Genomic DNA, 115343 nt, shown 5'->3' on the forward strand with positions numbered 1-115343 from the left:
CCGACAGCACCCAGAACTTGACCCCGCCCTGGGCTTCTGCCGATGCCGTCACCGCGACCTGTACGTCCAGCTTCACCGACTGCACTCGAAGCCGGACCGGTTGACCCTCGCCGTCCGCCATCGCCTGCGCCAACTCGCCACGCAGTGCCTTGATGGTTTCCGCCAGGCCGATCTCCACCAGTCCCCCTCTTCTGGACCGCTGCCGCCGCCATCGTGCCCATGCGGTGATGGTGGCGGAGACGGCCTACTTGATCACCCAATCATGGTAGACCGTCGAGCCGAAGGTGTTCGGGGTCTGCTCCGATGCGGTCCGCATCCGGATGCCGCCATGGAATCCGCATTGGATGCGCCCGCCGCCACGACGAGGAGGTACGGGCTGAAGCTGCCCGCGAGCTGGCGGTCTGCCTATGCCGGGACCTGGTCAGTGGGCCTGTGTGGCGCCATGGTCTGGTACCGCAACCCCGCTGGTGGCGAGGCAGTGGCTAGCATCGTCCGGGCATGGGCCCTCCGAGGACGGTGGGACGGCGTCGCACACAGCGACTGCGGCCGCACTATCTGGGGGTCAAGGGGTCGCAGGTTCAAATCCTGTTGTCCCGACTTTTCGAAGTCGTAGATCAAAGGATCGCTTCAGAACCATCTGAAGCGATCCTTTGATCGTTTCAGGGGTCATGGCGTCGGCGGCAGGCGGCGCCGGCGAGCGGTCGGGGAGACGGCGTCCGGCGATCCTGCGACGCGTCGGCGGCCCGGTGCTCCGCCCGAGGCAGCTCGTCGGAGTTCGTGCCGTACCGTCTGCTGGCGGTCCGCCTGTCATGTTTTACGATCCGTCCCATGACTGACGGTACGGATCGCCCGAGCACACCCCAGCCGGACCCCACCCCGGGGCAGGCGGGCTATGGCTACCCCCAAGGGGCGCCCGGCGGTTACGGTTTTCCGCAGGCTTGGCAGCCCAATCCGTACCAGCAGCCACTGTCCCAGCCGGGCACTGCCGGAGAGCCGCCGCACCGCCTCCAGGCACCCCAGACGCAGCAGCCGCCCCTGGAGCCCCAGCCGGACATGCCGTCGGCCGGGTTCACGCCGCCGCCCCAGCCCGACTGGCAGGCGATGGCGGACCGTTCGGAGTTGCAGCAGCGCAGACGCAAGCAGATGTGGATGGCCGCCGTCACGGTGGCGGCGTGCACCCTCGGCGTCGGCGCCGGGCTCTTCATCCTGGGCAGGGGCGGCACGGAGGGGAAGGCTCCGGGCCCCGGCGACGCCTCGCAGTCTGCGACGGCCGCGCCCGGCCAGGACCCCAACGCGCCCACCGTCCCCGGTGAGCCGAACCTGCTGCGCGACCGCTCCGGCCAGGTCAACATCGCGCTCAGCCCCGACGCGGTTCTCGGCAAGGTGGACAACGGCAACGTGCTGCGCCTGCGCAGCAACGGCAACTCGTACGCGCAGGCCGCCGAGCCGGTCGTCGACGCGTCCAAGAGCTTCACCGTCTCCGCCTGGGTCTACAACGAGGCCGACGGCGGTTCGCGGTTCGCCATCAGCCAGGGCGACGGCACCTCGTACTCCTTCGAGTTGGGTCGCGAGGACGGCAACGGCAAGAAGTCCTGGGTGTTCCGGATGCAGACGGACGAGAAGGGTGCGGCCTCCACCGCCGTGGCCGCCACCTCGGACGGCCTCAACACGGTTCGCGTCTGGGCCCTGCTGACCGGGGTGTACGACGCCCAGGGCAAGACGCTGACGCTGTACGTCGACGGCAAGGAGGCCGGCCGTGCCCCGGTGGCGGCCGCCTGGTCGGGTCAGGGGCCGCTGCAGCTGGGCCGCTCCCGCCACCACGGGATCTGGAGCGGGCCCTGGGCCGGCGTCATAGGGCACGTTCTCGTGTGGGACAAGCCGCTGACCGCGGATCAGGTTCTCGCGCTGAAGGGCGGCAAGCTCGACAAGGAGATCAAGCCTGTCGGTTCGTGGCTGGTCGGTTGACCCCTTTCCTGCTGAATTCGTTGCGATTCGATCATTGCGGGCAGGTCACCCTGGTGGATCGGCGTCTCACGCGTCGGATAGGGTCACCGCTGGCCCGGATGCCGGGTTGACGTCCGCAGCAGAAACACCCAGCAGACCGCCCGGCTCGACGTGTGCGGCCGAGACTCCACGATGTGAAGGCCCTCAGTTGCCGCGGCGCTCGCACGGCCGCCGTTCTGGTCCGGTACCGGGGGATGAATTGAATACGCTTTCCGTCGTGATTCCGGCGCTCAACGAGGCGCCGAACCTACCCACCGTGGTCAACTCGGTGCCCACGAGCGCGCTCCGCGCCCTGGGCTGGGAGACCGAGGTCATCGTCGTCGACAACGCTTCCACCGACGACACCGCCGCGGTGGCCGCCGCGCTCGGCGCCACCGTCGTGTCCCAGCCGGAGCGGGGATACGGCAACGCCTACCACGCCGGGTTCCGCGCGGCGAGGGGCGACGTCATAGCCACCGGCGACGCCGACTGCACCTATCCGTTCGACTCCCTGCCCGAGCTGCTGGGCACCTTGACCGAGGCCGACGTCGAGTTCATGACGACCAACCGGCTCCGCCGCGAGAACCGCGCGGCGATGAAGCGGTCCCACACCGTCGCCAACTACGCGCTGAGCGCCCTGAGCCGGGCCCTGTTCCGCAACGGACTGCGCGACTCGCAGTCCGGCATGTGGATCTTCCGGCGCTACGTCTGGGACGGCGTGGACGTGAAGTCGACGGGCATGGCCTTCTCCCAGGAGATCAAGAACGCCGCCACCCGGGCCGGCTACCGGTACCTCGAAGTGCCCATCGAGTACCGCAACCGCCAGGGCGAGGTGAAGCTCAACGCGCTGCCCGACGGGCTGGCCAACCTGCGCCAGCTCTTCGAGCACCGTTTCCGCCGTCCCGGCGGGGAGCGCCCCGCGCGCTACGAACGGCGGCACACCCCGGCATGAGGAAGCGTCTGATCCGAGCGGCCCTGGTGTTCGCGGTGGCGGCCGGCCTGTGCGCGGGAGCCTGGTCGCTGCCGCCCGTGCGGAAGGTCCTGTTGGACTCGTTCACCCGCCGGCAGGCCGCCTACATCGAGCTCTACTTCACCGAGAACCCGCGCTTCGACGGAGCGAGCGTCCTCGTTCCCTTCGCAGTCAACGACCACGGCTCCGGAGCCCGTTCGCTGGTCGCGACGCTCACCGTGGAGGCTGCGAACGGCAGCGTGCTGGCCACCGAGACCTACCCCGTCGAACCACACCAGGGCGCCGCGGTCCCGGTCACGGCGCGGATCCGCGCCAAGGGGACCGACGTCGCCCTGGTCCGGGTCTCGCTCGCCGGGCATCCCCAGACCCTTCACTTCCGCTTCGGCGGGCCCCCGGAACTCTGATGCGCACCGTTCTCCAGATCACCCCGTACTACCCCCCGCACCTCGGCGGCCTCGAACGCGTCGTGCTGCACCTGTCGCGCCGCCTCGCCCAGCGCCACGACGTCCGCGTCGTCACCACCACGCTCGGCTCCGGCGGCGCGCCGCGGCGGGCCCGCGAGGACGGCGTCACCGTGCGCAGGCACCGCGCCACCGAGTTCGCCCACACCGCGATCGCGCCCGGGCTCCTCGGCTCGCTCCTGGCCGCGCCGCGCGGCGCCGTGTTCCACGCGCACTGCGCGCACGCCCTCCTGCCGGAGACCGTGGCACTCGCCGCCCGGCTGCGCCGGCAGCCGTTCGTACTCCACTTCCACCTCGACGTGGACGCCAGCGGGCGCCTGGGCGGACTCCTGCCCGCCTACAAGAAGCACGTCTTCGGACGCGTGGCCCGCGCCGCCGCGGCGGTCATCGTGCTCACCGAGCAGCAGGCCCGCTTCGTCGAGGAGGCCTACCGGGTGCCGCCCGTTCGCGTGCACGTGGTGCCCAACGGAGTCGGCCCGGAGTTCTTCCGTCCCGCTCCTGCTCCCGCTCCTGTCACCGCCCCGGCCGACGCGGCCGGGGCGGCCGCCACCCCCCGGCCCCTGCGGCTGCTCTACGTCGGCCGCCTCAGCGCCCAGAAGAACATCGCGCGCCTGCTCGACGCGATCAGCCTGGCCGAATCCCCGCTCAGGCTCCGCGTCGTCGGCGGCGGCGAACTCGACGCCGACCTGCGGGCCCGCGCCGCCGCACTCGGCCTCGGCGAGCGCATCGAGTTCACCGGGCCCCTGTACGACGGGGACCTCCTCGCCGCCTACGCGGACGCCGACGTCTTCGTCCTGCCCTCCGACCGCGAGGGCATGCCCCTCGCCGCGCTGGAGGCCATGGCCGCCGCCCTGCCCGTCCTGGCCACGGATGTCCCCGGCAACACCGAACTGCTGCGCGGCGTCGGCCTGCTGGCCGCACCGGACCCGGCCTCGCTCGCCGCCGCAGTGGACCGCCTCGCGTCCGACCCCGCCCTGCGCGGCCGGCTGGCCGGCCGCAGCGCCGAGCGGGCCAGCCGCCACACCTGGGAGGAAGTCACCCGGCAGGTGGAGCTCGTGTACCGGAAGGCAGGGATATGAACCCGCCCACCTGGCTGCGCGGACGGCTCGGCGTCCTGCTGAGCCTCGGCCCCGCTTGCGCCGTCGAAACCCTGCCCGGCGTCCCCGCCCTCCTGCTCGCGCCGGTCGGCCTGTGGCTGCTCTTCGCCGCGCCCGTCCTGCTGCTGCGCGGCTCCACCGACAAAGTGGTCTCCACCCGCAGCGGCTCCCTCCTGCTGGCGGCCGGCCTCGCCGTGCTCCTCGACATCCTCGTGGCGCTCGGCGCCAACACCGTGCTTCCGCTGCTCGGGGTGGAACGGCCCCTGACCCGGCTGGTGCTGGCCTCGGCGACCACCCTCGTGCTGCTCGTCCTCGGAATCCTCGCCCCCCAGTCACCACGGCCCCTGTTGCGCGGCGCACCCCTGAGCGGCGCCCGCCCGGTGGCCTGGGCGGCCGGAGTCGCGCTGCTGCTCTCCGTGGCCGGCCCGATCAGGCTCAACAACGGCCTGGGCGGCGCCGTCAGCACGACTGCCCTGGTCGTCGTCACGGCGCTGATCGTCCTCCTGCTGCTCCGGCACGCACACTGCTCCCCGGTCGTCCTGGAGGCCGGCATCTACGCCGCCTCCGCCACCCTGCTGCTGCTCACCTCCCTGCGCGGCTGGTACATCACCGGGCACGACATCCAGCGCGAGTACCTCTACTTCCGGCTCACCCTCGGCGGCGGTTTCTGGGACATCTCCGCCTACACGGACCCGTACAACGCGTGCCTGAGCATCACCCTGCTCCCGGTGAGCATCTTCCGGCTCACGGGCATCGAGGACATCTACGTCTTCAAGGCCGTCCTGCCGCTGCTCTTCGCCCTGACCCCGGTGCTGGTCCACCGCGCGGTGCGCAACGTGGCGCCCCCGCTCGTGGCGCTGCTCTCCGCCGTGTTCTTCATGGCGTTCCCGACCTTTTTCACCGACATGCCGTTCCTGGGCCGGCAGGCCATCGCCTTCCTGCTCCTGGCCTGCGCGATGCTCGTCCTGACGGATTCCCGGCGCCCGCTGCCCCTGCGGCGCGCGGTGTTCACCGTGCTGCTCGCCGGAGTGGTCCTGTCCCACTACTCGACGATCTACGTGATCGTCGGCACCCTGGCGACCGCGTTCGCCGTGGACAAGGCCTGGCGGCCGGCCTCCCGGCCGGGCCGCGCCCATCAGCACCGCGACGGCCGACAAGGCCGGATGCGGACGTTCCTGACCTGGTGGACCGTGGCCGTACCGGCCGTCCTCGCCCTGCTCTGGGCCGGTCCCCTCACCCACACCGGCGGCCAGCTCGAAAGCACGCTGCGCGTCGTCGCGAGCGATCTGTTCGGGTCCGGCGACGCCCGCGGAGGCTCCTCCGACACCCGCTACAGCCTTTTCGGCGGCGCCGGAGTCACCCCCGAGGAGCGGCTGGCCGAATACCGCGAGGACACCATCGGCCACACCCGGGCCGACCGGGCCGACGGCAAATACCTGCCGCTGGAGGCCCTCGCGAAGTACCCCACGCCCGTGGCGGAGAAGGAGAACCTGCCGCTCACCCCCGTCGGCCGGGCGCTGGACACCGTCGGCCTGAGCGTGCCCGCCCTCAACGGGGCGCTCCGGCAGGCCGCCGCCCTGCTGCTCCAGGTCCTGGTCCTGGTCGGGTTCGTGATCGCCCTGCGCGGCCGCAGCAGCCCGTTCACGCCCGTCCGCGACCAGATCACCCTGACCGTGGGCGCCCTCGCGATGATGGGCCTGTTCACCCTGGTGCCACAGCTGTCGGTCGACTACAGCGTGCTCCGCGCCTTCCAGCAGGGCCTGTTGTTCTTCGCCCCGTTCATCGCCGCCGGCGCCCTGTGGGCGGTGCGCCGGGCCGGCCGCCGCGCCCTCCCCGTGCTGTGCGTCCTCGTCGCCGGGCTGCTGCTCGACCTCACCGGAGCCGTCCCCAAGGCACTCGGCGGCTACCCCGCCCAGCTCGCGCTCAGCAACTCGGGTCCCGCCTACGACATCTACTACCCGCACGCCGAGGACCGCCGGGCCGCCATGTGGCTCAACCAGCGGGCCGCCGGCGACGACCTCGTCGTACAGACCGACCGGTACTCCTTCAGCCGTCTGCAGACCCTGTTCACCGTCCGCACGCAGGACAGCGTCCACCCCGCACTGCTGCGGTCCCAGTCCTACGTACTGCTCGGGTCCGCGCCGACCCGCAAGGACGAGGTCACCGTGTTCTTCCGGGGCGACCTCGTGACGTACCGGTATCCGCGCGACCTCCTCGACACCACACGCAACCTGATCTACAGCAACGAAGGGGCGGTGGTCTACCGATGAACCACGTCCGGCGCCGGCCCCGGGTCCTGCTCGTCAGCCACTACTACCCGCCGCACCTGGGCGGCATCGAGAACGTCGTCCGCAACGAAGCGCTCCACCTCGCCCGGCACGGCGCCGAGGTCACCGTCCTCACCAGCGGCGACCACGCCGGGATCCACCACGAGGACGGCGTCCGCGTCGTACGCGTCGCCGCGTCCAACGTGGTGGAGCGCCGGTCGGGGGTCCCCTTCCCGCTGTTCTCGCCGGCCCTGCTGCCCGCAGCCCTGCGCTGGGCCCGCCACGCCGACGTCGTCCACGTCCACGACTGCCTCTACGCCTCCTCCTGGGCGGCCGGACTCGCCGCGGCCGCCACCCGCACCCCCACCGTGGTGACCCAGCACGTCGGCCTGGTGGCGCACCCCTCGGCCCTCGTACGCGCCGTCCAGCGGGCCGTCTACGCCGTCGCGGGCCGCCCCCAGCTCCGCCGCGCCCGCCGGGTGCTCACCGTCAACGCCGACGTCGCCGCGTTCGTCCGGAAGCTCGGCGCCCGCGCCGAGGCCCGCCACCACCTCGCCAACGGCGTGGACACCGGCCTTTTCCGGCCGCCCGCCGACCCCGCGGAGCGCGCCGCGGCCCGGGAGCGGCTCGGCCTGCCGGCCGGACGCACCCTGGTGCTCTTCGCGGGCAGGCTCGTCCCCAAGAAGGGGTACGACCTCCTCCTCGACGCCCACGCCGGCGACGCCTCGTACGACCTCGTTTTCGCCGGTGACGGGGACGCCGCTGCCCTCGCCGGACGCTCCGGCGTCCACCACCTCGGCTCCCTGTCCGCCGAGGACCTCGCCGACGCCTACCGTGCGTGCGACGTATTCGCCCTGCCCTCCACCGCCGAGGGCTTCCCGCTGACCGTCCAGGAGGCCATGGCCTCGGGCCTGCCCGTCGTCACGACCGACGACCCCGGATACGCCCCGTACGGCCTGGACCGCGGCGTCGCCCTGCTCGTGCCCCGCACCGTCCCCGCGCTGCGCGCCGCGCTCGACGGCCTGGTCGCGGACCCCGCCGGGCGGGCGGCGACGGGAGCCGCCGCCCGCGCGTTCGCAGAGGCGTCCTTCGGCTGGGACCGGCACGTGACGGCGCTGCTCGGGCACTACGGGGACGCCGGCCGTGGGTAGGCACGCCCGGCCCGCGGACCAGATGTTCCGGAGCTCGTTCTTCCTGCTGGCGTCCACGGTCACGACGGCCGGGCTGAGCTTCCTCTTCTGGGTGGTCGTGGCCCGCTTCTACCCGCCCGAGCAGGTCGGGCTGGCCACCTCGCTGATCTCCGCGACCTCGCTGCTCTCCTACCTCAGCATGTTCGGTCTCAACAGCACCCTGATCCGCTTCCCCGCCGAGGGCAGGGCCCGCAACGGGCAGATCACCCAGTCCACCGCCCTGGTGCTGCTGGTCTCCTGCGTCGCCGCCGGGATCTACCTGCTGGGGCTGCCCTGGTACGGACACAAACTGCTGTTCGTCCGCGACCACGCCCACCTCGCCGCCCTGTTCGTCCTGTCCTGCGCCTGCGCCTCGCTGAACCTCCTGGTCAAGTCGGTCTTCATCAGCGCCCGCATGGCGCAGTACAACGTGCTGTCCGACGGGATCCTCCAAGGCCTCGCCAAACTCGCCGCGCCCGTCGCCCTGGTCGGGTTCGGCGCGGCCGGAATCCTCGGTTCGGCGGGCATCGGCTACGCGGTCGCCGGCGCAGCGGCCCTGCTGCTGCTCCGGCGCCGCCTCGGCTTCCGCTTCGACTTCCGCACCCGGGGCACCCGGCTGCGCGAACAACTGCGCTTCTCCGTCGCCAGTTACGTCTCCAGCCTGATCAACCTGGCGCCCGTCCTGGTCACTCCGCTGATCGTGCTCCAGAAGCTGGGCGCCCCCGAAGCCGGCTACTACTTCGTCGCCTTCCAGATCGCCGCCCTCCTGAACTCCGTCTCCACCGCCGTGGGCGAGGCCGTCTTCGCCGAGGTCTCCTCCGACCCGTCCCGGTTCGGTGAACTCCTGCGCCGCTCCGCGAAGATCATCGCCGCGGTGCAGGTCCCCGCCGTCGCCGTCGTCGCGGCCGGCAGCGGGCTGCTCCTGCTGGTGTTCGGCGGCGGCTACACCGCGGCCGCGAGCGGGCTGCTCACGGTGCTCGCCGTCGCCGCGCTCGCCGTCGCCCTCAACACCTGGGCGTGTTTCGGGCTGAAGCTGGCCCAGCGGATGAAGCAGCTCATCACCGCCAACGCCGTCCTGGCGTGCACCACCATCGGCCTGGCCCTGTGGTGGGCGCCGCACGGGCTGGTCTGGGTCGGCTGCGCCTGGGGCATCGGCAACCTGGCCGCCGGACTGTTCGCCACCGTCGCCCTGCTGCGCGGCCGTCCCTCCGCGCCCCGCCCGCCGGAACCGGACCCGGACCCCGGACCGGGCTGGTCCCCCGTCGACACCCTCCAACTGCGCGCCGTGCGCCTGCCCGGGCCGACGGCCGAGGCACCACCGTCCGCCGCCGCATCACCTGCCGAAAGGTACCGCCCGTGAAGATCGTGGTGATCAACGCCTACGTCCGGGAGAACGCGGGCGACGCCGCGCTGCTCTCCGTCTGCCTGCGACAGGTCCGCGAGGCGTTCCCCGGCGCCGACGTCCGCGTCGCCGGGATGGAGGACCCCGCCGTCCACCCCGCGTTCGAGGACGCCCCGAACCTCGGCTCGATCCGCCGCCACGTCGCCGACGGCACCGCTTCGCGTTCCCGCCGGATCCTGCGGAAGGTGTACGTCGGAGCGGCCTGCGCCGGCCTCCTCCTGCTGCCCCGGTCCGCGGCCGGTGTCCTGCGCAGGGTCCTGCCCGCCGAAGCCCGGCGCGAGGCGGACGCCGTGGCCGGCGCCGACCTGGTGGTGTCCACCGGAGGAGGGTACGTCCTGGCCCGCCCCGGGCTCGACGGCCACCAGAACGTCTTCTTCGTCCTGTTGCCGGTGCTGCTCGCCCAGCGCGCCGGCGTGCCCGTCGTCTTCGCCCCGCAGTCCTACGGCCCGTTCCCCTCGTCCCTCCAGCGGCGCCTGGTCGCCCGCGCCCTCGGCCGGTCCCCGCTCGTCCTGGCCCGCGAGGACGTCAGCGTGGACCAGCTGCGAGGCTGCGGCCTGCCCGACGCGGTCGTCACCCGGGGCGTCGACTCGGGCTTCGCGTTCGACCCGCCGCCGTCCTCCGACTGGCGGGCCCGGCTCGGCATCGCACCGCAGCAGCGGCTGGTCGGGGTCACGGCCAGGCGCTGGCTGGCCCCGGCCGCCCAGGACGCGTACGAACGGGCCCTGGCCGCGACGATCGACGCCGTCCAGGCCACCGGAGCCCGTGTCGTGCTGATCCCGCAGGTCAGCACCGACTACCTGGGCGACGACGACCGCATCGTGGAACGCCGGATCGCCGCCCACTGCACCGCGGCGCCCCTGCTGATCGAGGACCGGGTGGACTACCGCGACCTCAAGGGCGTCTACCGCGAGTGCGCCCTGCTGATCGGCACCCGCTTCCATTCGGTGATCTTCTCCCTGACCAGCGGAGTGCCCTGCGTGGCCGTCGAGTACGAGCACAAGACCCGAGGCATCATGGCCGACCTCGGCCTCGGCGCCCACGTGCTGGCCATCGAGGACGTCACCCATCCCCGGCTGTGGGCGCTGGTCGCACCGCTGCTCCAGGACGACTCCGGCTACCGCGAGCAGCTGCGACGCCGCCTGCCCGGTTACGTCGCCCAGGCAGAAGGCTTCCCCGGCCTGCTGCGGGACGCCCTGTGAACCCCCGCACGGTGGCCGTCGTCACCCCCTACTACCCGCCGCACCTCGGGGGCGTCGAGCAGTACGCTGCCCGGGTCGCCCGGGCCGTGCACGAGGCGCCCGGCCTCGACGCCGTCGTCCTCACCAGCGGGCCCGGGCTGCGCACCCGTACCTCCCTGGAGGACGGCGTGCGGGTCGTCCGGCTCGGCTCCTGGATCCGGCTCTCCAACACCCCCCTGAGCCCCCTGTGGCCGCTCCAGCTGCGGTACTGGCTGCGCCGTACGGGCGCCGACGTGGTCCACGCCCACGCCCCCGTACCGGGGCTCGGCGACATCGCCGTGGCCGTCGCGGGCCGCCGCCCGACCGTGCTCACCTACCACGCCGGCTCGATGCTCAAGGGGGGCCCCGGCACCGGGGCCGCGGACCGCCTCATCGGCCTCTACGAACGCCGGGTCCTGCCCCGGGTGTTCGGCCGGGCCCGCGCCCTGGTCGCCGTGTCCCCCGTCTCCCTGGCCGCCGGGCGGCCCGGAGCCCTGGAGATCAGCCCCGGCGTCGACACCGGCCGTTTCACGCCGGGTCCGCCGCCCTCCACCCGCCCGCCGACGCTCCTCTACGTCGGCCGCATCGACCGGTCCTCGGCGTGGAAGGGGGTCGATGTCCTCGTCCGCTCCCTGGCCGACGTACCCGGTGCCCGGCTGCGGCTGGTCGGCGGCGGCGACGCGGTCGCGGACCAGCTCGCCCTGGCCGCGTCCCTCGGCCTGGCGGACCGGGTCACCGCCTCCGGCGAACTGACCGGGCCCGCCCTCGTCCGGGCGGTCCGCGAGGCGGCGGTGCTGGTGCTGCCCTCCGTCACGGAGGCCGAGTCGTTCGGCATGGTGCTCGTCGAGGCGATGGCCTGCGGCACCCCGGTGGTGGGCTCGCGGGTCGGCGGCATCCCGTACGTCGTCGAGGACGGGCGGACCGGGCTGCTGGTGCCGCCCGGCGACCCCGGCGCCCTGGCGGGCGCCTGCCGACGGCTCCTGGAAGACGGTGCGCTGGCGGACCGGCTGGGTGGGGCGGGGCTGCGCGCCGCGCGTGAGCGGTTCGCCTGGGACGGGCTCCTGGCCCGGTACGTGGACCTGTTCCGCTCGCTGTGACCGCCGGCCGGCCTCCCGGCGAGGCCGGCCTGGCGGGACGCCCTAGGGGGTGTCCGCGAAGTCCCGCCTGCGCGGCGGGCGGCCGACGCTACTTTGCGGACACTCCCTAGCGGGGCTGCTTCTTCGCGTACTCCTCGATGGCGGCCCGGAGCGCGGCGAACGCGGGCTTCGCGGAACCGTCGTAGCGGCGCAGCCCGTAGTACTTGGAATGGCTCTTGTCGTTGCCCGTGGCCGTGTCCTGATGGGCGAACCAGAAGGCGGCGGCCACGTATTTGTCCTTGGCGGCCGTCGGCACGGTGTCGGTGGCGATCCGCGCCTGGAACTCCTCGCTGACGTGCGTGATGTTCTCCGTCCGGGACTTCTCGTCGGCGGCGGGGTTGCCCGGACCGTTGGTCGGCGCGCCCGTCTCCGTCAGCCACACCGGCATGCCGGGTGTCCCGTGCCGCTCGGCGACGCCGACCAGGTTCTCCCCGGCGCTGCTGATCTCCGCGAACACCTTGCCGTCGTGTGGGAGCTGGGGCCAGGCGTAGGGGTGGTAGCTGAGCGCGTCCACCACCTTGTTTCCGCCGAGCCGGCAGACCTGTTCCAGGAAGTCCAGGTGGGAGACGTACTTGATGGATTCCCAGGTGCCGACGGCTGCCAGACCGCCCATCAGCACGTACGCCGTCGGGTCGGCTTCGCGCAGCGAGGCGGCGGCGGAGCCGAGCAGGGTGGTGTACGCCTTCGCGTCGGGCTTGGGGTACCAGAACTGGGGGAGGTTGGGCTCGTTCCAGACCTCCCACGTGTGGACGCCCTGGGGCGCGTAGCGCAGGGCGGCGAGCTTCGCGAACGCGGCGAACTTCTTGGGGTCGGCCGGCGGACACGTGGGACGGTGCCCGGTACAGGACTCGGCCCGCGCCCACGCAGGGGTGTAGGCGACCGTGGCGAGGACGTCGAGGTTGCGTTCGCGGGCCGCCTTCACGATCCGGTCGAAGCGCTGCCACTGGTAGGTGCGCGGGCTGTCGGGCTGGATGTTGTTCCAGGACAGGTCCACCCGGATCCAGGTGGTGCCCAGCCCGACCGCGTCGTTGAGGGCGGCGGCCAGGCCGTCGTCGGACTTCCAGGTGAGGGTGTCGCCGTAGGAGACGCCGAGTCGCAGATCGTGCTTCTTGGGCGGCTCGGGGGGCCGCTGGAACCCGCCGGCGGGCCGCGCGCCGGCGTCCGACGCGGGACCCGTCGACGAAGCCGCCGCCACGACCGTCGCGGCGGTCGCCAGGACGAAGGAGACCAAGGCGACGACGAGCCGCTGCCGTGTACTCGAATGCCCCACCATGAGGTCACCCTAAGGCAAGCGTGCGGCGGCTCCTTCCCGCGCCGAGTCCTTCGCGAGCTGTTCGGCGGTGCGCGGACCGTGATTCGGTCCGGGGCGCTCGCGGATCGCCGCCCCGGCTCCTCGGGCGGGTGGTGATCCCGTGTTGATCGGTCGTAGAGCCGGGGCGGCGACCATCGGCCACATGGGGAACACGGCTCGGGGGTCACCACCGGTCGCAGCCGCCCTCGGTGGGCCGTACGGCCGCCGGGCCCCTCGGTCCCCGGTACTTGGCCAACCCACGGAAGGTGGACTAGGCATGCACGGTGTTACGTCCCTGCAGTCGGCGGCGGGCTTCGGCGAGCTGCTCAGGGTCCGGCGCGAACGTGTCGGGCTGACCCAGCAGGTGCTCGCCGATCACGCGACCCTGAGCGTGCGGGCGATCCGGGACATGGAGAGCGGGCGGGTGCAGCGCCCCCGGCAGGAGACGGTCCGGCTGCTGGCCGACGCGCTGCGGCTGGAGGGCCACCACCGGTCGAGTTTCGAGGCGGCCGCGCGCCGGCAGGCGCTCTTGGAGGAGCCGCGCGACGAACCGACCGCGCCACCGGTCGCCCGGGGCGCGATCGTCGGCCGGGAGCTGGAGGTCGAGGTGCTGACCGACGCCCTCGCCGTGCACGGCGACCGGCTGGTCACCGTGGCCGGCCTCGGCGGGGTCGGCAAGACCCGGCTGGTCCTGGAGGTCGCGAGACGGCTGCACCTCGCCCCGGGCTGGTCGGTGCGCTGGATCGACTGCGGCCGGCAGTCCGTCGCCGGACTCGCCCGGACGATCGGTGAGCGGCCCACCCTGCTGGTGCTCGACGGCGCCGACGCCGGCGTGGACACCGCCCTGCTCGACGAACTGTTCCACCGCTGCCCCGGCCTGCGCGTGCTGATCACCGCCCGGGTGCCGCAGCCGCTGCCCGGCGGGCAGGTGATCCCGCTCGCCCCGCTGCCCACCCCCGGTCCGGAACTCGACCACGACCCGGTGGGACTGGCCGAGGTGGGCGCCGTACGGCTGCTGCTCTCCCATCTGCGCCGGCTGCGGCCCGGCTTCCGCCTGGAGCCCGACGAGGCACCTGCCGTGGCCTCGATATGCCGTCAGCTCGACGGTCTGCCGGGGGCGTTGGAACTGGTGGCCGGCTGGTCGACGGTGCTCTCTCCGCGCCAGCTGGTGGCGCGGCTGACCGACGGGCCGTTCCACCTGGCGCCGCCCCCGGCGGGCTTCGGCGGCAGGGCGGACGTGGGGGCGGCGCTGGGGGCCGCGCTGGACCGGCTGACGCCGGGCCAGCGGGACCTGCTGGAGCGGCTCGCGGCGACCCCGGGGGACTGGTCGGGCGAGGATGCCGTCGAGCTGAGCGGCCGGCCGCCGCAGGAGTGCCTGGCGGCGGTGCACGAGCTGCTGGCGAGCGGACTCATCCGCAGTGTCGCGGCCCGCGACGGCGTCCGGTTCACCGTGCTGAACCTCTGCCGGCGGCTCTGCGGGACCGGCGTGTACGCGGAGCTGGCGGCGGCGAGTTGAGCGCTGTGGGACGCTCCCGTCCCGCGGCTGCCGCCCACGGTCCGGCCTGGGCGGATACTGCCCGACTTCTGCCGGGTGAGCTGCCGGTCCGGTGACCGGAACCTTCCTAGCGTTCTGTCCACGGCCGGGCGGGCCCCGACCCCCGGACATCCACCTACCGACACAGAGGGTTTGCGCCGTGGAGCAGCATGCCGTGGAGCAGCACGGAAAGGCCGAGCCGACCGGCCTGGAGGTCGTCGTGACGACCATGGCCTCGGACTCGCACACCTGGAACCTGGTCTTCCTCCAGTTGCTGCTGGAGGAACTCGGACACCGGGTCACCAACCTGGGGGCGTGCGTGCCGGACGAGCTGCTGGTCGCCGAGTGCCGCCGCATCGAGCCGGACCTCATCGTCCTGAGCAGTGTCAACGGGCACGGCTTCAACGACGGAATGCGGGTGATCGAGGCGCTGCGCGCCCGCCCCGAACTGGCCCGCACGCCGACCGTGATCGGCGGGAAGCTCGGGATCTCCGGATCCGGCACGCCGGCCCGGCAGCGGGCGCTGCTGACCGCGGGCTTCGACGGCGTCTTCGAAGAGGGCGGCTCGGTGCTGGACTTCCAGTCCTTCGTCGGTTCGCTGCCCGCCGCCGCGTCGCGCACGCTGCCCGCCGGTTCCGGGGTGCTGCTGTGACCGGCCACGGGGGCGGGACGGGCGATGCTCCCGCCGTGCGACCGGGAGCCCCTGCCACGACCGGCACCTCTGCCGCCCCTGTCGCCTCTGGCGCCCCTGACGCCTCCGCACCGTCCGCCGTCCCGGCGTCCGGCTTCGGCGCCTTCGTCGCCCGGGCCCGCGCGGCCGGCGCCCTGGTCGTCCAGCCCCGGATGGGCATGGCCGATCCGCTGCGGATGCGTGACGGCCTGCGGGCCACCCGGGACGCGGACGCCGTCACCGTCGGCACCGTCACCCTCGACAGCTACACCCGCACCGGCGACCTCGAAGCCGCCCGGCGCGCACTCGCCGAGGGCGTCGGCCTGAACGGGTACCCGATCGCCACCCACCCCGCCGACACCACCCGCGCGGTCCTGCGCGGCATCGCGGACGCCCGCTTCCCGGTGCAGGTCCGCCACGGTTCGGCGATGCCCGAGCACATCGTCCGGGCGCTCCTCGCGGTCGGCTTGGACGCCACCGAGGGCGGCCCGGTCTCGTACTGCCTGCCGTACAGCCGTACGCCGCTGCGGGAGGCGGTCACCGCCTGGCAGCGCAGCTGCGAACTGCTGGCCTCCACCCGTGAGTACGGAGCCTCGCCCCACCTGGAGACCTTCGGCGGCTGCCTGATGGGCCAGCTCTGTCCGCCGAGTCTGCTGATCGCGGTCAGCGTGCTGGAGGCGCTGTTCTTCCGGCAGCACGGGCTGACCTCGGTCTCGCTCAGCTACGCCCAGCAGGCCGATCCGCGCCAGGACGAGGAGGCGCTCACCGTACTGGGGAGGCTGGCCGGCGAACTGCTGCCGGACGTCGACCACCACGTCGTGCTCTACGCCTACATGGGCGTCTTCCCGCGCTCGCCCGGCGGGGCCCGGCTGCTGCTGGAGGACGCGGCCCGGCTGGCGGTACGGGCCGGCGCGGCCCGGCTGATCGTCAAGACCACCGCCGAGGCGCACCGGATACCGACCGTGGGCGAGAACCTCCGGGCGCTGGAGACGGCGGCCGCGGCCGCCGCCGACGAACGCGCCCGCCCGGCGCTGACCGCCGGCGCGCCCGGCCCCTGCGCCGTCGACACCGGAATCGAGGCGGAGGCACGGGCACTGATCGGCGCCGTGCTGGAGCTGGACGCGGACGTCGGCCGGGCGCTGGTACGCGCCTTCGCCGCCGGCTACCTGGACGTCCCCTACTGCCTGCACCCCGACAACGCCGGCCGGGCCCGCACCTCGCTCGCGCCCGACGGCCGCCTGCTCTGGTCGAGCGTCGGCTCGATGCCGATCGCCGGAATCGCCGACGGCGGCGGCCCGCGTCCGCCGATCCTCGGTTCGGCCGGGCTGATCACGGCGCTCTCCCACGTCCAGCGCACCTACGACGACCGCGCCGCCGACCCGCCCCGCACGCCCCTGCCGCCGCCACCCACGCCCGTTCCGCCACGTACGACGTCCACGCCACGACGAGAGTTGGGACTGACCACACCATGACCACCGACGGGCCCACGGCCTCCGCCTCCGCTTCCGCGCCGATCCCGGACCCCGGGCGCCACCTGACCGCCCCGACCACCCGCAGCGCGCTCCGTATCCAGCACCAACTCCTCTTCTCGGCACGCGAGTTCCTGCGCGGCAACGGCTTCACCGAGCTGCTCCCGCCCATCATCGGGCCCGTCACCGACCCCGGCTCGCGCGGCTCCAAGCAGGTCGACGTCGACTTCTACGGACACCGCTACAAGCTGATGACGAGCGCCATCCTCTACAAGCAGGCCTCGCTGCTCGCCTTCGACAAGATCTTCTGCATCGCCCCCAACGTCCGGCTGGAGCCGCTGGAGACCGCCGGCACCAGCCGCCACCTGGCCGAGTTCCACCAGCTCGACGTGGAGATGGCGGGTGCCACCCGGGACGACGCCGTACGGCTCGTCGAGGAGCTGGTGGTCCACATGGTCGACAGCACGGTCCGTGAGCTGCCGAAAGAGTTCGCGGAACTCGGCCGGGACGTCGACGCCTTCACCGAACTGCTGAAGGGCTCCTTCGGCCGGATGCGGCACGCCGAGGCCGTCGCCGAACTCCAGGAGATCGGGCACCCGCAGAGCCCGGACGCCGAACTCGACTGGGACGGCGAGGCGTTGCTGTCCGCCCGGCGGGACCGCCCCTTCTTCGTCACCGACTACCCCAAGGGCTCACGCGGCTTCTACGACCGGGAGGACCCGGAAAACCCGGGCCTGCTGCGGAACTTCGACCTGATCGCCGCCGAGGGCTACGGCGAGCTGTGCAGCGGAAGCCAGCGCACCAACGACTACGCGGAGATCGTCACCCGGATGCGGGAGACCGGTGAGAACCCGCAGAAGTACCGCTGGTACCTCGACCTGGTCCGCGAGGGCGTGCCCGGCAGTGCCGGCTTCGGCATCGGCGTCGAGCGGCTGACCCGCTACGTCGCCGGGCTGGACGCGGTCTGGCAGGCCAGCGCCTTCCCGAAGCTCGCCGGGGTGGTGTCGCCGTGAGCGACCTCTCGGCCCCCGGCTTCCCCGAGGAGGAGGTCCGCCGGCGCGCCCGGGCCGGCGCGGCGGCGGCGTTCCCGCCGCCCGGCGAGTACGGAAGGGTCCTGTTCGGCGCGGAGCACGGCGGCGCCCGGTGGCCGGAGGGTGAGCACGACCCGCTCGACACCCTGCGGATCACCCCGCCGGTCCTCATGCCGCAGCGGCTCGCCCGGCTGATCGACCTCGGCCGCGAACCCGACTACCGCGACGTCGAACTCACCACCACCATCGGCGGGTTCACCTCCGCCCTGCCGGTTTACGTGTCGGCGCTCGGCTCCACCCGGGCGGCCGGCGGCGACCTCGGCCTCGCCCTCAGCCGGCAGGCGGGCGCGCTCGGCATCCCCATGGTGATCGGCGAGAACGTTGTCCCGGTGAACGGCTACGGCAGGCAGGGCGAGGCGGTCGACCGGGCACTGCTCGGCCGGCTGCGCGCCTACGCCGAGCAGCTCCCGGACGGGCGCGGCGGGGTCGCCGTGCAGCAGTCCACCGAGGACGCCGACGCCGAGGTGTGGAACCTCGTCTACACCGACCCGGCGGCGCTGCCGCTCCTCGAATCCGGGCGGCTCGCCTTCGAACTGAAGCTGGGGCAGGGGGCCAAACCGGGCCTCGGCGGGATGACCGTACTGGACGCGGACGCGGCCGCCCGGGTCGGCGACCGCTACGGGCTGGACGACGTGTTCGGCGACGGCCGGGTGCTGCGCTCCAGTACGCCCGGCACCTTCACGGCGGAGATCCTGCGCCAGCAGATCCGGCTGATGCGCAACAACTTCCCCCGGGCCCGGGTCTGGGTGAAGCTGCACCCCGGCCGGGACGTCGCCGAAGCCGCCCGGGTGGCCGCCGAGGCAGGGGCGGACGCCGTCACGGTCGACGGCGCCGAGGGCGGCACCGGCTGGGCGCCGGAGGCCTTCCCGGCCCAGGTCGGCCTGCCGCTCGCGGAGTGCCTGCGCCGGCTGGCGGCCGCCGGGCCGCCGCCGTGCCTGCTGGTCTCCGGACGGATGTGGGAGGGCGGCCGCGCGGTGAAGAGCCTGGCCCTCGGCGCCCGCGCGGTGGGTCTGGGCCGGGCGGCCCTGCTCGCCACGGCCGAGGACCCGCAGACCGGGCTGATCCGGTTCGCGGAGTGCCTCGCGCTCGAACTCCGGCTGTTGATCAGCGCCCTCGGGAAATATGCGCCGGCCGCGCTGGACCGGGACGACGTATGGGCGCCGTATTTCCCTGGAATTCCCGCCGCCGGATAAAATCGAACAGCCGAGAAGGTTTTTTCGCAGCCCGTCCAGGTGCCCTCGTGTGCCTCGACGGGCTGCCGTGTCTGCACGTCATCCGCATGATCGGAGCGGCAGTTGAAACTGCCGATCGCCTTCCGGGCAATCTGCCGATCGGCCCCGAATGCCGGGCCTATTGTCGAGACCACTACCCGCAGCGTCGTTAATTCATCGGGGTTGGATGATGGAATCTCGCGGTTTGCCCTTCATATCCGTAGCACGCCGGTTCCCGGACCGCCCGGCCCTGAGGCTGGGCGCCCGGACCGTCGCCTACCGGGAGCTGGACGAGCTGAGCGGCGCCCTCGCCGCCCGGATCGCCGCCCGGGTCGCGCCCGGCGCGACGGTGGCCGTCACCGGCAGGGACCGGCTCGACCACGTGGTCGGCCTGCTCGCCGCGCTCCGCGCCGGCGCCACCTACCTGCCGCTGGACCGGGAGGCTCCGCAGGAGCGCAACCGCTGGATCAGCGCCGACGCCGGCGCCGCCCTCGCCTACACCGACGGCGAACTCGTCCCCGCCGCGGACCCGGCCCCGGACCTTGCCACGGACCCGGAGCCGGGCCCGGCCGCGGGCCCGGACCGGCAGGGCCGCGAGTACGCCGCGGGCTACCTCGTCTACACCTCCGGCACCACCGGCCGCCCCAAGGGCGTGCGCGTTCCCCTCGCCGCGCTGACCGGCCACCTGGCCGCCGCCGTCGAGGCCTTCGGCCTCACCGAGGACGACGTGGTGCTGCACTTCGCCCGCCCGACCGTGGACGTGGCCGTCGAACAGGTACTCACCGCCCTCTCGGTCGGCGCCTGCATCGTCGTACCGCAGGAGCAACTCCTCGCCCCCGCGGCCCTGCTGGAGCTGCTGGACACCGAGCGGGTCACCGTGGCCAACCTCGCCGCCGGCTACTTCCAGGAGGTGGTGGCCGCCCTGCGCGAGGACGCCCGCCCGCCCCGCACCCTCCGCCTGATGATCTCCGGCAGCGACCGGCTCTACCCGGACGCCGCGGCCCGCTGGCGCGCCGCCACCGGTGTGCCGCTGCTCAACGCCTACGGGCCGACCGAGACCGTCGTCACCGCCACCGTCCACGAGCCGGCCGCCCCCGCCGCGGGCGAGGCCGACGCCGACACGGTCCCGATCGGCCACCCGCTCGGCGGCCGCCGCGCCTACGTGCTGGACGACCGGCTGCGGCCGGTGGCGGCCGGCGCCTCCGGTGAGCTGTACCTCGGCGGTCCCGTGCTGGCCTCCGGCTACCACGGCCGCCCGGGCCTGACCGCGGGCCGGTTCGTCGCGGACCCCTTCGCGCCGGAGCCGGGCGCCCGGATGTACCGCACCGGTGACGTGGTCCGCCGGTCCGCCACCCACGCCCCGCTGGAGTTCGTCGGCCGTACGGACCACCAGGTGAAGGTCCGCGGCTTCCGCGTCGAGCCCGGCGAGATCGAGCAGGTCCTGGCCGGACATCCCGGCGTCGCCGCGGCGGTCGTGGTGGCGTACGAGGGCCGCCTCGCCGCGTACGTGACCGGCTCCGGCACCGCCACCGGTGCTCCCGATCCCGCCGCGCTGCGCGTCCACCTGGCCGAGCGGCTCCCCGAGCACATGGTCCCCGCGACCGTCACCCCGCTGGACGCCTTCCCGCTGACCGCCGGCGGCAAGGTGGACCGGGCGGCGCTGCCCGAGCCCCAGGCCGGGCCCGCCGCGCCGGCCGCCGCCCGCCGTGCCCCGCGGACCCCCGCCGAACAGCTGATCGCCGCCGTCTGGGCCGACGTACTCGGGGTGTCCGAGGTCGGCGCCGACGACAACTTCTTCCACCTGGGCGGCGATTCGCTCACCGCCGTGCGCGTGGTCGGCCGCGTCTTCGACGTCTTCGGCATGATCTCCCCGTACACGATCTTCGACGCACCGACCCTGGCCGAGTTCGCCGCCGCGGTCACCGCGGCCTCGGACGACGGCGCGCGTCCGGCCCTGGTGCGGACCGGTGCCACCGAGGCGCCGCTCGCGAACTTCCAGCGCGGACTGTGGTTCCTGGACCAGTGGAACCCGGGCGCACCGACCTACATCGTGCCCTGGGTGTTCCGCTTCGCCGGGCCCGTCGACCCGGAGCTGCTCCGCCGGGCCCTGGCCGGCGTGGTCGACCGGCACGAAGCGCTGCGCACCACCTTCGAGCTGGGTGAGGACGGCCCCCGGCAGGTGGTCCACCCGTCCGTGGAAGTGCCGTTCACCGTCGAGGAGACCACCGCCGCCGCGCTGGACGACCTGCTCGCCGAGGCCGCGCTGGCGCCCTTCGACCTGGAGAGCGGCCCGCTGCTGCGCGCCCACCTCTACCGCACCGGCGGGACGTCCACCCTGCTGCTGCTGTGCCACCACATCGTCTGGGACGAGGGATCCCTTCCCGTCCTGGAGGCCGAACTGGCCGCCCTGTACGAGTCCCTGGCCACCGGCCGGCCCGCCGGCCTTCCCGAACTCGCGGTCCAGTACGCCGACTACAGCGCCTGGCAGCACCAGGACGGCACCGCCGAGCGGCAACTCGACCACTGGCGCGAACACCTGCGTGACGCATCCACCGAGCCCCCGCTCCCCACCGACCGGCCGCGCCCCGAACTCCAGGCCTTCCGCGGCGCGTTCCACCGGTTCGCGATGCCCCGCCCGGTCGCCGAGGCCGTCCGGGCACTGGCCCGCAGCGAGGACGCGACCCCGTTCATGGTGCTGCTCGCCGGGCTCGCGCTCACCCTCCAACGGCGGACCGGCCTGCGCGACCTGGTGCTCGGCTCTCCGGTGAGCGTCCGCGGCCGCTCCGAACTCGACGCTCTGATCGGCTACTTCGTCAACCTGCTGCCGCTGCGCGTCCGGATCGACGAGGGGGTGGACTTCCGCGACCTGGTCCGGCACGTCCGCGAGGTGGCCATCGACGGCTACCGCCACCAGGAGGCCCCCTTCGACGCCATCGCGGGCGCCGTCATGGAGGAGCGCCCCGACGACCGGACCGAGGACCGCAACCCGCTCTGCCAGGTGCTGCTGGAACTGCACCCGCTGGACGACCGCCCGCTGACCATCGGCGGCACCCCGGTCACCCGCGAGCTGCACTCCAACCCGGTATCCCGCTTCGACCTGTCGATCTCCGTCGACGACCGGGGCACCGACTTCACCGGCCGCTTCGAGTACGACTCCGACCTGTTCGACCCCGCCACCATGGCCGAACTGTGCGAGGCCTGGCTCGGCACCCTCGCCACCGCCGTCGAGGCGCCCGTGCACGCGCTGTTCGAGGACCGGGCCGCCCGTGCCCCGCACGCCCCCGCCCTGGTCTGCGGCGAGGACCGCCTCGACTACGGCACCCTGAACGAGCGCGCCAACCGCCTCGCCCACCACCTCGGGGCCCTGGGCGTCGGCCGCGGCGACACCGTCGCCGTCCTGGTCGAGCGCGGACCGGACCTGGTGGTCGCCCTGCTCGCCGCGCTGAAGGCCGGCGCCGCCTACACCCTGCTCGACCCGGACTTCCCCGCCGAGCGGCTGGCCGGCGCGGTCACCGACAGCGCCGCCGCCCTGCTGATCACCCACCGCGAGGCGAGCCCGCCGTTCCCCGTCGCCCGCCACCTCGACCTGGACGCCGCGGCCGCCGCCGTCGCGGCCCGCCCCGGCCACGACCCGGGCATCCCGGTCGCCGGCACCGACCTCGCCTGCGTGATGTTCACCTCCGGCTCCACCGGCCGCCCCAAGGGCGTCGCCGTCCCGCACCGCGCCCTCACCACCACCTACCTCGGCCAGGACTACGCCCGCTTCGGCCCCGACGAGGTCTGGCTGCAGTGCTCACCGGTCTCCTGGGACGCCTTCGCCCTGGAGCTGTACGGCGCGCTGGCCTTCGGCGGTGTGTGCGTGCTGCAGCCCGGCCAGCGGCCCGACCCGCAGGCCGTCGCCGAACTCACCCGCCGCCACGGCGTCACCCAACTCCAGCTCTCGGCGAGCCTGTTCAACTTCCTGCTGGAGGAGTTCCCGGAGACCTACGACGACCTCAGGGTCGCCTTCACCGCCGGCGAGCGGGCCTCCGTCACCCACGTCGGGAAGGCACTCGACCAGTACCCCGACCTGGTCGTCGCCAACGGCTACGGCCCGGTCGAGAGCCTCGGCCTCACCACCTGTCACCGCGCCACCCCCGAGGACGCCGCCGGCGCCTCCATCCCGATCGGCCACCCGCTGCACGGCAAGGCCGTCCACGTCCTCGACGAGCGGCTGCGGCCCGTCCCGGACGGCACCACCGGCGAGCTGTACGCGGCCGGCGGCGGGCTCGCCCTCGGCTACGTCGGCCGGCCCGGGCTGACCGCCGAGCGGTTCGTCGCGTCCCCGTTCGGCGCGCCCGGCGAACGCCTGTACCGCACCGGCGACCTCGGCCACCGGACGGCGCAGGGGGTACTGGAGATCACCGGCCGCATCGACGACCAGGTGAAGATCCGCGGCTTCCGCGTCGAACCCGGCGAGATCGAGGACGCGCTCACCCGCCACCCGTCCGTCGGCGAGGCCGCCGTCGGCGTCCACGAACCCGCACCCGGCGACCGGCGGCTCGCCGCGTACGTCACCGCCGCCGCCGGTGCGACACCGGCGCCCGACCCGGACGCGCTGCTCGACCACCTGGCCGGGCTGCTGCCCGAGCACATGGTGCCGGCCACGCTGGACGTGCTGGACGCGCTGCCGCTCAACCAGAACGGCAAGGTCGACCGCCGCGCGCTGCCCGCCCCGGCCGAGCGGTCCGCGGCAGCCCCGGCCGACCCGCTGACCCGCGACCAGCGGCTGGTCGCCGACGCCGTGCGACACGTCCTGAAGCTGGCCGAGGACCTGGGCCCGGACGCCGACTTCTTCCGGATCGGCGGCAACTCGCTGGCCGCCGTACGGGTCGCCATGCGGCTCTCCCAGGAGACCGGCACCCGGATCCCGCCGCAGGTGGTCTTCCGCGGCCGGACCGTCGGGGCCATCGCCGAACGGCTGGCCCCGCGATGACGCGACACGCAGCCCGCCCACCCGTCAGCCCGCCCGCCCGACCGAAGGGAACGAGGCCGTGAGCCCGTCCGCCGACCTGCCCGCCACCGCGACCGCCGACCCGGCTGCCGTGCCGCCCGCGGGCGTGCTCCGTACCGCCCCGGTCACGGGCCTGCAACGCGGCCTGTGGTTCCTCGACCGGTGGAACCCGCAGGCAGCCACCTACACCACCCCCTGGACGTACGACGTCACCGGACCGCTCGACCTCGTCCTGCTCCAGCGGGCGCTGGACGGCGTGACCGCCCGGCACGAGGCGCTGCGCACCACCTTCGCCCTGCACCCCGACGGCCCGCGCCAGCACGTCCACGCCGCCCTCGCCGTACCGCTCACCGTCACCGACCTGCGCGCACTGCCCGAAGACCGACGGGCCGACCGCGCCGAACAGCTGATCGCCGAACGCGCGGCCCGGCCGTTCGACCTGGCCACCGGGCCCCTGCTGCGCGCCGAGGCGTTCCGGCTCGCCGACGACCGCACCACGCTCCTGTTCGTGGTCCACCACATCGTCTGGGACGGCTGGTCGGCCGAGCTCTTCGACCACGAACTCACCGAGCTCTACCGCGCGTCCACCGAGCACCGGGCTCCCGTCCTGCCGGCGCTCACCACCCAGTACGCCGACTGGGCCGAAGAGGAACAGCACACCTCCTACGAGGAGCACCTCGCCCACTGGAAGCAGAGCCTCGACGGCGCCCCCACCCTGCTGGAACTGCCCGGCGACCGGCCCAGGCCCGCCGAGCGCAGCCAGCGCGGCGCCACCGAGCCGTTCGACCTCGCCCCCGGCACCGCCGCCCGGGTCCGGGAACTCGCCGAACACGAGGGCGTCACCCCGTACACCGTCCAACTCGCCGCCTTCGCACTGCTGATGGGCCGCTGGACCGGCAGCGACGACCTCCTCGTCGGCACCCCCGTCACCACCCGCAACCGTCCCGAACTCGCCGACCTGCTCGGCTACTTCGTCAACCTGCTGCCCCTGCGCGTCCGGCTCGCGCCCGACGCCACCTTCCGCGGGCTCCTCGCCGACCTCCAGGACGGCGCCTTCGACGCCTTCGGCTACCTCGACGTCCCCTTCGACCAGCTGGTCGACCTGCTCGGCACCACCCGCACCCCGCAACACCCGCCCCTGGTCCAGGTGGTTTTCGGCGCCCACACCGAGGACGCCACGCCGCTCGCGTTCGCCACCGGGGTCACCGCCCTGCGCGCCGTCCGCTCCAACGGCACCAGCAAGTTCGACCTCACCTGGTCCGTCTTCGAGGACACCGCCGACGGCGACCTGCGCGGCGAAGCCGAGTACAGCACCGACCTCTTCGACGCCGGCACCGTACGCCGCCTCGCCGCCGAATACGCCGGCCTGCTGGACGCCGCCCTCGCCGACCCGGACGCCACCGTGCTCCGGCTCACCTCGGCCGGGCGGCCGCACCGCCCCGCACGGCTCGACCCGGGCCACTGCCTGCACCACCTCTTCGAGCGCGCCGCCGACGCCCACGGGGACCGGCCCGCCGTGAGCGACCCGAACGGCACGATCGACCACGCCGAACTCGACCGCCGCGCCAACCGGCTGGCCCACACCCTCCTCGCCCGCGGCGTCCGCCCCGGCGACCGGGTCGGCCTGCTGCTGGAGCGCACCGCCGCCGTACCCGCCGCGATCCTGGCCGTGCTGAAGACCGGCGCCGCCTACGTACCGGTCGACCTGGCCGCCCCGGCCGACCGGGCGGCCCTGGTCTTCGGCGACACCGCCGTCACCCTGGTCCTCACCGACCGGCCCGACCGCGCCCCGGACGGCCCCTGGCAGACCCTCGACCTCGACGCCGACGCCGACGAGATCGCCGCCCACCCGGCCGTCCGGCCCCCCGCCGCCGGCCGCCCCGGCGACATCGCCTACCTCATCTTCACGTCGGGCTCCACCGGCCGCCCCAAGGGCGTCGCCGTCGCCCACGAACACGTCAGCCGCCTCCTCGACTCCGGCCGGGACCACTTCGGCTTCGGCCCGGACACCGTCTGGACCCTCTTCCACAGCTACGCCTTCGACTGGACGGTCTGGGAACTGTGGGGCGCCCTGCTGCACGGCGCCCGCCTGGTCGTCGTACCCCACCTCACCAGCCGCTCGCCCGACGAGTTCGCCGGCCTCCTCGACGAGGAACGGGTCACCCACCTCTGCCTCACCCCCTCGGCGCTGCGCCAGCTCGAACCGGCCCTGCGCCGCCGCCCCCGCGCCCTGCCCGCCCTACGGTGGATCATGCTCGGCGGGGAGGCGCTCGACCCCGGCGTGGTCCAGCGCTGGCACGACCTCGACCCGCTGCCGCCCGCCCGGCTCTGCAACCTCTACGGCATCACCGAGACCACCGTGCACGTCACGACGCACGACGTCGCCGAAGGCGGAGCGGGCTTCGAACGCAGCCTCGTCGGCGAACCCATGCCGCACCTCACCGCGCTCGTCCTCGACGACTGGCTGCGTCCCAGCCCGCCCGGCGTCCCCGGCGAGCTGTACATCGGCGGCGGCAGCCTCGCGCACGGCTACTGGGGCCGCCCCGGCCTCACCGCGGGCCGCTTCGTCGCCGACCCGTACGGGCCGCCCGGCGCCCGGTTCTACCGGACCGGCGACGTCGCCAGACGGCTGCCCGACGGCGGGCTGGAGTACGTCGGCCGGGCGGACTTCCAGGTGAAGCTGCGCGGCTTCCGGATCGAGCTCGGCGAGATCGAGAACGCCGTCGCCGCGCACCCCGAGGTGGACGCCTGCGTCGTCACCGTGCACGACGACCGGCTCGCCGCGTACGTCACCGGGACCCGCGGGGCGGAACCCGCCGACCTGCGGGCCTTCCTCGGCCGCTCGCTGCCCGAGTACATGATCCCGGCGAGCGTCACCGTGCTGGACGCGCTGCCGCTCACCGTCAACGGCAAGGTCGACCGGGTCGCGCTGCCCGACCCCGACCGGGCCGCGCCCGGCGCGGCCGGCCGGCACGTCGAGCCGCGCACACCGGAGGAGGAGCTGTTCGCCGGCGTCTGGACGGAGGTCCTCGGCGTCGGCGGGATCGGTGTCCACGACGACTTCTTCCACCTCGGCGGGGACTCCATCCGAGCCGTCCAGCTCGCCGGCGCCCTGCACGACCGCGGCTGGCAGGTCACCCTGCGGGACGTCTTCAACGCGCCGACCGTCGCCGAACTCCTGCCGCTGGCCCGGCCGGTGGCCGCCGACCCCGCCGCGGACCGCCCCTTCGCGCTGATCGCCGAGGAGGACCGGGCCGAGCTGCCGCCCGGGACCGTCGACGCCTACCCGATGGTCTCGATGCAGCTCTCCATGGTCTTCCACATGGAGGTCGCCGGCGGTACCGACAGCTACCACAACGTCAACTCCTACCGGATCACCGGCGACCTCGACGAGAGCGCACTGCGGCGCTCGGTCGAGGAGGCCATGGCCCGGCACGCCGTCCTGCGCACCGGCCTCGACCTGTCCGGCTACGGCGAACCGCTCCAGCTGGTGCACGGCACGCTGCCCGCGCCCGTCGAGTTCGCCGACCTGCGCGGAGCGACCGCCGGGGAACAGCACGACACGGTCCGCGCGGTCTTCGAACACCACCGGGACCGGCCCTTCGACCTCGCCGAACCGCCGCTGTTCCGGATCACCGTCCAGCGGCTGGCCGACGACGCCTTCCAGCTCACCATCTCCGAGCACCACGCCATCCTCGACGGCTGGAGCTTCACCTCACTGCTCACCGAGATCCTCGAACGGCACACCGCGCTCGCCGCCGACCCGGCCTCCGCGCCCACCCCGCCGCCGCGCACCGCGTTCCGGGACTTCGTCGCCGTGGAACGCGAGGCCGCCGCCGACCGGGACTCCCTGGCGTACTGGCGGAGCCGGCTCGACGGCGCCACCGGCCAGCTGTGGCCCGGCAGCGAGGACGTCCACGAACTGCCGCGCACGGTGGAGCGGGTGCTGCCGGACGCCCCCGGACAGCTGCGCGCGGTCGCCGACGCGCTCGGCGTGCCGGTCAAATCGGTCGCGCTCGCCGCCCACCTGCAAGCGCTGGCCCGGATCACCGGGCGCCGCCGGGTCACCACCGGGCTGGCGATGAACGGCCGGCTGGAACGGCTGGGCGGTACGGAGGTGTACGGGCTGTTCCTCAACACCGTGCCGCTGGTCGCGGAGCCGGACGAGGACGACCTGGCCGCGCTGGTACGGCACGTGCACCGGGAGGAGCTGGACATGATGCCGCACCGCCGGGTGCCCTTCGCCCGGCTGGCCCGGATGATGGCCGACACCGCGCTGGACAGCCAGTTCGGCTACCTGCGCTTCCATGCGCTGGGGCGGCTGAGCGCGGCTCGGATCGAGGACGGCCGGATCGGCTGCGAGCCGACGCTGCGGCACGAGCCGAACAGCTTCGCCTTCGGCGCCTCGCTGATCCAGGACCCGGTGTCGCACCGGGTGCTGCTGGCGGTGGACCACCAGCGGACGCTGGTCGACGACGCCACGGCGGACCGGTTCATCGACGCCTACACGGAGGCCCTGGCCCGCCTCGCGGCCACCACCTGACCGACTCGGGCGGCCGATACGGCGACCGAACCCGGCCTCCCGGCCCGGCCGGTTGCCTGCCGGCGCTCGGAGCCTTGGGAAGCCGACCGGGGCCGGACAGGGTGCAAGCCGAACCACCGGGCCGGGCACGGCCACCCCCCAACCGCGCCGGACCTGGAGGCACCGGACCCGTCCGGCAGGCCCGGGCGGAGCCCGCACCGCCCGCCAGGCTGCCGCCGGGGCCCCACAGGACCGGACCGGCTCCGCCCGGGCCCCCGCAGGCCGCCCCGCCGACGGCGGGTGGCGCGACCCCGACCACCAGAACGGGCGGTCCGGAGCCCGTCGCCCCGCCGGGATCGGACCCGGAACCGCCGGCCCGACCCGAACGGCCGTGCCGGGCACAGCCCGCCCCGTCGGTCCGGCCGGCTCCGTCCCCGCTGGGGCGACGCGTAGGGCCGGACCGGCTCCGGCGGGGAGACCGCGACGGCCGCCAGACGCCGGGCTGGTTCGGGCGGTGCCCCGGGCCCGCATTGCAGCGTGATCCATCCACTTCGTAGCACTCGACCAACGAGGAGTTCCGCATGACCACCTTTGCCGAGCCGTCCACCGCCGCCACCGCCGCCGCCACCGCCACCACCATCGCCACCGCCGACCTGCTGGCACGGCTGCGCGAGGTCGTCGGCGCTCATCCCGGGCGGGCCGCCGTGCACGCCGTGGACGGGAGCCTCGACTTCGCCGAGCTGGACCGGAGGTCCGCCGGCCTGGCCCGTGCTCTGCGGGGGGCCGGGGTGCGGCGGGGGGACCGGGTCGGGGTGCACCTCGCCCGGACCGCCGATCTGCCGGTCGCGCTGCTCGCCGCCTGGCGGGCCGGCGCCGCGTACGTGCCCCTCGACCCGGCCTACCCCGCCGAGCGGATCGCCTTCATGGCCGCCGACGCCCGTCTCGCCGCCGTCGTCAGCGCCGACGCCGAGCCCCCCGTACCGGCCGGCGTGCCGGTGCTCCGGCCCGGCGCCCACGCCGAGGAGGACAGGTCGGCCGAGTTCGCCCCGCACCCGCTCGACTCCGCCTACGTCATCTACACCTCCGGCTCCACCGGCCGCCCCAAGGGCGTGGAGGTCCCGCACGGCGCCGTGGCCGGACTCGCCGCCGCCCTGGAACTCAGCGGCGCCTACCGCCCGGAGCCCGCGGTCGTCGCCTGGAACGCCAGCGTCTCCTTCGACGCCTCCGTCCAGCAGTGGATCCGGATCTGCCGGGGCGACACGCTCGTGGTGATCGACGACACGCAGCGGGCCGAACCGGCCCGGCTCGTGCGGCTGCTCGCGGAACACGGCGTCACCGACCTCGACCTGACCCCCTCGCACTGGCAGCTGCTCCGCGAGCCGCTGGCCGGCGCCCGCGTCCCGCGCCTGTTCATGGGCGGCGAGCCGGTCCCCACCCGGACCTGGCGCGAGCTGGCCGACGCCGGGATCGACGCCCTCAACCTCTACGGGCCCACCGAGTGCACCGTCGACGCCGTCACCGCCCCGATCACCGGCCCCGGTCCGCACCTGGGCGAACCGCTGCCCGGCGTACGCGCACACCTGCTGGACGCCCGCCTCGCCCCCGTGACGGCGGCCGGCGCGGTCGGCGAGCTGTACCTGGCCGGGCCCGGCCTCGCACACGGCTACCCGGGCCACCCCGGCCTGACCGCGGGCCGGTTCATCGCCGACCCGTTCGCGCCGGAGCCGGGCGCCCGCATGTACCGCACCGGCGACCAGGCGCGCCGCTCCGCCGACGGCCTGCTGGAGTACGTCGGCCGGGTGGACCGCCAGGTCAAACTGCGCGGCTTCCGGATCGAGCTCGGCGAGGTCGAGCACGCGCTGGGCGCGCTCGCCGGCGTCACCGCTGCCGCGGTCACCCTGTACGAGGCCGCGCCCGGGGACCACCGCCTGGCCGGATACGTCAGCGGAGCGGCCGGCCGCCCCGCCGACCTGCTGTCCGAGCTGCGCCGTGCCCTGCCCGCCCACTTGGTGCCGTCCACCGTGACCGTCCTGGACGCCCTGCCGCTCACCCCGAACGGGAAGGTCGACCACGGCGCCCTGCCCGCCCCGGCGGCAACGCCGGCCGCGGCCGAACCGGCCGCGGCCGGCGGGGTGGACGAGCAGGTCGCCGAGGTCTGGCGCACCGTGCTCGGCGTGCCCGACGTCGAGCAGAGCGACGACTTCCTCTCCCTCGGCGGCCACTCGCTCGCCGCCCTGCGCGTCGTCCACCTGCTGCGCCGCAAGCTCAACGTCGAGCTCCAGCTCCGCGACCTGCTGGACGCCGCCGACCTGGCCGGCTTCACCGCCGCGGTCCGCCGCGCCGCCGCGGCCGGCCCGGCCGCCGCCCGCCCCACCCTCACCGCCCGCCGCGAGGCCGTCCGATGACCACCGCCACCCCTCCCGCCGCGCGGACCGCACGCCCCCGGGTCGAGGGGGACTGGCTGTTCGTCCCCGCACCCCAGGCCCACCGCCCCGTCAGGCTGTTCTGCTTCCCGCACGCGGGCGGCGACGCCACCGCCTACACCCCGCTCGCCCGCGCCCTGGCCCCCGTGGCCGAGGTCTGGGCACTGCGCCCGCCTGCCCGGGGCGGCCGCAGCCGGCACCCCATGCCGCCCGACTTCGACCACCTGGCGGCCGCCGTCACCGAGGCGCTGGCCCCGCACCTGACCGGCGGCGACGGCGGCCGGTTCGCCTTCTACGGGCAGAGCTTCGGCGCCCTGCTCGCCTACGAGGTCGCCCGCGCACTGCCCGCCGACCGCCGACCCGAACTGGTCGTCGCCGTGGGCGCGCCCAGCCCCGCCGAGTGGAGCGAGCGCGAGACCCGGGACCTGGACGCGTCCGAACTCCTCAGGCTCACCGGGCTGGAGGAGTCGGTCCGGGCCCATCCGGACCTGGTCGAGCTCGCCCTCGGCGCCATTCGCGCCGACCTCGCCGTCAGCGCCACCTACCGCCACCGTCCGCACGCGCCGATCGGCTCCGCGATCCACGCACTGGCCGGCGCCGACGACCCGATGCTCGCCACCACCGGCCTCACCGGCTGGGCCGCCCACACCCGCGGCGCCTTCGGCCACCGCGTCGTCCCCGGCGGACACCTGCTCGCCACCGTCGACCGGCCCGGACCGGCCGACCTCCTGACGTCCCTCCTGACCGCCGGCCCGACTTCCCGCCCGACTTCCCGGCCGAGTTCTCTCCCGGCGGACCGCCAGGTGCCCGCCGCACCCCACCACGCCTCCAGGGAGCAGTGATGCCGACCACCGCCACCGCCACCGCCACCACCGCCACCGCCGCCACCGCGACAGCCGGCACCGTAGACCTCACCGACCCCGACCTGTGGGCCCGCCCCGACACCCCCGACCTGATCGCCGAGCTGCGCCGCGAGGCACCCGTGCACCGCACCGAGACCGTCGACGACGGTCCGGTCTGGTCGGTGCTCACCTACCGGGAGTCGGCGGACGTACTGCGCAACGCGACCGTGTTCAGCTCGGAGTCCGGGTCGCTGCTCGGCGCGGGAGAGGGCAACGTACCGGTCGGATCGGGCCGGATGATGGCCCTCACCGACCCGCCCCGCCACCGCGAACTGCGCGCCCCCGCCAACCCGTTCTTCTCCAAGGGCGGGGTGCGCGGCGCCGCCCGCTCGATCACCGAACGGGCCGGCGAGCTCTTCGACCGGGCCGTCGAGCAGGGCGACGTGGACCTCGTCGACGTGGTCTCGGCCCTCCCGCTCGCGGTCATGTGCGACCTGCTGGACGTCCCCGAGAGGGACCGCGACATGGTGGTCCGGGTCTGCGACGTCGCCTTCCTCGGCCGCACCCCGGAGGAACGGCGCGCCGGGCATCAGAAGCTGATCCCCTACCTGATGCACCAGGTGATGCTGCGCCGCTCCGACCCGCGCGACGACCTGATCTCCATGATGGCCACGTACAAGGTCGGCGGCCGGCTCCTGCCGATCGAGGACGTCGTGCTCAACCTGGACAACATCGTGGTGGGCGGAGTCCAGACCGTCCGCCACACCGCCGCCATGGGTCTGCACACCCTCGTCCAGCGCCCCGACCTGTGGCGGAAGCTGCAACAGGGCGAGGTGTCCATGGACTCCGCCGTGGACGAACTCCTGCGCTGGACCTCGGTGGGGCTGCACACGCTGCGCACCGCCACCCGGGACATCGAGCTCGGCGGACGGCAGATCCGCCGCGGCGACCGGGTCGCGGTGTGGGTGTGGTCCGCCGACCGGGACCCGGAGGCCTTCGACCGGCCCGAGGAGATCCTGCTCGACCGCTCGCCCAACAAGCACCTCGCGCTCGGCCTCGGCGCGCACTACTGCATCGGCGCCCCGCTGGCCAAGGCCGAGCTGAGCGCGCTGTATTCGGCCGCGCTGGAGAAGGCCGCCGTCATCGAGCCGACCGGGCCCGTCACCTACAACCGCTCGATCATCAACTTCGGCCTGGACCACTTCCCCGTCCGCCTCACGGCCCGATAGGCGGTCCGGCGGTGACACAACTGCCGCTCAGCTGCCGGAGCTTGTGCCGCTCAGGCCGTTCCGGCGCCCATACCTTCGAATCGCACCCCAGAGCACCTCTCACTCTACGGAGACCACCATGAGCAACCCGTTCGAGGACGACAACTCCGGCTACCTGGTCCTGGTCAACGACGAGAACCAGCACTCGCTCTGGCCGGTCTGGATCGACGTGCCGGCCGGCTGGACCACCGTCCACGGCGAGGCCCCCCGCCAGGAGTGCCTCGACTGGATCGAGACCAACTGGACCGACATCCGCCCCGCGAGCCTGCTCGCCACCATCGACCAGCGGTGAGCGCCGCCATGCCGAACTGGGAGCTGAACCCCGGCCGCCCCGCCCTCACCCGCGTACCGGCCACCACCGACCTCGGCGAGGCGTGCGCCTGGCTGCGCGAGAACGAGACCGCGCTGACCGCCGCCCTGCACGAGCACGGCACGATCTTCCTGCGCGGACTGCCGGTGACACAGGCCGCCGACGTCGCCGCCGTCCGCGACGTGCTCATCCCCGAGCCCACCCCGTACCGGGAGAAGGCCACCCCGCGCAGCGACTTCGGCGACGGCGTCTTCTCGTCCACCGACCTGCCGCCCGCCCAGTCGATCCGGATGCACAACGAGAACAGCTACACCCTGACCTTCCCCGGCCGGCTGCTGTTCGCCTGCCTGACCGCCCCGGCGACGGGCGGCGCCACCCCCACCGCCGACGTCCGCAAGGTCCTCGCCGCCCTCCCCGACCACCTGGCCGGGCGGGGCCGGTCCTCCGGCTGGACGCTCACCCGCAACTACTCGGACTACATCTCGCTCGGCTGGCGCACGGCCTTCGGCACCGAGGACCGCGCCGACGTCGAGCGGTACTGCCGGGAGAACGGCATCGCCTGGGAGTGGCAGCCCGACGGCAACCTGCGTACCAGCCAGCTGCGTTCCGCCACGATCCACCACCCGCAGACCGGCGAGAAGGTCTGGTTCAACCACCTGGCCTTCTGGAACGAGTGGTCCCTCGACCCGGACATCCGCGAGGCGATGGTCGAGGAGTTCGGACCACAAGGCCTGCCGTTCAACACCGGCTTCGGCGACGGCGAACCGCTGTCCCGGGAGGACGTGGACGCCCTCAACGCCGCCTACGACGCCGCCACCGTCCGCGAGACCTGGCAGGTCGGCGACGTGATGCTGGTCGACAACGTGCTCTGCGCACACGGCCGCGACCCCTTCGGCGGCGACCGGAAGATCGCCGTCGCGATGGGCCGCCCCGTGGACCTCTCCGACTGCCGTCCCACGGTGCGCCCGACGACCGCAGTCCCCGCCTGACCATCCACGCCGTGACGTGAGCAGAGGAAGCACCGTGATCCCGGTTTCGTACGCACAACAGCGTCTCTGGCTGATCGACCAGATCGAAGGGCCGACCGCGCTCTACAACCTCCCCTTCGCGGTCCGCCTGCGCGGCACGCTCGACACCGACGCCCTGCGCGCCGCGACGGCGGACGTGGTCGCCCGGCACGAGGCCCTGCGCACGGTGTTCCCGGTGGACGGGGGAGTCCCGGTGCAGCGGATCCTGCCGTCCGCGGAGGCGGAGATCGCCTTCGAGACGGTGGCCTGCGCACCGGGCGAGTACCCCGACCTGCGGGACCGGGCCGCCGCCCGCACCTTCGACCTGAGCGGCGAACTGCCCATCCGGGTCACGGTCTTCTCGCTCACCGACGCCCGGCCCACCCCCGCCCGGCCCTCCACGGCTTCCACCGCTTCCACTGCTTCCCCGGCTTCCGCCGACGAGCACGTGCTGCTCGTCGTGCTGCACCACATCGCCGGCGACGGCTGGTCGCTCGGCCCGCTCCTGCGCGACCTCGCCACCGCCTACGCCGCCCGCCGCGCCGGCCGCACCCCCGACTGGGAGCCGCTGCCGGTCCAGTACGCCGACTACACACTCTGGCAGCGCGAACTGCTCGGCGACGAGAGCGACCCCGGCAGCGTGCTGAGCCGGCAACTCGACTACTGGCGCGAGGCCCTGGCCGGCCTGCCCGAGGAGCTGGAGCTGCCGACGGACCGCCCCCGGCCGCCCGCCCCGACCGGGGCCGCCGACGCCGTCCCGTTCGGCTACGGCCCCGAACTGCACGCCGCACTGACGGGCCTTGCCCGCCGGCACCGCGCCACCCTGTTCTCCGTCCTCCAGGCCGGCCTCGCCGCACTGTTCACCCGGCTCGGCGCGGGCACCGACATCCCGCTCGGCACCGGCGTCGCCGGCCGCTCCGACGAGGCGCTGAGCGACCTGGTCGGCTTCTTCGTCAACACCCTCGTCCTGCGCACCGACACCTCGGGCGACCCGTCCTTCTCCGAACTCCTCGGCCGGGCCCGGGAGGCCCAGCTCGACGCCTTCGCCCACCAGGACGTGCCGTTCGAGCGGCTGGTCGAGGAAGTCAACCCGGCCCGCTCCCTCGGCCGCCACCCGCTCTTCCAGACCCTCCTGGTGCTCCAGAACCACGAGGAGGGCGAACTCGGCCTGCCCGGACTGCAGACGCGGCCCGAGGAACTCGGCCTGCGGGTGGCCAAGTTCGACCTCAACATCGGCATCACCGAGCGCCACGCTCCCGACGGCGCCCCCGCCGGCCTCACCGGATCCGTCGAATACGCCGCCGACCTCTACGACCGCGCCACCGTCACCACCCTGTTCGAGCGCCTGGGCCGGCTGCTGGCCGCCGCGGCCGCCGACCCCGAGACGCCGATCGGCGCCCTCGACATCCTCGCCCCCGAGGAACGCGGCCGCCTGCGCGACGAGTGGAACGCCACCGCCGCGCCCGTCCCCACCGGCTCGCTGCCCGAACTGTTCGAGGCCCGCGCCGCCCGCGCCCCGGACGCGGTCGCCCTCGCCCACGACGACGGCACCGTCTCCTACGCCGAGCTCGACACCCGCGCCAACCGGCTGGCACACCACCTCACCGCCTGCGGCGTCGGCCCCGAGTCCCCGGTCGCCCTGCTGATGGAACGCTCCGTCGACCTGGTCGTCGCCACCCTGGCCGTCCTCAAGGCCGGCGGCGCCTACGTACCCATGCACGCGAGCCTGCCCCCCGAGCGGATGGCCGCCCTCCTCGCCGACACCGGCGCCCCCGTCCTGCTCACCGACCGCACCGACCCGGGCTTCGCACACGACGCCCTCGTGGTCCGCCCCGGAGACGAGAAGGACGCCCCGGAGCACGCCCCCGGCATCCGCGTCCACCCCGACCGGCTCGCCTACGTGATGTTCACCTCGGGCTCCACCGGCACCCCCAAGGGCGTCGCCGTCCGCCACCGCGACATCGTCGACCTCGCCGCCGACCGCCGCTGGCAGGACGGCCGCCACCGGCGGATCCTGCTGCACTCCCCGCACGCCTTCGACGCCGCCACCTACGAGCTGTGGACACCGTTGCTGGCAGGCGGCACGGTGGTCGTCGCCCCGCCCGGCAACCTGGACGCCGCCGCCCTGCACGCCGTCACCACCCGGCACGAGGTCACCGCCGTCTTCCTCACCAAGGCCCTCTTCGACCTCGTCGCCGAGCAGGCCCCGGAGACCTTCCGCGCCCTGCGCACCGTCTGCACCGGCGGCGAGGCCGCCTCCGGCACCCTCATGCGTCGCGTCCTCGACCACTGCCCCGACCTGCTGCTCGCCCACGTCTACGGGCCGACCGAAGCCACCACCTTCGCCACCCACCACCCCCTCGCCCCGACCGACCTGACCGGCCCCCGGCCGCCGATCGGCGCCCCGCTCGACAACATGCGCGCCCACGTCCTCGACACCCGGCTGCAGCCCGTACCGCCCGGCGTCCCCGGCGAGCTGTACGTCGCCGGCGCCGGCCTCGCCCGCGGCTACTGGCGCCGGCCCGCCCTGACCGCCGAGCGCTTCGTCGCCGACCCGTACGCGCCGGGCGAGCGCATGTACCGCACCGGCGACCTGGTACGCCGCCGGGCCGACGGCGCCATCGAGTTCCTCGGCAGGATCGACGGCCAGGTCAAGCTGCGCGGCTTCCGCATCGAGCTGGGCGAGATCGAGGCCGTGCTCTCGCGCCACCCCGCCGTCCGCCAGGTCATCGTGATCGCCCGGGAGGACCGCCCCGGCGACACCCGGCTCGTCGGCTACTGCTCGGTGCTCGGCCCCGCCCTCGACGACAACCCCGGACTCGAAGCCGAACTGCCGCAGTTCGCCGCCGCCACCCTTCCCGGCTACATGGTCCCCTCGGCCGTCGTCGTCCTGCCCGCCCTGCCGCTCAACGCCAACGGCAAGGTCGACCGGCGCGCCCTGCCCGCCCCCGAACTGGCCGCCGACACCACCGGCCGCGCCCCGCGCGACGAACGCGAACGCGCCCTGTGCACCCTCTTCGGCGAGATCCTCGGCATCGACGACATCACCATCGACGACGACTTCTTCGAACTCGGCGGCCACTCCCTGCTGGCGACCCGCCTCGTCGGCCGGGCACGCACCGAACTGGGCGCCGAACTCGCCATCGGCGACCTCTTCCAGGCCCCGACCGTCGCCGCCCTCGCCGACCGGCTCGCCACCGACCCGGCCCGACCCGCGCTGCGCCCCGAACCGCGGCCCGAGGACCTGCCCGTCTCCTTCGCCCAGCGCCGGCTGTGGTTCCTCGGCCAGGCCGAAGGCCCCGCCGCCACCTACAACGTCACCCTCGCCCTGCGCCTCACCGGCCCGCTCGACGCGGCCGCCCTCGAAGCCGCCCTCGGTGACGTCGTCGCCCGCCACGAGAGCCTCCGTACGGTCTTCGACGCCCACGACGGCGTCCCCCACCAGCGGATCCTGCCCGCGCCCCCGGCGCCGCTGCTCACCGTCACCGACCGCCCGGTGCAGGAGCTGACCGGCCACACCTTCGACCTCGCCCGCGACGTCCCGCTGCACGCCTACCTGCGTCCCGAGGCACCCGACGAGCACGTACTGCTCCTCGTGATGCACCACATCGCCAGCGACGGATGGTCGCTGCGGCCGCTCTTCCGCGACCTCGCCGACGCCTACACCGCCCGGCTCGGCGGCGAGGCACCCGTGGGGGAGCCGCTGCCCGTCCAGTACGCCGACTACACGCTCTGGCAGTACCGGCTGCTCGGCGCCGACACCGACCCGCAGTCCCAGCTCTCCCGCCAGCTCGACCACTGGAGGCAGGCGCTCGCCGACCTGCCGGACGAGCTGCCGCTGCCGCTGGACCGCCCCCGCCCGGCCGCCCCGAGCCACCGCGGCGACGTCGTGCCGCTGGAGCTGGACGCGGACCTGCACGCTCGGCTCGCCGAGCTGGCAGCCGGGCACGGGGCCACCCTCTTCATGGTGCTCCAGGCCGCCTACGCCACCCTGCTGCACCGCTTCGGCGCCGGCGAGGACCTGCCGATCGGAACCCCGCTGGCCGGCCGCCTCGACCCGGCCCTCGACGAGCTGGTCGGCTTCTTCGCCAACACCCTCGTCCTGCGCACCGACCTCACCGGCCGGCCCGACTTCGCCGAACTGCTGGCCCGCGTACGGGAAGCCGACCTGGCCGCCTACGCCCACCAGGACGTGCCCTTCGAGCGGCTCGTCGAGGAGCTCAACCCGGCCCGCACCCTCGCCCGGCACCCGCTGTTCCAGGTGATGATCGCCTTCGACAACACCGCCGGCGGCGGCCCCGAGTTCCCCGGCACCCGCACCGCCTACGAGCCGCTCGGGCTGCCCACCACGGCCTTCGACCTCACCCTCAACCTCTCCGAGCGCCACCACCCGGACGGCGCCCCCGCCGGCATCGAGGGCGGCCTGGAGTTCGCCACCGACCTGTTCGACCGGGCGACCGCCGAACGCCTCGCCGACGCGCTGCTGCGCCTGCTGGCCCAGGTCGCCGCGGACCCGAACCGGCCCGTCGCCGAACTCGACGTACTGGGCGAGGCCGGCCGGACCGCGCTCGCCGGATGGCACGACACCGCCCGGCCGGGCGCGGCGGACGTCCTCCTCCCGGAGGCCTTCGCCGCCCAGGCGGCCGAGACCCCCGACGCCACCGCCCTCGTCTCCGGGGAGACCCGGCTGACGTACGCCGAGCTGGACGCCCGCGCGAACCGCCTCGCCCACGGCCTGACCGCCGCCGGCATCGGCCCCGAGGACGTGGTCGCGCCCACATGCTGGCCGACGCCCGCCCCGCGGCCGTACTCACCCACGCCGGATGGCGGCTGCCCGAGGTCCTCGAAGGGCTCGCGGGCGCAACCGTCCTGGACCTCGACGAGCAGGCGCGTGCCGAGCGGCCCGCCGGGGCCCCGCCCGTCCGCGTCACCGCCGCCAACGCCGCCTACGTGATCTACACCTCGGGCTCCACGGGCCGCCCCAAGGGCGTCGTGGTCCGCCACGGCGGCCTCGCCAACCTGCTCGCCTTCCACCGCGACGAGACCATCGCCGCCGCCCGGCAGGCCCACCCGGGGCGCAGGTTCCGGTTCGCCCAGGCCGCCTCGCTTTCCTTCGACACCGCCCTCGAAGCCCTGCTGTGGATGGTCGCCGGCCACGAACTCCACCTCCTCGACGACGACGTGCGCCGCGACGCCGCCGCGATCGTCCGCTACGCCGAGCACACCGGCGCCGACGTCCTCGACGTCACCCCTGGCCAGGCCGAGCGGCTCGTCGAGGAAGGCCTGCTGGAGCGCTGCCCGCCGGCCCTCCTGATGGTCGGCGGCGAGGCCCTCGGCCAAACCCTGTCGGCCGCCCTCACCGCCGCCGCCGACACCACCGTGCTCAACATGTACGGCCCCACCGAGTGCACCGTCGACGCGCTGTACCACCGGCTCTCCGGCGACCCGCGCCCGCTCATCGGCCGCCCGCTGCCCAACATCCGCGCGCACGTCCTGGACACCGGCCTGCGGCCCGTACCGCCCGGCGTCCCCGGCGAGCTGTACCTCAGCGGCGCGGGCCTCGCCCGCGGCTACCTCGGCCGCCCGGCGCTGACCGCCGAGCGGTTCGTCGCCGACCCGTTCGCACCGGGGGAGCGGATGTACCGCACCGGCGACCTCGCCCGGCGCCGCCCCGACGGCCGCGTCGAGTACCTGGGCCGCACCGACCACCAGGTCAAGGTCCGCGGCTTCCGCATCGAACCCGGCGAGATCGAGACCGTCCTGGCCGCCCACCCCGACGTCCTCCAGGCCGCCGTCCTGCCCCATCAGGACGGCACGGACGGCACGGCCGGCACCCGACTGGTCGCCTACCTCGTGGCGCGCACCCCGCTCGACCCGGCCGCGCTGCGCGCCCACGCGGCCGCCGCGCTGCCCGACTACATGGTCCCGGCGGCCTTCACCACGCTCGACGCACTGCCGCTCAACGTCAACGGCAAGCTCGACCGGTCCGCGCTGCCCGCCCCCGACTTCGCGGCTGCCTCCGGCGGCCGGGCCGCCCGTACGGCGCGCGAGGAGATCCTCTGCTGCCTGTTCGGCGAAGTCCTCGGCCTCACGGGACCGGTCTCGGTCGACGACGACTTCTTCGCCCTCGGCGGGCACTCCCTGCTCGCCACCCGGCTGCTCAGCCGCGTCCGTGCCGTCCTCGGCGCCGAACTCGGCATCCGCGACGTCTTCGAGAGGCCGACGGTGGCCGGCCTCGCCCAGCGGCTGGACGGCGCCACGGCCCGCCTCGCGCTGACCGCCCGTGAACGCCCCGCACGCCTGCCGCTCTCCTCCGCCCAGCAGCGGCTCTGGCTGATCGACCGGATGGAGGGCCCCAGCGCGCTCTACAACATGCCGCTCGCCCTGCGCCTCACCGGTCCGCTCGACGCGGCCGCCCTGGAACGCGCCCTCGGTGACCTCGTCGCCCGCCACGAGATCCTGCGCACGCTGATCGCCGAGCACGACGGCGAGCCCCACCAGCTGGTCCTCCCCGCCGTCGGCGCGGCCCTCCCCGTCGAACTGCGCGACTGCGCACCGGATTCGGTGGACGCCGAGGTGGAGCGGGCCGCCCGCCGGCCCTTCGACCTGGCCGCCGAACCGCCCGTACGCGTCACCCTCCTGCGGGTCGGCGCCGAGGAGCACGTCCTCGTCGTCGCCCTCCACCACATCGTCGGCGACGGCTGGTCGATGGGCCCGCTGTTGCGCGACCTCGCGGACGCGTACGCCGCCCGCCTGGACGGCTCGGCACCCGACTGGCAGCCGCTGCCGGTGCAGTACGCGGACTACGCGCTCTGGCAGCGCGAGCTGCTCGGCGACGAGGCCGACCCCGACAGCCTGGTGTCGCGCCAGCTCGCCTACTGGCGCGAGACCCTCGCCGACCTCCCGGAGGAGCTCACGCTCCCCGTCGACCGGCCGCGCGGAGCCCGCGCCGACCACCGGGGCGACCGGGTCGCGCTGCCCATCGACGCCGAACTGCACCGCTCGCTCACCGGGCTGGCGCGCGAGCACCGCGTCACGATGTTCATGACCTTCCAGGCCGCGCTGGCGGCGCTGCTCACCCGGCTCGGGGCCGGCACCGACGTGCCGATCGGTTCGGTGGTCGCGGGCCGCTCGGACGAGGCACTGGACGACCTGGTCGGCTTCTTCGTCAACACCCTCGTCCTGCGCACCGACACCTCCGGCGACCCGACCTTCGCCGAACTCCTCGGCCGCGTCCGGGAGACCGGACTCGGCGCCTACGCCCACCAGGACGTGCCCTTCGAGCGGCTGGTCGAGGAACTCAACCCGGCCCGCTCCCTGGCCCGCCACCCGCTCTTCCAGGTGGCGATGGTGCTGCAGTCCAACACCGGGGGCGAGCCGGAGCTGTCCGGGCTGCGCGCCGAGGCGCTGGCGGCGGACACCGGAGTCGCCAAGTTCGACCTCAACGTCACGCTGGAGGAGTTCTTCGGACCGGACGGCGAGCCCGCCGGACTGGACTGCGCGATCGACTACGCCACCGACCTGTTCGACCGGGAGACCGTCGAGGCCGTCGCCGCCCGCTTCGGCCGGCTGCTGACGGAGATGACGGCCCGGCCCGAGCGGCGGATCGGCCGCGCCGACCTGCTCGCGGACGGCGAGCGCGCCGCACTCCTCGGCGGCCACCGGCCGCTGCCCGCCGAACTGCCCCTGGTACCGGACGCCTTCGCCGCCCAGGTCGCGGCCACGCCCGACCTGACGGCCCTCGTCCACGGGGAGACCCGGCTGACGTACGCCGAGCTGGACGCCCGCGCGAACCGCCTCGCCCACGGCCTGACCGCCGCCGGCATCGGCCCCGAGGACGTGGTCGCCGTCCTCACCGACGCCGGCTGGCCACTGCCCGAGGCGCTGGACGGCCTCGCCGGAGCCACCGTCCTGGACGCCGGCGAACCGCACTGGGCAGAGCTGCCCGCCGACGCGCCGGCCGTCCGCGTCACCCCCGCCAACGCCGCCTACGTCATCTACACCTCCGGCTCCACCGGCCGCCCCAAGGGCGTGGTGGTGAGCCACGGTTCCATCGCCGGCCTGCTGGCCGCACACCGGGCGGAGACCTTCGCCGGTCCCGAGCGGGCCCACGGCCGGTTGCGCGCCGCGCTGACCGCCTCGCTCTGCTTCGACGCCTCATGGAACGGCCTCCTGTGGATGGTCGCCGGCCACGAACTGCACCTGATCGGCGACGACCTGCGCCGCGACCCCGCCGCCCTGGTCCGCCACCTGCGCACCACCGGTGTCGACGCCGTCCAGTTCACCCCCACCTACGCCGAACAGCTCATCGCCGAAGGCCTCCTGGACGCCCCCGCCCCGCGCGTGGTGCTGCTCGGCGGCGAACCGATCGGGCAGGCCCTGTGGACCCGCCTGCGCGAGGCCCCGGCCACCACCGGCCACAACCTCTACGGGCCCACCGAGTGCACCGTCGACACCCTGCTCCAGGAGTACGCCGACGCGGAGCGCCCCACCATGGGCCACACCGTCCTCGGCACCCGCGCCCACGTCCTGGACGCCCACCTGAACCCCGTCCCCGCCGGCGTCCCCGGCGAGCTGTACCTGTCCGGGGACAGCCTGGCCCGCGGCTACCTGGGCCGGCCGGCACTGACCGCCGAACGGTTCGTCGCCGACCCGTTCGCGCCGGGGGAGCGGATGTACCGCACCGGCGACCTGGTCCGCCGCACCCGCGACGGCCGGATCGACTACCTCGGCCGCACCGACCACCAGGTCAAGATCCGCGGCTTCCGCATCGAGCCCGGCGAGATCGAACAGGCGCTGACCCTGCACCCGGCCGTCCGCCAGGCCGTGGTCACCCCGCACGAGAGCGCGGACGGCGACCGCCGCCTGGCCGCCCACTGCGCGGTCGCCGCCCCCAGCCCCGAACTCGCCCTCGAACTGAAGCGGTTCGTGGCGCAGACGCTGCCCGCCCACATGGTCCCGGCCGCCGTCGTCACCCTCGACGCGCTGCCGCTGACCGGCAGCGGCAAGGTGGACCGGCGCGCCCTCCCGGCCCCCGACTTCCAGCTCTTCGCGGGCGGCCGGGCCGCCCGCACGGCGCGCGAGGAACTCCTCTGCGCCCTGTTCGGCGACGTGCTCGGCGCGACCGGACAGGTCTCGATCGACGACGACTTCTTCGCCCTCGGCGGGCACTCCCTGCTCGCCATGCAGCTCGTCAGCCGCGTCCGTACGGTGTTCGCGGCCGAGATCGGCGTCCGGGACGTCTTCGAGGCGCCCACGGTGGCCGGCCTCGCCCAGCGCCTCGACGGCGCCGGAGCGCGGCTCGCCCTGACGGCCGGCGAGCGACCGGAAGACCTGCCGCTCTCCTTCGCCCAGCGGCGGCTGTGGCTGATCGACGGGATGGAAGGGCCCAGCGCCCTCTACAACCTGCCGCTCGCCCTGCGCCTGAACGGCCCGCTCGACCCGGCCGCCCTCGAACTCGCCCTCGGTGACCTGGTCGCCCGGCACGAGATCCTGCGCACGCTCATCACCGAGCAGGACGGCGAGCCCCTGCAGCGGATCGTCCCGCCCGCCGAGGCCCGGATCCCCTTCGACCGCCGCACCGTCCGGCCCGCCGACCCGGCGGCCACCCTGGCCGAGTGCGCGGCCGTCCCCTTCGACCTCGCCCGCGAACTCCCCCTCCGTGCCCACCTGTTCCCGCTCGCCGCGGACGAGCACCTCCTCGTGGTCGTCCTGCACCACATAGCGGGCGACGGCTGGTCGATGGACCCGCTGCTGCGCGACCTCTCCACCGCCTACGCCGCCCGCCTGGACGGCTCGGCACCCGACTGGCAGCCGCTGCCGGTGCAGTACGCGGACTACGCGCTCTGGCAGCGCGAACTGCTCGGCGACGAGACCGACCCCGACAGCCTCGCGTCCCGCCAACTCGCCCACTGGCGCGAAACCCTGGCGGGCCTCCCCGAAGAGCTCCCGCTCCCCGTGGACCGGCCCCGGCGGGCGGACAGCAGCCACCGCGGCGACCGCGTCGTCCTCCCGCTCGGCGGCGAACTGCACCGCGCCCTGGCCGAGCTGTCCCGCGAGCACCGCGTCACCATGTTCATGACCCTGCAGGCCGCGCTGGCGGCGCTGCTCACCCGGCTCGGGGCCGGCACCGACGTGCCGATCGGTTCGGTGGTCGCGGGCCGCTCGGACGAGGCCCTCGACGACCTCGTCGGCTTCTTCGTCAACACCCTCGTCCTGCGCACCGACACCTCCGGCGACCCGACCTTCACGGACCTGCTCCACCGGGTCCGCGAGGCCCAGCTCGACGCCCACGCCCACCAGGACGTGCCCTTCGAGCGGCTGGTCGAGGAACTCAACCCGGCCCGCTCCCTGGCCCGCCACCCGCTCTTCCAGGTCATGCTGCTGCTCCAGGGCGCGGGCCGGGCCGGCGGCCCGGGCGAGGCCCCGCTCGACCTGGCCGGCCTGCCGGCCACCGTCGAACCGGTCGGCGGGTGCGCGGCCAAGTTCGACCTCTCCATCGCCATGGGCGAGTCCTTCGACGCCGACGGCGCGCCCGCCGGGCTGGAATGCGCGATCGACTACGCCACCGACCTCTTCGACCGGGAGACCGTCGAGGCCGTCGCCGCCCGCTTCGGCCGGCTGCTGACGGCGGTCGCCGCCCGCCCCGACCGGCCCATCGGCCGCGCCGACCTGCTCGGCGCCGACGAACGCGCCGAACTCCTCGCCGAGGGTGCGGCGTTGCCGACGGCCGTGCCGCTGCTGCCCGCCGCCTTCGAGGCCCAGGCGGCCCGCACCCCCGACGCGACCGCACTGGTCGCCGGGGACACCCGGCTCAGCTTCGCCGAGCTGAACGCACGCGCCAACGACCTCGCCCACCGCCTGACGGCCGCGGGCGCCGGCCCGGAGACAGTGGTCGCCCTGGCGCTGCCGCGCTCCGCGGAAACCGTGATCGCGCTGCTCGCCGTACTCAAGGCGGGCGCCGTCTCGCTCCCGCTGGACACCGGATACCCGGCCGACCGCACCGCGGCCATGCTGGCCGACGCCTCGCCCGCCCTGGCCGTGACCGGCGACGGCTGGCCCCTGCCCGAACTCCTCACCGGCCTGCCCGTCCTGGCCGCGGCCCCGGCGGCCGGGAACGACCGCCCCGCCGCGGACAACCCGCCGCCCCGCGCGGCCTCCTCCGACGCCGCCTACGTGATCTACACCTCCGGCTCCACCGGCCGCCCCAAGGGCGTCGTGGTCGGCCACGGCGCGATCGCCGCGCTGCTCGCCTCGCACCGCTCCGCGACCGGCCCGATCGGCGCCACCGAGCGCCAATACGGCCGCAGCCGCGTCGCGCTCACCGCCTCGCTCTGCTTCGACGCCTCGTGGGACGGCCTGCTCTGGCTGGTCGCCGGCCACGAACTGCACCTCATCGGCGACGAGGTGCGCCGCGACGCCGCCGCCCTGGTCCGCCACCTGCGGACGGAGTCCGTCGACGTCATCGAGGTCACCCCCTCCTACGCCGAACAGCTCGTCGAGGAAGGCCTGCTGGACGCGCCCGCCCCGCGCGTGGTGCTGCTCGGCGGCGAGGCCGTCGGACAGACCCTGTGGGCCCGCCTGCGCGAGGCCCCCGCGACCACCGCCCACAACCTCTACGGCCCCACCGAGTCCACCGTCGACGCGCTCACCCAGCCCGTCACGGCCACCCGACGCCCCAGCCTCGGCCGCAGCGTCCTCGGCACCCGCGCCCACGTGCTCGACGAGCACCTGAGCCCCGTCCCGCCCGGCGTCCCCGGCGAGCTGTACCTCTCCGGCGCCGGCCTCGCCCGCGGCTACCTCGGCCGCCCCTCGCTCACCGCCGAGCGGTTCGTCGCCGACCCGTACGCGCCGGGGGAGCGGATGTACCGCACCGGCGACCTGGTCCGCCGCACCCGCGACGGACGGCTCGAATACCTCGGCCGCACCGACCACCAGGTCAAGATCCGCGGCTTCCGCATCGAACCCGGCGAGATCGAGCACGTCCTCACGCGCCACCCCCGGGTCCTCGCAGCGACCGTGACGGTCCACGACGACGGCACCACCGGCCCCCGGCTCGTCGCCCACGTCGTCCCGGACGGCCGGCTCGACCAGGCCGAACTGCGCGCCTTCGCCGCCGAGTCGCTGCCCGCCCACATGCTCCCGGCGGCCGTCGTCCCGCTCGACGCGCTCCCGCTGACCCCGAGCGGCAAGGTCGACCGGCGAGCCCTCCCCGCCCCCGACTTCACCGCCCCGCCCACCGGGCGGGCACCCCGGACACCGCGGGAGGAGCTGCTCAGCGGCCTCTTCGCCGAGGTGCTGGGCCTGCCCGGCCCGGTATGCGTCGACGACGGCTTCTTCGACCTCGGCGGCCACTCCCTCCTCGCGATGAAACTGCTCGGCCGGATCCGTACCGCACTGGGCGCCGACCTCGGCATGCGGACGCTCTTCGAGGCACCCACGGTGGCCGCCCTCGGACAGCGCCTGGCCCGCCACCTCGACCGGGCCGGCACGGCCCCCGCCGACGGCACCGGCGCCCACGGCTCCCACAGCGCCCTGGACGTACTCCTCCCGCTGCGCGCGGGCGGCACCAGGGCCCCGCTGTTCTGCGTCCACCCCGCCGCCGGCATCAGCTGGGTCTACTCCGGGCTGCTGCGCCATCTCGACCCCGACCGTCCCGTCCACGGCCTCCAGGCACGCGGGCTGCGCGGGGACTCCCCGTCCTCCGTCACCGAGATCGCCGAGGACTACGTACGCCAGATCCGCGCCGTCCAGCCCGAAGGCCCGTACCACCTGCTCGGCTGGTCCTTCGGCGCGGTCGTCGCCCAGGCGATGGCCGTCGGCCTCCAGGCGGCGGGCGAGCAGGTCGCCCTGCTCGCCCTCCTCGACGGCCTCCCGGCCGACCCCGCCCGGAACACCGCCGACACCGCCCCGGCCTGCGACGACCCGGTCGACACCCTCGCCGCGCTGCTCGCCTCGCTCGGCTACGACCCGGCCGACGGACGCGGCCGGGCCGACCTCACCGCACTCCTCGGCGACGCCGCCGCGGTCCTGCCCGACGTCTTCGAGCAGAACGCCAAGCTGATGGCCGAGCACGTCCCCGACCGCTACCGGGGCGACGCCGTCTTCTTCGGCGCCACCCTCGACAAGCCCGCCGACTGGCCCTACGGGGAGGCCTGGCGACCGTACGTCGACGGCCGCGTCGAGCAGCACCGCATCACCTGCACGCACGGCGCCATGACGCAGCCGGAGCCCGTCGCACGGATCGCCGCCGTGCTCGCCGACAAGCTTGGAGAGTGACCCGCCATGACCACAGCCTCCGTGAAGCCGCCGTCGCCCCCCGAGGGCGACGCGCCGCCCAAGAGCCGCTGGGGCCTCTGGGCGCAGGGCAACTTCCGCAAGCTCTGGATCGGTGAGACCACCAGCGGCCTCGGCACGGCCGTCGGCAACGTCGCCCTCGCCCTGGTGGCCGTCGTCACCCTGGAGGCCTCGCCGTTCATGGTCGGCCTGCTGACCGCCTCCGCCTGGGTCCCGTGGCTCTTCCTCGGCCTGCTGGCCGGCGCCTGGGTGGACCGCTGGCCCCGGCTGAAGGTGATGCTGATCTGCGACCTCCTGCTGCTGGTGCTGTTCGGCAGCGTGCCGGTGGCCGGCTGGCTGGGCCTGCTGACCATGGCCCAACTGGTGGTGGTGGCACTGCTGGCCGGCGCGGTCAAGGTGTTCCTGTCCACCGCGAACAGCGCCGTGCTGCCCGTCCTGGTCGCCAAGCCCGACCTGCTGGAGGCCAACGTCAAACTGCGCTCCGGGGACGCGGCCGCCGAGATCGCCGGCCCCGGCCTGGCCGGCCTGCTCTCCCAGGCGTTCGGCGCCGTCAGCGGACTCCTCGCCGACGCGCTCACCTACCTGGTGGCGGCCCTGTGCGTCGGGTCCATCAAGGCCGAGGAGAAACCCCCGCCGGTCTCCGAACGGCGCGGGATCCTCCGCGAGATCAAAGAGGGCGTCCGCTTCCTGGCGCACGACCCCTACCTGCGCACGCTGGCGAGCTTCGCGGCCGTCGGCAACCTCGGCCTCAACGGCATCCAGGCCGTGCAGACCGTCTTCCTCGTCCGCAGCGTGGGCGTGACGCCCGGCGGCGTCGGAGCCGTCTTCGCGGTGGTCTCGGTCGGCGGCCTCGCCGGCGCCGCGCTCGCCGGACGGATCGCCCGCCGGTTCGGGACGGCGCGCGGGCTGCTGCTCTGCGAGCTGGTCGGGGCACCGTTCATCCTGCTGCTGCCGATGGCCGGGGACCGGCTGCCGCTCGCGGTCAGCGCGGTGGCCTGGTCGGTCGCGGTCTGCGGGGTGATCGCCGGGAACGTCATCGCCGGCAGTTTCTACCAGGCCTACTGCCCGCCCGCGATGATCGGCCGGATCCGGGCCAGCGCCTCCACCGTCAACTTCAGCGCCATCCCGGTGGGCGCCCTGCTCGGCGGCTGGCTGGGCGAGGTCCTCGGCGCCCGCACCACCCTCTGGATCATGGCGAGCGTGCTGCTCTCCGCCGGCCTGGTCCTGCTGGCCAGCCCCCTGCGCGGACTGCGCAGCTTCCCCGAGCGCCCCGCCCTCTCCTGACCCGCCCCGCCCGCCTGCGCTGCCCCGCCGTCCGCTGCCCCGCCGTTCCTTTCCGCCGCCGCCCGCACTCCTCCCGGAGCCCTCGATGACCCGCACCGCCCGCCCGCGCCGCTTCCTGATGTGCCGTCCGACCCACTTCGAGGTCAGCTACGCGATCAACCCCTGGATGGACCCGGCCAAGCCGGTCGACACCGGCCTCGCCGTCGCCCAGTGGGAGCGGCTGTACGAGCTGTACGTCGACCTCGGCCACCGCGTCGACCTGATCGACCCGCTGCCCGGCCTCCCCGACATGGTCTACGCGGCGAACGGCGCCACCGTCGTCGACGGCAAGGTGCTCGGCGCCCGGTTCCGCAACGCCGAGCGCGCCGCCGAGGGCCCCGCCTACCTGGAGTGGTTCCGGGCCAACGGATTCACCACCCACGACCCGGTCCACGTCAACGAGGGGGAAGGGGACCTGCTGCTGACGGGCGGTCACCTGCTCGCCGGCCGTGGCTTCCGCAGCGTCAGCGCCGGCCACGCGGAGGCGCAGGAGTTCCTCGGCCGCCCGGTGATCGGCCTGGACCTCGTCGACCCGCGCTTCTACCACCTCGACACCGCGCTCAGCGTGCTCGACGACGACCAGGTCATGTACTACCCGGGCGCGTTCTCCGCGGGCAGCAGGCAGGTGCTGCGCCGGCTCTTCCCGGACGCGGTGCTGGTGGAGGAGGCCGACGCGGCGGTGTTCGGGCTCAACCTGATGAGCGACGGGCTGAACGTGGTGCTGCCGGAGGCGGCGACCGGGGTCGCGGCGAGGCTGCGCGAACGGGGCTTCCGGCCGATCGGCGTGGACCTCTCCGAGCTGTTCAAGGGGGGCGGCAGCGTGAAGTGCTGCACCCTGCACATCCGCGAGGCCGCCTGACCGCACCCGTCGACGGCCCCGTCGACGGACCGGTCGACGCCCCGATCAACGAAGCCGATCGACGCACGGTGCTCGTGCGTCGATCGGCTGTTGAACGCGCCTTGCGATGCTCTTCCCATCAGCCCGGAACACCCCGGGAAGAACCGCAAACCCCCTTCCCACCAGGGAAGACGTCCCTCAGGAGCAGTCATGGCGAACCGCGCGAACAACAACGTTGCCACCCGGGTCTGCCTGGCCGTCGCGGGCCTCGGCCTCGGCACCCTGATCGCCCTGGGCGCGGCCGGCGCGGCGATGGCCGACGACACCACCGGCACCGGTACCGGCCAGGGCGGCGGGACCGTCAGCACCAACCAGGCCCCCGCGCCGACCCCGACCCCGTCCGACGACAAGGACTGGAACAGCACCGGCTCCTGAGCCGCGGCCCCGCCCCCTCGGCTACGCCTCCAGCCCGCAGCTCTCCACCAGGGCGAGTGCCGGCTCCTCCAGCAGACACGCCACCTCGGCGGCCTCCGGAAGCCCCAGCCGGCAGAAGATCTCGTACGCCTGCCGCAACCGCGTCCCCGCCTCGGCCCCGCGCCCGAGGTCCACCAGCGAGCGGCCCAGCACCACCAGCGCCTGAGCCTGGTCCCGCTCGGCCCCCAGCTCCTCGCAGAGCGCCAGCGCCTGCCCGGCGTGGTCAAGCGCCTCGTCGGCCCGGCCGAGCGAGCGCAGACTGTCCGCCAGCCGGTAGCGCGCGTGCGCGGCCCGGTCCCGCAGACCGGCCCCCGTCGCCACCGCCAGGCACTCCCGGAACCAGGTCACGGACTCCTCGTGCCGCCCGAGCCCGTGCAGCGCCAGGCCCAGTACGTACAGCGTGTACGCCCGCCCCGGATCGTCCTGCCGCGTCCGCAGCTCGGCGAGCGCCGCGTGGCAGATCTCCACCGCCTCCTCCGCCCGTCCGCTGCGCACCCGTGCCAGCGCCGCGTTCACGGTCGTCACCAGGGCGCCCGAACGGTGCCCGAGCGCATTGGCCAGCACCAGCGCCTCGTCGTAGTGGTCCACCGCCTCGTCGTAGCGGCTGAGGAACTGGCAGATCAGACCGAGATCGTTGAGCGCCTGGCGGAGGATCACCGTGTCGCCGGCGGTCCGTGCCGCGCCCACCGCCTGGCGGGCGGCGGCCTCGGCCGCGTCCAGCCGTGTCGCGGCCAGGGCCACGTTCCCGCGCAGGAAGTGCGCGCGTCCGGCGGCCCGTACGTCGCCGTGCCGCGTGGCCGCCTCGGCCAGCGCGTCGGCGGTGGTGGCGAGTTGCCGGCTCGGCGGGGTCAGCACGAACGGGGTGAGCGCGATCAGCATGTCTATCGCGGCCCGCAGCGCCGTCCCCTGGCCGCCGTCGGGCAGGAGCGGCCCGCCGGCCGCGGCGCCCGCCGGGCCCGCGACCGCGTCCGCGGCGACCTGGGCCGCCAGCGCCACGGCGCCCGCCCGCTCCGTCGCCGTCCACTCCCGCGCCGCCTCCCACCCGGTCAGCGCCACACCGGGGGAGCGGGCCGGACCCAGCGCGCCCGCCGCCGGGTCACCCGGCACCGCGTGCTGGAAGGCGGCGCAGGCGGTGGCCAGCAGGTGGTCCAGCAGCCGGTCGCGGGCCGCCACCGCCTCCCCGCTCTCCGCCGGACCGCCGGACGCCGGACCCCCGGCCGCCCCCTCCGCCGGACGCCGCCGGGCGAAGGAGCGCAGCAGGTCGTGATAGCGGTAGCGCCCGGGGAACGGCGACTCCACCATCGCCACGTCCACCAGGGCCTCCAGCAGGTCCTCGGCGTCGTACTCGTCGAGGTCGAGCAGGGCCGCGGCCGCCGGCAGCCCGATGTCCGGTCCGTCCACCGAGGCGACCAGCCGGAACGCCCGGGCCTGGTCGGCGGTGAGCTGCCGGTAGCTCAGTTCGAACGCCGCCGCCACCGCGAGGTCGCCGATCCGCAGCTCGTCGATCCGGCGCCGCTCCACCTGGAGCCGGCGGCTGAGCGTCTCCACCGTCCAGCCCGGCCGGGCCGCGAGCCGGGCCGCGACGATCCGGACCGCCAGCGGCAGGTACCCGCAGGCCACCACCAGCTCCAGCGCCGCGTCGCGTTCGGCGTCGAGCCGGTCCGCGCCGATGGTGCGGCCGAGCAGGTCGAGGGCCTCGGAGGGGTGGAACACGTCGAGGTCGACGTGGACGGCGGCCGGCAGTCCGGCGGGCCGGGTCCGCCCCGTGGTGAGGACCGCGCAGCCGACCGTCCCCGGCAGCAGCGGCCGGATCTGCGCCGTGTCCTTGGCGTTGTCGAGCACCAGCAGCAGGCGCCGTCCGTCGACGACGGACCGGAAGAGCGCCGAGCGGGCGTCCAGGCCGTCCGGCACCGCGTCGCCGGGCACCCCGAGGGCGACGAGGAAGCCGCTGAGCACCGCTTCCGGATCGGCGGGCACCGGGTCGGAGCCGCGCAGGTCCACGTAGAGCTGGCCGTCCGGGTAGGACTCCCGGACGCGGTGTGCCACGTGCAGGGCGAGCGCCGTCTTGCCGACCCCGCCCATCCCGACGACGGTGGCGATCACCAGCGCCTGCGCCGAGGGGGTGCCGAGTGCCTCGTCCAGCACCCGGACCGGTGCCGTACGCCCGGTGAAGTCGGCGGCGTCCGGTGGGAGCTGGGCCGGTCTTGGAGGTGCCGCCGCCGGTCTGAGGGGAGCCTCCCGTCCCGTGTTCTGCTCGTCCCGGTCCGGTTCGGGCGCCGCGGGGCCGGACCGCTGCCCGGATCCCCGCCCGGTGTCGTGCCCGGAGTCCTCGACGGCGGGGATCTCCCGGGGCCCGTCCGCGGGCGGCGAGGCCGGCGGGCTCGGTTCCGGGGCGGCCAGCGCCGGATCGCCCTCGAGGATCCTGCGGTGCAGCTGCTCCAGGTCCGACCCCGGCGCGACGCCCAGCTCCGCGAGGAACAACTGCCGCACCCCGCGGTACACCGCCAGCGCGTCCGCCTGCCGCCCGGCCTGGTACAGCGCCCGCATCAGCAGCCCGTACGCCCGCTCGTGCAGCGGGTGCTCGGTGGTGAGGGAGGTCAGCTCGGGGATGCAGCGGGAGTAGCGGCCGAGCGTCAAGTCCAGCCCGATCCGCTCCTCCAGCAGGGTCAGCCGCAGTTCCTCCAGCCGCTGGCGGTGCCGCTCCGCGAACGGGCCGGGGACCCCGGCCAGCGGTTCGCCCTGCCACAGCTCCAGCGCCTGGTTGAGCAGGTCGCGGGCGCGCAGCGGATCGGTCCGCGCGGTGCGCTCCGCCTCGGCGGCCAGCGACTCCGCCTCCGCGGAGTCGACGGCCAGCTTCGGCAGGACCAGCCGGTAGCCGTCGCCCATGGAGACCAGCACGCTCGACGCGGGCCGGTCGCCTCCGGCAGCCGCGTCGCCTTCCTCCCCCCTGCCGCCCGCGTCCAGCACCTTGCGCCATCGCCACGCGTACGTGCGCACCGTGGTCATCGCCGCGCTCGGCGGTTCCTCACCCCACAGAGCGGCGATGAGGTCGGTCGCACTCGCCGCATGCCCCGGCCGCAGCAGGAGGACGGCCAGCATCGCCTGCTGCTGCGGGCTCCCGATCTTGAGCGCGGTAGCGCCCCGGTGAGCCCGCATCAGACCGAGTAACGAGAAACGGAGATCGCCCAAGTCCTGCCCCCAGCCCCCGGAAACACGGTGCCCGCCCCCGCTAGGCGCCCATGTCTCGATTTGTGTCACCTTTTTAACCACAGCGTCGCACCCGGTGTCGAGAGTCCGTTGAGCCTGTGGTGATCAGGTGTTGAACCTTGCGATACAGAATCGCACCGTGCCGCGGGCACGCCGGAGACCGTCCGGGCTCGCGCCCGCCCCCTCGGTCGCCGGTGGCGCCGGGCCCGACCATACATTCGGAGGCGGACGTCCGTGAACACCCCATTGCTGTACCGGCTGCTCGACACCGACCCCGCCGCCGGGCCGGCGCAACTGCTGCACCGGGCCCGGGCCGGCCGTCATCTGCCCCATCTGGTGCTCTCCGCCCTGGCGGGCGACGGCGTCCGGATGGGCGAGGCGGCCCGGGCCGAGCTGGACCGCGCGCGCGACCGCGTCGCCCGGTACACAGGGCTGGCCGGCGGCCTGGCCCGTTCCACCGGCGTCCGCGCCATCCGGGGCCTCCCGCTCGCCGGGTACTACCCGGCCGGGCTGCTCCGCCCGCTGGACACCCTCGATCTGGTCGCCCCCGACGAGGCGGCGCTGTGGCAGGCCGTCATCCGGCTGGTCACCGACCACCCGGTGGAGCACATCGACGTCTCGCTGCTGGGCGAGCGGCCCCACCACACCGCCGTCACGCTCCACTGGCCGGCCGAGGACCCCCTCGTCGACCCCTGGTACCGCGTCCACGTCTCCACCGCGGCCCTGCCCGGCGACGGGCGGGGCGTGCCCGTGCGGCCGTTCCTGGTCGCCGACGAACACGTGGAGTGCCTCATCGCGCTGGCCGAGTCCCGCCTCGGCGAGCCGGGCCGGCCGCCCGGTCCGCTCACCCTCCTCGACGTCGCCGCCCTCGCCGGCCGGCCCTTCGAGGCCGCCGAGACCGCCGCGGTCGTCGCCGCCTACCGGCTGGCCCCGGAGGTCGCGGCCCTCCTCGACCACGCCGCCGAGCACGTCCCGCTGGGCCCGCTCACGGCCGTCCGCGCCGCACTCGCCCCGGAGCTGGCCGCCGAGCACCGGCGCCGCGGCGAGGCCCCCGCCGCCCGGCGCGTCCCGGCACGGCACGGCGCCCTGCTCCGCCGCACCGTCATCCGCCACAGCTGGGGCGAGGCCCGCCTCCTCGGCCACACCCCCGACACCTCCCTCCTCCTCACCCCCGTCGCGGACTACCTCCTCGCTCCGGCCGCCGACGCCGTCGACACCCCGGCCACCCGCACCGCCGCCCTCGACGCCCTGCACCACTGGGACACCCTCTGTTGACGCGAGGGAATTCCGTATTCCGCCCGGCGCGCCTCACGACTCCCCCCGGTTTCCCCGCCGCGGCCTTCATCACATTTCCGAACCCGCCCACCAGCTCCGCTAACATGTTCGAGCGAACAATGATCAGGTTGAAATATGAACATCGGCTGAAAAATTGATATCTGCGGTTTTGCGAGTGTTTTCGCGAAAGGGCGGCGGAGCCGAGTCCGCTGTGTGGCGTCGGCCACGCGTCATGCTGTGGGTCGCGGTGAGCGCGGTGGCCCTCGGATTCCTCGTCGCGCTGGAGATCGCCGCGCGCGGCTACGGCGTGCGGGGGCCGATCACCGACCAGGCGCGCGAAGTCGTGTTCGCCCCCAAGTCGGGCACGGTGCTGTACGCCAGCATGGCCTTGATGCTGGTGGTGCTCACCTGGCGGCAGCGGTTCATCGCGATCGGCGCCGCGGTCGGCATCGACCTCGTCTTCTGGCTCGTGCGGTGGGCGGTCGGCGCCGAGATGATGTACGGCAACGGCGCCCTGCTCGTCACCCTGGGCTGCGCCGTCGTCGCGCTCACGCGCCGCACCGGCCGTGAACGGATGCTGCTGCTCCAGGGCGTCGGACTGGCCCTGCTGCTCGTGACCGGCCGCAAGACCGGCTACACCTGGCTGCTGATCACGTCCAAGACCCGCCCGACCGTGCTCGACCAGTACGTGGCGACCGCCGACCAGGCGCTGGGCAACCCGTCATGGGTGGCCGGCCGGATCGTCGAGGCCACCGGGGCAGCCGGCTTCCGCGTCCTGGAGTTCGTCTACATCCAGCTCGCGGTGATGGCGGTCATCGTCGCGCTGTACCAGCTGCGCAACGTGGCGGTCGAGCGCCGCTTCCCTCGCCACCACCTGGTGCGCACCTTCCTGGCCATCGGACTGCTCGGGCCGGGCATCTACATGATCTTCCCGGTGGTCGGGCCGATCTTCGCGTACGGCGCCGACGGCGGGCAGTGGGCGCTGGCCGAGCTGTGGCCGAACACGCCGCCGCCCGTCGCCATTGCGCAGCCGATGCCCTTCGACGAGTTCACCCCGCGCAATTGCATGCCCAGCCTGCACACCGCATGGGCGACCGCGATCTTCATCCATTCCCGCAAGGCCCCGCAGGCCCTGCGATGGGCGGGCACCTTCTGGCTGATCGCGACGCTCGGCGCGACCTTGGGATTCGGCTACCACTACGGCGCGGACATCGTCGCCGGTGTCGTGTTCACCCTCACGATCGATGCCGGGCTGCGCACCCTCGACCACGGCTGGGACCGCAGGGGAGTCCAGCTCGTCGCCTACGGCGCCGCGGTGTTCGTCGGGCTCCTGCTGTCGTACCGCTACCTGTCGATGGAGATGGCGGCGCACCCGTGGGTGTTCGGGCCGCTGGTCGTCCTGTCGATGGTCTCGGTGATCTACGGCTACGTCCGGATCAACAAGCGGTGGGAGCGCCTGGCCGCGGCGTCGTCGGTGCACGTGCCGCAGCAGCGCCGCGAGCAGCAGCCCGAACTGGTCTGAGACGACACCGCGCGCGCCCCGGTGCGGCGGGGCGCGCGCGGACCGCCTGACGCTCGGGTCAGACGATGCCCTCGGCGATCTCGGCCTGCTCCCGGGCGTTGCCGTACGCCGACGGCGTCCCGTACGAGCGCCGGGCGGCGTACCACCAGGCGCTGGCCAGGACCAGGACCACGGCCAGGGCGATCACCGCGTAGTTCATCGAGTCGATGGTCACCGGCGACTTCTGCGGCAGGCAGAACAGCACGGTGACGACCGCCACCCACACGACGGCGATCCAGCCGATCGGCTTGCTCCAGCGGCCCAGGTTCCACGGGCCGGGCTGGAAGCGGTTCCCGGCGCGCAGCCGCAGGTAGATCGGGATCGCGTAGGCCGGGGTGATGCCGATGACGTTGATGGCGGTCACGGCCCCGTAGGCGGTCGCGGAGTAGAGCGACGGGATCGCCAGCACGGCCGCCACGGCGACGGAGAGCCACACGGCCGGGACCGGCGTCTGCGTACGGCTGCTCACCTTGCGCCACAGAGCGGAGCCGGGGAGGGCGTTGTCGCGGCTGAAGGCGAACACCATCCGGCTCGCGGCGGCGACCTCGGCGTTGCCGCAGAAGAGCTGCGCGACGATGACGACGAGGAGCAGCGCGGTGGCGCCGCCGGAGCCCAGCGCGTCGATGAAGATCTGGGCCGGCGGGACGCCGGTGGCGGTGCCCTGCACGGCCGCGTAGTCCTGGATGGCGAAGGTCAGGCCCGCGAGCAGCGCGAAGCCGGCGACCCAGGAGACCCAGATGGCCCGGACGATGCCCCGGGCGGCGGAGACGGAGGCGTTGGAGGTCTCCTCCGAGAGGTGCGCGGAGGCGTCGTACCCGGAGAAGGTGTACTGGGCGAGCAGCAGGCCGACCGCCGCCACGTAGAACGGGTTGGCCCAGCCGGTGTCGTTGACGAACTCGGTGAAGACGAACGACGGCGACTGGTGCTGGTCGGGTATGAAGGCCAGGGCGCCCACGATCAGGGCGACGCCGCCCAGGTGCCACCAGACGCTGACGGAGTTGAGCACGCTGACGAGGCGGACGCCGAAGAGGTTGAGCGCGGCGTGCAGCAGCAGGATGCACAGGAAGATCACGAACGTCAGGCCGGGGGTGGGCACGACGCCGTACTGGAGGTTGAGGAAGGCGCCGGTGAAGAGGGCGGCGCCGTAGTCGATGCCGGCGATGGCGCCCAGCAGGCCGAGCAGGTTCAGCCAGCCCGTGTACCAGCCCCAGCGGCGTCCGCCGAGCCGGTCGGCCATGTAGTAGAGCGCTCCCGAGGTGGGGTAGGCGCTGGTCACCTCGGCCAGGGCGAGACCCACGCAGAGCACGAACAGGCCGACGCCGGCCCAGCCCCACAGCATCACGGCCGGACCCCCGGTGCCCAGGCCGAAGCCGTAGAGGGTCATGCAGCCGGACAGGACGGAGATGACCGAGAAGCTGATGGCGAAGTTGCCGAAGCCGCCCATCCGGCGGGCGAGGACCGGCTGGTAGCCGAGCTCCCTGAGCCGTTCCTCCTCGTCCTGCCGGGGTGGGGCCTTGCTGTCCGGGCGGACGGTCGGCGCGGTTCGGGACATGGGGGAGTACCTCCGGGGGTCGTGAGGAACGGGGACGGTGAGCGGGGGTGGCGTGCGGGAGTGGCGCGCGGAGGAGGCCTGCGGGGGTGGGACGGCGGAGTCAGTCCCGGGTCGCCAGGCTGCGGGCCCGGGCCCGCACGAAGACCTCCATGGCCAGTTCCTGGTCGGCGGGGTCGCGGGTCCGGTAGGCCCACGGCAGGGTGGTCCAGTACCGGTCGATCGCGTCGAAGACCTGGGCCGCCTCGCCGAACCGGTGGGCTCCCCACAGCGCGTGGGCGAGGTGGTTCAGGTCGAGCTGTGAGGCGCGGCGCAGGTCGCTGTAGCGGAACCAGGTGTCCAGCGCGTGGCCGGCGTCGCGGACGGCGTCCTCGGCGACCCAGTGGAGGTCGAGCGCCTTCTCCTGGCCGCGCTCACGGCGGTACCGCTCGACGCTCAGATAGAGCGGCAGGAGGTGGACGGCCGACTCGGGCGGAGCCGAACCGGACGCCCAGTGGACGAAGTTGGCGGCCTCGGTCAGCGGTCCGGGCGTACCCGCGCACACGAACTGGAGCATCCGGTGGTACGCCTCGCGGTTGTGCGGGTCGCGCTTGTCGACCTGGGCGAGGATGCCCCAGGGGCCGCGGGGCAGCATCAGGGCGGGCGGCGCCTGACGGTGCTCGTCCATCGAACGGTGCTCGTCGAGGAGGGCCAGCGCGAGCAGGCAGACCCACGGCACGGGGTCGGCGGGGCTCAGCTCGGCGGCGTCGCGGCAGGCGGCCCACGCCTCCTGCCACAGCTCGCGCGTGCGGGGGTGGCGCGCACGGTGGGCGCGGACGGCGCGTTCGACGACGACACGGGTGTGCATGACGGACGCGGCGACGCTGCGCGGTTCCTCGGAGCGCCACGCCTGGACCACGTCCGATCCGGCGGCGACCGCGGCGAGCACCTGGGTGCGCTGGGTCCACAGTCCCCAGCCGTCCGTCCGGTCCAGTAAGTGCGCCATCGCCAGCCACCGGCCGGTGCGCAGGTCCTGCACGGCCACACGCAGGTCGTTGTCGTGGCCGGCGGGGTGGTAGACGGGCCGGAAGTCGCTGCCCGCCATCACCTCGCCCCGGTCGACGGGTAGCCGGGACGGGCGCGTCTTGCGGTGGTCGTCGTCATCGGTCCTCGCATCGCATGGCCTTCGCGCCTGGTGATCGGCGATCACTATAGAGTGACTATGAGCGTTCGAGTCATGAAACTTTTTCGAATGCAAGTATCAAGCCACATACAAGATGTGAATTTGCGTCAGCTGCGTCACCGCCCGCGCGGATGGATCTTGACGGGGCCGCGTCCGCTGGTGAAGGCTTCCCCGAGACGATCGCGCATGCCGACGCCAGGGACGGAGTGGTGATGACGGGCCCGGTGCTCGCTGTGGACCAGGGCACCTCGGGAACCAAGGCCCTCGTCGTCTGTCCCGTACGAGGCGTCATCGGATCCGCCTCCGCCCCCGTACGGCCCCGGTACCTGCCGGGCGGCCGCGTCGAGGTGGACCCCCGCGAGCTGCTGGATTCGGTCGTCGACGCGGGACGCGCCGCCCTGGCCGCGGCCGGCGAACCGGTCGCCGCGGTGGGCCTGGCCAACCAGGGCGAGACCGTCCTCGCCTGGGACCCGGCCGACGGTGAGCCGCTGACCACAGCGATCGTCTGGCAGGACCGCCGGGCCGAGCAGCTATGCACCGAACTCGCTCCGCACGCCGCGTCGTTGCAGGAGCGGACGGGACTGCCCCTCGACCCGTATTTCGCCGCGCCGAAGATGGCCTGGATACGTCGCCACCTCACCCGGCAGGGCGTCGTGACGACCAGCGACGCCTGGCTGGTGCACCGGCTCACCGGCGCCTTCGTCACCGACGCGGCGACCGCCGGCCGCACCCAGCTCCTCGACCTCGACACGCTCGACTGGTCGCCCGCCGCCCTGGACGCCTTCGGCCTCACCGGGGAACCGCTGCCGCAAGTCGTCGGCGCGGACACCCGCGTCGGCACCACCACCGCCTTCGGGCCCCCGCTGCCGCTGACCGGGCTGCTCGTCGACCAGCAGGCCGCGCTGCTCGCCCAGCGCGTCACCGAACCCGGAACCGCCAAGTGCACCTACGGCACCGGGGCGTTCCTCCTCGCACAGACCGGCCCCCGCCCCCGCCGCAGCACCACAGGACTCGTCGGCTGCGTCGCCTGGCGGCTCGGCGGCGAGACCAGCTACTGCCTGGACGGCCAGGTCTACACCGCCGCGTCCGCCGTCCGCTGGCTCACCGACCTCGGCGTGATCTCCGGCGCCCAGGACCTCGACACCGTGGGCGGGACCGCCCCCGACGCCGGCGGCGTCACCTTCGTCCCCGCCCTCGCCGGCCTCGCCGCCCCCTGGTGGCGCGGCGACCTGCGCGGCTCGGTCACCGGTCTCGGCCTCGACACGACCGCCGGGAACCTCGTGCACGCCCTGTGCGACGGCATCGCCGCACAGGTCGCCGAGCTAGCGGACGCCGTCGCCACCGACCTGGGAGCGCCCCTGGCCACCCTGCGCGTCGACGGCGGACTCACCCGGTCCGCCCTGCTCATGCAGGCGCAGGCAGACCTGCTGCAGATCCCCGTCGAGGTGTCCGCGCTCCCCGACGCCACCGCGCTCGGCGTGGGCGCCGTCGCCCGGCTAGGCCTCGACCCCTCCCTCACCGTGCACGAGGCCGTCCCCGAGTGGAAGCCCTCCGCCGTCTACGAACCGAAGGCCGGCGCCGGGCACGCCGCCGAGCGCCGCGCACGGTTCCGGACGGCGGTGTCCGCCCTGCTCGACGGCCCGGCATGACCGTCACCCGGCACGGCCCGCTGCCCGACGGCGCCGAGCCGTACGACGTGACGGTCGTCGGCGCCGGCGTCGTGGGCTGCGCCATCGCCCGCGAACTGGCCCGCCTCCCCCTGCGGACCGCCCTGATCGACGCCTGCGACGACGTCGGCAACGGCACCTCCAAGGCCAACACCGCCATCCTGCACACCGGTTTCGACGCCGTACCCGGCTCCCTGGAGTCCCGGCTCGTCCGCGACGGACAGCGGCTGCTCGCCTCCTACGCCGCCGACAGCGGCATCCCGGTCGAACCGGTCGGAGCCCTGCTCGTGGCCTGGAACGAGGAGCAGCTCGCGGCCCTCCCGGGACTCGCCGACAAGGCGGTGCGCAACGGCTACCACGCGGCCCGCATCCTCCCGGCCGGCGAGGTCCGGGCCCGCGAACCGGAGCTCGGCCCCGGCGTGCTGGGAGCCCTCCACGTACCGGACGAGTCCCTCGTCTGCCCCTGGACGACCACCCTCGCCTACGCGACGCAGGCCGTGCGCGCCGGCGTCCACCTGCACCTCAACTGCCCCGTGCGATCGGTCACTCCGGGTGAACCGCACACGCTCACCACCGGCCGTGGCACGCTGCGCACCCGCCACCTGGTCAACGCGGCGGGCCTGTACGCCGACGAGATCGACCGCTTCCTCGGCCACGCCGACTTCACCGTCACGCCCCGCCGCGGTCAGCTCATCGTCTTCGACGAACTCGCCCGCGGCCTCGTACGCCACATCCTGCTGCCGGTGCCGGACGCCCGCGGCAAGGGAGTGCTGGTCACCCCGACCGTCTACGGGAACGTCATGCTCGGGCCCACCGCCGAGGACCTGGACGACAAGAGGGACACCGGCTCGACCGCCGAAGGGCTCGCGCTGCTGAGGGAGAAGGGCAGGCGGATCCTGCCGGCGCTCCTCGACGAGGAGGTCACCGCCGTATACGCGGGACTGCGCGCGGCCACCGGGCAGGAGGACTACGTCATCCGCGCCCGTCCCGGCCAGCGGTACGTGACCGTCGGCGGCATCCGGTCCACCGGCCTGAGCGCCTCGATGGCGATCGCCACCCACGTCGTCGAGCTGCTGGCCGAAGGAGGCCTGCCGGTCACCGGCGCCCGCGAGCCGGACCCGGTGCGGATGCCGAACCTCGGCGAGGCGTTCCCCCGCCCGTACCGCGACGCCGCGATGATCGCGGCGGACCCGGAGTACGGCCGGATCGTCTGCCACTGCGAGCGCGTGACCCGCGGCGAGATCCGCGACGCGCTCGCCGCGACCGTACCGCCCGGCTCGCCCGACGGCCTGCGGCGGCGCACCCGCGCCCGGGGCGGCCGCTGCCAGGGCTTCCACTGCGGGGCCGCCGTCCGCGCCCTGTTCGAGGAGGCCCGCCGGTGAACCGTGGGGACGCGCGGGCCGACGCACACGACGTACGGACCGACGTACGGGTGGACGTGCTGGTCGTCGGCGCCGGCCCCGCCGGACTGGCCCTGGCCACCCGGCTGGCGCATGCGGGCGCCGGCCGGATCGAGGTACTGGAACGCGAGCAGTACGCGGGCGGCATACCGCGCCACCTCCACCACGGCGGCTTCGGCCGGCCACCGCGCCCCTGGCTGCACGGGCCCCGGTACGCGGAGCGGGCGGTACGGGCGGCCGTCGCCGCCGGCGCCGCGGTCCGCACCGGCGTCACGGCCACCGGGTGGGCCGGCCCCCTCTCCCTGGAGACCACGAGCCCGGCGGGCCTGGAGAGGATCACGGCCCGGGCCGTCGTCCTCGCCACCGGCGCCCGGGAACGCCCGCGCAGCGCCCGGCTCGTCCCCGGCTCACGTCCGCAGGGCGTGCTGACCACCGGGGAGCTGCTCCGGTCGGTCCACGAGCACGGACTGCCCGTCGGCCGACGGGCAGTCGTGGTGGGCGCCGAGCCCGTGGCCCGCCACGCGGCCGCCGTGCTGCGCGGGGCGGGCGCGCACGTGGTGGCGATGATCACGGAGGCCCCCCGGGCCGCCGCCGTCCCGGGGGTCCCGCTGCTCACGCAGACCACCGTCGGCGAACTGCGCGGCCGCGGCCGCCCGACCGGCCTGGTCATCCACCACCGCGACGGCCGGACGGGCCTGCTCACCTGCGACACCGTGGTCTTCACCGGCGACTGGATCCCCGACCACGAACTGGCCCGCCGCGGCGGCGTCCCCCTCGACCCCGGCACCCGGGGCCCCCGCGTGGACGCCTCCTTCCGCACGGCGGCGCCCGGCGTCTTCGCCGTCGGCAACGCCCTCCACGGCATCGAACGCGCGGCCACCGCGGCCGGGGAGGGAGCCGCCGCGGCGGCCCCCGTACTCGCCCACCTCGCGGGTGCCCCCTGGCCCGAGCCCGGCCCGCCGCTGGAGGTCCGGGCCCCGCTCCTGTGGGTGACGCCGAACCGGATCACGGACACCTCCGGGCGGCCCCTGCTGCTGCGCCCCGCCGAAGCCGTCACCGCCCCCGTGGTCACGGTCACCCAGGACGGCCGGCCGCTGTGGCGGCGACGCTTCCCTGGCCCGGCGTCCCCGTCCCGTTCCCTGCGCCTGCCGCCGCACTGGACGGCCCGCGTCGACCGCACCGGCGGCCCGGTCGTGCTGGCCCTGGGCTGACACGCACAGGGCCGACGCGTCCCCTTTTCCGTCTGTTCCTCCGAAGGTCACCTCGACCGCGGATGGGTCGCCGAGCTGCGGGCAGGCGCCCACTGCCGTCACACGCGGCGACTCGGCCCCGCAGGCCACACACGAAACCGGAGGTACACGGTGTCCAGTACGACCTTCACTCCGGGCACACCGACTCCGGGCCTGATCGCCCTCCCGGGTGTGTACCGGCCCCAGGCGGACACCCGGTTCCTCGCCGAGGCACTCGCCCACGAGGACCTGGGCCCCGGGCGCGACGTGCTGGAGATCGGTACGGGCACCGGCGCGCTCGCCCTGCACGCCGCGGACCGGGGCGCCCTGGTCACCGCGGTCGACGTCTCCTGGCCCGCCCTGCTCACGGCCCGCCTGAACGCCCTGCGCCGGCGACTTCCGCTGCGCCTCCTGCACGGCGACTTCGCCGCACGCACCGCCGGCCGCCGCTTCGACCTGGTCTTCGCGAACCCGCCGTACGTCCCCGCCCCCGGGGACGGGCCGCCCTCGCACGGGCCGGAGCGGGCCTGGGACGCGGGCCCCGACGGCCGCGCCGTCATCGACCGGATCTGCGCGAGGGCCCCGGCGCTGCTGCGGGCCGGCGGCTCCCTGCTCATGGTGCATTCGGGGATGTGCGGGGCGGAGGAGACCGTCGACCGGCTGTCCGGGGCGGGCCTGACCGCCGGGGTCACGGCGAGGACCGTCGTGCCGTGGGGCCCCGTCCTGCGCGGACGGCGGACCTGGCTGGAGCGGAGGGCGCTGGCGGCCCCGCACGAGGAGTGGGAAGAGCTGGTGATCATCCGTGCCGTGTCCGTCTGACAGCGCCGCCACCCCCGCCCGGCGGGTGTCCGTGGACCCGCAGGGCCCCGTCCTGGTCGAGGGACCGGTCGAGATCGCCCTCGACGACGGGACCGTCGTGCGGTCCGACCGGTTCATGGTCGCGGTGTGCACCTGCCGTCGCAGCCGCACGTACCCGTGGTGCGACACCAGCCACCGCCCCCGCGAACGAGCCGCTTCGACGAACGAGGACGGGAACCCCCGATGACAGCAGGCGACCACCGGAACACGACGACGACGGCCACGGCGACGGCGACGAGGCCGGGAACCGGCCCCGGCCTGGCCGGGGCGCGCGGCGAGCTGTCCGCCGCCGTGATCCGGGCCCTCCGGTCGGGCGGCCCACCCGCCTACGCCCCCGCATCCGTACTCCGCGCCGACCCGTGGGGCGAGGACCTGCACCTCGCCCTCTACCTCCTCTACGAACTGCACTACGCAGGCTTCGACCGGGTCGACGACGAACGCGAATGGGACCCCGACCTGCTGCGGCTGCGGCAGGACGCCGAAGCCCGCTTCCTGCACGCCCTGCGCACCGAGCTGGCCGACGGGCCCCGGACCGTCGAGGACGCCTTCGCCCCGCTGCTCGTCGAGCCCGTGGACCTCTCCGCAAGCCTCAGCCACCGGCTGCAGACCGACGGCGAGCTGTGGCAGCTGCGCGAGTACGCGGCCCTGCGCTCCCTCTACCACCTCAAGGAGGCCGACCCGCACGCCTGGGTCATCCCCCGGCTGACCGGCCGCGCCAAGGCCGCGATGGTCGCCATCGAATACGACGAGTTCGGCGCCGGCCGCGCCGACCGCATCCACGCACGGCTCTTCGCCGAGCTGATGGCCGACCTCCGGCTGGACCCCACGTACGGCCGGTACCTGGAGCAGGCGCCGGCCCCCCTGCTCGCGACCGTCAACCTGATGTCCCTCTTCGGCCTGCACCGGGCCCTGCGCGGCGCCCTCGTCGGCCACTTCGCATGCGTCGAGGTCACTTCCTCACCCGGCTCCCGCCGCCTCGCCAGGGCCATGCGGCGCTGCGGGGCGGGGCCCGCGGCCGAACGCTTCTACACCGAGCACGTGGAGGCCGACGCCGTCCACGAACAGGTCGTACGCCACGAGGTGATCGGCGGCCTGCTGGCCGACGAACCGGACCTGGAGGCAGACGTCGCCTTCGGGTGCGCGGCCACCGTCCTGGTGGAGGACCGGCTCGCCGACCACATCCGACGGGCGTGGAACCGGGGCGACAGCGCACTGCGCACCCCGCTGCCGGAGCTGTGACGGACCGAGAGGGGCCGGAGGTCACCGTGGCGGAACTGGACGAGTTCACCGACGTGCTCGACTACCCGATGTACGTGGTCACGACGGCGGCCGGGGACCGGCGGGCCGGCTGCCTGGTGGGCTTCGCCTCCCAGTGCTCCATCGACCCGCCCCTTTTCATGGTGTGGCTCTCCAAGGCCAACCACACCTACACGGTCGCCCGGACGGCCACCCACCTCGCGGTGCACGCCCTGCGCGAGGACCAGAAGGACACCGCAGAACTCTTCGGCAGCCGGACCGGGGACGACACCGACAAGTTCGCGCACCTCGCATGGCACCGGTCGCCCCACGCCCCCGCGCCGATCCTGGACGACGCCGCCGCCTGGTTCCTCGGCCGGATCGAAACGCGCGTCGACGGCGGAGACCACGTCGGATTCCTCGTCGAGCCCGTCGACGCCGGCCGGCCGGGCCCCGAACGGCCGTCCCTGCTGCTCCTCGGCGACGTCGTGGACCTCACGCCCGGCCACCCGGCCTGACAGGCGGAAATCCGCCGCCGCGCCCCGGCGGGTCCACGACGCCGGCGCGGCCGCACGCCCGAAGGCCCCGCCCTCCTTTTGCGGCCCCCACCGACCGCGCCGAGACTGAACCCGCGTGTGATCAGCCAACCGACGAACGGACGATGGGAGAAGACATGTCCGAATACGGGAACGGATTCGCCTGCGAGGCCGGTGCCGATGACTTCACGGCCACGGCCCACCGGGGCGGCAAGGACGGCCGCCGGGTCACGGTGAAGGGCACGTGCGCGTGCCGGACCCCCGGCTACCGGCTCAAACTGATCCTCGCGTCACCGCCGTTCTTCCCCAACGAACTCCACCTGGAGCTGACCGAGGAACCGCCGACCGGAACCGTCACCCAGGTCATCACCCCCACGGACGTGGAAGGCGAGTTCGATATCGGCGACGAGGTCGAACGCGTCGTCATCGTCAACCGCGACATCACCGTGCTCGTCAAGGAGGGATGAGCCCCGGCACCCCCCGGGCCCCGCCGCACCGCTGACATCCGGTCAGGCGGGGCCGTCACCTCGCCGCCCCGGGTACCGAATTCACCCGCACGGGTGAAAATGGGGGCCGGGTGCGGACGTGTGGGGGGCGGCATGCCGGTGTTGCTCGTACGAGAGAACGGCCGGGTGCGCGGCTGGCCGGCCTACCTGGGCGCGGTCGCCCTGGGCGCCGCGGCCCTGGCCCTGGCCTCGGTGTGGACCAGCGGGGCGTGGGCCACGGGCATCGGCGCAGCCGTCACCACCTTCTCCGGGCTCGTCGCCGAACGGCTGCAGCCGCAGCGCGGGTCGGCCGCAGGCGCGGACACCGCCCGGGCCGGAGGCGGCGCACTGCTGCGCACCGCCGAGGGGCGGATCCCCTCGCTGCGGCAGGTGGACCGCCCCGAACTGGCCGGCGCCCACCACGCGGACGGGCACCCCGCCGACGGCAGCCGGACTCCGGGCGCGGCCCCCGCGTACATCCGCCGCGACGTCGAACCCCAGCTGCGCGAAGCCCTCGGCCGGGCCGGATTCGTCCTGCTGGTGGGCGAGTCCACCGCCGGCAAGTCCCGGCTCGCCCACGAAGTGGCCCGGGCGCTCTTCCCCCGGCACGCCTTCGTCCGCCCGCTGGGCAGGGCCGCGCTCCCACAGGCGCTGCGGGTGGCCGGCACCCGGCGGCGGGCCGTGCTGTGGCTGGACGACCTGGAGGAGTTCCTCGGCGCGGACGGACTCACGACCGCCATGCTGGCCGCCCTGTCGGCACCGGTGCCGGGCCGCCGGGTGGTGCTGGCGACCATGCGCACACAGGAGTTCCGGCGCTTCGACGCCCGCGAGGAGAGCCGCCTGACGGGCTCCGACCGGGACGCCTGGCGCACCCAGCGGGACGTGCTCCGGCAGGCGCAGGTGGTACGGCTGGCCCGGCACTGGTCGGCCGAGGAGCGCCGGCGGGCCGCCGCCCACACGCAGGACCCGAGGATCGTCGCGGCGCTGCGGGCCGGAGAGCGCTTCGGCATCGCGGAAGTCCTCGCGGCCGGACCTGAGTTGCTCGCGAACTGGCACGACGCCTGGACACCCGGCGCCAACCCGCGCGGCGCGGCCGTGGTCGCCGCCGCCGTGGACTGTCGGCGGGCCGGGCTGCGCAGCCCGGTGAGCCGCGACCGGCTGCGCGAACTGCACCGGCCCTACCTGCTGGAGCGCGGCGGCGGCGACCTCCAGCCGGAACCCTTCGACGACGCGATGAACTGGGCCTGCACCGCGGTCTACGCCACCAGCGGCCTGCTCATCGGCAACTACACCCAGGGGTACACGGCCTTCGACTACCTGCTGGGCGCCCCCGGTCTGGCCCCGGTCCCCGAGCACCTGTGGCAGTCCCTCGTCGCCAGGGTCTCGGCCGCCGAGGCCTACGACATGGGCCTGCTGGCCCATCAGGAAGGGCGGCCCAGGAGGGCCGCCGAGGCGCTCTCCCGGGCCCGGCTGGGCGGGGTCCCCGGCGCAGACTTCCTGCTCGCCATCACGGTCGGGGACGCGGGCCGGCCGCGCCGGGCCGCCGCCGACCTCGCGGGGATCACCCGGCGGCGCGAGGACCGGCTGGGACCCGGCCACCCCGACACCCTCGCCGCCCGCCACCAGTTGGCCTTCTTCACCGGGGAGGCCGGCAACCCGCACGCCGCGGCCGGGCGGTTCGCCGCACTGGCCGCGGACGCGGCGTCCGTCCTCGGAGCCGACCACCCGGACACCCTCGCGGCCCGTCACGAACTGGCCTACTTCACCGGTGAGTCGGGCGCCCCGGCCGAGGCGGCCCGTCAGCTGGCCCGGCTGCTCGCCGACCGGCTGCGGGTACAGGGCCCCGACGACCCCCAGGTGCTGGCCACCCGGCGCAGCCTGATCTGGTACCGGGCCGGCGAACCCGCCCGCACCGAGGCCGAGCTGGCCGAGCTGCTCGCCGACGCCGAACGCTGCCTCGGCCCCGACGACCCGCACACCCTCGCCGTCCGCAGCAGCCGCGCCGCCTTCGCGGCCCGGGCGGGCCGCACCGCCGAGGCCGCGGCGGCCTGGGAGTCGCTGGTGGCCGACCGCACCCGGGTCGTGGGTCCCGACCACCCGCACACGATCTACGCCCGGCTGGAATGGGCCCGCGCCCTGGCCTCCTCGGCCCGCCCCGAGGAGGCCCGCGCCCTGCTGACCCGGACCCTCGGTGACGCCCGGGCCCTGCTGGAGCCGGGCCACCGCCATCTGCGCCTGGCCCGGGAGCTGCTGGCCGACCTCCCGCCGGGGCAGCAGCGCCCGGCGTAGCGTGCGGGGCCCGCCTCGGGGCACTGTGCCGCGCGGGGGACCGTACGATGATCCCGTGACCCACACCTGCCGGCCGACGAACCGACGCCCCTCGGCGCGCGGTGCCGCCCTGCTCGTGTTGGTACTGGCGGTGCTGGCCGGGATCCTCGGCATGCACGCCCTCGGGCCGGCCCCGGCACGTGCCGCCCTGCCGCCGGACGCCCACCACGCGACAGCCGTGGACCACGGCGCTCCCGCCGTCGGGCAGGCGGGCGAGGACTGCTCGCACCCCGACGGCGGCCCGGTTCATCCCGAGCACGCGGACGCCACCTGCGCCGCCGCCGGCACCGCCTCGGCGTACACGCCCCCCGCGCTCGCCGAGGCGCTGGTCGGCGTGCCCGCGGTGTTCCCGTCGGAGGCCGCCGAGGCGCCGGCCGCGGCCGCCGCCCGGGCACCGCCCGATCTGGCCGAACTACAGCTCCTGCGGATCTAGAGCCGCCCGCACGGCCCGTCCCACCGGCACCCGCCGTGCGCCGCGCACGCCTCTTCGTCCGTTCTTCCCGCATGCCCGAGAACCGGGCCGCGGAGCAAGGAGCAGTACCACCATGACCAGCACCACCATGACCGGCAAGCGTTCCCTCTTCCGCCGCGCCGCCGCCGTCGTCTCGGCAGGAGCGGCCGCCGTCGTGCTCGCCGCCTGCGGTGGCGGCGACGGCGCGGCCGGCCACGACGGCCACACCGCCGCGTCGGCCCAGGCCCCGGCCCCCGCCGGTCAGGGGCAGCACAACGCGGCCGACGCCGCCTTCGCCAAGGGGATGATCCCCCACCACCGCCAGGCCGTGGAGATGGCCGACCTGGCCCCCTCCCGGGCCCGTTCGGCCGAGGTGAAGAAGCTCGCCGAGGACATCAGGAAGGCGCAGGACCCCGAGATCAAGGCCCTGTCCGGGTGGCTGACCTCCTGGGGTGAGCAGGTGCCCGCCGAGGGCGCCACGGACCACTCCGCACACGGCACGGCCGGGATGATGACCGCGGAGCAGATGGCCAAGCTCAAGAGCGCCTCGGGCACGGCGTTCGACACCGCCTTCATGGAGCTGATGGTCGAGCACCACGAAGGCGCGGTGGCGATGGCGAAGACGGAGCAGGCGCAGGGCGCCTTCCCCGGGGCCAAGGCGATGGCGGAGGCGATCGTCACCTCCCAGTCCGCCGAGATCGCGCAGATGAACAAGCTCCTCGGCCGGAGCTGAACCGAACCGGGCCGGGCCGGCCGGGGCGCCGACGCCCCGGCCGGCCCGGCCCGTACGGTGCGAGACCGTTCCGTCCACCCCCGACCTGCACGACCTGGCGGCCCTGTCCGGGGCCACGGCCGGGCGCAGAGTCGCTTCACCGTGCTGGTCGCCTCGTACGTCACCCGGGAACTGCTCGCCGGTACCCCGGCCCCGGCGGTCCACCGCATCGAGCAACTGCCCGCGCCTGATCCGTCCGTGGCCGGCCGGCGGGCTGTCGCCCGCCGCGTCCGCTCCCCTACAGTGCGTGATGCCGAAACCGGTCCGTGACGACGCACAGCCGCCGAACAGGAGCAGACCCGTGGCCACCCACGCCCGCCCCGGCCCCCTCCCGATCCCGTCCCCGGCCGCCCGCCCGGTCCCCGAGCTGGACCCCGACCTCGTAGCGGACTGGCAGGGCGGGGGCGGTGAGCTGATCGACCTGTTCGCCCAGGCCCACGCACGGCTCGGCGGCGTCGCCGCGTTCCGGCTGGGCCCGCGCCCGACCGTCCTGGTCACCGCCCCCGACGCCGTCCAGCACGTCCTCGCGCTGCGGCCCGAGGTGTACGTCAAACGCTCGCACCGCGCCCGGCTCCTGCTCGGCGACGGCGTCCTGTCCGCGACCGGCGACGCCTGGCAACGCCAACGGCGCCTGCTGCAGGCTCAGTTCACCGGACGCGGGATGCGCCGCTACGAGCAGCGGATCTCCGGGGCCGCGCGCGCCGCCGCGGCCCGCTGGGCGCAGTACGCCCGCAACGGGCAGGTCCTCGACGTCGGCGAGGAAATGCGCCGCTTCGCCCTGGACACCATCTGGCGCTCCCTCACCGGACACCCCCTCGACCCCGGCACGGAACGGGAACTGGCCGCCGTACCGGCCGTCGTGGCCGCGCTCCCCACCCTGCCCGCCGACGGCGTCACCGACCGGGGCGCCGTGGCCGTCGAACTGGCCCGCATCGACGCCCTGTCGAGCCGCGCCGTCGACGCCGCCCGCTCCGGCGGCGCGGGACCCCACGGCCCCGGTCTGCTGCAGGTCCTGCTGGACGCGGCCGTGACCTCACCCGAGTACACCGACCGGCTGATCCGGGACGAGCTGGTCACCCTGCTGGTCGCCGGGCACGAGACCACCGCCGGCACCCTGACCTGGCTGTACCTCTTGCTCGACCGCCACCCGCACGCCCGCGAGCGGGCCCTCGCCGCCGGCGCGGAAGGCTCCCCGGAACGCAGCCGGGCGGTACAGGCCCTCGTCCACGAAACGCTGCGCTTCTACCCGTCCGCGTGGATCCTGCCCCGCCACGCGGCCGAGGACGACGTCCTCGCCGGGTACGCGATCGAAGCCGGCACCGACGTCCTGGTCTGCCCGTACCTCACGCACCGGGACCCCGGGGTCTGGGAGGATCCCGGCCGGTTCGACCCGGACCGCTTCCTCACCCCCGGCCGACGGCCCAGCCGCCCGGGCGGCTACGCCCCCTTCGGCCTCGGCCCCAGGGCCTGCCTGGGCCTGCAGTTCGCCCTACGGGAGTCGACCGTCCTCCTCGAACACCTGCTGCCCGCCCACGTCCCGCACTTCCGCTCGATCCCGGCCAAGGCCGCCTTCGGCCTCACCGTCCGCCCCGACGGCCCGACCCCCGCCACCCTCGGTGACGTCCCCTGACCGGGGGAAAGCGCGGGCCGTTCACCCGACCCGGTCGACCGCAACGGCCTTGCGGAGCTCGCCCGGGGTCTTCCCCGACCAGCGGAGCACCGCGCGGCGCAGCACCCGCACGTCGCTGTAGCCGACCCGGCCGGCAACCGCCCGGAGCGGCAGGTCGGTGCTGCGCAGCAGGTCCAGGGTGTGTTCGTGCCGTACGCTCTCGGTCTGCTCGCGCCATGTCGTGTCGTGCTCGGCGAGCCGCCGCTGGAGCGTGCGGGGGCTCACCGCCAGACGGCAGGCCACGTTCTCCAGGTTCACCGTGCCGTCCCGGAAGGCTTCGGTCAGGACGGCCCGGAAGCGGTCGAGCCAGCCGAGTACGGGCCGGGAGGCCGCCAGGACCAGCTCCGCGTGCTGCGCCAGGATCCGCTCCACTCCCGGCTGGGCCCTGGGCAACGGCACGCGTACGTCGTCCTCGGTGAAGGAGATCGAGTTGTACGGCGCGCCGAAGTGGATCCGGTCGGTACCGAACAGCCGGGCCAGCTCCCGGGACCGGCGCGGCGGCCGGTGGGTCACCGTGACCCGGGACGCAGCGATGTCACGGCCGGTCGCCCACCTGGCCCGCGTCAGGAACAGCGAGAGGGCGAACAGGTCGACGGCCTCGACCACGTCCGGGCCCCAACTGCCCGTCGCGTGACGGACGGTGAAACGACCGCGGCCCTCCTCGACGACCAGCTTCTCCGCCGCCGGATCGCCGATCACGGCGATGAGGTTCACGGCCTGTGCGAGCGACTCCCGCAGGGTGGGCCCGCTGGTGGCCAGGTAGTCCCAGAGCCCGAAGGCGCCGATCGGAGCCCCTTCGAGGATCAGCGGCCCGATGAGGGTGCGGGGCTCGGCCAGGACCAGGTTCTCCCACACGGTCAGGAGCGACGAGGTCGAGACCCTGGCCATGTCGTTTCCGAGCACCTCGGCGCCGAGGTCGGGCAGTCGTGCGAGGCCGCCCGTACGGGAGTCGGCCACGGCTGCGACCAGGGAACGTGTGAGGTGGGCCGAAACGGTGCCGTTGATCGCGGGCGGATGCATAGGAGCAGCGAGGCTACCAGCCGCCTCCAACCGGCCTTCGGCGCGAACCCGTCTGCGCCTTCCGGGCGGGCCGCAGCGGCCGGAAAACACGTGGACCGCCCCGGCTCCCTTACGGGACACTCCGACTCCTGTCCTGCTGGTCCGACAACACAGGGTTTGGGATGGGATCGCCAAAATCGCGCGAAAGCATGCCGAGCAGGGGCTCGGTACTCCTCGCACTCCGCTGTTACGGACGGGAACTGGCGCGCCTGCGCCGGGTCGCCGTTCCCGCCATGCTGCTCCCGGCGCTGGGCAACATCGGCATCTTCTACATCGCGCCGCTGGTCGTCGCCAAGCTCGTGGGTCGGCTCGCCGAGGGCGGCGGCGCCGGCCTCGACACGATGCTGCCCTACGTCCTCGCCTTCGCGGGGGTCCTGCTGCTCGCGGAGACGCTGTGGCGGATCGGGCTGCACTGCCTCAACCGCCTCGACGCCCGGGGCATCGAGCACCTCTACGTCATCGGAATGGACGAACTGTTCGCGAAGGACGCGGCGTTCTTCCACGACAACTTCGCCGGATCGCTCACCAAGCGGGTCCTCAGCTTCGCCTCCCGCTTCGAGGAGTTCGTCGACACGCTGACGTTCTCGGTCATGGGCAGCTTCGTACCGCTGCTGTTCGCGTCGGTGGTGCTGTGGCAGTACGAACCGATGCTCGTGGTCGGCCTCCTCACGCTGATCGCCCTGACGGCGCTGTGCGTCGCCCCGCTCATCCGGCGCCGCCAGAACCTCGTCGCCCAGCGCGAGGAGGCCATCGCCCGGGTCTCGGGCCACGTCGCCGACAGCCTGATGAACATGGACACGGTCCGGGCGTTCGCCGCCGAGGACCGCGAGGCCGCCGAGCACCAGTCCCGCGTCGCCGAGTCGCGCCGGCTGACGCTGCGTTCGTGGGACTACGGCAACCTGCGCATCGACACGCTGGTCGCGCCCCTGTCCGTGCTGACCAACGTGCTCGGCCTGCTGCTCGCCGTCGCCCTCGGCGCGGGGGAGCACGGCGTGGAGGCGATCATCGTCACCTTCACCTACTACGCCAACGCGACCCGCATCATGTTCGAGTTCAACCAGATCTACCGCCGTCTGGAGAGCTCGATGACGGAGGCCGCGCAGTTCACCGAACTCCTGCTGCAGCCGCCGACGGTGCTCGACCCGGTGACGCCGGAGCCGCTGCGCTCCGAGGGCGCCGACGTACGGTTCGAGCGGGTGAACTTCTCCCACGGCGGTGGGCGACCGCTCTTCGAGGGCCTCGACCTGGACGTGCCCAGCGGTTCGAAGATCGGCCTCGTCGGCCGGTCCGGCGGCGGCAAGACCACGCTCACCCGGCTGCTGCTGCGGATGACGGACGTGGACGGCGGCCGGATCCTGATCGGAGGTCAGGACATCAGCCGGCTGCGCCAGGCGGACCTGCGCAGCCGGCTCGCCTACGTGCCGCAGGACCCGGCGATGTTCCACCGCACCCTGCGGGACAACATCGCCTTCGCCAGGCCGGACGCCACCGAGGCCGAGATCCGCCGCGCGGCCGAGGCGGCGCACGTCACGGAGTTCGCCGACGCGCTTCCGGACGGATTCGACACCATGGTGGGCGAACGCGGCGTCAAACTGTCCGGCGGGCAGCGCCAGCGGGTCGCCCTCGCCAGGGCCATCCTGCGCGACGCGCCGATCCTGCTGCTCGACGAGGCGACCAGCGCCCTGGACTCGGAGAGCGAGGTCCTCGTCCAGGAGGCGCTGTGGCGGCTCATGGAGGGCCGGACCGCGCTCGTGGTGGCGCACCGGCTGAGCACGGTGGCCACCATGGACCAGCTCGTCGTCCTCGACCGCGGCCGGATCGTGGAGCAGGGCACGCACCAGGAGCTGCTCACGACCGAGGGCGCCTACGCCAAGCTGTGGAAGCACCAGTCGGGCGGTTTCCTCCACGACACCGACACCGACGCCGACACCGACGCCGACACGGTCGCACTCGCGGACACCCCCGCCGGTACCCGGGCGCACTCCGAGCTGAACTGAACCCGGGCCGTGTCCTGTGGAGCAGAGCGATCGAAAATGAATAGTTTGTCCCGATGTGAGTGTCGAAGCTGAAGGTGAAGAAGGCCCGGGACGGCGTCGGCTGGCCCGGGCGGTACTGACGGGCGTGGCCGCCGTGGGCGCCGGGCTGGTGGCCGGCTCCTCCCACGTACCCATGGCCCCGCGCATCGGGGGCGGGGCCGGATCGCGGCCCACCACCCCCGAGTCGGCGCTGCGCGCACTGGTGGCGGGGAACGGGCGCTGGCGCACCTACCACGAGCGCCACCCCGACCAGACGCGGACCGTGCGGCGCACGCTCGTCGCCGGCCAGCACCCGTTCGCCGTCGTCCTCGGCTGCGTCGACTCCCGGGTTCCGCCGGAACTGGTCTTCGACCAGGGCCTCGGCGACCTGCTGACCGTGCGCTCGGCGGGCGAGGTCCTGGACGAGGCGGTCCTGGGGAGCATCGCCTACGGGGTCCTCGAACTGCGCATCCCGCTCGTCGTCATCCTGGGACACCAGTCGTGCGGGGCCGTCGCCGCGGCCGTGCGGGCCGCGGAGGGCGGACCGCCGCTCCCGGGCCACATGCAGTACCTGGTCGACCAGATCCGCCCCGCCATCGACCGCGCTCTGCGGGGCGCCGCACGGATCGACGCCGCGATCACCGCCAATGTACGGCTGGTGCGCGAGCGGCTGGCCGCCGAGCCCGAGATGGCCGCCAAGGTCGCCACCGGTGCGCTGGCCGTCGTGGGAGCCCGGTACGAACTCACCAGCCAGCGGGTGCGCCTGGTCCGCTGAGCGCCGTGCGCCCCGGCCCGAAACCCCGTTCGTCAACTTCGCGGGGCCCGTAGCGCACGTCCGGGTGGTACTTTCCCGCCCGGGCCCCTTTCGGCGTTCAGGGCGCCCGGGGGCCTGGAGAGTTGGTTCATGATCACCGAGTCTTCCCCCGCCCCGGACGCCACCCCCGACCCGGCGGACGGGCCCGCTCCGGACCCCGCCCGCCGCCCCTCGCGCCGTACCCTCATCGCCGGGGCCGCCGCGGTCGCGGGAGCCGGCGCCCTCACCGCCGCCACCGCGTCCGCCGGGACCCCGCAGGCTCCGTCCGGCTCGGCCCGCCCCGACTGGGAGACCTGCCTCACCGTCGCCCGGGCCGTCCTCGTACGGGGCGACGACGACCGGCCCCTGGTGCCCGGTTACGCGGACATCCTGCTCAGGAACGGCCTGCCGCGCTCCCGGATGCCCCGCAGGAAGGTGCTGGTCGTCGGCGCCGGGCCGGCCGGCCTGACCGCCGCCCACCTGCTGCGCGAGGCCGGGCACCAGGTCACCGTCATCGAGGCCAACGGCAACCGCGTCGGCGGCCGGATCAAGACCTTCCGCACCGGCGGACACGAGAAGTCCCCCGCGGCCTTCGCCGACCCCAAGCAGTACGCCGAGGCCGGCGCCATGCGGATCCCCGACAGCCACCCGCTGGTCACCGGCCTGATCGACAGTCTCGGCCTCAAGCGCAGGCGCTTCCACCTCGTCGACGTCGACGGTTCCGGCCGGCCCGCTTACCGCACCTGGATCTTCGTCAACGGCATCCGCGTGCGCCGCGCCGACTACGCGCGCAGCCCGCAGACCCTCAACCGCTCCTTCGGGGTGCCGGCGGCCTACGAGTCGGTCCCCGCCGCGCAGATCGTCCGCAGCGCCTTCGCCCCCGTGCGCAAGGAGATCGACGGCAAGAAGGACAAGGCGCTCGTCGAGGGCTGGGCCCGCGTCATCCAGCGCTACGGCCACATGTCGATGTACCGCTACCTCACCGAGGAGGCGAAGCTCGACGAGCGCACCATCGACCTGATCGGAACCGTCGAGAACCTCACCTCCCGCCTCCACCTCGCCTTCGTGCACAGCTTCATCGGGGCCTCGCTCATCAGCCCCGACACCGCCTTCTTCGAACTGCCCGGCGGCACCGCCACCCTGGCCGACGCGCTCTACGCCCGTGTCGAGGACATCGTGCGGCTCGACCGCCGCGCCACCCGGATCACCCACGGGGAGGGACGCGTCAGCGTCGACACCGTCTCCGAGGGCCGCGACGGCCGCCCCGTGCAGCGCGAGACCTTCACCGGCGACACCGCGATCATCACCGTCCCCTTCTCCGGCCTGCGCCACATCCCGGTCACCCCAGCGCTCTCCTACGGCAAGCGGCGCGCGATCACCGAGCTGCACTACGACGCGGCCACCAAGGTGCTGCTGGAGTTCAGCCGCCGCTGGTGGGAATTCGACGAAGCCGACTGGAAGCGCGAACTGGAAGCCGTACAGCCCGGCCTGTACCGCAAGTACCAGCTCGGGCAGACCCCGGAGGACGGTGCGCTGCTGGGCGCCCACTCCTCCGTACCGCGCAGCGGCATCTCCGGCGCCCAGCGGGCCCACTACGCGGCCTGCCGCAGCCTCACCCGCGACCAGCCCGAGGCCGCCGGGGTGATCGGCGGCGGCTCGGCCACCGACAACCCCAACCGCTTCATGTTCCAGCCCTCCCACCCCGTCGAGGGCAGCCGGGGCGGGGTCGTGCTCGCCTCCTACAGCTGGTCGGACGACGCCCTGAAGTGGGACTCCCTGGACGACGACGAGCGCTACCCCCGCGCCCTGGCCGGCGTCCAGGAGGTGTTCGGGCAGCGGATCGAGGTGTTCTACACGGGCGTCGGACGCACCCAGTCCTGGATGCGCGACCCGTACGCCTACGGCGAGGCCTCCGTACTGCTGCCCGGCCAGCACACCGAACTCTTCCCGCACGTGCGCGGGGCGGAGGGGAACCTGCACTTCGCGGGCTGCCACACCTCCGTCAAGCCGGCGTGGATCGAAGGCGCCCTGGAATCCGCGGTGCGCACCGCGCTGGAGGTCCACACGTCGGCGTGACCGACGGCTTGACGGCTTGACGACCTGCCGTCCCCGTGCCTCAGTTCTCGGCGAGCACGACCACCCAGTCGTGCTCGCCGAAGCTGACCCGCTGCCGCTTGTCGGGATTGAGCCGGACGCCGTACGCGGGAGCCGTCTCGGTCTGTGCGCGCAACCGGTAGCCGACCGCGCACTCCCGGCGCCGGCGCGCCGACTCGACCACCGTGGCGAACGCGACCTCCCGGCCGGTCCGGACGTAGTCCGCCGCCGGCCGCAGGTAGAACTCGCTCCCCTCCGCCCGGAACAACTCCGCGAAGACGTCGGCGAGATGACCGCTCTCGGAGATCTGCGTCATCAGGAGGCTGATCAGACGGCCGCTGACGATGAAGTCGGCACCGGCCCGGGCGGGGGCGAGCAGCCGGTTGCCGTCGTCTGACATCTCGGTGGTCAGGGGGAGTTCGCAGCCGGCGGCCTCACCGATCGCACGCAGGTGCAGCAGCGTCACCAGGGTCCTGTCGTCCGTGCCGCTCCCGGACTCCGGAGCGGGGCCGGGCGGCTCCGCTCCGGGGGGTGCGGCGGCCGCGGCCGGGCCCTCGCGGTCCGTCTCGCCGATCACGATCACGCTGTCGTACGAGGGCACGTCCAGCTTGGCCAGGACGTCCGGGTCGGTGATGTCCCCGCTGTGGAAGGCCACTTCGAGACGGCCGCGCGCCGCCGCGACCTCGGCGGCGGACCGCCGCGCCGCCCCGTCGCCGAGCGCGACGACGTCCAGGGTGGCGCCGGGGCTGACGAACTCGTCGAGCTGCTCGACGACGAGCGGTGCGCGCCGGTTCCAGCCGAGGAGGAGCAGCCGTTCGGCGTAGCGGGACCGGGGACGGGCGGTGACGATCGCGTCCTCGTCGACCCAGGGGCCCGCCGGCTCCGGCACGGCCGTGTCGTCGTCCTCGGAGACCAGGATGATCCGGTCGCCCGCGTCGATCTCCGTACCGGTGTCCGGATTGAGCACGACGCGGCCGTCGGCGTGCAGCAGGCCGACCACCGAGGACGTGGTGTACGCGAGCAGGGCCTCGCCGAAGGTGCGCCCGGCGAGCCCCTGTGCGGTGGCGGTGTAGAACTCGTCGCCGTCGAAGTCCAGTAACTCCTGGTAGACGAGGGAGAGTCCGGGCTGGCGTGCGGTCTGGACGAGGAGCCGGGCGATGATCTCGTCGGCGCACAGCACGTGTCCGCCCGGTCCGGCCGCCAGCTTGGCCGTGAGGTGGTTGCGCGCGTCGCGGACCGCGGCGACCACCACCGTTTCGCGCGGCCGGGGGAGCGCGGCGTCGAGGGCGAGCAGGGTCTTCACCACGTGGGCGTCGCCCGCGTCCCCGTCGGGAGGCAGCACCAGGACCGCCTTCGACGTCTGCGGGCTCACCCGGGCCAGCACGGTCGGGTCGGTGGTGGGCCCGCTGCGGCAGATGATCCGCGTGGTGCCCGTCCCCGTGCGGGTGCCCGGACGCGCTCCCGTGCTGCCGGGGCCCGGACGGACTCCCGTGCCGCCGAGGCCCGTGGCGATCTCGTCCTCCATGTCCACCTTGTCCTTCGGGGCGAGGACGGCGATCGCGCGACGGCGCTGGTTGGCGTTGGCCGCGACGAGTTCCGTGACCACCGGGAAGATCTGGTCGGACCAGCCGAGGACGACGGTGTGCCCCGCCTCCAGGACCGTTGAGTGCCCGCGCCGCAGCGACATGATGCGCTGGTTGATGCCGGTGGTGATCAGGCTGACCAGCGTCGACACGAACAGCAGGGCCACCAGGGCGAGCGTCACCGACGCCAGCACGTAGAGCGGGGAGCCGACCGCGCCACCGACCTTGAGGGTCTGCCCGACGCTGACCCAGACGGCCGTGAGCCGCCCCGAGAGGGTCGTGGGGGCGGCCCGGTCGGCCCAGACGAGGACCGCGCTCGCCGGGACGACGACCGCCAGGCAGGCCACCGCCAGCCACCCGATGAGCGGGGCGGTCCCGCCCGCCACCAGGTTGTCGAACCGGTACAGCAGGCGCAGCCGCAGGGACGTGGTGTGCTGCTGTGCCATGAGTACTCCCTCGTCTTCCGGGCTGCTAACCCGTGAGAGGCCCGGGGGTTACGGGCGGACCCGGCCGGAAGCGGTCACGGGCGCTCACGGGCGCAGGGCCGCGATGACCTCGTCGGTGGTGGTCACCCTGCCGATGCGCGGGAAGATCTTGCCGAAGGTGTGGGTGTGGGAGTCGGGGTCGGTGTCGGCGGTGGCGTCCTCCGGGAAGACCAGGTCGTAGCTGAGTTCCCACGCCGTACGAGCGGTGGACTCGACGCCGACGCTGGTGGAGATGCCGGCCAGGACGATGCGGTGGATGCCGCGGCGGCGGAGCTGGAGGTCCAGCTCGGTGCCGGTGAAGGCGCCCCAGTGGCGTTTGGTGACGACCACGTCCCCGAGGGCGGCGAGTTCGGCGGGGATCTCGGAGAACGCGGCGGGCGGCGCCGAGGCCGGACCCGGCCGGTCCACATTGGCGGTGGGCAGGTCCCCGCCGTCGGGCGACCAGGCCACCTTGACCAGGACCACGGGCAGCCGGTGGGCGCGGAACGCCGCGGCCAGCGCGACGCCCCGCTCCAGGACCTCGGGGGCGGGCCTGGTGGTGGGCAGGGCCAGGATGCCGGTCTGCAGGTCGATGAGGACCAGGGCGGTGTCCTGGCCGAGGGCGAGGCCGGTCGGGTCGGCGGGCATGCGCTCTCCTTCGGAGCCGGGTGCGGTGGGGCCGCCACGGCGCGCGGTCCGAGGCCAAAGCCTGTCAGACGCGGCCGGACCCGGCCCGGCGGATCACCGGCATGTCGCGCACGACCGAGCCGCCGGCGAAGCCGATAGGATGCGAACGTGAGTACGAATGCGGTGGAGGTGCGCCCCCTCCTGTCGACGGCGCTGACCGGCGCGGAGCTGCTGCGCTGGTACTGGACCCTGGCCGAACTGACCGAGCTGGCACGGCAGATGGGTGTGCCCACCCGCGGTGGGAAGGCCGCCGTCACCGCCCGGCTCGCCGCCGCGCTCGACGGCCGCCCCGAGCCCGCGGCCGCGGCGCCCGCCCCACCCCGCCGTGCGGGGCGGCAGCTCGCCGCCCCCGTCGACGGGACGACGGTGATCCCGGCGGGACAGCGCTGCAGCCAGGTGCTGCGGGAGTACTTCGTCCGCGAGATCGGCCCCGGCTTCCACTTCGACGCCTTCATGCGGGAGTACGTCGCCGGCCACGCGGGCCACACCCTCGCCGACGCCGTCGAGCACTGGCACGCGACCCGTGCCCGGGCGGCCGAACCCCAGGAGGTCGGCGCCCAGTTCGAGTTCAACCGCTTCCTGCGCGACTGGCACGCGCACCACCCCGGCGGCGCCCGTACGGATGCCATGGCCGCCTGGCGGGCCCACCGGTCCCGCCCCCGCGACCGGGACACCCCTCGGGCCCCGGCCGGGGCTCCGCCATCGGCCGGTGGGTGACGCGTCCGGACCGGGGCTCACGAGGATGATCTTCCGCATACCGTCCCACCCCACGCCGCGGACATACTGATCGCCGTGAAGACCGAACCCGATACCGACGCCAGCGGCCCCTCCGACGACGACACCGTCCTGTTCCACGTCGACGGGCGGACCGGCGTGGTCACCCTCAACCGCCCCCGGGCCCTCAACGCCCTCACCCACCCCATGGTGCTGCGGATCGCCGAGGCCCTCGACGCCTGGGCGGACGACCCCGCCGTCGGCCAGGTCGTGATCCGCGGAGCCGGCGAGCGCGGGCTCTGCGCGGGCGGCGACATCCGGGCCATCCACGACGACGCCAAGGCGGGCGGCACCGCCTCCGCCGGCTTCTGGCGCGACGAGTACCGGCTCAACGCCCGCATCGCCCGCTACCCCAAGCCGTACGTCGCCCTCATGGACGGCATCGTCATGGGCGGCGGCGTCGGAGTCTCCTCCCACGGCAGCGTCCGCGTGGTCACCGAACGCTCCCGCGTCGCCATGCCGGAGACCGGCATCGGCTTCGTCCCGGACGTCGGCGGAACCTGGCTGCTCGGCCGCGCCCCCGGCCGGCTCGGCACCCACCTCGCCCTCACCGGCGCCGCCGTGGGCGCCGCGGACGCGCTGCTCTGCGGGCTCGCCGACCACTTCGTACCCGCCGAGCGGCTCCCGGAGCTGACCGCCGCACTGGCCACGGCCCCCGCCGGCGAGGTGCTGCCGCGGTACGCCGCCACGCCCGCCCCCGGGGTACTCGCCGACGGGCGGTCCTGGATCGACCACTGCTACGCGGCCGGCACGGTCGAGGAGATCGTCGAGCGGCTGCTCGGCCGGGGCGAGCCGGCCGCCAAGGAAGCCGCCGAGACGCTCCTGGCCAAGTCCCCGACCGCGCTGAAGGCCACCCTCGCCGCCGTCCGCCGGGCCGCCGCCCTCGACACACTGGAGCGGGCGCTGGCGCAGGAGTACCGCGTCTCCTGCAACGCACTCACCACGCCCGACCTGGTGGAGGGCATCCGGGCCCAGGTCGTCGACAAGGACCGCGCCCCGCGCTGGTCCCCGCCGACCCTGGCAGAGGTCACCGAAGCCGACGTGGAACGCTTCTTCGCCCCACTCGGCGAAGACCACGAACTGCGACTGTCCTAGGGAGTGTCTTTCGGATCTTGAGACACGCCCTGGCGGGTGTCAGGCGAGGCGGGTCTGGAGGCCGTCCAGGATCCGCTGGAGGCCGTAGTCGAAGTGCTCGTCGCGGAGCGCGCGCGGATTGCGCTCGCTCAGCCCGCCGCGGGCGATCCGCGAGAGGTGGGCCGCCTCGCCGCTCGTCGCGCCGACGACGTACGAGACGACGGCCCTCATCGCGGGCGCAGCCTCGCTCGCCGGGAAACCGGCCGTCTGGAAGAGTGCCAGCATCCGCTCCGACATGCGCATCAGGTTCGGGCCGAGGTGTGCCGGCCCCACCTGCCCGAGCACCGAGGCGACCCAGGGATGGCGCAGGGTCATCGCGCGCAGGTTGTGGCCGCTGCGCGAGACGGCCTCGCGCCAGTCGCCCGGCGCGTCGGCGGCGGGCACCACCAGCTCGCCGCAGACCTCGTCCAGGACCAGCTCGATCACCTCGTCCTTGCCGGTCACGTGCCGGTACAGCGAGGTGCCCGCCGCGCCCACCTCGGCGCCGAGCTTGCGCATGCTCAGCGCCTCCATCCCCTCCGCGTCGAGCAACCGCAGCGCCGCCGCGACGATCCGGGCCCGGCTCAGCACCGGCTGCCGCTCCTTGCGGCGCGGACCCGCCCAGGCGGGGGCGACGGCGGGCGCGACGGGATCGTGGTGCTGCTCGTCTGCTGACATGACGGCAGCCTAGCGGTCGGTGCGAACGCCGTACGCATCGTGCGTACGGCGTCCGTCGCCGCGTTGTCCGCCCCGCTACGCGTCGGCGCCGACGTACTCCCGCAGGTGACGGGCGGTCAGCGTGTCAGCCCCCGCCACCAGGGCCGCCGGAGTGCCCTCGAAGACGACCTGGCCGCCGGAGTGGCCGCCGCCGGGACCGATGTCGATCAGCCAGTCGGCGTGCGCCATCACCGCCTGGTGGTGCTCGATGACGATCACCGAGTTGCCGTCGTCGACGAGCCGGTCCAGCAGGGCGAGCAGCTTGTCGACATCGGCCATGTGCAGGCCGGTCGTCGGCTCGTCCAGGATGTACGTCGAGGACTTCTCCGCCATGCTGATCGCGAGCTTCAGCCGCTGCCGCTCCCCGCCCGACAGGGTGTTGAGGGGCTGGCCGAGCCGCACGTACGAGAGGCCGACGTCGGCCAGCCGCCCGAGAACGGCCCGGGCCTGGCCGGTGGGGAAGAACTCGTACGCCTCCGCCACCGGCATGTTCAGCACCTCGCTGATGTTCTTGCCGCGCAGCCGGTACGTCAGCACCTCGGGGGTGAACCGCTTGCCCTCGCACTCCTCGCACACGGTGGCCACCCCGGCCATCATCGCCAGGTCCGTGTAGACGAGCCCGAGGCCGTTGCACTTCGGGCAGGCACCCTCCGAATTCGCGCTGAACAGCGCCGCCTTGACGCCGTTGGCCTTGGCGAAGGCGGTCCGTATCGGCCCCAGCAGGCCGGTGTAGGTGGCGGGGTTGGACCGGCGCGAACCGCGGATCGGCGACTGGTCGGCCACCACCACCCCCTCCCGCCCGGACAGGTGGCCGTGGATCAGCGAGCTCTTCCCGGATCCCGCGACACCGGTCACCACCGTGAGCACGCCGAGCGGCACCTCCACGCTGACGTCCTTCAGGTTGTGCAGGTCGGCGCCCTTCACCGACAGGTGGCCGCGCGGGCTGCGCACCGCCTCCCGCAGCCGTGCCCGGTGGCCGAGGTGGCGGCCGGTGAGGGTGCCGGAGGTGCGCAGCCCGGCCACGTCCCCGCTGTAGCAGAGCTGCCCGCCCGCCGTGCCGGCGCCCGGGCCGAGGTCGACGACGTGGTCGGCGATGGCGATGACCTCGGGCTTGTGCTCCACGACCAGCACGGTGTTGCCCTTGTCGCGAAGCCGCAGCAGCAGGTCGTTCATGCGCTGGATGTCATGCGGGTGCAGGCCGGTGGTGGGCTCGTCGAAGACGTAGGTGACGTCCGTGAGGGACGAGCCCAGGTGCCGGACCATCTTCACGCGCTGGGCCTCGCCGCCGGACAGCGTGCCCGAGGGGCGGTCCAGGCTGAGGTAGCCCAGGCCGATCTCGACGAGGGAGTCGAGCAGACCCCGGAGGTTGGCCAGCATCGGGGCCACGCCGGGGTCGTCGATCCGGCGTACGAAGCCGGCCAGTTCGCTGATCTGCATCGACGCGCACTCGGCGATGTTCACCCCGTGGATGCGCGAGGACAGCGCGGCCGCCGACAGGCGGGTGCCGCCGCAGTCGGGGCAGGCGGTGAAGATCACCGCACGGTCCACGAAGGCCCGGATGTGGGGCTGCATGGACTCGCGGTCCTTGGCGAGGTAGAGGCGGGTGATCTTGGTGATCAGGCCCTCGTAGGTGAAGCCGTTGGAGCCCGCCTTCACCTTCACCGCGCTCCGGTGCAGGAAGTCGGCCCACTCCTGTTCGGTGAAGTCCCGCAGCCTGGTGTCGGGGGAGTAGAAGCCGGAGTTGGCCATGTTCTGCCAGTACCAGGAGTCCACGGCGAAGCCGGGGACGGTGATCGCGCCCTCGTTGAGCGAGAGTTCGCGGTCGACCAGCTGGTCCACGTCGATGTCGGAGACCTCGCCGACGCCCTCGCAGCGCGGGCACATCCCCTCGGGGTTGTTGAAGCTGAACGCGCTGGACGTGCCGATGTGGGGCGTGCCGACGCGGGAGTAGACGATCCGCAGCATGGTGTAGGCGTCGGTGGCCGTGCCCACGGTGGAGCGGGAACCCGCGCCCATCCGCTCCTGGTCGACCACGATGGCGGCGCTCAGGTTGTGCAGTCCGTCCACGTCCGGGCGGCCGAGGCTCGGCATGAAGGACTGGACGAAGGCGGTGTACGTCTCGTTGATCATCCGCTGTGACTCGGCGGCGATGGTGCCGAAGACGAGGGAGGACTTCCCGGAGCCGGAGACGCCGGTGAAGACCGTCAGACGACGCTTGGGTATGTCCAGCGAGATGTCGGCGAGGTTGTTCTCGCGGGCTCCCCGGACCTGGATGACCTGGTGGTTGTCGGCGGCGATGTGCACGGAACTCCTCGGGGTGCGGCGTTTCGGCTTACTCTCTACGCTATATATTATACGTTGTACTCTATACGGTGTAGCCAATTGTTGACGAAGGCTCGGAGGCCGGGACATGGTGAAGGACCGCAGCGGCGCGGGAGACCCCGTCCGCACGCTGGAGCTGCTGTGGCGCGAGCCCGGGCAGCCGGCGCAGCCCGCCCGGCGCGGCCCCCGGCAGGGCCTCAGCGTGGACGCCGTCGTCGCGGCCGCGACCGCGCTCGCCGACGAGGAGGGCCTGGCCGCGCTGACCATGCGGGCGCTGGCGCAGCGGCTCGGCGTGACGCCGATGACCGTCTACACGTACGTCCCCGGCAAGGCGGAGCTGCTCGACCTGATGCTCGACGACGCGTACCTGCACATGGAACGCCGTCCCGCCGACCCGCGGGAGCCCTGGCAGGTCCACGTCGCCCGGGTGGCCGAGGACAACCGGGACCTCATGGTCCGCCACCCCTGGATCGCGGACCTGGCCGTCACCCGCCCGCCGCTGGGCCCCGGAGTGATCGGGAAGTACGAGTACGAACTGGCGGCCTTCGAAGGGATCGGGCTCACCGACACCGAGATGGACGCCGCCCTGACCCACCTGCTCGGCTTCGTCCACGCCAACGCCCTGGCCGCGGCCGACGACGCCGACCACAACAGCCGCCAGAGCCAGGAGGACTGGTGGGCCGTCAGCGCCCCCCTGCTGGAACGGACCCTGGACCCCGAGCGCTACCCGCTCGCCGACCGCGTGGGCAGCGCGGTCGGCGGCTACCACCCCCGGACGATCTGGTCCTTCGGCCTCCAGTGCGTCCTGGACGGCCTCTCCCACCGCCTCGCCTCCCGCCCCAACCCCTAGGTCGTGTCCGCAGGGTCCCGCCTGCGCGGCGGGCGGCCGACGCTACTTTGCGGACACTCTCCAGGTCATGTCCGCAAAGTCCGCCCGGACGGGTGCTCAGGGCACGACGGCCCGCGCCGTTCGGGATCGGGCAGGGGCGCTGCGCTAGCGGTAACCGGTGGTGTTCGCCGGGAGGCCGGGGTCCTGGACCTCGACCAGGTAGCGCCAGGCGTCCGGGCGGCTGCCGTCCAGGTCCGTGAAGCCGTAGACCTGCGCCAGCTGACCGCTGGAGAGGGACCCGCCGTTCCAGCGGGAGACCTCCGGGTCCGCGGCCAGGGCCGCGACCGCGCGGCCCACGTACGCGGGGGTCTCGGAGATCGCGAAGTGCGGTGACTTGGTCAGCGCGTCCCGCCAGGTCTCCTCCGTCACGCCGTAGGCGTCGAGCATCATCTCCGAGCGCAGCCAGCCCGGCGTCAGCGCCACCGCCGTCGCCCCGCGCGGGCCCAGCTCGTGCCCGAGGGCGAACGCCATGCGCAGCACCGAGGACTTGGCGATGTCGTAGAAGAAGGACACCCGGTAGTGGTTCGTGTTGTAGTCGGCGGTGCCGTCCGTCATCTCCACCACCAGACCGCCCGGCTCGCGCAGCAGCAACGGCACCGCGAAGTGGCTGGTGACGGCGTGCGTCTCCACCGCCAGCCGCAACAGGCGCAGCCCCTTGTCCAGGTCGTGTTCCCAGACGGTGCTGTCCCACTCGAACAGCAGCTCCCCGCCCCAGATGTCGTTGACCAGCACGTCGAGGCGGCCCTGCTCGGTGTCGATCCGCCGGACCAGCGCTTCGACCTCCGCCGGCACCAGATGGTCGGCGACCACCGCGATCCCCCGGCCGCCCGCCGCGGTGACCAGCTCGGCGGTCTCCTCGATCGTCTCGGGCCGGTCGTACTCCGAGCGCCGGCCCCGGGTGCTGCGCCCCGACACGTACACGGTGGCGCCCTGCGCCCCCAACTGGACCGCGACGCCGCGGCCCGCGCCCCGCGTCGCCCCCGCGACGAGGGCCACCCTGCCTTCGAGAGTCATGCGCCGACCCTACGACGGCTCGCCCGCCCGCAGCCCGCCGGACACGGAGACCGCCGCCCCAGACAGCAGCAGCCCGACCGCCGCCACACCCAGCGCCGGGCCCGGCCCCCACATCGTCCAGGCGGCCCCGAACAGCAGGGACCCCGCGAACCGGGCCAGCGCCTGCGCCGTCTGGAGCACCGCCAGCCCCGTCGTGCGCAGTTCCGCGGGGACCAGCGGCGCGGCCGCGGCCATCAACACCCCGTCGGTGGCCGCGTAGAACAGGCCGAGGGCTGCCGGCACACCGACGACCAGCAGCGCCCCGGCCGGCAACGGGGCCAGGAGCAGCAGGCAGGCGCCGAGCAGAGCCGCGTGCCCGCCGAGGAAGACCCGGCCGCGCCCGACCCGGTCGGCGAGACGGCCCACGGGCACCGCGGCCAGCAGGAACACAGCCGCCGTACCGACGGGCAGCAGCGGGAACCACACGGCCGACAGCTCCAGCCGGCGTTGGAGCAGCAGGTAGAGGAAGGCGTCGCCGACGGTGAACAGGCCGAGCAGGGCGGCCGTGAGGCACAACCGCCGCAGGCCGGCGATCCGCAGGAGGGAGCGCACGGGCCGCGGCTGCGGCGCCGCCGGCCGCGCGACCGCGGGCGCGGGCGCGGGGGCCTGCCGTACGAACAGGGCGAGCATCACCAGGCCGAGGACGGCGACGCAGCAGCTCACGGTGAACACCGCCGCGTACCCGTCCACCGCCACCCACAGCACCCCGAAGGCGGCCAGCGGCCCCAGCAGCGCACCCGCCGTGTCGAGCGCCCGGTGCACCCCGAAGGCGCGGCCCTGCATCCCGGGCGGTACCGACAGCGAGATCAGCGCGTCGCGGGGTGCGGTGCGCAGGCCCTTGCCGGTCCGGTCGGCGGCGAGCACCGCCGCCACCGACCAGGGAGTGGTGACGGCGAGCAGGGCCGCCTTGCACACCGCGGAGAGCGCGTACCCGGTGCCGGCGACGAGCTTGTGGCGGCGGGTCCGGTCGGAGATCCGGCCGCCGACGAGGCGCAGCAGCGCGGTGGCGCCCTGGTGGAGACCGTCCAGGGCGCCGAAGGCGAGCGGGGACATGCCGAGTCCGGCCATCAGGTACAGCGGCAGGACGGCGGTGACCATCTCCGCGGAGACGTCCGTGACCAGGCTGACCAGTCCGAGCGCGAACACCGTGCCGGGTACGCCCCGCAAGGGGCCCTCGGGGGCCGGGGTGTCCGCGGAGACGTCCGCGGCCCGGCTGGTCGACAGGTACACGGATGCCTCCGGGGCCGGGTCAGAACCAGTTGACGGTGAGCGGGAACGCGGCCGTGACGGTCGTGCCCGTGGAGTCGGTCGCCGTCGCGGTGATCTGCACCGTGCCGACGGACCACGGCCTGCCGCTGATCCGGCCGCTGGTCGCGTCGACGCTCAGGCCCCAGGGCAGACCGGTGGCCGCGTACCGGACCGGTGGCCTGCCGCCGGTGGCGGTGAGCTGGACGGTGCAGGACTGGTTGAACTTGCAGGTCTGCGGACCCGGGTCGGCCAGCTTCAGACCACCCGCGGTCGGGGTCGGGGTCGGGGTGGGGGTGGGAGTCGAGGTAGGGGTCGGCGTCGGCGTGGGCTGCGTCGAGGTGTCGAACACCTCGCTGATCGGCTGGACGTTCGCCGCGTTGCCCGCGTGCGTCGCCGTACCGAAGAGGTCCTCGAAGGTCCGCAGCAGGTGGTGGTGGTTGAGGGCCGTGGCGTACTTGCCCGTCTTGACCTTCGCGCCGTGGAAGACGGTCGCGATCTGGTTCGACCCCAGGTAGTTGTCCTCGTCCCAGGTCAGCACCAGCAGGCTGTTGTTGGCCTTCGCCCACTGCGCGTAGGCGTCGAGGTTGTTCCTCGTCCAGGTGTCCCCGGTGCCGACGGAGCACGAGTGCATGTCGTTGCACTGGTTGGGGACCACGAAGGACAGGTCGGGCAGCGCCGCGAAGTTGTTCTGCGGGAACTGCGTCCACGTTTTGCCCGTGTTCAGCGGCACGTTCTTGAAGGCGAACCACGGGTTGTGCTTCTGTGCGTACTGGCCGTTCGTGCACGCCGTGGAACCCTCGCTCGGCAGGTCCTCGTTGTACGTCGCGAAGGTCTTGCCGGCCGCGATCAGCTCCTGGCCGAGGTTCGGCGCGGTCATCGACTGCGGGGTGTAGCAGCCGTCTCCCGTGATGCCCTGGGTGGATCCGGAGAAGAGGTTGAAGTAGTTCGGCTGGCTGGGGTGGGTGAGCGCCTTCATGCCGGTCAGGCTCGCGCCGCCGTTCGCCAGCTGGTTGATGTACGGGGCGTTCGCGCTGCCGATGATCTCCCCGTACTGCTTGTTCTCGTACACCACCACCACGACGTGGTCGTAGGAGGGCAGGGCCGCCGCCGCGGCGGCCGCCGGAGCGGCCGAACGGTGCTCGGCGGCCTGGGAGTTGGCGACGGTGAAGGCACCGAGCAGGCCGAGCGTGCCGATGCCGGCGACGGCGGCGGACCACAGGGCGCGGCGTCTCGTGCGCGCCGCCGGTGAGGGTGGGTGCGTGGGCATGGTGGATCTCCTCGTCGTTGTCGTCGGTGCTGTCGTTGTCGTCGGTGTGGTCGTCGGCGTCGTACGGGCCGGGTGATCGAGCGGGTCATTCCTCGCGTCGGGCCGCGCCGGCCACGGCGATGTTCAGGAACCGCGGCACGGGCCGCCCCCGGCCGCGGAAGTCCTCCGCGACCGCGGACCGCACCGCCGCCAGCCGTGCCTCGGGCAGCAGCACCAGCAGGCTCCGCCCCGGCCGCGGCCCGGGCGGCCACGCGCTCAGCGCCCCGGCCCGGCGGGCGCAGGACACCGCACGCGCCAGCTCCCGGGGGCGGTCCGCGGCCTCACCGCGCACGGCCATCAGCACCAGCCGTGCCCCCGAGGCCGCCGGGTCGAAGGCGACGTACCGCCGCCGCCGCTGCCGTGCGCCCAGCAGCAGGGCCCTGCCGCGCCGGGCGTGGAACACCGCCCGGCGCAGGCCGTCGTCCCCCTCCGGCAGGGCCCCGGCCAGCAGCCGGGCCAGGAACGCGCGGTCGGGTCGCTCGCCCGCCGCCGCGTGCACGTCGGCCACCGCCAGCGCCACCGCGCAGTCGGCCGGTTCCGCCGTCGCCAGTCCGGCGGCCCCCGTGAGCGAGCCCTGCACGTGCAGGTCCGTCCCGCCGCGGCCGTACCCGGCGCGCGCCAGGGCGCGCAGTACGGTGTACGGCCGGACGGCCCAGGCGGGAGCGTCGGGCAGCGGCCCGGACAGGGTGAGCGGCAGGTCGCAACTGTCCGCCGGATGAGCGAGGGAACTGAGCCGCACCAGGCCGTCGTCGCGGGGGGCCGCTGCGGCGGCCGTCGGCCAGCCGGCCGCGGCGACGAGCCCCGGGGAACCGAGCCGGAAGGCGTACGGTGCGCTCCACACCGCGGCGGGGGGCCGGCCGTGTGCGGCCTCCAGGGCGTACGCGACCAGACGGAACAGCGGATCGGCGGTGGCCCGCCGAGCCAGGTCGCCTCCGGCGCCGCCGGTCACCGGGTGTCCTTCCGGGCCAGCAGGCGGTAGGCGTTGCCGCCGTCCGTGCGGCGGGCGGCCGCCGTGCGCAGGGTGTCCAGTGCCGCCGCGGCCGCGAAGCACGGCAGCGCCGCCAGCCGTACGGCTTGGGCCAGGGCCCGGGTCCGGCGGGTGGCCGGCGGGCCCCACGGCCGGTCCGGGTCGGGGGCCAGCCGCGTCGCCGTCAGGGCCACCGCGCCGAAGAAGTCGTTGCCCTGGTGGGCCGGCCCGTGTTCCTCGGCGACGACGGTGAACCCCCGGTCGGCCAGCGCCTCGCGCAGGTTCGCGGCGGGGGCGAGGTGCTGGTGCTGCGGCTGGAACCAGGGCAGCCAGGCCGGGCCGAGGAGCCGCGCCATCCGCGACTCCGGGTCGGGCAGCTCGATCGCCAGGAACCCGCCGGGGGCGAGGACGGCGGCCGCCGCGTCCAGTTCGGCCAGCGGATCCCGGGTGTGCTCCAGGTAGTGGTACATGCTGACCACCTCGTACTGGCCCGCCAGCTTCGGGGCGAACTCCGGGAACTGCCCCTGGTATCCGGTCTCCACCCAGCCGCGCCGCTCCGCCTCCCGGACCCCGTCGCCCATGTCCAGCCCGTCGAACCGGGTACGCGGCCACACGGCCCGCGCCGCGTTGCAGAAGTGCCCGTGCCCGGTGCCGACGTCGAGCCAGGACACCGGTTCCGCGTGGGGGAGGAGCATCTCGGCGCGCCCCCGGTAGGCGGCGCCCAGCCTGCCGAAGACCGTGCCGGCCCCCTCGCCGCCGCGCCCGTCGTAGAAGTCGCGGTAGTAGAACTCCAGCCCCTCCGGGGTCAGCCGGGGGTTCTGGAAGACGTGCCCGCAGTCCCCGCACCGCTCCAGGGTGAACCGGCCGGGCTTGCCCTGGAGCAGGTCGGGCACCCGGACGCGGACCGACAGCCGGGCGGAGCCGCACCACGGGCAGTCCGGGCGGCGCGCCTCCAGGAAGCGGTCGGTGCCCGCGGCCAGGTCCTCCCGGTAGGCGGCCGCCCGCGCGGCGTCGGGAGCGTCGTCCCGCCCGGCCGCCCGGGCCGCCCCGGCCGTACGCAGACCCGCCCTGAGGGAGCGCACCGGCCTGGCGGCGGTCGCCCGGGCCAGATCGGCCGGCCGCAGCGGCGAGCCGGACCCGCCCAGCACCAGGTACGGCTGGAGCCAGTACAGCCCGGCCGCGGCCGCCCCCCACCGGCCCTGGCGTACGGCGACACCCGCCAGCAGCGCCAGCCCGCCCAGCTGTGCGGCGGCCAGCGCGCCCGGCGGCAGCCCCTGGGCCCGCAGCTCCGCGGCGCGCGCCGGGCCGCCGGGGTCCCCGGGACCTCCGCAGCTCAGGCCGGGGGCGACGGCCAGCCCCGTCGTGTCGGCGGCGTACTCCTTCAAACGGCGCGTCAGCGCCAGCAGTTCCGCCGGGTCCGGGCGCGGACCGCCCGGATCCACCCCGGCCCGCTCCAGCACCTCCTCGGTGACGAGGACGGCGAAGCCGGCCCCGCGCCCCTCACCCAGCCGGTCCCACCGGTAGCGCGCGGGGTCGACCAGCCGCAGCAGCCCCAGCGCCCGCTCGGCGGCCAGGTCCGCGGGCAGCAGGTCCAGCACCCGCAGCCCTTCCCCCTCCGCGTACGCGCAGGCGGCGAGGAAGGTCGCCGGATCGGGTTCGACCCCGCGGGCGGTCAGCAGCCGCCACCCGGCGGGCCGCGGCACCCCGGCCGACGTGCGCGGGACCACCGGCAGCACGGGCAGGTCCCGCAGCCGGAACGCGGCCCGTACGGTGCCCGCACCGAGGGCGGCCAGTAACACCGCGGAGGTCCAGCGGACCCCGGAGAGCGGAGGGTGCGTCATGTCAGCTTCTCCAACCGGTCGGCCGCGGCGGCGGCCCCGCCCGCCGCGGCGAATGAGGCCTGAATCCGCCGGGCGGCCCGGCGGTGGCCGGGGTCGTCCAGTACGGAGGTGAGCGCGTCGCGCAGTTCCTCGGCCCGCGTCCTGCCGAACCGCACCCGGATCCCCGCCCCGGCCTCGACGACCTGACGGGCCACGATCGGCTGGTCGTCCCGGATGGGGGCGACGACCAGGGGCAGTCCGTGCGCGAGGGCCTCGCAGACGGTGTTGTGCCCGGCATGGCACACCACCGCGTCCAGGTGCGGCAGCAGCGCCGGCTGCGGGACGCTCTCCTGGAGCAGCACGTGGTCCGGCACCTCCCCGACCAGTGAGGGGGGCGCCGCCAGGACCAACTGGACGTCGTCGGCGAGCCGTTCGGCGGCGCCCAGTACCGCGTCGTAGAACCGGCTCCCGGCCTCCTGGTTGAGGGTGCCGAGGGAGACCAGCACCCGCCGGCGCCCCGGGTCCAGGCGCCGCCAGGGGAAACCGGCCGGGGCCGGGCGGGCCCCGAACGCCGGACCGACGTACGCGTGGTGCGGGGGGAAGTCACCGGTCGTTCCGACCAGTTCGGGGGTGGAGAAGACCAGCACCAGTCGCTCGGAGAACCGCGGGTCCCACTCCGGCCGCTCCCGGCCCGCGCCGTACTCGGCGAGCAGGCCGGCGATCTGCCCGGCCACCCACTCCCCGACCTTCGGGAAGTCCGCGAAGGGACGGGTCAGTTCGGCCGAGGTGCTGGCGGACGTCGCCCAGGGGACGCCGAGCCGACGGGCGACCAGCGGTCCGGCCAGCGCCTGCTGGTCGGCGACCACCACATCCGGTCCGAAGGTGCGCACGGCCCGCTCCACGCCCGGCACCATCGCCCGGGCCAGCGGCACCAGCGCCTCCTCCCACAGGAACCGCAGCGCACCCACCCCGCGCAGGTCCCGCCAGCGCTCGTGGAGCGCCGTGTACGCGCCGCCCGCCTCCTCGCCGGCGGGCAGGACCCGGGCCTGTGCCGGCAGCAGCCGGGTGAGCGCGGCGGCCGGTCCGGTCCAGGCGACCTCGTGTCCCCTGGAGGCGAGTTCGGCCCCCACGGCCACGGTCGGATTGACGTGCCCCGCCAGCGGCGGCACGGTGAACAGCACCCTCACGGGACCAGAGCTCCCACCCGCGGCCGGACCGCCGCCGCAGCCGTCGGCGTCGCCGTCACTGTCGCGGCGACATGGGCGAGCACGGCTTCCCGCAGGACCCCGCTGCTCTCCTTGAGGACGTCGTGCCCCAGGTCCGGCAGGATCCGCAGTTCGCAGCGCGGTGCGTGACGGGCCAGCTCCCGCGCCCCGGGCACCAGCTCGGAGTGCTCCCCGCAGACGATCAGGGCCGGGCAGCCCAGCCGGGCGTAGTCGGCCGGGGTGAAGGGGCGGCTCGCGGCGACGTCGTCGATGAGCGACGTGCGGTTGAGGAGGGCGTCGGCGATGGCCGTCAGGTTGGCGGCCTTGCGCAGGCGCAGGGTGCGCAGCTCCGCGGGCACGGGACTGTCCTCCAGGCTGAGGGCGGCGGCCGACAGGGTGTCCACCATGTTCTCCACCCAGGCTCCGCCGAGCGGGGGTTCGAGGAGGGTGAGACCGCTGACGAGGCCGGGCCGGGCCAGCGCGGCGTGCAGGGCGAGGGTCCCGCCGTAGCTGTTGCCGACCAGGTGCACGCGGCGGTGACCCAGGCCGAGCGCGCCGAGCAGCGCGAACAGGTCGCGTACGGCGGTGCGGCTGTCGTAGCCGGTGGCCGGGCGTTCGGTTCGGCCGTGGCCGCGCAGGTCGTAGAGGACGACCTCGTGACCGGACCTGGCCACCGGTACGGCCAGCGGGCAGTAGAAGGAGGAGAGGTTGTCGACGACCAGGCCGTGCAGGAACACCACGACGGGACGGTCGGGGGCGTCGGCGCCGGCGGCGGCCGGGAGCCTCTGGACGTGGAAGCGGAGGGAGTTCGCGGGGACGACGGCCATGGCGGGCTCAGCCGGCCGACGCGGACGGGCCGCCCGCCGAGACCCGGGCCAGGGAGGTCCGGGTGATCCGGCCGATGTGGGAGACGAGTTCGCCGACGGACATGGCCAGGATGGCGTCCATGTCCTTCTCCGCGAGGAAGCCCATCAGGTCCACGTCGGCGCCGTAGCGATGGTGGAGCAGCTCGGCGAGCGCGACGAACTCCACGCTCTCCAGGGCGAGGTCCTCGTTGAACGTCGTCTTCATCGTGACCTCCTCCGCGAGGAGGTACTCGTCGCCGACGATCTCCACGAGCATGCCGGTGATCTCGGCGAGGATGTCAGTTGCCATGACGGGTCTCCGTGAGGTGGAAGGGGACGGCGGGCGGCGCCGCCGAGGGGTGGGGGGTCCAGGCGACGACGTGATCGGGCGGTGTGTCGGCGAGCGGGCCGTCGGGGCCCGGGAGGACGGTGGTGCGGACCGGGTACGGGGTGCCGTCGGGGGACGTCACGACCAGCCCACCGGAATCCGGATCGCCGGCCACCCGCCAGTCCCGGGGCCGGCCGCCCAGCCCGGTGCCGGCCGCCTTCGCGGCGGCCTCCTTGGCGCACCACAGCGCGGTCAGCGCGGCCGGCAGGCCCGTGTCCCCATGAGCGGCCGGCCGTCCGGCGGGCTGCGCGGCTGGACTCTCGGCGAGCCGTTCGGCGAGGCGGAGTTCGTCCGGTCCGAGAGCGATCCGGACCAGCGCGTCCGGGTCGGCGGTCACCGACTCGACGTCGATGCCGACCGGGCGGCCGGGGTGGGCGAGGGCGACCGCGATCCGGTCCTTGTGGGAGATCGACAGCCGGAAGCCGCGGGTCAGCGGCCCCTCGGCCACCGGCCGGCCGGCGGGGTCGTTGCCGACCGGCACCTCGGCCGGGAACACCGGCCCGGCCCCGCCGTCCCACAGCAGCCCGCGCAGCGCGTCCTTGGCCGCGATCCGGCCCAGCAGCCAGGGCGCCCGGGCCCGCGGCGCCAGCCGCTCGTAGACCTCCCGCTCGGCGGCGCCGAGGTAGCGGCGCATCACCAGCTCCTGCGAGGCGGGATCGCTCCAGCGGCGGCGGGCCAGGCACCAGCCCTCGGGCCGGGGCTCGCCGATGCCGCAGACCTCCGGGGTGAACTTCATCGGCCAGACCCGCTCGTCGGCGCCGAAGCGGCGGTACGTCCACCCCTCGATCCGGGCCCACACCCCGCCGCCGGGCCCGCGCAGCTCGACGTCCCCGCGTACGGTGACGTCCTGCACGGCACGGATCCTGGCGGTCGCCGTGATCAGCTCCGGCGGGGCGGGAGGCGGGCCGTAGAAGCGGATGCGGTCCACGCTCGCCGGGAACACCAGCCGGTCCACCGGGAGCCGCAGCTGCATCCAGTGCCCGAAGAGCTGCCCGGCGGCGTCGAGGAGCGCACCCGGGTCGGGCAGGGCCCGCAGCACGCCGTGGATGCCGTCCGCGCCGACGGTGCGGACCTCGTGGACCCCGGCGAAACGCGGCCCGTGGAACATCCACCGGTCCCGGTAGAGGGCCGCCGCGCTCACGGGGGCCGGGCCGGCGTCGCGCAGCGGCGTGCCGTCGGGGGAGGGCGGCGCCCCGTACCGTTCGCCGAACAGCACGACCACCGAGGCGTACTCGCCGAGCGTGACGCGCATCCGGCCGGGCCCGTCCGGGCGGACGGAGACCCGGACCTCGACGGCCGGTTCGACGGCGAGCCACCGCAGGGCCCGTACGTCCTCGTAGCCGACGACGGCGAGGCCGGCCGGGGCGTACCGCCGGGCGGCGTCGGCGGCCAGCTCCAGCATGGTGGTCATGGGCACGACGGGGAACCGGTCGGAGTCCTCGGCCCAGTCGTCGGGCTGCAGGTACACGCAGTGGTCGCGCACGTAGGGCAGCGCGGCGAGGGAGAGCCGCGACGTCCGCGTCCCGCCGTGGGCCGCCGCCCCGCCCCCCGGCCACGCCCCCGGGCCCCGGCCCGCTGCGGATGCCGCCCAGGCCTCGGTCACGGCCCGGGCGGCCGCGTCGCTGTCGGCGAGCACGGCGTCCAGCGCGGACAGCAGCACCGGCCGGTCCACGGGCGGCGCGACCGGGGCGGGGGCAGGGGCAGAGGCCGGCGCCGGGGCGAGGAGTCCGGCCAGGGAGGCCCGGGCCGACGCGCCCAGCCGCACCAACGGCGATCCGAGGTCCAGGGGGACGGCCCGGCCCGTACCGGCGCCCGCGGGGCGGTCCGGTACGGCGGCGCCGACCGGGGACCGGCCTCCCCGGGCCCCGGCTGACACCCGGGCCCCTGGGCGGTCGCGGGGCCCGGCCCCGGCCCCGGCCTCGGGCCCCGTCGAGCCTCCCACGGGGAATACCGCGTGGCCCTCCGTCCAGAGGGCGGCGCGGGTGCGGTCGAGGGCCGCGAGTCCGCCGAGCCGGGGCGAGGAGGTGGACACCGACAGGTGGGGGCGGTCGCGGAGGGTGTCCTCGACGAAGCCGTGCAGGCTCCCCGGCCCCAGGGTGACGAAGGTCCGCACGCCCTGCTCCTCGTACAGGGCCACCGTGAGCTCGCGGAAGCGGACCGGCTCCAGCAGGTGCCGCACCACCAGGTCCCGCACGTCCTGCGGGGCCGAGGGGAACGGAGCGCACGTCGTCGCCGACCACACCGGGAGGGCGCCGGGACCGAGCGGCAGCCGGTCGAAGGCCGCACGGACCTGGCCGAGGTACGGCTCCCACATCGGGGTGTGGAAACCCGAACGGAACGGCAGCTCCTGACCGAGGACCCCGTCGGTCCGCAGGCGGGCGACGACGGCCGCCACCTGGTCCGGATCGCCGCAGACCACCGACTGGTGCGGGCAGTTGTCATGACTGACCACCACCCGGTCCATGCCGTGCAGCGCGGCCCGCGCCCGCGGCGCGCCGCAGCCCAGCGCCGCGTACACGAGGTCCGGGACCCGCAGGTCGCCCGGCCGCAGCGAGTCCAGGAAGGTGTCGGCCGCCTCCTGCGGATACATGCCTGCGGCCACCATCGCCGCCCACTCGCCCAGGCTGTGGCCCGCCAGTACGTCGGCCTCGATGCCGAGGGCCGGCAGGACCCGGGCGAAGAACCGGCCGGTCGCGATCGCGTCCAGGGCCCGTTCCATGAGCGACGCACCACGGGTGAGCCGGGGCGGCGCCAGTGCGAACCGCTCCGCGACGTCGTCGACCACCGGCGCGAACTCCGGCTCCAGGCCGGGAAACAGGAACGCCACCCGGCCGCCCAGCGGCTGCGGCGCGAACCACACGTCGCCGCGACCGCGCCACGCACGGCCGCGCCCCACCACCTTCGCCGCCAGCGCCAGCCGCTGCGGCGTCGGCCCGACCACCGCGACCCGGCAGGGCCCCTCGCCCCCGGACACCGGGGAGGCGGCCGCCAGCCGCGCCGACAGCTCCGCCGGGGTGTCCGCCCCGATCAGGAGCACGTCACCGTGCGCGGCCGGGCCCACCGGTGCGGCCGCGCCGCCCAGCGGCAGGAACCGCCGGACCGGCAGCCGGGGGCGCCCGGCCGCCGGGGCCTCCTCCAGCACCACGTGCGCGTTGATCCCGCCGAAGCCGAAGGCGTTGACCCCGGCCCGGCGGGGTGCCGGACCGCGCTCCCACGGCTGCGCCGCGGTCACCGGCCGCATCCGGGTCCGGGCCAGGTCCGGGTGCGGCTCCTCCAGGTGGAGCGTCGGCGGCAGCACCCCCTCGTGCACCGCGAGCGCGGCCTTGATCAGCCCGGCCATGCCGGAGGCCTGCATCGTGTGGCCTAGCATCGACTTCACCGAACCGAAGCCGATCCCGGTCCCCTGCGGCCCGGGCGGGCCGAACACCTGCGCCAGGGTGTCCAGTTCGGCGGCGTCACCGACCGGGGTGCCCGTCCCGTGGGCCTCCAGCAGCCCCAGCGCGCCCGCCTCCCGCGGGTCCAGGCCGGCTTCCCGCCAGGCCCGCTCCAGCGCCCGTACCTGGCCCGCGACCAGCGGGCTCATCAGGCTCGCCGCGCGGCCGTCCCCGGCCACGCCCGTTCCCCGGACCACCGCGTACACGCGGTCGCCGTCCCGCTCGGCGTCCGCCAGCCGTTTGAGGAGGACCACCCCGGTGCCCTCGGACAGCAGGGTCCCGTCGGCCCTGCGGTCGAAGGGCCGGATGCGTTCGCTCGGGCTGAGCGCCCGCAGCTGGGTGAAGACGCTCCACAGCGTCGCGATGTGGCAGTGGTGCACCGCCCCCGCCACCACCGCGTCGCAGCGCCCGCCCGCCAGCAGTGCCACGGCCTGGTCCACCGCCAGCAGGGAGGAGGCGCAGGCCGCGTCGAGGGTGTAGGCGGGTCCGCGCAGGTCCAGCCGGTTCGCGGTCCGGGCCGCCGTGAAGCTGGGGACCAGCCCGATCGACGCGTCGGGCCGTTCGGGACCCAGCGCGTCCTGGAACGCCGACCGCACGGCCGCGATCCGCCGCTCGTCCAGCTCCGGCGCCAGCTCGCGCAAGGTCTGCGCCAACTGGTGCGCCGTACGCACCCGTTGGTCGAGCCGGGCGGTGGCCACCCCCATGAAGCCGCCCCGGCCCAGCACCACCCCGACACGTGAGCGGTCGGCCGGCAGCCGCTCCTCGCCGCCGGCGTCGGCGATCGCCTCGGCCGTCGCGTGCAGGGCCAGCATCTGGTCCGGCTCGGCGCCCTCCACGGCGGCCGGCATGATCCCGAACCGGGTCGGGTCGAAGGCGGCGAGGCCGTCGACGAAGCCGCCGCGCCGACAGTAGAAGCGGTCGCCGGCAGCGGGCCCGGTGGCCGCCTCCGGATCGAAGTAGACGGCCGGGTCCCAGCGTTCGGGCGGGACCTCGCCGATGGAGTCCGTGCCGGCGAGGAGGTTGCGGCGGTAGGCGGCGAGATCCGGGGCTCCGGGGAACACCGCGCCCATCCCGACGATCGCCGCGTCGGTCGGGCGGGGGCCGGTGTTCCGCCGTCGCTCACTCATCGCCGCCGTCCTCGGCCGCCGCCTGCGCCATCAGGACGACCTGTACGTCGGTCCCGCGGGCCAGTTCGTCGAGGAAGGCGGCAGTGCCGGCGTCCGGCGGGAGGAGCGGGACACCGCGCCGGGCGTAGGCACGCTCCAGCTCGGGCGTGACCATCCCGCCCGCCTCGGCCGCCCAGGGGCCCCAGTCGACGGACAGCACCCGCCCGGGGAAGGACTGCGCCCAGGCGTGCGCGAGGCCGTCGAGGGCGTCGTTCGCCGCGGCGTAGTCGCTCTGCCCGCGGTTCCCGTACACCCCCGCGACGCTCCCGAACAGGGCGAGGAAGCGGGGGGCGGGCCACGCCCCGTGCTCGGCGGCCGCGGCGGCCAGGTGCCGGGCGCCGGCCACCTTCGTGGTGAACACCTCGGCGAAGTCCGCCGGCCGCTTGTCGCGCAGCAGCCCGTCGCGCAGGATCCCGGCGCCGTGCACGATGCCGTCCAGCCGCCCGTGGCGCTCCCGTACGTCGGCCACGACCGCCCGTACGGCGCGCTCGTCGGTGACGTCCGCGCAGTGGTAGCGGACGGAGGCCGCCACCGTGGCGAGGGCGGTGAGGGTGGTGCGTACCTCGCGCTCGGCGAGGATCCGCGAGGCAGCCGTCTCGATCTCGGCGGGCCTGCGCACGCCGGAGGCGATCAGGGCGGCGCGCAGCGCGACACGGTCCTGGGCCTGCCCGAACTCGTCCTCGGCGGCGGGCGGCCGGGGCGTACGCCCGAGGAGTTCGATGTGGCATCCGGTGGCGCGGGCCAGGGCGAGCGCGGTGCGGGCGGTGATCCCGCGGGCCCCGCCCGTGAGGAGGACCACCGAGCCCGGGTCCAGGACGGCCGGCCGGGGGCCGGGCCCGTCGGCGGCGGGCAGGGCGGCCAGCACCGGGCGGCGGGCGGCGCGGGCACCGTCGAGGGTGTAGCCGACGGAGGCCGGGCCGTCCGGCCCGTCCGTTGCGAGCTCGCGGACGAGTTGTGCGGCGACGCGCTCCGGGTCCTCCTTGGGGTGGACGTCCACCGCGCGCACCAGCGCGGCGGGGAATTCGAGGGCGGCGCTGCGGGCGAAACCGTGCAGGCCGGCTCCGCCGGGGCCGCCGGAGGCCGCGACGAGCAGGAGCCGCGGAACCCCGCCGGTCAGGGCGTCGCGCAGGCCCGGGAAGACTTCGGGCAGCACCGGTTCGGTTCCCGCCCGCAGCGAGGACAGGTCCACGATGCCGTCGAGTCCGGTCCCGGCCCCGGCCTCCTGCAGGGTCTGCGGCTCGGCGCCCAGGGCGTCCAGGGCGTCGGCGAGGGCGGACGCGAGGCCCTGGTCGTCCTCGACGATCCCGATCCGCAGACCGTCCAGGGATGCCGGGTCGCCGTCGGCAGGTGGGACGGGGCACAGGTCCACGCGGAGCCGGGTGACCGGTGGGGTGGTGGGGAGCGGCGCCGGCGCGAGTGCGGCGGGTTGCGGTTCGGCGGTCGGGGCGCCGGGGGCGTGGGCGATGACCCAGTCCACGATCGCGCGCAGCGTTTTGATCCGGGACAGCTCCTCGACCGCGGACTCGGCGGAGCCGCCCGGGTCCTGGGGAAGGCCGATCCGGTCGGCGAGGGCTCCGATGATCTCCACGCGCTTGATGGAGTCGATGGAGAGGTCGGCCTCCAGGTCCAGCTCGGGGTCGAGCATGTCCAGGGGATAGCCGGTCCGGACGTGGACGATCTCCAGGACCACGTCCATGACGTCCTCGGCGGAGCGGCGGGCGGGGGCGGGGGCTTCGGCGGGGGCGGTTCCGGCGGGGCCGGGCGCGCGCCGGGGCGTCTCCTCGGGCACCGAACGGTGCCCGGCGTCGGAAAGTGCCGCGGTGGTGCGTTCGGCGCCCTGCGGGGATCGCCCCGACACACTCCCGACCCCGCCGGAACCGCCCTGCCCGTCGGGCAGCCGGGAGGAGCCCAAGTAGGCCAGCAGGATGTCCCGTTGCGCCTCCACGAGGGCGCGGGCGCCCCGCAAGTACTCCAGCACCGCCTCCTCGCGGACCTTCCCCTCGTCGGCCATCGCCGTCTCCTTCTCCGTGGCCGGGTGGGCCTGGACTCGTCGGGCCGGGCGGAGGCCGCCCGGTACCGGGGTGCCGTTCGACGTGCGGACCAGGTGGCCGTCGACCAGCCAGCCCGGGCGGCGTGGCGCCCGGTCGGGGAGACGGGAGGTGCGGCCGCGGAACAGCGCGTCCGGCGCCACCGGTACGCCCGCCGCAGCCAGTTCGGCCAGCGCCGTGACCAGCCGGACCAGGCCGTGCTCACCCGGCACGTCCAGCGGCACCACCGTGTGCGGGCGCTCGCGGAGGATCCGGCCGACGAGTCCGGTCAGGACCCGGCCGGGCCCCGCCTCCACGAAGGTCCGGACGCCGGCCGCGTACATGGCCTCCACCTGCTCCACGAACCGGACCGGCTCCGCGACCTGGCGTGCGGCAAGGCTCCGTACTCCTTCGGCCGTCGCCGGATACCGCTCGGCCGTCGTGTTCGACCACACCGGGATGGCCGGAGCGGTCACCGCCGTCCCGTTCAGTTCGCCGGCCAGCGCGGCCGCCGCCCCCGCCACCACCTCGCTGTGGAACGCGCAGGCCACCGGGATCGGCTCCGCCGACAGGCCCGCCTCCCGCAGGGCGGTCACCGCCGCGGCGACGGCCGACGAGGGGCCCGAGATCACGCACTGCCGGGGCGCGTTGTGGTTCGCGACCACGCATCCCGCCCGGGCGGCGAGGTCCCGTACCTCCTCCGGCGCGGCCGACACCGCCGCCATCGCCCCCGGATCCGCGCCGGCGGCCGCCAGGATGGCCTCGGCGCGGCGTTCGCTCAGCCGCAGCAGGGTCGGCATGTCGTAGGCCCCGGCCGCCCACAGCGCGGTGAGCTCCCCGTACGAGTGCCCGGCCACGCAGTCCGGCCGTACGCCGAGCTCGCCGAGCAGCAGGTGCGCCGCGGCCCCCGCCAGGCCCAGGGCCGGCTGGGCCACCCGGGTGTCCGTGACCGCGGCCCGCTGCCCGGCCCGCGCCTCGGCGGTGAACGCGGCCGGCGGGAACATCGCCGACACCACGTTCGGGGGAGCCGTGTCCAGCAGGCCGCGCAGGCCGGGGAAGGAGGTGAACAACTGGCCGAGCATGCCGGGGCGTTGGCTGCCCTGCCCGGGGAAGAGGAACGCGACCCCGCCCGGCTCCGTCCCTTCCGCCCGTACGTGGACCCCGTCGCCCGGGGTGAAGGAGCGGGCCCGCTCCAGCCGGGCCGCCAGCTCGTCCAGTCCGCCGGCCACGACCGCCACCGTCACGGGGCCGGTCCCGTCGGCGGAGGTCTCCGCCGCGAGGTCCCGCAGGGTCCAGGGGCGCCCGGCGGTGTCGTTCTGCTCCAGGCGCGCCGCGAGCCGTGCCATGGCGCGGGCCGCCGACCGCCGGTCCGCTCCGCGGAAGCAGAACAGCTCGGCGGGCCATTCCTCCAGACCGTGCCGGGGCTCGTCCGCGCCGCCGTAACCGGCGAGCACCGCGTGGTAGTTGGTGCCGCCGAAACCGAAGGCGCTCACCCCGGCGACGCGCCGCCGTGCGGGTACGGCCCAGGGGCGGGCCTCGGTGTCGAAGGAGAAGGGGCTGGTCTGCGGCCGCCAGGCGGGGTTCGGGGTGTCGATGTGGAGGGTGGGCGGCCGTACCCCCGCGTGCACGGCCCGGGCGGCCTTGATCAGCCCGGCGAGTCCGGCCGCGCACTTGGTGTGTCCGAGCTGCGATTTCACCGAACCCAGGGAGCAGGATCCGGCGGTGGCCCCGGACGCGGTGAACAGATCGCTCAGCACGGTCAGTTCGGTGCTGTCGCCCACCACCGTGCCGGTGCCGTGCGCCTCGACGAGACCGACGTCGGCCGGGGCGACGCCCGCTCGCGCGTAGGCCCGTTCCAGGGCCCGCCGCTGACCCTCGGGGCGGGGGGCGGTCAGGCCGAGGGACCTGCCGTCGCTGGCGGCTCCCACCGCCTTGATCACGGCGTACACCCGGTCGCCGTCGCGTTCGGCGTCCGCCAGCCGCTTCAGTACGACGGCGCCGACGCCCTCACCGAGGGCGATCCCGTCGGCGGCGGCGTCGAAGGGCCGGCAGCGGCCGCCTGGGGACAGGGCGCGGACGGAGGCGAACATCAGGTAGTCGTTGATGCCGTTGTGCACGTCGGCGCCGCCGCACAGCACCATGTCGCTGTCGCCGTCGCGCAGTTGGCGGCAGGCGAGGTCGAGGGCGGCGAGGGAGGAGGCGCAGGCGGCGTCGACGGTGCAGTTCGCACCGCCCAGGTCCAGGCGGTTGGCGACCCGGCCGGCGATGACGTTGGCGAGGATCCCGGGGAAGGAGTCCTCGGTGAGTCGCGGCAGCTGCTCGTCCAGGGCGGCCGGGAGGTCCCCCAGGTAGGCCGGGTGCAGGGCGCGCAGCCCGTAGGCGCCGGCCAGTTCGGTGCCGGCCTCCGCCCCGAAGACCACCGATGTCCGGGAGCGGTCGAAGGCGCGGTCCTTGCCGTAACCGGCGTCGCCCAGGGCCCGTGCGGAGATCTCCAGGGCCAGCAGCTGCACCGGTTCGATCGCGGAGAGGGAGGCGGGCGGAATGCCGTGGGCGAGCGCGTCGAAGGGCACCGGGCCGAGGAAGCCGCCCCAGCGGGAGGGCGTGCGCTCCCCGGCCCGGGCCGGATCGGTGTCGTAGTAGAGCGCCGGGTCCCAGCGTTCGGCCGGCACCTCGGTGACCGCGTCCGTCCCGGCGAGGACCATCGCCCAGTAGGCGGCGAGGTCCGGTGCACCCGGGTAGGCGCAGGCCATGCCCACGATGGCGACGTCGAGCGGGTCCGCGTCCGCACGCGGCCGCCCGGCGGCCGCCAGTTCCCCGGCCCGCCGCTCCAGCCACGCCGTGGCGCCCTCGGTGACCTGGTCGTGCAGCGCCGCGACCGTGGTGGTCCGCGTGCGCAGGGTCGCCGCCTGGCCGAGCATGAACAGCCCGTCCGCCGCCTGCCGTTCCTCGGAGACGCGCTCCGGTGCGCCGCCGCCGGGGGGCCGTCGCAGGCCCTTGCTCGCTACACGCAGCCGGCCCAGGTTGAGCCGCTCCAGCTCCTCCCACATCTCGCGCGGTTCGACGCCGCTCTCCGCCAGCCGCCGCCGGGTCGCCTCGAAGGTCGCGGCGTACGGGGTGGACGCGCAGCGGGTGGCGTGCCCGGGCGCGGTGTGCAGCAGCACGGTGTCCGTGCACTCCACCGCTGTCCGCTGGAAGCCCGGCAGTACCGCGCCGGCCGCGACGGCCTCCTCCGTGAACAGGTACGCGGTGCCCATCAGCACCCCGACCCGGGCGCCCCGCGCGGCCAGCGGGGCCGCGGCCGCCACCGCCATCGCGGCGGACCGCTCGTCGTGGATCCCGCCCGCGAACAGCACGTCCAGGGCGGCCGGGTCGGGGCAGGAGCGCAGCAGCAGCTCGATCTGTTCCTCCCAGAGGGGGAACGAGGCGCGCGGTCCGACGTGCCCGCCGCACTCCAGGCCCTCGAAGACGAACCGCCGTGCGCCTTCGGCGAGGTACCGCTCCAGCAGGCCCGGTGAGGGCACGTGCAGGTGGGTGCGGATCCCGGCCGTCTCCAGCGGGGCGGCCTGCGCCGGGGTGCCGCCGGCGATGACCGCGTACGGGGGGCGGGCCTCGGTCACGGCCGCGAGCTGCTCGCGCCGCAGCTCGGGCGGGGCGAAGCCGAGCAGCCCCACGCCCCACGGGAGGTCCCCGAGCCGCTCGGCGGTCTCGGTGAGGAGCCGGCGTACGTCGGGGCCCTCCATCACGGCCAGCGCGAGGTAGGGGACCCCGCCCGCGGCGGCGACCGCCGCGGCGAAGGCCGCCTGGTCGCTCACCCGGGTCATCGGTCCCTGCGCGACGGGCAGCGGCTGCCGGAGGGGCTCGGCCCGCACGGCGGCCGCCAGATGCCCGGTGACGGCCTCCCGTACGGCCTGCAGCACGCCGCCGGTGGTCCGGTGCCGGGCGGCCAGCCGGGCCGCGGACGCCCCGTCCTGCCCGACGGGCAGGAGCTGCGTGCGCAGGTCCCGGGCGCCGAGCAGGGCGGCCACCGGACCTTCGGGCGGGGTCAGGTCGGGGCGCGTGAACACCCGGTGTCCGTCCAGAAGACGGGTCTGCGCCCCGTCCATCGCGCGCAGCGCCGCCGCCACTTCGTCCGGCAGGTCGGCCTCGCCCTCGACGGTCAGGGCCAGTTGTACGTCGAGCAGCACCCCGGCGGCCCCGCCCGCGACGGCCGCGGCCGCCGTGTGCGGCCCGATCCCGCCGAAGGCCCGTACCGGCACGGTGATCGCGGGGTCCCCGAGGAGCCGCTGCAGCAGTACGAAGGTGGTGCTCCCGCCGACCCGGCCGCCGGCCTCGTGCCCCTTGGCGACGAGGCAGTGCGCGCCCGCGGCCACGGCGGCGGCGCCTTCCGCCGGGCCGGTGACCTCGGCCCAGACACGGGGCCGGCCCGCCGCGGCGGCCCAGTCGGCCACGCGCCGGGCGGTGAACGCCGCGGGGTCGGCGAGCAGCACCGTGTCCACCTCCGCGGGGAGGTCCCCCGGGCCGACGGGGCAGTGGGCGGGGATCCGCACTCCGTACCGGCCCGCGCTCGCGCCGGCTCCGGGGGAGGCGCCGCCGAGCCGGCGGCCCGTCTCGGCGAGCGCGCGGCGGGCGGCGCTCGCGTCCCGCCCGAGATCGAGCAGCCCGAGGGCCCCGGCCCGCTCGGCGGCGGTCACGATCCCCGGGCGGGGCTCCTCGAAGGGACAGACCGCGACGACCAGGTCGCGGACGGCGGGTGACTGTGGGGGATGGGGGATCACGAGCGCTCCTCTTCCAGTGCTGTGTGACATGACGCATGGCAGGACGGAAGAACGGGAGAACGAGCGAGCCGGCGGGCGGCGGGCGGCGGGCGGAAGCGGCGGGCGGGGGGAGCGGCACGGCCGGGAGACGCGGCGGGCTTGAACGATGGTCAAACACCCGGACGCCGCGTTGCATCGTGCGGGGCACGCAGTGCACTGTCAACAGCCATGCGGAGTAGGGCGCTTCGCATTATCGGCACCCCGGCCCCGCCCGGCGCGCCCCGCAGGAGGGCCGACGCCCGGCCCCCGCCGAGCCGGTGACCTGCGGCGATCGCAGCCCGGCGGGGGCCGGTCCGGCCGCACGGGCCGGCGTACGGCCGACCCGGGGGCATGCCGCACCGGTATGCCTAGCCGCCCACCGGGCATGAACGTCACGCCCGCCGCGGCAAGTTGTTCACCGGACGAGCCCTTACAGGTACAGCCCCGCGCGGTTACCGTCCGGTCATGACGCCCACCCTCGCGCAGCTCCGGTACCTCGTCGCCGTCGCGGACTGCCGGTCCATCACCGGCGCCGCGGCCTCGGTCTTCGTCGCCCAGTCCGCCCTGTCCCGGGCCGTCCAGGCCATGGAGCGGGACCTGGGCGTCGAACTCCTCGCCCGCCGGGGAAGGGGGGTGGACCTCACACCGGAGGGGGCCCGGGTCGTCCGGTTGGCCCGTACCGTGCTCAACGCGGTGGAGGCCATCGACGACATAGGCATCTCGCACGGCAAGGACACCGGTTCGGTGCTCACGCTCGTCAGCACGCCCACCCTCGCCCTGGACCTGGCCGCCGACCTGATCGTCGCCTTCACCGAACGCCATCCGAACGTCGACGTACGGCTCCAGCAGCACAGCAGCCGGGAAGCACTGGTCGAGGCGCTGAACCAGGGGCGGTCGGAGCTGGCCCTGGTCGACCTGCCCGTCGACAAGGAGCTGTCCACCCACTTCATCCAGGAACGCGAAGTGGTGCTGATCTCACCGGCCGGCTCCCGGCTGCCCGACCCGGTGCCGTTCCGCGTGCTCGACGGACTGCCGATGGTCCTGCCCACCCCGGGAACCGGCCGGCGCACCGAGATGGAGGCCATGTTCAGCTGCCTCGGGGTGCGCCCCGTGCCCTCCCTGGAAGTCGACGAACGCCTCGCCTGGGTGACGGGTGTGACGGACGGCCGCGGTTCCCTCATCTGGTACCGGGACGTGGTGTTGAGGGCGTTCGGGAACCGGGCCGAGATCCGCTCCTTCACCCCGCCCCTGCTGCGCCCGGTGGGCATCGCCCACGCCCGGCGGCCGCTGAGCCGCGCCGCTCGCGCGTTCATCGCGCAGGCCGGGCACAAGGCCCCGGTCCGGGAGCCCGTGCGCTGACGGCATGCGCCGACGGCGCGGGACTGCGACGCAGACCGGCGAAGCAGACCGGCGACGCGGGCCGGCGGCACCGTGTGCCACATGCACGTACGGCATTGAACGATGCTCGAACGGGAGGGGGTTGGGCCTGGCACCGGGCGGTGCCCGCCCTCACATTGTGCGCATGTCCCCACTCCTGACAGCTCCACGGGCCGCCGCCCTCGCGACCGCGGCCCTCGCCACGCTCCTGCCCGTGGTCGCCTGGACGGCCGGTGCCACCGCATCCACCGCCGCCGCGGCCCCGTCCGGCCCGGCGGTGGCGCCGGCCGCCGCGTCCCTGGCGCCGGAGAAGAAGTGCACCCTGCCCGGTGGACTGGCCGAGCTCAGCGGTCTCGCCATGAGCCGCAGACACCCCGGCGTCTTCTACGCCCTCAACGACAGCGGCAACACGAACCAGGTGTTCGCCGTCGACTGCAGCACCGCGACCGGACGGCTGGCCGCCACCCTCACCGTGTCCGGAGTGGGCAACACCGACTGGGAGGGCCTGGCCCTCGGCAAGGACGCCTCCGGCGCCCCGGCGATCCTCGTCGGCGACATCGGGGACAACTTCAGCGGGCGCGCCGAGATCTCCGTCCACGGCTTCCCCGAGCCGGAGCGGCTCGCCGACGCCACCGTCACACCGGTGACGTACCGCTTCACCTACGCCGACGGCAGGCACGACGCCGAGTCCCTGCTCGCCGACCCCGTTTCCGGCCGGATGTACGTGGCGAGCAAACTCATCGGGGCCGCGGGCCGGCTCTACCAGGCCCCGCTGCCGCCGCTGACCGGGCAGGTCAACACCCTCACGGCCGTCGGGACCGCCCCCGTGTTCGCCACCGACGGCGCCTTCTCCCCGTCGGGCACCTCCTACGTCCTGCGCAGCGGCGGGCCGCTGGGCACCAACACGGCATCCGTCCACGACACCGCCGGGGCCAAGCTCGCGGACGTCGCCCTCCCGGCCCAGTCGCAGGGCGAGACGGTGACGTACGCCGACTGCGCCACCCTGCTCGTCGGGTCGGAGAACGACACCCAGATCTGGCGGGTGCCACTGCCGCCGGAGGCCACGCCGGGCTGCGGACCCACCCCCACCCCGACCCCCACCCCTACTCCCACACCGACCCCGACGCCCACCCCCGGTGACCTGCGACTGGCCGACCCCGGGCCGCAGACGTGCACGTTCAACCAGCCCTGCACCGTCCAGCTCACCGCCACCGGCGGCAAGCCCCCGGTCCGGTACGCCGCCACCGGCCTGCCGTGGGGCCTGACCCTCGACGGCGTCTCCGGGCGCATCACCGGCAGGCCCTGGGGCAGCGGCACGACCCGGATCACCGCCACCGTGACCGACTCCACCGGAGCCACCGCGGGCGCCGCCTTCGCACTGACCCTCAACTGGTTCTGAGACGGGACGGGGGCGGGCTTGTCCAACCCGCCCTCCGGGCCGCACTGTTGACCGAGTTTCGTCCACCAGGTCAGGAGATCCGGCTTGTCGTCGCACACCGCACCCGTCCCGCACACCCCGGTCGGCCCGGACGCCCCGTACGTGATCGACCCCGCCGGCGGCTGCCCCCACGCCCTCAACGCCCGGCTGCGCGCCGAGCACGGCGAGGTCGCGCAGGTCGTGCTCCCCGGCGGGGTGCCCGGAGCGGTCGTCCTGGGCCACGACGCGCTGAAGGAGTTCCTGGCCCACCCCGAAGTCGCCAAGGACGCGCGCCACTTCCCGTCCCTGCACGACGGCAGCATCCCCCGGGACTGGCCGCTGAGGGCCTTCGCCAACGCCCAGGGCATGCACACCGCCGACGAGGACGACCACCGCAGGCTCCGCGCCCTCGTCGGCAAGGCGTTCACCGCACGCCAGGTGGAACGCCTGCGCCCGCGCGTGGAGGCGCTCACCGCCGAACTCCTCGACGACCTGGACCGGGCGGCGGCCGCGTCCCCCGACGGGACCGCCGACCTGCGCGAGCACTTCGCGCTCCCGCTCCCGATGAGCGTCATCTGCGAACTGCTCGGCGTGAAACCGGAGCACCGGGGCCGCCTGCACCACCTGTCCAACAAGGTGATCATCGCGACCGACACCACCCCGGCCGAGGCGATGGCCGCCGTACGGGAACTCGTCGAGCTCATGGGCACCATCGCGGAGACCCGCCGGGCGGACCCCGGCGAGGACCTCACCAGTGCCCTGATCGCCGCCCGCGAGGACGACGGCGACCGGCTCAGCGAGGCCGAACTCATCGGCACCATGCGGCTGATGCTCGTCGCGGGCCACGAGACCACCCTCAACCTCATCAGCAACGCCGTCCGCGCCCTGTGCACGCACCGCGACCAGCTCGGCCTCGTCCTGGAGGGCAAGGCGACCTGGTCGGACGTCGTGGACGAGACGCTGCGCTGGGACGGTCCCGTCAGCTGGTTCCCCTTCCGCTACCCCACCCGCGACCTGACCGTCGGCGGCGCCGTCGTCCCGCAGGGCACCCCGGTCCTGGCCGGCTACACCGCGGCCGGCCGCGACGAGGCCTTCCACGGCCCGGACGCCGACCGCTTCGACGTCACCCGCCCCACGGCCGCCCGCAGCCTCTCCTTCGGACACGGCGCCCACTACTGCGTGGGCGCACCGCTCGCCCGCCTGGAGGCCACCACCGCCCTGGAACGGCTGTTCACCCGCTTCCCGGACCTCGACCTCGCCACCCCCGAGGCCGAACTCCCGCACCAGCGCAGCTTCATCGGCAACAGCGTCGAGACGCTGCCGGTCCGGCTGCGCCGCGCCTGAAGCCCACCGCGGAGGATGCCCCTTCAGCCCAGGCTGAGGGGGCGCTCCGGGGCCAGGTGGCCGGCGATCGCCTGGAGCACGTTCGTGCTGGCGTTCTGGACGGTGCTGCCGAGGCCCTGCGTCGCCACCGTCGCGATGGCGAGCTTCCGGGACGGCAGGTAGGCGACCGTGCCCGCGTAACCCGCGAAGGACGGGTTCTGCAGGATCCACGTGTTCACCACGGGCAGCCCGAGGGCGAAGGAGGCGTCACCCTTGACCTTGACGACGGGCGTGAGCTGGAGCTCGTGCGACTCGGGCGTCAGCAGCTTCCCCTCGCCGATCGCCGCGAAGGACTTCGCCATGTCCTCCAGCGTCCCGGTCATCACCGCCCCCTCCGCCACCGTCCACGACGGATCCCAGTAGGTGGAGTCCTCGAACACGCCCCGCTCGTTGTCGAAGCCGTGCAGCACCGGCGCGGGGATGTCGGCCCTGGAGGAGATGGCGGTCCCGGTCAGGCCCATCGGTTCCAGGACGTTCTCCCGCAGCACCTCTCCCAGCGGCCGCCGCTCCACCTTGGAGATGATGTCGCCCAGGAGCACCCAGTTGGCGTGCGAGTAGGCGAAGCCCGAACCGGGTGGCCGGGCCATGGGCCGGGAGACCGCGATCCGTACGAGTTCCTCCCCGGTCCAGTGCCGGAACGGGTTCTCGTACAAAGCGGCGATGAAGGCCTTGTCCGTGACGTAGTCCGCGTATCCGGAGGAGGCGGACGCCATCATCTTCAGCGTGATCTCGTCCGCGTGCGGCAGGTCCGGGCGCCAGCGGGACAGCTTGTCGTCGAGCGCGACCTTGCCCTCGTCGACCAGTTTGAGCAGCTCGGTCGTCATATAGGGGATGGCGACCGAACCGATGCGGAACCGCATGTCCGTGGTCGCGGGGAAGCCCGTCATCGTCTCCCCGGCCGCGGCGGTGGAGACGCGCTGCCCGTCGACCCACACCCCGGCCATCGCCGCGGTGAGCTTGTACTTCTTCAGCGCGTCCGCGACCTGCCGCGCGGTGAACTCCTCGGTGTCGCCCGGCAGGCACGTGCCGCCCCGGGAGACCTGGCCCGCCGGGCACTGCCGGGCGGAGCTCCCGGCGGGGCCGGCGGCGCCGCCGGCCGCCAGCGAGGCGGCCAGCATGAGGCCGCCCAGACAGGTGAGGGTGAAGGTCCTGGAGTGTCGCACGGCGTGCCTCCACGCGGGTCGAAGGCGAAGGTCCCCCACCTCGCGATTGCAGGCCTCGTCCCGGCAGGCTAACCGGCGGCCCGGCCCGCCGCATGCGGGAGGCGTTCCACGGGTGACGTCCGCCGGGGACTCAGCCCAGGGCCCGGACGTGGACCTCCACCGTGTGCCAGCCGGTCGCCCCGTCCGGCACGGTCCCGGCGCGGACCCCCGTCTGGACGGCGCCCGTCCCGTCCGTCGCGCGGACCTCCAGCGTGTGCGCCCCGGCCGTCGCCTCCCACGGCCACACCCACTGCCGCCAGGTGTCCACGCCGTCCGCCTCCCCGAGCCGCGCCTCCTGCCAGGGGCCGCCGTCCACCCGTACCTCGACCCGCCGGATCCCCCGGTGCTGCGCCCACGCCACCCCCGCCACCGCCACCCGGCCGGGCCGCAGGGCCGCGTACGGGCGCGGGGTGTCGATCCTCGACTGCGTCTTGACCGGGGCCTGCTGCGCCCAGGACCTGCGCACCCAGTAGGCGTCGTACGCGGCGAAGGTGGTCAGCCGCAGCTCGGTCAGCCATTTGCAGGCCGAGACGTAGCCGTACAGGCCGGGTACGACCATCCGGACGGGGAAGCCGTGCGCGAAGGGGAGCGGTTCGCCGTTCATCCCCACGGCCAGCAGCGCCGCCCGGCCGTCCATCACCGTCTCGACGGGCGTGCCCAGTGTCATGCCGTCGACCGAACGGGCCACGAGCTGGTCGGCCGGGCCGCCCCGGGACGGCGGCCGCACCCCGGCCTCGCGGAGCAGGTCAGCGAGGCGTACGCCGAGCCAGCGGGCGTTTCCGGCGTACGGGCCCCCGACCTCGTTCGACACGCAGCACAGGGTGATGTCGTGTTCGACCAGGGGCCGGGCGAGCAGCTCGCGCAGGCCGAGGGTGACGGGACGCGACACCCCCTCGCCGTGGATGCGCAGCCGCCAGGTGTCGGCGTCCACGCGGGGCACGACCAGGGCGGTGTCCACCCGGTAGAAGTCCCGGGCGGGGGTGAGGAAGGGGGAGAGCCCGGGCACCCGCAGGTCCGCGCCGGCCGGTACCGGCGGGGCGGGCACGGTCGGCGGGGGGAGGACCAGAGCGGCCCTGGAGGCGGTGGCCCCCGCCGAGCCGTGGGCACCCAGGCGCCGTCCGGCGAGACCGGCCGCGGACGACACCGCCAGGACGCCGACGACCAGCCGGCCGAAGCCGCGCCGGTCCATCGCCCAGGCACCGCCCGGCGGCGCCCGGACCGGCCGGGGCCGCGTGGCCGCCGTGACCAGCAGCGCCAGCACACCGGCCGCGGTCAGTCCGCCGGCGAGCGAGGGCAGCGCGTCCTGCCAGGAGGCCTCCGGCCGGCTGAGCGCGGCCGCCGCCCCCAACAGCCCGAAACCGCCCGCGACCGCGACCCCGGCGGGCAGGCGGCGTACGGCGAGCAGCCCGGCCCCGGCGGCGACCGCGGCGAGGACGACGACGATGCCGAGCGTCAGCACCGCCTTGTCGGCGGTGCCGAAGACGGCGATGGCCCACTCCCGGACCGCCTGCGGCGTCAGGTCGACGGCCGCCGCGCCGACGGCGGCCACCGGGGAGGCCTCGGGCCGGGCCGCCGCCGTGACCAGCTCCGCCACGGCGAGGCCGGCGAACGCGGCGACGATCCCGCAGGCGGCGCCCACCACTCGGCGCGGCCTGCCGGAACCGCTCGGGTCTGCCCTCACACCGCCAGTGTGCCCCCGGCCGCGGGGCGGCGGGCGGCGCCACGGGCAAGCGGCGCCGTCGCGGGGTGACGGCGCCGGCCGGTGCACGGGCGCCGGTCAGTGCACGGGCGCCGGCGGCACCCAGCGCCCGGTGCGCGGCGCCTTCACCCCGTAGTCGCCCTTCAGCTCCGCCGGGATGGCGTGGTGCATCACCCGGCCCCGGGTCAGGGAGGCCAGCTCGAAGCCGGAGAGCAGCGAGCCCGCCTTGTCGAGCGCCCACTCGGCGTACGGGCTGCTGTCCTCCAGGGTCTCCAGCAGCCCGAGGAACACCGGCACCGCCTTGGCCGCCGTGTCCCAGGCGGTGCGGGGGATCTCCAGCCAGTCGCCGATGGTGTCGCCGACGAGGAACCGGACGGTGGCGGGGACCATCGGGTCGAAGAGGGTGCCGGGGACCACGTCCTCGTACATGCGCATCAGCTGGGCGTTGAGGCGGACCCCCTCGGGCGAGGGGCCGAGGTTGCGCAGGAGGTAGAGGTCGCAGTAGTCGCGGGCCTCGGTGAGGGTCCGCGGCACCGCCGACATGTCGCAGCCGAGCATGGCGCCCACGACCCGCCAGGCGTAGAAGTAGGCCTCGGCGCCGTCCTCGCTCATGTGGATGCCGAGCCGGTGCATCGCGTCGAGGACGAGGAGCGAGAAGCAGATCTGCCCCCCGATCATGTCCTCCTGGCAGATGGGCACCCCGTCCTTCTCGACGTCCCAGTGGCCGCCGTGGCGCAGGTGGTGGCGGACCGCCGCGTGCAGCAGCCGCACCTTCTGCGCGGCGGGGATGAACTTGCTGCCCTCCGCGAAGGAGTTGGTCTGCATGAGGTAGGTGACGAACTGCCCGGTGTTGGCCATCCGCCGCGAGGGGTACGCCATGGAGTGCGTCGAGGCGAGCAGCCGGGAGAGCCGGGGGACGGCGTAGGTCGCGGGCATGGCAGCGAAGGACAGGCCGGTGTTGATGTGGGCCGCGTTGTCCATGAAGAACAGCCGGGCCTGCTCCATCACGTCCCAGTCCACCCAGGTGGGAGGCATGGCGGTGGCTTCGAAGTAGGCGCGCGCGGACTGCGGGAGCTGCTCGGGGAGCTTGTCGCCGGTGGTGGTGAAGAACCGCATGAGGGTGTTGAGGTCGCCGACCTCCTTGCGGCGGAACATCTCGGCGACGGTCTCGTCGGCGAGCGGATCGCCCTGAGTGCTCAGGGCGTCGAGCGCGGCGTGGTCGTAACGGGGGCGCGCCGGGGCGGTCTTGGTGGCGTTGGCGTTCACGTGGGTCGTCCTTGTCGTGTCTTCGGGTGCGGGGCCGGACGGCCGGTCCGGTGGCTTCCGCCGCGGCGAGGAGGCGGTGTGGGGGCGCGGTCGCGCGGCTACAGGGAGCGGTCGGCGGCGGTCGCGGCCAGCCCGCTCAGCGCGGACCGGGCCTCCGGGGGCATCGCGGCGAAGTCCAGTGCGGCCTCGGCCCGGCCGATGCGTTCGCGGATCATGTCCTCGACCTGCTGTCTGGCCCCGCACCGCTCCATCAGCTCGCGGACCGACGAGGCCTCCTCCGCTTCCAGCTCCGGGTTGCCGACCAGCTTCGCGAGGAGCCGGCGGTCGTCGGGCCCGGCCGCCGCCACGGTCAGCGCGAGCAGCGCCGTGGGTTTGGCGTCCCGCAGGTCGTCCAGGTTCGACTTGCCGGTCCGCGCGGGGTCGCCGAAGGTCCCCAGCAGGTCGTCGCGCAGCTGGAAGGCCTCGCCGAGCGGGAGGCCGTAGCCGGAGAAGGCGTCCAGCAGGGCGCGGGAGCCGCCGCCGAGGGTGGCGCCCAGGTGCAGCGGCCGCTCCACCGTGTACTTGGCCGTCTTGAAGCGGGCTACCTCC

General features: G+C 74.6%; 71 protein-coding genes and 2 pseudogenes (2 of these 73 cut by a window edge). 49 read left to right on the top strand and 24 right to left on the bottom strand.

The features are described from left to right. Positions 1-178: the 5' portion of a trypco2 family protein gene (locus tag IG86_RS0116035; RefSeq protein WP_051785208.1), read on the bottom strand. The gene continues 125 nt to the left of window position 1, outside the view; only the first 178 of its 303 coding nucleotides appear in the window; the start codon lies at positions 176-178; its stop codon lies off the left edge, out of view. A 650-nt stretch (positions 179-828) separates the two neighbouring features. Between IG86_RS0116035 and IG86_RS0116040 the strand changes: the two genes are divergently transcribed. The 9 genes from IG86_RS0116040 to IG86_RS0116080 all read left to right on the top strand — a co-directional run bounded on the left by IG86_RS0116040 (position 829) and on the right by IG86_RS0116080 (position 11663). Beyond that, positions 829-1965 (top strand): LamG domain-containing protein, encoded by a 1137-nt coding sequence (locus IG86_RS0116040; protein ID WP_107051936.1) that lies wholly within the window; start codon positions 829-831, stop codon positions 1963-1965. A gap of 256 nt (positions 1966-2221) precedes the next feature. Further along, entirely contained in the window at positions 2222-2935 is a 714-nt protein-coding gene (locus IG86_RS0116045; RefSeq protein ID WP_051785209.1) for a glycosyltransferase family 2 protein, read from the top strand. Next, positions 2932-3357, top strand: coding sequence for a hypothetical protein (locus IG86_RS0116050; protein ID WP_157854835.1), 426 nt, complete (start codon positions 2932-2934; stop codon positions 3355-3357). Before IG86_RS0116045 ends, IG86_RS0116050 begins: the two co-directional genes overlap by 4 nt. Further along, entirely contained in the window at positions 3357-4493 is a 1137-nt protein-coding gene (locus IG86_RS39965) for a glycosyltransferase family 4 protein (protein WP_051785210.1), read from the top strand. Before IG86_RS0116050 ends, IG86_RS39965 begins: the two co-directional genes overlap by 1 nt. Further along, on the top strand, positions 4490-6781 hold the full coding sequence (locus IG86_RS0116060) for a DUF2206 domain-containing protein (RefSeq protein ID WP_030897386.1): 2292 nt from the start codon (positions 4490-4492) through the stop codon (positions 6779-6781). Before IG86_RS39965 ends, IG86_RS0116060 begins: the two co-directional genes overlap by 4 nt. Beyond that, entirely contained in the window at positions 6778-7929 is a 1152-nt protein-coding gene (locus tag IG86_RS0116065) for a glycosyltransferase family 4 protein (protein ID WP_030828370.1), read from the top strand. The genes IG86_RS0116060 and IG86_RS0116065 overlap by 4 nt, the downstream gene beginning before the upstream one ends. After that, positions 7922-9307, top strand: a complete 1386-nt coding sequence (locus IG86_RS0116070) for a lipopolysaccharide biosynthesis protein (RefSeq protein WP_157854836.1) — start codon at positions 7922-7924, stop codon at positions 9305-9307. Before IG86_RS0116065 ends, IG86_RS0116070 begins: the two co-directional genes overlap by 8 nt. Next, the gene (locus IG86_RS0116075; RefSeq protein ID WP_030828376.1) at positions 9304-10548 is read left to right on the top strand and encodes a polysaccharide pyruvyl transferase family protein; all 1245 of its coding nucleotides are present in this window, start codon (positions 9304-9306) and stop codon (positions 10546-10548) included. The genes IG86_RS0116070 and IG86_RS0116075 overlap by 4 nt, the downstream gene beginning before the upstream one ends. Then, complete coding sequence (locus IG86_RS0116080) at positions 10545-11663, top strand: glycosyltransferase family 4 protein (RefSeq protein ID WP_030828379.1); 1119 nt, start codon at positions 10545-10547, stop codon at positions 11661-11663. The genes IG86_RS0116075 and IG86_RS0116080 overlap by 4 nt, the downstream gene beginning before the upstream one ends. Before the next feature lie 106 nt (positions 11664-11769). On the opposite strand, the gene IG86_RS0116085 is transcribed toward IG86_RS0116080, so the two are convergent. Continuing rightward, positions 11770-12975, bottom strand: a complete 1206-nt coding sequence (locus tag IG86_RS0116085) for a cellulase family glycosylhydrolase (RefSeq protein ID WP_030828383.1) — start codon at positions 12973-12975, stop codon at positions 11770-11772. Between the two features lie 295 nt (positions 12976-13270). Here IG86_RS0116085 and IG86_RS45045 point away from each other — a divergent pair, with 295 nt between their 5' ends. From IG86_RS45045 to IG86_RS0116170, 17 genes and pseudogenes are all read left to right on the top strand, one after another. Then, a complete protein-coding gene (locus tag IG86_RS45045; RefSeq protein ID WP_030828387.1) occupies positions 13271-14509 on the top strand; it encodes a helix-turn-helix domain-containing protein in 1239 nt (412 codons plus the stop codon). A 178-nt stretch (positions 14510-14687) separates the two neighbouring features. Next, the gene (locus IG86_RS0116095) at positions 14688-15179 is read left to right on the top strand and encodes a cobalamin B12-binding domain-containing protein (protein WP_045937063.1); all 492 of its coding nucleotides are present in this window, start codon (positions 14688-14690) and stop codon (positions 15177-15179) included. Between the two features lie 35 nt (positions 15180-15214). Beyond that, positions 15215-16669, top strand: coding sequence for a methylaspartate mutase (locus IG86_RS0116100; RefSeq protein WP_078905927.1), 1455 nt, complete (start codon positions 15215-15217; stop codon positions 16667-16669). Beyond that, entirely contained in the window at positions 16666-17679 is a 1014-nt protein-coding gene (locus IG86_RS0116105; RefSeq protein WP_030828396.1) for an asparagine synthetase A, read from the top strand. The genes IG86_RS0116100 and IG86_RS0116105 overlap by 4 nt, the downstream gene beginning before the upstream one ends. Further along, positions 17676-18950 carry a glutamate synthase-related protein gene (locus IG86_RS0116110; protein WP_030897395.1) on the top strand — a complete coding sequence of 425 codons (1275 nt, stop codon included), beginning with the start codon at positions 17676-17678 and terminating at the stop codon, positions 18948-18950. The genes IG86_RS0116105 and IG86_RS0116110 overlap by 4 nt, the downstream gene beginning before the upstream one ends. Positions 18951-19158: 208 nt before the next feature. After that, the gene (locus tag IG86_RS0116115) at positions 19159-23943 is read left to right on the top strand and encodes a non-ribosomal peptide synthetase (protein ID WP_030897399.1); all 4785 of its coding nucleotides are present in this window, start codon (positions 19159-19161) and stop codon (positions 23941-23943) included. Between the two features lie 58 nt (positions 23944-24001). Then, complete coding sequence (locus tag IG86_RS0116120; protein WP_078905912.1) at positions 24002-28504, top strand: non-ribosomal peptide synthetase; 4503 nt, start codon at positions 24002-24004, stop codon at positions 28502-28504. 560 nt (positions 28505-29064) lie between these two features. Continuing rightward, positions 29065-30888 (top strand): non-ribosomal peptide synthetase, encoded by a 1824-nt coding sequence (locus tag IG86_RS0116125; protein ID WP_030897405.1) that lies wholly within the window; start codon positions 29065-29067, stop codon positions 30886-30888. Then, positions 30885-31748, top strand: coding sequence for a thioesterase II family protein (locus IG86_RS38770; RefSeq protein WP_234350602.1), 864 nt, complete (start codon positions 30885-30887; stop codon positions 31746-31748). Before IG86_RS0116125 ends, IG86_RS38770 begins: the two co-directional genes overlap by 4 nt. Next, entirely contained in the window at positions 31748-32977 is a 1230-nt protein-coding gene (locus tag IG86_RS0116135; RefSeq protein ID WP_078905913.1) for a cytochrome P450, read from the top strand. The genes IG86_RS38770 and IG86_RS0116135 overlap by 1 nt, the downstream gene beginning before the upstream one ends. Positions 32978-33095: 118 nt before the next feature. After that, positions 33096-33308 (top strand): MbtH family protein, encoded by a 213-nt coding sequence (locus IG86_RS0116140; RefSeq protein WP_030828415.1) that lies wholly within the window; start codon positions 33096-33098, stop codon positions 33306-33308. 8 nt (positions 33309-33316) lie between these two features. After that, positions 33317-34315, top strand: coding sequence for a TauD/TfdA family dioxygenase (locus tag IG86_RS0116145; protein WP_030897415.1), 999 nt, complete (start codon positions 33317-33319; stop codon positions 34313-34315). Positions 34316-34358: 43 nt separating this feature from the next. Further along, positions 34359-43615: pseudogene (locus IG86_RS45375) on the top strand (non-ribosomal peptide synthetase); the annotation flags it as partial. Between the two features lie 60 nt (positions 43616-43675). Further along, a pseudogene (locus IG86_RS45510) lies at positions 43676-47611 on the top strand (non-ribosomal peptide synthetase); the annotation flags it as partial. Between the two features lie 6 nt (positions 47612-47617). Continuing rightward, the gene (locus tag IG86_RS0116155; RefSeq protein ID WP_030828421.1) at positions 47618-48913 is read left to right on the top strand and encodes an MFS transporter; all 1296 of its coding nucleotides are present in this window, start codon (positions 47618-47620) and stop codon (positions 48911-48913) included. Between the two features lie 85 nt (positions 48914-48998). Continuing rightward, entirely contained in the window at positions 48999-49811 is an 813-nt protein-coding gene (gene ddaH / locus IG86_RS0116165) for a dimethylargininase (RefSeq protein ID WP_030897418.1), read from the top strand. A 189-nt stretch (positions 49812-50000) separates the two neighbouring features. Further along, positions 50001-50225 carry a hypothetical protein gene (locus IG86_RS0116170; RefSeq protein WP_030897421.1) on the top strand — a complete coding sequence of 75 codons (225 nt, stop codon included), beginning with the start codon at positions 50001-50003 and terminating at the stop codon, positions 50223-50225. Positions 50226-50246: 21 nt separating this feature from the next. Here the strand turns inward: IG86_RS0116170 and IG86_RS0116175 are convergent, their stop codons facing one another. Next, complete coding sequence (locus IG86_RS0116175; RefSeq protein WP_045937364.1) at positions 50247-53420, bottom strand: AfsR/SARP family transcriptional regulator; 3174 nt, start codon at positions 53418-53420, stop codon at positions 50247-50249. A 285-nt stretch (positions 53421-53705) separates the two neighbouring features. On the opposite strand from IG86_RS0116175, the gene IG86_RS0116180 reads away from it, so the two are divergent. Continuing rightward, positions 53706-54746, top strand: a complete 1041-nt coding sequence (locus IG86_RS0116180) for a hypothetical protein (RefSeq protein WP_030828433.1) — start codon at positions 53706-53708, stop codon at positions 54744-54746. 232 nt (positions 54747-54978) lie between these two features. After that, entirely contained in the window at positions 54979-56268 is a 1290-nt protein-coding gene (locus tag IG86_RS0116185; protein WP_037942556.1) for a phosphatase PAP2 family protein, read from the top strand. Positions 56269-56326: 58 nt separating this feature from the next. On the opposite strand, the gene IG86_RS0116190 is transcribed toward IG86_RS0116185, so the two are convergent. Continuing rightward, entirely contained in the window at positions 56327-57859 is a 1533-nt protein-coding gene (locus tag IG86_RS0116190) for an amino acid permease (RefSeq protein ID WP_030828439.1), read from the bottom strand. Positions 57860-57959: 100 nt separating this feature from the next. Further along, positions 57960-58940, bottom strand: coding sequence for a hypothetical protein (locus tag IG86_RS0116195; RefSeq protein ID WP_030828442.1), 981 nt, complete (start codon positions 58938-58940; stop codon positions 57960-57962). 290 nt (positions 58941-59230) lie between these two features. Here IG86_RS0116195 and IG86_RS0116200 point away from each other — a divergent pair, with 290 nt between their 5' ends. The 12 genes from IG86_RS0116200 (at position 59231) to IG86_RS0116260 (ending at position 71610) form a co-directional block, all read left to right on the top strand. Then, positions 59231-60667 carry an FGGY family carbohydrate kinase gene (locus tag IG86_RS0116200; protein ID WP_030897428.1) on the top strand — a complete coding sequence of 479 codons (1437 nt, stop codon included), beginning with the start codon at positions 59231-59233 and terminating at the stop codon, positions 60665-60667. Next, complete coding sequence (locus tag IG86_RS0116205) at positions 60664-62067, top strand: FAD-dependent oxidoreductase (RefSeq protein WP_030897431.1); 1404 nt, start codon at positions 60664-60666, stop codon at positions 62065-62067. Before IG86_RS0116200 ends, IG86_RS0116205 begins: the two co-directional genes overlap by 4 nt. Then, positions 62064-63296, top strand: a complete 1233-nt coding sequence (locus IG86_RS0116210; protein WP_051785212.1) for an NAD(P)/FAD-dependent oxidoreductase — start codon at positions 62064-62066, stop codon at positions 63294-63296. The genes IG86_RS0116205 and IG86_RS0116210 overlap by 4 nt, the downstream gene beginning before the upstream one ends. 150 nt (positions 63297-63446) lie before the next feature. Beyond that, positions 63447-64133: a HemK2/MTQ2 family protein methyltransferase gene (locus IG86_RS0116215; RefSeq protein ID WP_045937366.1), complete on the top strand. Its 687-nt coding sequence runs from the start codon at positions 63447-63449 to the stop codon at positions 64131-64133. Further along, complete coding sequence (locus tag IG86_RS0116220) at positions 64117-64359, top strand: CDGSH iron-sulfur domain-containing protein (protein WP_045937367.1); 243 nt, start codon at positions 64117-64119, stop codon at positions 64357-64359. Before IG86_RS0116215 ends, IG86_RS0116220 begins: the two co-directional genes overlap by 17 nt. Beyond that, positions 64356-65411, top strand: a complete 1056-nt coding sequence (locus tag IG86_RS0116225; RefSeq protein ID WP_078848617.1) for an iron-containing redox enzyme family protein — start codon at positions 64356-64358, stop codon at positions 65409-65411. Before IG86_RS0116220 ends, IG86_RS0116225 begins: the two co-directional genes overlap by 4 nt. Then, complete coding sequence (locus IG86_RS0116230; RefSeq protein WP_385872971.1) at positions 65408-65926, top strand: flavin reductase family protein; 519 nt, start codon at positions 65408-65410, stop codon at positions 65924-65926. Before IG86_RS0116225 ends, IG86_RS0116230 begins: the two co-directional genes overlap by 4 nt. A 155-nt stretch (positions 65927-66081) precedes the next feature. After that, complete coding sequence (locus IG86_RS0116235; RefSeq protein ID WP_030897438.1) at positions 66082-66411, top strand: hypothetical protein; 330 nt, start codon at positions 66082-66084, stop codon at positions 66409-66411. A 132-nt stretch (positions 66412-66543) separates the two neighbouring features. Beyond that, a complete protein-coding gene (locus tag IG86_RS39975; RefSeq protein WP_051785213.1) occupies positions 66544-68718 on the top strand; it encodes a tetratricopeptide repeat protein in 2175 nt (724 codons plus the stop codon). 55 nt (positions 68719-68773) lie between these two features. After that, positions 68774-69190 carry a DUF6153 family protein gene (locus IG86_RS0116250; protein WP_030897443.1) on the top strand — a complete coding sequence of 139 codons (417 nt, stop codon included), beginning with the start codon at positions 68774-68776 and terminating at the stop codon, positions 69188-69190. A gap of 127 nt (positions 69191-69317) precedes the next feature. Further along, positions 69318-69941 carry a DUF305 domain-containing protein gene (locus IG86_RS0116255; protein ID WP_030897446.1) on the top strand — a complete coding sequence of 208 codons (624 nt, stop codon included), beginning with the start codon at positions 69318-69320 and terminating at the stop codon, positions 69939-69941. A gap of 340 nt (positions 69942-70281) precedes the next feature. Beyond that, positions 70282-71610: a cytochrome P450 gene (locus IG86_RS0116260; protein ID WP_037942558.1), complete on the top strand. Its 1329-nt coding sequence runs from the start codon at positions 70282-70284 to the stop codon at positions 71608-71610. Between the two features lie 21 nt (positions 71611-71631). On the opposite strand, the gene IG86_RS0116265 is transcribed toward IG86_RS0116260, so the two are convergent. Then, positions 71632-72669 (bottom strand): AraC family transcriptional regulator, encoded by a 1038-nt coding sequence (locus IG86_RS0116265; protein WP_037942560.1) that lies wholly within the window; start codon positions 72667-72669, stop codon positions 71632-71634. A gap of 188 nt (positions 72670-72857) precedes the next feature. Here IG86_RS0116265 and IG86_RS0116270 point away from each other — a divergent pair, with 188 nt between their 5' ends. From IG86_RS0116270 to IG86_RS0116280, 3 genes are all read left to right on the top strand, one after another. Continuing rightward, positions 72858-74705, top strand: coding sequence for an ABC transporter ATP-binding protein (locus IG86_RS0116270; protein ID WP_385872966.1), 1848 nt, complete (start codon positions 72858-72860; stop codon positions 74703-74705). A 55-nt stretch (positions 74706-74760) separates the two neighbouring features. After that, positions 74761-75498: a carbonic anhydrase gene (locus IG86_RS0116275; RefSeq protein WP_234316343.1), complete on the top strand. Its 738-nt coding sequence runs from the start codon at positions 74761-74763 to the stop codon at positions 75496-75498. A 129-nt stretch (positions 75499-75627) separates the two neighbouring features. Beyond that, positions 75628-77592, top strand: a complete 1965-nt coding sequence (locus tag IG86_RS0116280; RefSeq protein ID WP_078905916.1) for a flavin monoamine oxidase family protein — start codon at positions 75628-75630, stop codon at positions 77590-77592. A gap of 40 nt (positions 77593-77632) precedes the next feature. Here IG86_RS0116280 and IG86_RS0116285 read toward each other — a convergent pair whose 3' ends face one another. Both IG86_RS0116285 and IG86_RS0116290 read right to left on the bottom strand, forming a co-directional pair. Next, on the bottom strand, positions 77633-79639 hold the full coding sequence (locus IG86_RS0116285; protein ID WP_030897458.1) for a CASTOR/POLLUX-related putative ion channel: 2007 nt from the start codon (positions 79637-79639) through the stop codon (positions 77633-77635). A gap of 84 nt (positions 79640-79723) precedes the next feature. Then, positions 79724-80305 carry a hydrolase gene (locus IG86_RS0116290; RefSeq protein ID WP_030828497.1) on the bottom strand — a complete coding sequence of 194 codons (582 nt, stop codon included), beginning with the start codon at positions 80303-80305 and terminating at the stop codon, positions 79724-79726. Positions 80306-80452: 147 nt separating this feature from the next. On the opposite strand from IG86_RS0116290, the gene IG86_RS0116295 reads away from it, so the two are divergent. Beyond that, positions 80453-81061 carry a DUF6434 domain-containing protein gene (locus IG86_RS0116295; protein WP_037942563.1) on the top strand — a complete coding sequence of 203 codons (609 nt, stop codon included), beginning with the start codon at positions 80453-80455 and terminating at the stop codon, positions 81059-81061. 75 nt (positions 81062-81136) lie between these two features. Then, positions 81137-82213: an enoyl-CoA hydratase/isomerase family protein gene (locus IG86_RS0116300; protein WP_045937405.1), complete on the top strand. Its 1077-nt coding sequence runs from the start codon at positions 81137-81139 to the stop codon at positions 82211-82213. Between the two features lie 39 nt (positions 82214-82252). On the opposite strand, the gene IG86_RS0116305 is transcribed toward IG86_RS0116300, so the two are convergent. Then, on the bottom strand, positions 82253-82909 hold the full coding sequence (locus tag IG86_RS0116305; protein WP_030897463.1) for a TetR/AcrR family transcriptional regulator: 657 nt from the start codon (positions 82907-82909) through the stop codon (positions 82253-82255). 75 nt (positions 82910-82984) lie between these two features. Continuing rightward, entirely contained in the window at positions 82985-85252 is a 2268-nt protein-coding gene (locus IG86_RS0116310; RefSeq protein ID WP_030897465.1) for an ATP-binding cassette domain-containing protein, read from the bottom strand. A gap of 106 nt (positions 85253-85358) precedes the next feature. On the opposite strand from IG86_RS0116310, the gene IG86_RS0116315 reads away from it, so the two are divergent. Next, entirely contained in the window at positions 85359-86120 is a 762-nt protein-coding gene (locus IG86_RS0116315) for a TetR/AcrR family transcriptional regulator (protein WP_030828513.1), read from the top strand. Positions 86121-86264: 144 nt separating this feature from the next. Here IG86_RS0116315 and IG86_RS0116320 read toward each other — a convergent pair whose 3' ends face one another. The 10 genes from IG86_RS0116320 to IG86_RS0116365 all read right to left on the bottom strand — a co-directional run bounded on the left by IG86_RS0116320 (position 86265) and on the right by IG86_RS0116365 (position 106393). After that, positions 86265-87173, bottom strand: coding sequence for an SDR family oxidoreductase (locus IG86_RS0116320; protein WP_030897467.1), 909 nt, complete (start codon positions 87171-87173; stop codon positions 86265-86267). 9 nt (positions 87174-87182) lie between these two features. Next, on the bottom strand, positions 87183-88442 hold the full coding sequence (locus IG86_RS0116325) for an MFS transporter (protein WP_030897470.1): 1260 nt from the start codon (positions 88440-88442) through the stop codon (positions 87183-87185). Positions 88443-88461: 19 nt separating this feature from the next. After that, complete coding sequence (locus IG86_RS0116330) at positions 88462-89727, bottom strand: alkaline phosphatase family protein (RefSeq protein WP_030897473.1); 1266 nt, start codon at positions 89725-89727, stop codon at positions 88462-88464. Between the two features lie 85 nt (positions 89728-89812). Continuing rightward, positions 89813-90715: a galactokinase gene (locus IG86_RS0116335; RefSeq protein WP_030897477.1), complete on the bottom strand. Its 903-nt coding sequence runs from the start codon at positions 90713-90715 to the stop codon at positions 89813-89815. Continuing rightward, positions 90712-92574 (bottom strand): class I SAM-dependent methyltransferase, encoded by a 1863-nt coding sequence (locus tag IG86_RS0116340; RefSeq protein ID WP_063761533.1) that lies wholly within the window; start codon positions 92572-92574, stop codon positions 90712-90714. The genes IG86_RS0116335 and IG86_RS0116340 overlap by 4 nt, the downstream gene beginning before the upstream one ends. After that, positions 92571-93734, bottom strand: a complete 1164-nt coding sequence (locus IG86_RS0116345; protein ID WP_030897481.1) for a glycosyltransferase — start codon at positions 93732-93734, stop codon at positions 92571-92573. Before IG86_RS0116345 ends, IG86_RS0116340 begins: the two co-directional genes overlap by 4 nt. A gap of 2 nt (positions 93735-93736) precedes the next feature. Continuing rightward, a complete protein-coding gene (locus IG86_RS0116350; protein WP_063761534.1) occupies positions 93737-94585 on the bottom strand; it encodes an alpha/beta fold hydrolase in 849 nt (282 codons plus the stop codon). A 7-nt stretch (positions 94586-94592) separates the two neighbouring features. Continuing rightward, positions 94593-94913: a hypothetical protein gene (locus IG86_RS0116355; protein WP_030828537.1), complete on the bottom strand. Its 321-nt coding sequence runs from the start codon at positions 94911-94913 to the stop codon at positions 94593-94595. Further along, entirely contained in the window at positions 94903-99552 is a 4650-nt protein-coding gene (locus IG86_RS0116360; protein ID WP_051785215.1) for a type I polyketide synthase, read from the bottom strand. The genes IG86_RS0116355 and IG86_RS0116360 overlap by 11 nt, the downstream gene beginning before the upstream one ends. Then, positions 99545-106393 carry a type I polyketide synthase gene (locus IG86_RS0116365; RefSeq protein ID WP_244305890.1) on the bottom strand — a complete coding sequence of 2283 codons (6849 nt, stop codon included), beginning with the start codon at positions 106391-106393 and terminating at the stop codon, positions 99545-99547. The genes IG86_RS0116360 and IG86_RS0116365 overlap by 8 nt, the downstream gene beginning before the upstream one ends. A 483-nt stretch (positions 106394-106876) precedes the next feature. Here IG86_RS0116365 and IG86_RS0116370 point away from each other — a divergent pair, with 483 nt between their 5' ends. The 3 genes from IG86_RS0116370 (at position 106877) to IG86_RS0116380 (ending at position 110549) form a co-directional block, all read left to right on the top strand. After that, entirely contained in the window at positions 106877-107770 is an 894-nt protein-coding gene (locus IG86_RS0116370; RefSeq protein ID WP_030820748.1) for a LysR family transcriptional regulator, read from the top strand. Between the two features lie 163 nt (positions 107771-107933). Then, on the top strand, positions 107934-109187 hold the full coding sequence (locus IG86_RS44395; protein WP_051785216.1) for a putative Ig domain-containing protein: 1254 nt from the start codon (positions 107934-107936) through the stop codon (positions 109185-109187). A gap of 84 nt (positions 109188-109271) precedes the next feature. Further along, the gene (locus IG86_RS0116380; RefSeq protein ID WP_030897491.1) at positions 109272-110549 is read left to right on the top strand and encodes a cytochrome P450 family protein; all 1278 of its coding nucleotides are present in this window, start codon (positions 109272-109274) and stop codon (positions 110547-110549) included. A 23-nt stretch (positions 110550-110572) separates the two neighbouring features. Here IG86_RS0116380 and IG86_RS0116385 read toward each other — a convergent pair whose 3' ends face one another. The 4 genes from IG86_RS0116385 to IG86_RS0116400 all read right to left on the bottom strand — a co-directional run. Beyond that, positions 110573-111751, bottom strand: coding sequence for a serine hydrolase domain-containing protein (locus IG86_RS0116385; RefSeq protein ID WP_030820755.1), 1179 nt, complete (start codon positions 111749-111751; stop codon positions 110573-110575). 130 nt (positions 111752-111881) lie between these two features. Beyond that, complete coding sequence (locus IG86_RS0116390; protein WP_051785217.1) at positions 111882-113471, bottom strand: molybdopterin-dependent oxidoreductase; 1590 nt, start codon at positions 113469-113471, stop codon at positions 111882-111884. 96 nt (positions 113472-113567) lie between these two features. Continuing rightward, positions 113568-114755, bottom strand: coding sequence for an oxygenase MpaB family protein (locus IG86_RS0116395; RefSeq protein ID WP_037848040.1), 1188 nt, complete (start codon positions 114753-114755; stop codon positions 113568-113570). A gap of 98 nt (positions 114756-114853) precedes the next feature. Then, on the bottom strand, positions 114854-115343 hold the final stretch of the coding sequence (locus tag IG86_RS0116400) for a polyprenyl synthetase family protein (protein ID WP_030820761.1). It continues 545 nt past the right edge of the window; only the last 490 of its 1035 coding nucleotides appear in the window; its start codon lies off the right edge, out of view — the gene reads right to left on this strand; it ends in the stop codon at positions 114854-114856.

The organism is Streptomyces virginiae (genome assembly GCF_000720455.1).
GTDB classification, from domain to species: domain Bacteria; phylum Actinomycetota; class Actinomycetes; order Streptomycetales; family Streptomycetaceae; genus Streptomyces; species Streptomyces virginiae.

Excerpts from the sequence above, each read along its gene's own strand:
- IG86_RS0116270 (WP_385872966.1), top strand. The coding sequence starts at position 72,858 with ATGCCGAGCAGGGGCTCGGTACTCCTCGCACTCCGCTGTTACGGACGG.
- IG86_RS0116355 (WP_030828537.1), bottom strand. The coding sequence starts at position 94,913 with ATGGCAACTGACATCCTCGCCGAGATCACCGGCATGCTCGTGGAGATC.
- IG86_RS0116155 (WP_030828421.1), top strand. The coding sequence starts at position 47,618 with ATGACCACAGCCTCCGTGAAGCCGCCGTCGCCCCCCGAGGGCGACGCG.
- IG86_RS0116050 (WP_157854835.1), top strand. The coding sequence starts at position 2,932 with ATGAGGAAGCGTCTGATCCGAGCGGCCCTGGTGTTCGCGGTGGCGGCC.
- IG86_RS0116185 (WP_037942556.1), top strand. The coding sequence starts at position 54,979 with ATGCTGTGGGTCGCGGTGAGCGCGGTGGCCCTCGGATTCCTCGTCGCG.
- ddaH (WP_030897418.1), top strand. The coding sequence starts at position 48,999 with ATGACCCGCACCGCCCGCCCGCGCCGCTTCCTGATGTGCCGTCCGACC.
- IG86_RS0116135 (WP_078905913.1), top strand. The coding sequence starts at position 31,748 with ATGCCGACCACCGCCACCGCCACCGCCACCACCGCCACCGCCGCCACC.
- IG86_RS0116140 (WP_030828415.1), top strand. The coding sequence starts at position 33,096 with ATGAGCAACCCGTTCGAGGACGACAACTCCGGCTACCTGGTCCTGGTC.
- IG86_RS0116205 (WP_030897431.1), top strand. The coding sequence starts at position 60,664 with ATGACCGTCACCCGGCACGGCCCGCTGCCCGACGGCGCCGAGCCGTAC.
- IG86_RS0116265 (WP_037942560.1), bottom strand. The coding sequence starts at position 72,669 with ATGCATCCGCCCGCGATCAACGGCACCGTTTCGGCCCACCTCACACGT.
- IG86_RS0116190 (WP_030828439.1), bottom strand. The coding sequence starts at position 57,859 with ATGTCCCGAACCGCGCCGACCGTCCGCCCGGACAGCAAGGCCCCACCC.
- IG86_RS0116320 (WP_030897467.1), bottom strand. The coding sequence starts at position 87,173 with ATGACTCTCGAAGGCAGGGTGGCCCTCGTCGCGGGGGCGACGCGGGGC.
- IG86_RS0116290 (WP_030828497.1), bottom strand. The coding sequence starts at position 80,305 with ATGCCCGCCGACCCGACCGGCCTCGCCCTCGGCCAGGACACCGCCCTG.
- IG86_RS0116200 (WP_030897428.1), top strand. The coding sequence starts at position 59,231 with ATGACGGGCCCGGTGCTCGCTGTGGACCAGGGCACCTCGGGAACCAAG.
- IG86_RS38770 (WP_234350602.1), top strand. The coding sequence starts at position 30,885 with ATGACCACCGCCACCCCTCCCGCCGCGCGGACCGCACGCCCCCGGGTC.
- IG86_RS0116170 (WP_030897421.1), top strand. The coding sequence starts at position 50,001 with ATGGCGAACCGCGCGAACAACAACGTTGCCACCCGGGTCTGCCTGGCC.
- IG86_RS0116280 (WP_078905916.1), top strand. The coding sequence starts at position 75,628 with ATGATCACCGAGTCTTCCCCCGCCCCGGACGCCACCCCCGACCCGGCG.
- IG86_RS39975 (WP_051785213.1), top strand. The coding sequence starts at position 66,544 with ATGCCGGTGTTGCTCGTACGAGAGAACGGCCGGGTGCGCGGCTGGCCG.
- IG86_RS0116060 (WP_030897386.1), top strand. The coding sequence starts at position 4,490 with ATGAACCCGCCCACCTGGCTGCGCGGACGGCTCGGCGTCCTGCTGAGC.
- IG86_RS0116040 (WP_107051936.1), top strand. The coding sequence starts at position 829 with ATGACTGACGGTACGGATCGCCCGAGCACACCCCAGCCGGACCCCACC.
- IG86_RS0116255 (WP_030897446.1), top strand. The coding sequence starts at position 69,318 with ATGACCGGCAAGCGTTCCCTCTTCCGCCGCGCCGCCGCCGTCGTCTCG.
- IG86_RS45045 (WP_030828387.1), top strand. The coding sequence starts at position 13,271 with ATGCACGGTGTTACGTCCCTGCAGTCGGCGGCGGGCTTCGGCGAGCTG.
- IG86_RS0116065 (WP_030828370.1), top strand. The coding sequence starts at position 6,778 with ATGAACCACGTCCGGCGCCGGCCCCGGGTCCTGCTCGTCAGCCACTAC.
- IG86_RS39965 (WP_051785210.1), top strand. The coding sequence starts at position 3,357 with ATGCGCACCGTTCTCCAGATCACCCCGTACTACCCCCCGCACCTCGGC.
- IG86_RS0116330 (WP_030897473.1), bottom strand. The coding sequence starts at position 89,727 with ATGCCCACGCACCCACCCTCACCGGCGGCGCGCACGAGACGCCGCGCC.
- IG86_RS0116085 (WP_030828383.1), bottom strand. The coding sequence starts at position 12,975 with ATGGTGGGGCATTCGAGTACACGGCAGCGGCTCGTCGTCGCCTTGGTC.
- IG86_RS0116315 (WP_030828513.1), top strand. The coding sequence starts at position 85,359 with ATGGTGAAGGACCGCAGCGGCGCGGGAGACCCCGTCCGCACGCTGGAG.
- IG86_RS0116360 (WP_051785215.1), bottom strand. The coding sequence starts at position 99,552 with ATGAGTGAGCGACGGCGGAACACCGGCCCCCGCCCGACCGACGCGGCG.
- IG86_RS0116225 (WP_078848617.1), top strand. The coding sequence starts at position 64,356 with ATGACAGCAGGCGACCACCGGAACACGACGACGACGGCCACGGCGACG.
- IG86_RS0116145 (WP_030897415.1), top strand. The coding sequence starts at position 33,317 with ATGCCGAACTGGGAGCTGAACCCCGGCCGCCCCGCCCTCACCCGCGTA.
- IG86_RS0116195 (WP_030828442.1), bottom strand. The coding sequence starts at position 58,940 with ATGGCGGGCAGCGACTTCCGGCCCGTCTACCACCCCGCCGGCCACGAC.
- IG86_RS0116235 (WP_030897438.1), top strand. The coding sequence starts at position 66,082 with ATGTCCGAATACGGGAACGGATTCGCCTGCGAGGCCGGTGCCGATGAC.
- IG86_RS0116105 (WP_030828396.1), top strand. The coding sequence starts at position 16,666 with ATGACCACCGACGGGCCCACGGCCTCCGCCTCCGCTTCCGCGCCGATC.
- IG86_RS44395 (WP_051785216.1), top strand. The coding sequence starts at position 107,934 with ATGTCCCCACTCCTGACAGCTCCACGGGCCGCCGCCCTCGCGACCGCG.
- IG86_RS0116285 (WP_030897458.1), bottom strand. The coding sequence starts at position 79,639 with ATGGCACAGCAGCACACCACGTCCCTGCGGCTGCGCCTGCTGTACCGG.
- IG86_RS0116370 (WP_030820748.1), top strand. The coding sequence starts at position 106,877 with ATGACGCCCACCCTCGCGCAGCTCCGGTACCTCGTCGCCGTCGCGGAC.
- IG86_RS0116115 (WP_030897399.1), top strand. The coding sequence starts at position 19,159 with ATGGAATCTCGCGGTTTGCCCTTCATATCCGTAGCACGCCGGTTCCCG.
- IG86_RS0116125 (WP_030897405.1), top strand. The coding sequence starts at position 29,065 with ATGACCACCTTTGCCGAGCCGTCCACCGCCGCCACCGCCGCCGCCACC.
- IG86_RS0116350 (WP_063761534.1), bottom strand. The coding sequence starts at position 94,585 with ATGGCCGTCGTCCCCGCGAACTCCCTCCGCTTCCACGTCCAGAGGCTC.
- IG86_RS0116340 (WP_063761533.1), bottom strand. The coding sequence starts at position 92,574 with ATGACGCACCCTCCGCTCTCCGGGGTCCGCTGGACCTCCGCGGTGTTA.
- IG86_RS0116305 (WP_030897463.1), bottom strand. The coding sequence starts at position 82,909 with ATGTCAGCAGACGAGCAGCACCACGATCCCGTCGCGCCCGCCGTCGCC.
- IG86_RS0116175 (WP_045937364.1), bottom strand. The coding sequence starts at position 53,420 with ATGCGGGCTCACCGGGGCGCTACCGCGCTCAAGATCGGGAGCCCGCAG.